General features: G+C 36.8%; 114 protein-coding genes, 1 tRNA gene and 1 pseudogene (2 of these 116 only partly in view). 30 read left to right on the top strand and 86 right to left on the bottom strand.

Annotated features, from left to right (window positions below; translation table 11 throughout):
* The 5 genes from sufC to H1R81_RS01740 all read right to left on the bottom strand — a co-directional run.
* Positions 1-213, bottom strand: partial view of a Fe-S cluster assembly ATPase SufC gene (sufC, locus tag H1R81_RS01760; RefSeq protein WP_181838953.1) — the beginning only. The gene continues 552 nt to the left of window position 1, outside the view; the window shows 213 of its 765 coding nt (coding positions 1-213); the start codon lies at positions 211-213; the stop codon falls past the left edge of the window.
* A 291-nt stretch (positions 214-504) separates the two neighbouring features.
* Positions 505-1,551, bottom strand: a complete 1,047-nt coding sequence (locus H1R81_RS01755; RefSeq protein WP_181838952.1) for an adenylate/guanylate cyclase domain-containing response regulator — start codon at positions 1,549-1,551, stop codon at positions 505-507.
* Complete coding sequence (locus H1R81_RS01750; protein WP_181838951.1) at positions 1,548-1,922, bottom strand: response regulator; 375 nt, start codon at positions 1,920-1,922, stop codon at positions 1,548-1,550. The genes H1R81_RS01755 and H1R81_RS01750 overlap by 4 nt, the downstream gene beginning before the upstream one ends.
* Positions 1,923-1,951: 29 nt before the next feature.
* A complete protein-coding gene (locus H1R81_RS01745) occupies positions 1,952-4,105 on the bottom strand; it encodes an ATP-binding protein (protein WP_220275152.1) in 2,154 nt (717 codons plus the stop codon).
* 119 nt (positions 4,106-4,224) lie between these two features.
* Positions 4,225-5,595, bottom strand: coding sequence for an ATP-binding protein (locus H1R81_RS01740; protein WP_181838950.1), 1,371 nt, complete (start codon positions 5,593-5,595; stop codon positions 4,225-4,227).
* A gap of 270 nt (positions 5,596-5,865) precedes the next feature.
* Between H1R81_RS01740 and H1R81_RS01735 the strand changes: the two genes are divergently transcribed.
* On the top strand, positions 5,866-6,453 hold the full coding sequence (locus tag H1R81_RS01735) for an HD domain-containing protein (RefSeq protein WP_310588043.1): 588 nt from the start codon (positions 5,866-5,868) through the stop codon (positions 6,451-6,453).
* Between the two features lie 43 nt (positions 6,454-6,496).
* Here the strand turns inward: H1R81_RS01735 and H1R81_RS01730 are convergent, their stop codons facing one another.
* Entirely contained in the window at positions 6,497-9,682 is a 3,186-nt protein-coding gene (locus H1R81_RS01730; RefSeq protein ID WP_181838949.1) for a cyclic nucleotide-binding domain-containing protein, read from the bottom strand.
* A gap of 480 nt (positions 9,683-10,162) precedes the next feature.
* Here H1R81_RS01730 and H1R81_RS01725 point away from each other — a divergent pair, with 480 nt between their 5' ends.
* Together H1R81_RS01725 and H1R81_RS01720 are read left to right on the top strand one after the other, a co-directional pair.
* The gene (locus tag H1R81_RS01725) at positions 10,163-11,599 is read left to right on the top strand and encodes an arginine deiminase family protein (RefSeq protein WP_181838948.1); all 1,437 of its coding nucleotides are present in this window, start codon (positions 10,163-10,165) and stop codon (positions 11,597-11,599) included.
* Between the two features lie 981 nt (positions 11,600-12,580).
* Positions 12,581-13,525 carry a glycoside hydrolase family 43 protein gene (locus H1R81_RS01720; RefSeq protein WP_181838947.1) on the top strand — a complete coding sequence of 315 codons (945 nt, stop codon included), beginning with the start codon at positions 12,581-12,583 and terminating at the stop codon, positions 13,523-13,525.
* A gap of 76 nt (positions 13,526-13,601) precedes the next feature.
* Here the strand turns inward: H1R81_RS01720 and H1R81_RS01715 are convergent, their stop codons facing one another.
* The 8 genes from H1R81_RS01715 to H1R81_RS01680 form a co-directional block, all read right to left on the bottom strand.
* On the bottom strand, positions 13,602-14,642 hold the full coding sequence (locus H1R81_RS01715; RefSeq protein ID WP_181838946.1) for a cobalamin-independent methionine synthase II family protein: 1,041 nt from the start codon (positions 14,640-14,642) through the stop codon (positions 13,602-13,604).
* A gap of 43 nt (positions 14,643-14,685) precedes the next feature.
* Positions 14,686-15,132 carry a DinB family protein gene (locus H1R81_RS01710; RefSeq protein WP_181838945.1) on the bottom strand — a complete coding sequence of 149 codons (447 nt, stop codon included), beginning with the start codon at positions 15,130-15,132 and terminating at the stop codon, positions 14,686-14,688.
* Between the two features lie 11 nt (positions 15,133-15,143).
* Positions 15,144-15,509 carry a GNAT family N-acetyltransferase gene (locus H1R81_RS01705; RefSeq protein ID WP_181838944.1) on the bottom strand — a complete coding sequence of 122 codons (366 nt, stop codon included), beginning with the start codon at positions 15,507-15,509 and terminating at the stop codon, positions 15,144-15,146.
* A gap of 62 nt (positions 15,510-15,571) precedes the next feature.
* Positions 15,572-16,321: a DUF1080 domain-containing protein gene (locus H1R81_RS01700; protein WP_181838943.1), complete on the bottom strand. Its 750-nt coding sequence runs from the start codon at positions 16,319-16,321 to the stop codon at positions 15,572-15,574.
* A gap of 29 nt (positions 16,322-16,350) precedes the next feature.
* Positions 16,351-17,160, bottom strand: coding sequence for a sugar isomerase domain-containing protein (locus H1R81_RS01695; RefSeq protein WP_181838942.1), 810 nt, complete (start codon positions 17,158-17,160; stop codon positions 16,351-16,353).
* Positions 17,161-17,181: 21 nt separating this feature from the next.
* Entirely contained in the window at positions 17,182-18,066 is an 885-nt protein-coding gene (locus tag H1R81_RS01690; protein ID WP_181838941.1) for an ROK family protein, read from the bottom strand.
* Positions 18,067-18,157: 91 nt separating this feature from the next.
* Positions 18,158-18,937, bottom strand: a complete 780-nt coding sequence (locus H1R81_RS01685; RefSeq protein WP_181838940.1) for an SDR family NAD(P)-dependent oxidoreductase — start codon at positions 18,935-18,937, stop codon at positions 18,158-18,160.
* Between the two features lie 239 nt (positions 18,938-19,176).
* Positions 19,177-20,013 carry a M48 family metallopeptidase gene (locus H1R81_RS01680; protein ID WP_181838939.1) on the bottom strand — a complete coding sequence of 279 codons (837 nt, stop codon included), beginning with the start codon at positions 20,011-20,013 and terminating at the stop codon, positions 19,177-19,179.
* Positions 20,014-20,242: 229 nt separating this feature from the next.
* On the opposite strand from H1R81_RS01680, the gene H1R81_RS01675 reads away from it, so the two are divergent.
* The 11 genes from H1R81_RS01675 to ctlX all read left to right on the top strand — a co-directional run bounded on the left by H1R81_RS01675 (position 20,243) and on the right by ctlX (position 31,252).
* On the top strand, positions 20,243-20,869 hold the full coding sequence (locus H1R81_RS01675) for a fumarylacetoacetate hydrolase family protein (RefSeq protein WP_181838938.1): 627 nt from the start codon (positions 20,243-20,245) through the stop codon (positions 20,867-20,869).
* A gap of 290 nt (positions 20,870-21,159) precedes the next feature.
* Positions 21,160-23,199 (top strand): M23 family metallopeptidase, encoded by a 2,040-nt coding sequence (locus H1R81_RS01670; protein ID WP_181838937.1) that lies wholly within the window; start codon positions 21,160-21,162, stop codon positions 23,197-23,199.
* Positions 23,138-23,587 carry a thioredoxin-dependent thiol peroxidase gene (gene bcp, locus H1R81_RS01665; RefSeq protein WP_181838936.1) on the top strand — a complete coding sequence of 150 codons (450 nt, stop codon included), beginning with the start codon at positions 23,138-23,140 and terminating at the stop codon, positions 23,585-23,587. Before H1R81_RS01670 ends, bcp begins: the two co-directional genes overlap by 62 nt.
* Positions 23,588-23,599: 12 nt before the next feature.
* Positions 23,600-24,421 (top strand): DUF1295 domain-containing protein, encoded by an 822-nt coding sequence (locus H1R81_RS01660; RefSeq protein WP_181838935.1) that lies wholly within the window; start codon positions 23,600-23,602, stop codon positions 24,419-24,421.
* 473 nt (positions 24,422-24,894) lie between these two features.
* Positions 24,895-25,767: a transketolase gene (locus H1R81_RS01655; protein ID WP_181838934.1), complete on the top strand. Its 873-nt coding sequence runs from the start codon at positions 24,895-24,897 to the stop codon at positions 25,765-25,767.
* Between the two features lie 47 nt (positions 25,768-25,814).
* A complete protein-coding gene (locus H1R81_RS01650; protein ID WP_181838933.1) occupies positions 25,815-26,771 on the top strand; it encodes a transketolase family protein in 957 nt (318 codons plus the stop codon).
* 125 nt (positions 26,772-26,896) lie between these two features.
* Positions 26,897-27,463, top strand: coding sequence for a sigma-70 family RNA polymerase sigma factor (locus tag H1R81_RS01645; RefSeq protein ID WP_220275151.1), 567 nt, complete (start codon positions 26,897-26,899; stop codon positions 27,461-27,463).
* 103 nt (positions 27,464-27,566) lie between these two features.
* Complete coding sequence (locus H1R81_RS01640) at positions 27,567-28,301, top strand: hypothetical protein (protein ID WP_181838932.1); 735 nt, start codon at positions 27,567-27,569, stop codon at positions 28,299-28,301.
* A 39-nt stretch (positions 28,302-28,340) separates the two neighbouring features.
* Positions 28,341-28,769 (top strand): hypothetical protein, encoded by a 429-nt coding sequence (locus tag H1R81_RS01635; protein ID WP_181838931.1) that lies wholly within the window; start codon positions 28,341-28,343, stop codon positions 28,767-28,769.
* 128 nt (positions 28,770-28,897) lie between these two features.
* On the top strand, positions 28,898-30,139 hold the full coding sequence (locus H1R81_RS01630; RefSeq protein ID WP_181838930.1) for a pyridoxal phosphate-dependent aminotransferase: 1,242 nt from the start codon (positions 28,898-28,900) through the stop codon (positions 30,137-30,139).
* A 180-nt stretch (positions 30,140-30,319) separates the two neighbouring features.
* Positions 30,320-31,252 carry a citrulline utilization hydrolase CtlX gene (gene ctlX / locus H1R81_RS01625; RefSeq protein WP_181838929.1) on the top strand — a complete coding sequence of 311 codons (933 nt, stop codon included), beginning with the start codon at positions 30,320-30,322 and terminating at the stop codon, positions 31,250-31,252.
* 125 nt (positions 31,253-31,377) lie between these two features.
* Here ctlX and deoC read toward each other — a convergent pair whose 3' ends face one another.
* The 10 genes from deoC to cobA all read right to left on the bottom strand — a co-directional run bounded on the left by deoC (position 31,378) and on the right by cobA (position 46,183).
* Positions 31,378-32,040: a deoxyribose-phosphate aldolase gene (deoC, locus tag H1R81_RS01620; protein WP_181838928.1), complete on the bottom strand. Its 663-nt coding sequence runs from the start codon at positions 32,038-32,040 to the stop codon at positions 31,378-31,380.
* Positions 32,041-32,117: 77 nt separating this feature from the next.
* Positions 32,118-33,020, bottom strand: coding sequence for a histone deacetylase (locus H1R81_RS01615; protein WP_181838927.1), 903 nt, complete (start codon positions 33,018-33,020; stop codon positions 32,118-32,120).
* Between the two features lie 89 nt (positions 33,021-33,109).
* Positions 33,110-33,346 (bottom strand): DUF4834 domain-containing protein, encoded by a 237-nt coding sequence (locus H1R81_RS01610; RefSeq protein ID WP_181838926.1) that lies wholly within the window; start codon positions 33,344-33,346, stop codon positions 33,110-33,112.
* 114 nt (positions 33,347-33,460) lie between these two features.
* Positions 33,461-34,738 carry a TlpA disulfide reductase family protein gene (locus H1R81_RS01605; RefSeq protein WP_181838925.1) on the bottom strand — a complete coding sequence of 426 codons (1,278 nt, stop codon included), beginning with the start codon at positions 34,736-34,738 and terminating at the stop codon, positions 33,461-33,463.
* A gap of 428 nt (positions 34,739-35,166) precedes the next feature.
* The gene (locus H1R81_RS01600) at positions 35,167-36,633 is read right to left on the bottom strand and encodes a rubredoxin (RefSeq protein WP_181838924.1); all 1,467 of its coding nucleotides are present in this window, start codon (positions 36,631-36,633) and stop codon (positions 35,167-35,169) included.
* Positions 36,634-36,654: 21 nt separating this feature from the next.
* Positions 36,655-38,055: a PQQ-dependent sugar dehydrogenase gene (locus H1R81_RS01595; RefSeq protein ID WP_181838923.1), complete on the bottom strand. Its 1,401-nt coding sequence runs from the start codon at positions 38,053-38,055 to the stop codon at positions 36,655-36,657.
* An 89-nt stretch (positions 38,056-38,144) separates the two neighbouring features.
* Positions 38,145-41,660, bottom strand: coding sequence for a nitrate reductase (locus H1R81_RS01590; RefSeq protein WP_181838922.1), 3,516 nt, complete (start codon positions 41,658-41,660; stop codon positions 38,145-38,147).
* Positions 41,661-41,762: 102 nt separating this feature from the next.
* Positions 41,763-43,064: a NarK family nitrate/nitrite MFS transporter gene (locus tag H1R81_RS01585; protein ID WP_181838921.1), complete on the bottom strand. Its 1,302-nt coding sequence runs from the start codon at positions 43,062-43,064 to the stop codon at positions 41,763-41,765.
* Between the two features lie 48 nt (positions 43,065-43,112).
* Positions 43,113-44,648 carry an alginate export family protein gene (locus H1R81_RS01580; RefSeq protein WP_181838920.1) on the bottom strand — a complete coding sequence of 512 codons (1,536 nt, stop codon included), beginning with the start codon at positions 44,646-44,648 and terminating at the stop codon, positions 43,113-43,115.
* Between the two features lie 782 nt (positions 44,649-45,430).
* Positions 45,431-46,183 (bottom strand): uroporphyrinogen-III C-methyltransferase, encoded by a 753-nt coding sequence (gene cobA / locus H1R81_RS01575; protein WP_181838919.1) that lies wholly within the window; start codon positions 46,181-46,183, stop codon positions 45,431-45,433.
* Between the two features lie 305 nt (positions 46,184-46,488).
* Here cobA and H1R81_RS01570 point away from each other — a divergent pair, with 305 nt between their 5' ends.
* Positions 46,489-47,916, top strand: a complete 1,428-nt coding sequence (locus tag H1R81_RS01570; RefSeq protein ID WP_181838918.1) for an ATP-binding protein — start codon at positions 46,489-46,491, stop codon at positions 47,914-47,916.
* Position 47,917: 1 nt separating this feature from the next.
* Positions 47,918-48,574 (top strand): response regulator transcription factor, encoded by a 657-nt coding sequence (locus H1R81_RS01565; protein WP_181838917.1) that lies wholly within the window; start codon positions 47,918-47,920, stop codon positions 48,572-48,574.
* A gap of 19 nt (positions 48,575-48,593) precedes the next feature.
* Here the strand turns inward: H1R81_RS01565 and H1R81_RS01560 are convergent, their stop codons facing one another.
* Entirely contained in the window at positions 48,594-48,977 is a 384-nt protein-coding gene (locus H1R81_RS01560) for a hypothetical protein (protein ID WP_181838916.1), read from the bottom strand.
* A gap of 345 nt (positions 48,978-49,322) precedes the next feature.
* On the opposite strand from H1R81_RS01560, the gene nirB reads away from it, so the two are divergent.
* The 6 genes from nirB (at position 49,323) to H1R81_RS01530 (ending at position 57,210) form a co-directional block, all read left to right on the top strand.
* Positions 49,323-51,863, top strand: coding sequence for a nitrite reductase large subunit NirB (gene nirB / locus H1R81_RS01555; protein WP_181838915.1), 2,541 nt, complete (start codon positions 49,323-49,325; stop codon positions 51,861-51,863).
* A 30-nt stretch (positions 51,864-51,893) separates the two neighbouring features.
* Entirely contained in the window at positions 51,894-52,244 is a 351-nt protein-coding gene (gene nirD, locus H1R81_RS01550) for a nitrite reductase small subunit NirD (protein WP_181838914.1), read from the top strand.
* Positions 52,245-52,421: 177 nt separating this feature from the next.
* Positions 52,422-52,495: transfer RNA gene (locus tag H1R81_RS01545), tRNA-Asn, on the top strand.
* Between the two features lie 195 nt (positions 52,496-52,690).
* The gene (locus H1R81_RS01540) at positions 52,691-53,914 is read left to right on the top strand and encodes a phage integrase SAM-like domain-containing protein (RefSeq protein WP_181838913.1); all 1,224 of its coding nucleotides are present in this window, start codon (positions 52,691-52,693) and stop codon (positions 53,912-53,914) included.
* A gap of 360 nt (positions 53,915-54,274) precedes the next feature.
* Complete coding sequence (locus H1R81_RS01535; RefSeq protein WP_181838912.1) at positions 54,275-55,900, top strand: hypothetical protein; 1,626 nt, start codon at positions 54,275-54,277, stop codon at positions 55,898-55,900.
* A 200-nt stretch (positions 55,901-56,100) separates the two neighbouring features.
* Positions 56,101-57,210, top strand: coding sequence for a hypothetical protein (locus H1R81_RS01530; RefSeq protein ID WP_181838911.1), 1,110 nt, complete (start codon positions 56,101-56,103; stop codon positions 57,208-57,210).
* A gap of 245 nt (positions 57,211-57,455) precedes the next feature.
* Here the strand turns inward: H1R81_RS01530 and H1R81_RS01525 are convergent, their stop codons facing one another.
* The 5 genes from H1R81_RS01525 to H1R81_RS01505 all read right to left on the bottom strand — a co-directional run bounded on the left by H1R81_RS01525 (position 57,456) and on the right by H1R81_RS01505 (position 66,212).
* Positions 57,456-58,517, bottom strand: a complete 1,062-nt coding sequence (locus H1R81_RS01525; RefSeq protein WP_181838910.1) for a toll/interleukin-1 receptor domain-containing protein — start codon at positions 58,515-58,517, stop codon at positions 57,456-57,458.
* A gap of 231 nt (positions 58,518-58,748) precedes the next feature.
* Positions 58,749-59,057, bottom strand: coding sequence for a hypothetical protein (locus tag H1R81_RS01520; RefSeq protein ID WP_181838909.1), 309 nt, complete (start codon positions 59,055-59,057; stop codon positions 58,749-58,751).
* Complete coding sequence (locus H1R81_RS01515) at positions 59,054-60,280, bottom strand: hypothetical protein (protein ID WP_181838908.1); 1,227 nt, start codon at positions 60,278-60,280, stop codon at positions 59,054-59,056. The genes H1R81_RS01520 and H1R81_RS01515 overlap by 4 nt, the downstream gene beginning before the upstream one ends.
* Before the next feature lie 21 nt (positions 60,281-60,301).
* Positions 60,302-64,555, bottom strand: a complete 4,254-nt coding sequence (locus tag H1R81_RS01510; protein ID WP_181838907.1) for a strawberry notch-like NTP hydrolase domain-containing protein — start codon at positions 64,553-64,555, stop codon at positions 60,302-60,304.
* Positions 64,524-66,212 (bottom strand): hypothetical protein, encoded by a 1,689-nt coding sequence (locus H1R81_RS01505; RefSeq protein ID WP_181838906.1) that lies wholly within the window; start codon positions 66,210-66,212, stop codon positions 64,524-64,526. Before H1R81_RS01505 ends, H1R81_RS01510 begins: the two co-directional genes overlap by 32 nt.
* A gap of 174 nt (positions 66,213-66,386) precedes the next feature.
* Here H1R81_RS01505 and H1R81_RS01500 point away from each other — a divergent pair, with 174 nt between their 5' ends.
* The 3 genes from H1R81_RS01500 (at position 66,387) to H1R81_RS01490 (ending at position 72,321) form a co-directional block, all read left to right on the top strand.
* Complete coding sequence (locus H1R81_RS01500) at positions 66,387-68,600, top strand: hypothetical protein (protein WP_181838905.1); 2,214 nt, start codon at positions 66,387-66,389, stop codon at positions 68,598-68,600.
* A gap of 443 nt (positions 68,601-69,043) precedes the next feature.
* On the top strand, positions 69,044-72,025 hold the full coding sequence (locus tag H1R81_RS01495; RefSeq protein WP_181838904.1) for a DNA polymerase III subunit alpha: 2,982 nt from the start codon (positions 69,044-69,046) through the stop codon (positions 72,023-72,025).
* A 14-nt stretch (positions 72,026-72,039) separates the two neighbouring features.
* Positions 72,040-72,321: a hypothetical protein gene (locus tag H1R81_RS01490; protein WP_181838903.1), complete on the top strand. Its 282-nt coding sequence runs from the start codon at positions 72,040-72,042 to the stop codon at positions 72,319-72,321.
* 288 nt (positions 72,322-72,609) lie between these two features.
* On the opposite strand, the gene H1R81_RS01485 is transcribed toward H1R81_RS01490, so the two are convergent.
* Together H1R81_RS01485 and H1R81_RS01480 are read right to left on the bottom strand one after the other, a co-directional pair.
* A complete protein-coding gene (locus H1R81_RS01485; protein WP_181838902.1) occupies positions 72,610-73,023 on the bottom strand; it encodes a hypothetical protein in 414 nt (137 codons plus the stop codon).
* Positions 73,024-73,148: 125 nt separating this feature from the next.
* Positions 73,149-73,331: a hypothetical protein gene (locus H1R81_RS01480; protein ID WP_181838901.1), complete on the bottom strand. Its 183-nt coding sequence runs from the start codon at positions 73,329-73,331 to the stop codon at positions 73,149-73,151.
* Positions 73,332-73,931: 600 nt separating this feature from the next.
* On the opposite strand from H1R81_RS01480, the gene H1R81_RS01475 reads away from it, so the two are divergent.
* Both H1R81_RS01475 and H1R81_RS01470 read left to right on the top strand, forming a co-directional pair.
* Positions 73,932-75,050, top strand: a complete 1,119-nt coding sequence (locus H1R81_RS01475) for a hypothetical protein (protein ID WP_220275150.1) — start codon at positions 73,932-73,934, stop codon at positions 75,048-75,050.
* 341 nt (positions 75,051-75,391) lie between these two features.
* Positions 75,392-76,318 (top strand): hypothetical protein, encoded by a 927-nt coding sequence (locus H1R81_RS01470; RefSeq protein ID WP_181838899.1) that lies wholly within the window; start codon positions 75,392-75,394, stop codon positions 76,316-76,318.
* Between the two features lie 135 nt (positions 76,319-76,453).
* Here the strand turns inward: H1R81_RS01470 and H1R81_RS01465 are convergent, their stop codons facing one another.
* From H1R81_RS01465 to H1R81_RS01310, 31 genes are all read right to left on the bottom strand, one after another.
* Positions 76,454-76,795, bottom strand: coding sequence for a hypothetical protein (locus H1R81_RS01465; RefSeq protein WP_181838898.1), 342 nt, complete (start codon positions 76,793-76,795; stop codon positions 76,454-76,456).
* Positions 76,796-76,801: 6 nt separating this feature from the next.
* Positions 76,802-77,335: a hypothetical protein gene (locus H1R81_RS01460; RefSeq protein ID WP_181838897.1), complete on the bottom strand. Its 534-nt coding sequence runs from the start codon at positions 77,333-77,335 to the stop codon at positions 76,802-76,804.
* Positions 77,332-78,141: a hypothetical protein gene (locus tag H1R81_RS01455; RefSeq protein ID WP_181838896.1), complete on the bottom strand. Its 810-nt coding sequence runs from the start codon at positions 78,139-78,141 to the stop codon at positions 77,332-77,334. Before H1R81_RS01455 ends, H1R81_RS01460 begins: the two co-directional genes overlap by 4 nt.
* Positions 78,138-78,632 carry a hypothetical protein gene (locus tag H1R81_RS01450; protein WP_181838895.1) on the bottom strand — a complete coding sequence of 165 codons (495 nt, stop codon included), beginning with the start codon at positions 78,630-78,632 and terminating at the stop codon, positions 78,138-78,140. Before H1R81_RS01450 ends, H1R81_RS01455 begins: the two co-directional genes overlap by 4 nt.
* A gap of 116 nt (positions 78,633-78,748) precedes the next feature.
* Positions 78,749-79,369 carry a hypothetical protein gene (locus H1R81_RS01445; RefSeq protein ID WP_181838894.1) on the bottom strand — a complete coding sequence of 207 codons (621 nt, stop codon included), beginning with the start codon at positions 79,367-79,369 and terminating at the stop codon, positions 78,749-78,751.
* Position 79,370: 1 nt separating this feature from the next.
* A complete protein-coding gene (locus H1R81_RS01440; RefSeq protein ID WP_181838893.1) occupies positions 79,371-79,673 on the bottom strand; it encodes a hypothetical protein in 303 nt (100 codons plus the stop codon).
* On the bottom strand, positions 79,651-79,908 hold the full coding sequence (locus H1R81_RS01435) for a hypothetical protein (protein WP_181838892.1): 258 nt from the start codon (positions 79,906-79,908) through the stop codon (positions 79,651-79,653). The genes H1R81_RS01440 and H1R81_RS01435 overlap by 23 nt, the downstream gene beginning before the upstream one ends.
* A gap of 23 nt (positions 79,909-79,931) precedes the next feature.
* On the bottom strand, positions 79,932-80,555 hold the full coding sequence (locus tag H1R81_RS01430) for a hypothetical protein (protein ID WP_181838891.1): 624 nt from the start codon (positions 80,553-80,555) through the stop codon (positions 79,932-79,934).
* The gene (locus tag H1R81_RS01425) at positions 80,555-80,869 is read right to left on the bottom strand and encodes a hypothetical protein (RefSeq protein ID WP_181838890.1); all 315 of its coding nucleotides are present in this window, start codon (positions 80,867-80,869) and stop codon (positions 80,555-80,557) included. The genes H1R81_RS01430 and H1R81_RS01425 overlap by 1 nt, the downstream gene beginning before the upstream one ends.
* Before the next feature lie 14 nt (positions 80,870-80,883).
* Positions 80,884-81,117 (bottom strand): hypothetical protein, encoded by a 234-nt coding sequence (locus H1R81_RS01420; RefSeq protein ID WP_181838889.1) that lies wholly within the window; start codon positions 81,115-81,117, stop codon positions 80,884-80,886.
* An 82-nt stretch (positions 81,118-81,199) separates the two neighbouring features.
* Positions 81,200-84,325, bottom strand: a complete 3,126-nt coding sequence (locus H1R81_RS01415) for an SGNH/GDSL hydrolase family protein (RefSeq protein WP_181838888.1) — start codon at positions 84,323-84,325, stop codon at positions 81,200-81,202.
* A 1-nt stretch (position 84,326) separates the two neighbouring features.
* Positions 84,327-84,767: a hypothetical protein gene (locus tag H1R81_RS01410; protein ID WP_181838887.1), complete on the bottom strand. Its 441-nt coding sequence runs from the start codon at positions 84,765-84,767 to the stop codon at positions 84,327-84,329.
* Between the two features lie 20 nt (positions 84,768-84,787).
* Positions 84,788-86,899 (bottom strand): hypothetical protein, encoded by a 2,112-nt coding sequence (locus tag H1R81_RS01405; RefSeq protein ID WP_181838886.1) that lies wholly within the window; start codon positions 86,897-86,899, stop codon positions 84,788-84,790.
* Positions 86,896-87,942 carry a hypothetical protein gene (locus H1R81_RS01400; RefSeq protein WP_181838885.1) on the bottom strand — a complete coding sequence of 349 codons (1,047 nt, stop codon included), beginning with the start codon at positions 87,940-87,942 and terminating at the stop codon, positions 86,896-86,898. The genes H1R81_RS01405 and H1R81_RS01400 overlap by 4 nt, the downstream gene beginning before the upstream one ends.
* Entirely contained in the window at positions 87,939-88,406 is a 468-nt protein-coding gene (locus H1R81_RS01395) for a hypothetical protein (RefSeq protein ID WP_181838884.1), read from the bottom strand. Before H1R81_RS01395 ends, H1R81_RS01400 begins: the two co-directional genes overlap by 4 nt.
* A 3-nt stretch (positions 88,407-88,409) precedes the next feature.
* Complete coding sequence (locus H1R81_RS01390; RefSeq protein ID WP_181838883.1) at positions 88,410-89,315, bottom strand: hypothetical protein; 906 nt, start codon at positions 89,313-89,315, stop codon at positions 88,410-88,412.
* Positions 89,316-89,340: 25 nt separating this feature from the next.
* A complete protein-coding gene (locus H1R81_RS01385; protein ID WP_181838882.1) occupies positions 89,341-89,589 on the bottom strand; it encodes a hypothetical protein in 249 nt (82 codons plus the stop codon).
* A 76-nt stretch (positions 89,590-89,665) separates the two neighbouring features.
* On the bottom strand, positions 89,666-90,079 hold the full coding sequence (locus H1R81_RS01380) for a hypothetical protein (RefSeq protein ID WP_181838881.1): 414 nt from the start codon (positions 90,077-90,079) through the stop codon (positions 89,666-89,668).
* A gap of 4 nt (positions 90,080-90,083) precedes the next feature.
* Entirely contained in the window at positions 90,084-90,641 is a 558-nt protein-coding gene (locus tag H1R81_RS01375) for a structural protein (RefSeq protein ID WP_181838880.1), read from the bottom strand.
* A complete protein-coding gene (locus H1R81_RS01370) occupies positions 90,616-90,783 on the bottom strand; it encodes a hypothetical protein (RefSeq protein ID WP_181838879.1) in 168 nt (55 codons plus the stop codon). The genes H1R81_RS01375 and H1R81_RS01370 overlap by 26 nt, the downstream gene beginning before the upstream one ends.
* Positions 90,780-90,989, bottom strand: coding sequence for a hypothetical protein (locus tag H1R81_RS01365; RefSeq protein WP_181838878.1), 210 nt, complete (start codon positions 90,987-90,989; stop codon positions 90,780-90,782). The genes H1R81_RS01370 and H1R81_RS01365 overlap by 4 nt, the downstream gene beginning before the upstream one ends.
* Positions 90,990-91,499 carry a hypothetical protein gene (locus H1R81_RS01360; protein WP_181838877.1) on the bottom strand — a complete coding sequence of 170 codons (510 nt, stop codon included), beginning with the start codon at positions 91,497-91,499 and terminating at the stop codon, positions 90,990-90,992. It abuts the gene before it with no gap.
* Positions 91,480-92,247, bottom strand: coding sequence for an SH3 domain-containing protein (locus tag H1R81_RS01355; RefSeq protein ID WP_181838876.1), 768 nt, complete (start codon positions 92,245-92,247; stop codon positions 91,480-91,482). The genes H1R81_RS01360 and H1R81_RS01355 overlap by 20 nt, the downstream gene beginning before the upstream one ends.
* A 77-nt stretch (positions 92,248-92,324) precedes the next feature.
* The gene (locus H1R81_RS01350) at positions 92,325-92,975 is read right to left on the bottom strand and encodes a hypothetical protein (protein ID WP_181838875.1); all 651 of its coding nucleotides are present in this window, start codon (positions 92,973-92,975) and stop codon (positions 92,325-92,327) included.
* Positions 92,976-93,094: 119 nt separating this feature from the next.
* The gene (locus H1R81_RS01345; RefSeq protein WP_181838874.1) at positions 93,095-93,301 is read right to left on the bottom strand and encodes a hypothetical protein; all 207 of its coding nucleotides are present in this window, start codon (positions 93,299-93,301) and stop codon (positions 93,095-93,097) included.
* 43 nt (positions 93,302-93,344) lie between these two features.
* Positions 93,345-93,926, bottom strand: a complete 582-nt coding sequence (locus H1R81_RS01340) for a M23 family metallopeptidase (protein WP_181838873.1) — start codon at positions 93,924-93,926, stop codon at positions 93,345-93,347.
* A 466-nt stretch (positions 93,927-94,392) separates the two neighbouring features.
* Positions 94,393-95,109 (bottom strand): hypothetical protein, encoded by a 717-nt coding sequence (locus tag H1R81_RS01330; RefSeq protein WP_181838871.1) that lies wholly within the window; start codon positions 95,107-95,109, stop codon positions 94,393-94,395.
* Positions 95,106-95,942 (bottom strand): hypothetical protein, encoded by an 837-nt coding sequence (locus H1R81_RS01325; RefSeq protein WP_181838870.1) that lies wholly within the window; start codon positions 95,940-95,942, stop codon positions 95,106-95,108. Before H1R81_RS01325 ends, H1R81_RS01330 begins: the two co-directional genes overlap by 4 nt.
* Positions 95,917-96,852, bottom strand: a complete 936-nt coding sequence (locus H1R81_RS01320; protein WP_181838869.1) for a hypothetical protein — start codon at positions 96,850-96,852, stop codon at positions 95,917-95,919. Before H1R81_RS01320 ends, H1R81_RS01325 begins: the two co-directional genes overlap by 26 nt.
* A complete protein-coding gene (locus H1R81_RS01315; protein WP_181838868.1) occupies positions 96,849-97,325 on the bottom strand; it encodes a hypothetical protein in 477 nt (158 codons plus the stop codon). The genes H1R81_RS01320 and H1R81_RS01315 overlap by 4 nt, the downstream gene beginning before the upstream one ends.
* Complete coding sequence (locus H1R81_RS01310) at positions 97,303-97,947, bottom strand: hypothetical protein (RefSeq protein WP_181838867.1); 645 nt, start codon at positions 97,945-97,947, stop codon at positions 97,303-97,305. Before H1R81_RS01310 ends, H1R81_RS01315 begins: the two co-directional genes overlap by 23 nt.
* A gap of 195 nt (positions 97,948-98,142) precedes the next feature.
* Here H1R81_RS01310 and H1R81_RS01305 point away from each other — a divergent pair, with 195 nt between their 5' ends.
* Positions 98,143-98,349: a hypothetical protein gene (locus H1R81_RS01305; RefSeq protein WP_181838866.1), complete on the top strand. Its 207-nt coding sequence runs from the start codon at positions 98,143-98,145 to the stop codon at positions 98,347-98,349.
* Between the two features lie 359 nt (positions 98,350-98,708).
* On the opposite strand, the gene H1R81_RS01300 is transcribed toward H1R81_RS01305, so the two are convergent.
* Complete coding sequence (locus H1R81_RS01300; RefSeq protein ID WP_181838865.1) at positions 98,709-99,350, bottom strand: hypothetical protein; 642 nt, start codon at positions 99,348-99,350, stop codon at positions 98,709-98,711.
* Positions 99,351-99,549: 199 nt separating this feature from the next.
* Here H1R81_RS01300 and H1R81_RS01295 point away from each other — a divergent pair, with 199 nt between their 5' ends.
* Positions 99,550-102,468 carry an ATP-binding protein gene (locus H1R81_RS01295; RefSeq protein ID WP_181838864.1) on the top strand — a complete coding sequence of 973 codons (2,919 nt, stop codon included), beginning with the start codon at positions 99,550-99,552 and terminating at the stop codon, positions 102,466-102,468.
* 52 nt (positions 102,469-102,520) lie between these two features.
* Here the strand turns inward: H1R81_RS01295 and H1R81_RS01290 are convergent, their stop codons facing one another.
* The 20 genes and pseudogenes from H1R81_RS01290 to H1R81_RS01195 all read right to left on the bottom strand — a co-directional run bounded on the left by H1R81_RS01290 (position 102,521) and on the right by H1R81_RS01195 (position 113,614).
* Positions 102,521-103,474: a phosphoadenosine phosphosulfate reductase family protein gene (locus H1R81_RS01290; RefSeq protein WP_181838863.1), complete on the bottom strand. Its 954-nt coding sequence runs from the start codon at positions 103,472-103,474 to the stop codon at positions 102,521-102,523.
* A complete protein-coding gene (locus H1R81_RS01285; protein WP_181838862.1) occupies positions 103,468-103,965 on the bottom strand; it encodes a hypothetical protein in 498 nt (165 codons plus the stop codon). Before H1R81_RS01285 ends, H1R81_RS01290 begins: the two co-directional genes overlap by 7 nt.
* 98 nt (positions 103,966-104,063) lie before the next feature.
* On the bottom strand, positions 104,064-104,759 hold the full coding sequence (locus H1R81_RS01280) for a hypothetical protein (RefSeq protein ID WP_181838861.1): 696 nt from the start codon (positions 104,757-104,759) through the stop codon (positions 104,064-104,066).
* A gap of 126 nt (positions 104,760-104,885) precedes the next feature.
* Positions 104,886-105,449, bottom strand: a complete 564-nt coding sequence (locus tag H1R81_RS01275) for a hypothetical protein (protein WP_181838860.1) — start codon at positions 105,447-105,449, stop codon at positions 104,886-104,888.
* A gap of 91 nt (positions 105,450-105,540) precedes the next feature.
* Positions 105,541-105,756, bottom strand: coding sequence for a hypothetical protein (locus H1R81_RS01270; protein ID WP_181838859.1), 216 nt, complete (start codon positions 105,754-105,756; stop codon positions 105,541-105,543).
* Between the two features lie 95 nt (positions 105,757-105,851).
* The gene (locus H1R81_RS01265; RefSeq protein WP_181838858.1) at positions 105,852-106,571 is read right to left on the bottom strand and encodes a hypothetical protein; all 720 of its coding nucleotides are present in this window, start codon (positions 106,569-106,571) and stop codon (positions 105,852-105,854) included.
* Positions 106,571-106,843, bottom strand: a pseudogene (locus H1R81_RS27750) (DUF4326 domain-containing protein); the annotation flags it as partial. The pseudogene H1R81_RS27750 and the gene H1R81_RS01265, both read right to left, overlap by 1 nt.
* 10 nt (positions 106,844-106,853) lie before the next feature.
* Positions 106,854-107,471, bottom strand: a complete 618-nt coding sequence (locus H1R81_RS01255; protein ID WP_181838856.1) for a hypothetical protein — start codon at positions 107,469-107,471, stop codon at positions 106,854-106,856.
* A 269-nt stretch (positions 107,472-107,740) separates the two neighbouring features.
* Positions 107,741-108,319, bottom strand: coding sequence for a 3'-5' exonuclease (locus H1R81_RS01250; protein WP_181838855.1), 579 nt, complete (start codon positions 108,317-108,319; stop codon positions 107,741-107,743).
* Positions 108,316-108,672 (bottom strand): hypothetical protein, encoded by a 357-nt coding sequence (locus H1R81_RS01245; protein ID WP_181838854.1) that lies wholly within the window; start codon positions 108,670-108,672, stop codon positions 108,316-108,318. The genes H1R81_RS01250 and H1R81_RS01245 overlap by 4 nt, the downstream gene beginning before the upstream one ends.
* 69 nt (positions 108,673-108,741) lie before the next feature.
* Positions 108,742-109,017 carry a hypothetical protein gene (locus H1R81_RS01240; RefSeq protein ID WP_220275149.1) on the bottom strand — a complete coding sequence of 92 codons (276 nt, stop codon included), beginning with the start codon at positions 109,015-109,017 and terminating at the stop codon, positions 108,742-108,744.
* Complete coding sequence (locus tag H1R81_RS01235) at positions 109,004-109,462, bottom strand: hypothetical protein (protein ID WP_181838852.1); 459 nt, start codon at positions 109,460-109,462, stop codon at positions 109,004-109,006. The genes H1R81_RS01240 and H1R81_RS01235 overlap by 14 nt, the downstream gene beginning before the upstream one ends.
* Before the next feature lie 247 nt (positions 109,463-109,709).
* Positions 109,710-110,468: a hypothetical protein gene (locus H1R81_RS01230; RefSeq protein ID WP_181838851.1), complete on the bottom strand. Its 759-nt coding sequence runs from the start codon at positions 110,466-110,468 to the stop codon at positions 109,710-109,712.
* A gap of 225 nt (positions 110,469-110,693) precedes the next feature.
* Complete coding sequence (locus tag H1R81_RS01225) at positions 110,694-110,897, bottom strand: hypothetical protein (RefSeq protein WP_181838850.1); 204 nt, start codon at positions 110,895-110,897, stop codon at positions 110,694-110,696.
* 145 nt (positions 110,898-111,042) lie between these two features.
* A complete protein-coding gene (locus tag H1R81_RS01220; protein WP_181838849.1) occupies positions 111,043-111,252 on the bottom strand; it encodes a hypothetical protein in 210 nt (69 codons plus the stop codon).
* A 244-nt stretch (positions 111,253-111,496) separates the two neighbouring features.
* The gene (locus H1R81_RS01215) at positions 111,497-111,658 is read right to left on the bottom strand and encodes a hypothetical protein (RefSeq protein ID WP_181838848.1); all 162 of its coding nucleotides are present in this window, start codon (positions 111,656-111,658) and stop codon (positions 111,497-111,499) included.
* A 136-nt stretch (positions 111,659-111,794) separates the two neighbouring features.
* Entirely contained in the window at positions 111,795-112,028 is a 234-nt protein-coding gene (locus H1R81_RS01210; RefSeq protein WP_181838847.1) for a hypothetical protein, read from the bottom strand.
* A gap of 10 nt (positions 112,029-112,038) precedes the next feature.
* Complete coding sequence (locus H1R81_RS01205; RefSeq protein ID WP_181838846.1) at positions 112,039-112,224, bottom strand: hypothetical protein; 186 nt, start codon at positions 112,222-112,224, stop codon at positions 112,039-112,041.
* Positions 112,225-112,753: 529 nt separating this feature from the next.
* The gene (locus H1R81_RS01200) at positions 112,754-113,086 is read right to left on the bottom strand and encodes a hypothetical protein (protein ID WP_181838845.1); all 333 of its coding nucleotides are present in this window, start codon (positions 113,084-113,086) and stop codon (positions 112,754-112,756) included.
* A 108-nt stretch (positions 113,087-113,194) separates the two neighbouring features.
* On the bottom strand, positions 113,195-113,614 hold the full coding sequence (locus tag H1R81_RS01195) for a hypothetical protein (protein WP_181838844.1): 420 nt from the start codon (positions 113,612-113,614) through the stop codon (positions 113,195-113,197).
* A gap of 169 nt (positions 113,615-113,783) precedes the next feature.
* Between H1R81_RS01195 and H1R81_RS01190 the strand changes: the two genes are divergently transcribed.
* The gene (locus tag H1R81_RS01190; protein ID WP_181838843.1) at positions 113,784-114,185 is read left to right on the top strand and encodes a helix-turn-helix domain-containing protein; all 402 of its coding nucleotides are present in this window, start codon (positions 113,784-113,786) and stop codon (positions 114,183-114,185) included.
* Positions 114,186-114,406: 221 nt separating this feature from the next.
* Here H1R81_RS01190 and H1R81_RS27280 read toward each other — a convergent pair whose 3' ends face one another.
* Together H1R81_RS27280 and H1R81_RS01180 are read right to left on the bottom strand one after the other, a co-directional pair.
* Positions 114,407-114,508 (bottom strand): hypothetical protein, encoded by a 102-nt coding sequence (locus H1R81_RS27280; protein WP_409013541.1) that lies wholly within the window; start codon positions 114,506-114,508, stop codon positions 114,407-114,409.
* A 15-nt stretch (positions 114,509-114,523) separates the two neighbouring features.
* Positions 114,524-115,343 carry the 3' portion of a hypothetical protein gene (locus tag H1R81_RS01180; protein WP_181838842.1) on the bottom strand. 713 nt of this gene lie beyond the right edge of the window, so the window shows 820 of its 1,533 coding nt (coding positions 714-1,533); its start codon lies beyond the right edge, outside the window — the gene reads right to left on this strand; the stop codon is at positions 114,524-114,526.

The raw sequence follows: 115,343 nt of genomic DNA, 5'->3' as shown, positions 1-115,343 counted from the left end.
CGACATATCTAATAAATCTTTACCGTTGAACTCAACAGTACCATTGGTTATTTCATAGTCTTCTCTACCTGCTAAAACCGAAGCAAGCGTACTTTTTCCCGATCCATTTGGCCCCATTATTGCATGAACCTCACCGGGTTTTACTTCAAAATTTATTCCTCGTAATATTTCCTTCTCCTCAATTCTCGCGTGTAAATTACTGATAGTGAGCATTTTTAAGCTTTATTTTAAATGATTCTTGACTAAGATTGTCTGAATACTCTGATAGATACTAAAAATTAGGCTGCAAAGATACAACCAAAATAGCCAAGATGCTATTCTTATTCAATTATAATAACCCTAAATACGGTCTGCTCGTTCCTTTCGGCTATAAAATTTAATATATACGTATTCAAAAAGGCCTTTTTTTTGTACCAAGCAAAAAATTATCCTGAATTACCTCCCAAAACCTATTTCCTAACCAACTTGTGGTAATATCAATAGAACATCATTTCGGCCAGCGCGTTACGCTACCACCTCATACAGTTTTACTGTCTGAGCTTTATTTTTGAGAGTTGCCTCCCCTACTTCTTTGCAATTAAAAGACTCTTTTACTTTTTCGTAAGTAGCCTCGCTAATAATAATCTGACTTGGTTTTGCGGCAGATTGTAAGCGTTGGGCTGTGTTTACAGCATCACCGATTACAGTATAATCCAGACGTTTCAAGGAGGCTGAACCAATATTACCCGAAATCATTTCTCCTGTATTAATACCAATAGATACTTTAGGTAAATAGGTGGAATGATTTGGCAATACTTCCTCAATCTTATCAATAGCCAAGCGTACTGCTAATGACGCTTCAATAGCACGGTCAATATGGTAATCACCTTTGAAAACAGCCATTACGGCATCTCCCATAAATTTATCTACATGCCCCCCCTGATCAATAATGCCTTTTACCATAACATCAAAGTATTTATTAATCAGATGCACAACGGTATCAGGTGACTCTTTTTCGGATATTGAAGTAAAACCACAAATATCAATAAAAACAACCGTAGCCTCTATCGTCTCGTTAGCCGTCAGCGATTTTTCAAACTCATGGCTGTTCATAAATTTCAGCACAGTTTCATCAACATACATCTTCAGGATATTGTTTTCCTTAATAGCCTGTAAGGTCTGCCGCAGTTGTATGACGTGCTTTATGGTTTTCTCTACTGTTACTTCTAAATCTTCAAAATTGATGGGTTTAGTTAAAAAGTCAAAAGCACCACGGTTCATAGCCACCCTGATATTATCCATATCGCCGTAGGCTGAAACAATCACAGCTTTTAATAAAGGATGGTTATCAGACAGTTTACTTAACAGGGTCAGCCCATCCATTTCCGGCATATTAATATCACTCAATATCATATCAATATCCGGTATGTCCTGTAAGATTTTCAAGGCTTCTGCACCATTCTGTGCAAAGCTGAATTCATAGGTTTTTTCTCGAATCTGTCGGCGGAATTTCTGTTTGATGAGTGTTTCCAAATCAGCCTCATCGTCCACAACCATTATCTTTGCGTTCATATCGAACTTATAAGTTTTTGTTTGAGTTCTCCAAAATCTAAAGGCTTAGTCAGGAAATCGTTTGCTCCCAGTTTCAATGCCTGCGAATGGCTCTCTTCATCTCCATAGGCAGTAATCATCATAATTATAGGCGGAGCAGTAGGAGAAGTAGTACGAATCTGTTTCAGTAGTTCCAATCCGCTCATGCCAGGCATATTAATGTCAGACAAAATCAGAACTGCTTCTGAATCCTGGCCTTCCAGATAGGTCAATGCTTCTTCACCTGAGCCGCTAAAGGCAAAATCAAATTCGCCTGCTCTGATTTCTCTCCTAAACCTTTGTTGAAATAAAGTTCTTACATCTTCTTCGTCATCAACTACTAATATTTTCATAAAAACCGGGTTAAGCAATTAAATATATCTCAAAGATAAGGCAATTTGATGATAAACGTCGTTCCCTCTCTCTCTTTTGTTTCAACCTCTAAAGTGCCTCCGTGCCCTTTAGTAATAATATCATAAGCCAGCGAAAGCCCTAATCCCGTACCTTGCCCTGTAGGTTTGGTAGTAAAGAAAGGTTGAAAAATCTTGGCTTTAATGTGCTCAGGTATTCCTGTGCCATTGTCTGAAACCCTAATCTCAATTTCATTATCTGACTTTCTGGTACTTACAACCACCAGCCCTTTGCCTTGCATATCCTTAACTGCATAAAAAGCATTATTGATAAGGTTGAGCAATACCCTGCCGAAATCCTGAGTAATCAATGGAACCTTCAGAACACTGGCATCTAAGTTAGCCTTAAAGTCGGCATTGAAACTCTTATCTTTTGCTCTGATTCCATGATACGCCAGGCGCAGGTATTCTTCGGCTAAAGCATTCACATCTGTAGGTTCCTTTTTACCAGTGCTTGCTCTTGAGTGTTCGAGCATACCCTTTACAATGCTACTCGCCCGCTTGCCATGGTGATTGATTTTTTCGAGATTCTGAGCAATATCTCCCAACAATTCTTCTTCCAGACTTTCATCTCGTTTGGCTTTGTCCTTGCTTCGTTCTTCTTCCAGTTCCTCAATCAGCTCTTTGCTTAATTCTGAGAAATTATTCACAAAATTCAGTGGATTCTGTATCTCATGGGCAATACCCGCTGTCAGTTCGCCTAAAGAAGCCAGTTTCTCGCTCTGAATCAGCTGTGTTTGTGTAGCTTTCAGCTCTTCTAATGATCTGGCTAACTCTCCTGTGCGTTCAGCAACCTGTTTTTCTAATATTTCGTTCTGCGCAGCCAGTATCTGTTGTTTTTCCTGCTCATGAGCCAGGTTTTCAGCCGAAAGTTTTTCTACTTCTATTAATTTCTTAGTCAAAGCCTGATGTGTCCTTGTATATTCTCTGACCAAAGAAAGGGATAGCCCGATAGGAATACTAAAAAACATGATGATAATGAGAACAATACCAAAGTTTAAAATAATACTACCAGTACCATTGCCAGTCGAGCCTTCAATAAATAAAACAATAATAGCAAGTATAGCACAACACGCCACTACCAGTAATGAGTAAATTGGCACTTTGGCATTAGAGTCCTTCCTTCTGTCAGCAAGAATACTAACTCTTATAAAATCAATAAATAACAAAAGAAAAGGTAACCACGAATCAATAGACCACGGTAGATTCAAGTTAAATATATAACTAAACATACTACCTGTTACCAAAAATGCTTGTATATAAAATATAACACCGAATTTCTGATTGAGATATTGATATAAAGAGACATTAATCAGAAATACCCCTGAATAAGTAGTGATCACAGACAATAATCCATACAATTCTTTTGATGAAATTTCCTGCTGATAACTTTCCAGACTTCTCAGAAAAAACGCCAGTGTAAGCGCAAGCATGGTCAGGCCAAGACTCAGGCTTACTTTTCTGGTTTTGTTTGAAGCATAAAAAGAAAAATGGAGAATAGCAAAGAGCAGGAAGATACCTGTAAAAAAGTAATAGAAACCCGCTGTTCTATTTGTCTGATCCTCTAAAAATTCTCCAATGTCTTTTGCATTATGGATTCTTAGATGAAATGTTTCGGAATTGGTGCCTGGATAATAAAAATTTTCTTTTGTAAAAGAATACCTGACAGCGAGGATGTGCTTGTTGGTATCAGAAAGAACAATAGGAAGTGCTGTTGTATTAACATCTGTTTGTTCTCTTTCAGGATTTTTGCTAACTACCCCTAATTTGTGTATGAGATTACCATCAAGATAAATTTCTGAGGCCCCCATTTGTTTAACACTAATAGATAAAGGTTGATTAACTAAATTCTGTGTTACCTGAATTGGTCTTCTGAACCAGGCTATTTCAGCCTCTCTCAGTTCCGGAAATTCTTCTATAGATTCTGCTACCTGAAGTTTTTCCCAAAGGCTATCATTAAAATCATGTTTAGCCCAAAGTGGATTATCTCCCGCATGCCATTTCCAATGATTACTCAGGGTATAACCATAAGTGGGAATTGAATCAAGTGGGGTAAATTTTCTTTGCTTCTGTCCTTGTACTTCTATGCTGAAAATAAGTATCACTAACAGGTAAAAATGCTTCATTTATTATCAATTTTTTAAGAATCAGGAAAATTAATAATCAGGTAATTAAGTATTGAATTGTTATTCATAAATGAATGATTTGATAGCTTGATCAATCATTGGCAAAATCACTCAAAACACTAACCAACTGGTATAGTAATCACAAATTCAGTACCCTCTCCTTCTTTCGAATTTACTTCTAATGTACCCCCATGCCCTTTAGTAATAATATCAAAGGCTAAAGATAAGCCCAGTCCTGTACCTTGACCAGTAGGCTTGGTCGTAAAAAATGGCTGAAAAATCTTATTTCTGACACTTTCAGGGATACCCGTTCCATTATCAGTAACTTTAATTACAATTTCTTTATCCTTTTCAACCAGTTCAGTTCTTACCTCTACTAAAGGCTTATAGCCATCAATACCCATTCTGGCCTTTTGTTGTACGGCATAAAAGCCATTGTTGAAAAGGTTTAATAATACGCGGCCGAAATCCTGTGGGATAATCCTTACTTTAGGTACTTTAGGGTCTAAATGTGTTTTAAAGTCGGCATTAAATGTTTTATCTTTGGCTCTTAATCCATGATACGACAAGCGCAGGTATTCGTCTGCCAGATCATTCATATCTGTCTCTTCTTTCTGGCCTGTGCTGGTGCGAGAGTGTTGCAGCATTCCTTTTACGATACTTGCGGCCCGTTTGCCATGATGGTTTATTTTTTCCTGATTCTGCACCAGATCACTTACCAGATCCACAATCAGATCCTTATCCTGCGCTTCTCTATCCAGTTCTTCTTGAAGCTCTTTAGCCAGTTCCACACTCAATTCAGAAAAATTATTCACAAAATTAAGTGGGTTTTGTATTTCATGGGCAATACCTGCTGTCAGTTCTCCTAAAGAGGCCATTTTTTCAGCCTGTACTAACTGGTTTTGCGTAGCTTTTAGTTCTGCTATTGTTTCTTCTAACTCATTTTTCTGTCTTGTAAGCTCCGCTGTTCGTTCTGCCACCTGATACTCAAGTTCCTGCTTCTTTGCTTCATTTCTTATACGTTCCTCCTCGGCTTTTTGTCTTTGTTGCTGTTCTACCTTATTTTGTTTATTAGCATAAAAACCAAAGCCAATCATCCAGAAGAAGGAGAAACCATAAGCTGTACCAAATATCTCGTCGTAATCTTTATAAAATGAGGGAAATACATACTCAAAGAAAGTATTGATGAAAATCATGATTACAACCGGTAGAACAGCCGTAAATAAGGTACGGGTATTCCGGTTATATCTGGCTTTATAGATAAAGTAAGCCCCAACAAGCACGAAAACCTCGTAGTACCACTCATTGATAAATTTAAGCCCGGGCAGACTTGCTAACAGAAATAGAGGAATAACGGCTAACCATGCCCTTTTTAATATTTTATCTTGTTCCGGAAATCGGGTAGGTGTATCGAAGTAAAGTCTTAAAAACCGTATTACAAAAAACGTAAATAGGCCTTTTTCTACCATATCGCTGTAATCGACTTTCATAGTTCGCTTGGAATATTCGGGTAAATGTTAAATTTGGCTATGTAATAATAAGCGTTTTTTTGAATTGTTCAGCTATCCAGCCAATCTTAACCAAAAATAACAAAGAATGCTGCAAAATACAATTTTAAGGTGTCAGTTGATAACTCCTCATTGTGTATCTGATAAAAAAGCGTCTCTTTAGAATTATTTGAATAAAATTTGTAATAATATTTGCATTCTGAAACCGTAGATAGATAAGCGTGGTTTTCCTGTAAGCTAAAACTGATACTCATGATGGACATTCAAAAAGCAGAAGATTATGTTTTTGACAAATTAGAAGATAGTTTATCTGATACATTGTTTTATCATGGCATTCACCATACCATCGATGTAAGCAAGGCCGTATTGCAAATTGCTATAGCAGAAGGGATAAATGATAGAGAAACGTTGCTCTTACTCCAGACAGCAGCACTCTACCATGATTTAGGATTTATCAGCACTTACCGGGGGCATGAAGAAGAAAGTTGTAGATTAGCAAGAGTTTCTTTACCCGGCTTCGGTTACAATACCGGGCAGATAGAGCAGATATGCAGAATGATAATGGCCACCCGAATCCCTCAGAATCCTACCAATCATTTAGAAAGAATTATAGCAGATGCTGATCTTGATTATTTAGGTCGCGAAGATTTCTGGCCAATTTCTCATTCGCTCTATGAAGAATTACATGAGCGGGAAATGATACCAGATATCGATAGCTGGAATAAATTACAGATTGATTTCTTAGAAAAACATCAATACTGGACAGCAACCGCCAGAGAATGGCGTAATCCATTAAAGCTTAAGCGTATTAAGGAACTCAGAAAAAAAATCAGTGAATAACCATTTAACTGAAAGCACTTTCACCAATTCGACCAACTGCATTCTAATGCACTGATAACCGCTTCAGCTTTTCATTCTGGGCACGTATCCGTTGACACAAAATTCTGAGTACGCTCCGTAGCAACTCATCACGTTCTTCCATCAGATCATAGAAATCATCCTGGTCTATTCTGAACAATAATACATCACTTTTTGCCAGAGCCGTAGCCGAACGGGGTTCTGAATCAAGCAAGGCCAATTCACCAAAAATATCTCCTTTACTCATCGTGGCAAAAATCACATCATGATCCACAATCCCTATTTCACCCGAATAAATGACATACATACAATTACCGATAGCTCCTTTCTGAAAAATCTCTTCTCCTTCATGATAGGTTACTTCATTCATAATCGGTACGATAGAAGTTAATACGTTTTCAGGAGTTTCAGCAAATAATGGTGTATTTTTCAATACAATTACTCGCTCCAGTTCAGATATTTCGTTTTCATCATGTCCGTGTTGCATAGTTAAAATATCTTTATATTTTTCTTTAAAAATGGGCCGTGCCTGTATAATCTCTCTCGTAGCCTCATGAAATAGTTTTTTCTGAGAGCCGATATATTTTTCAAAAAGCTGATTTTTGTTAGCCTTAAATTCCCAGTTACGAAGTGCGGCTACGATAGTCCAGTCCCCAAAAGCCAGATTGCCTTTCTCTAATACATACTGCACAATGGGTTTTACCGTAATAACTTTATCAAAGTAAGCTTCAAAAACAGTTATTTTCTTTTCTACCTCCGATTCATCCAATATAGCATGTAAGCATTTGTAAATAGTTCTCGGAATAATATTATCTAAAATCTCTAAAGCATTTGCCCGCTTTTCTTTCGATGAATGCTCCACTCCCAACATAGCGTCCTGAACCATATCTTTGTCATAAAGCAGCATCAAAAGATAGAAGATACGATTGGATGATTGACCCAATTCATATTGAAGCAAAGCATCGTCTAAAACCCCGAAACCATGTAGCAACTGATACGCATGGGCAAATTCATCTTCCAGAAGCTTTTCAAACATCGACTCATAGTTTTCGGCATTAGCACGCCTGCTCAATACCTTTAAAGCCATTTGTCTTACCAGAAGCGACTCATTCTGTACCAATCTGGCCAGTAGTCTTTCGCTCGCAAGGCTCTGGTATTTTTCGCTGAATAAAACTACTTTCTGAAGCAAGCCAGTATCACCCCCTCTCGATAAAGACTCCACCTCTTCAAACCCTCTTCCTCCCGACTTTATCAGGCTATTGATAGCTTTTTTTCCCCACATCCGGTCTTCTAATAATTGTACCAGACTTTTTATAAGAATTGATGAATCAATCGCTCCGGCTACTTCTATAGCTTTTTCCTTAATTTCGTCCGTTTCTTTTTCCAGACATATTCTCACAAACGTTTCGTACTCTTTCAGCCGTAAAAGCTCTATAATCTCTAAAGCTGCAATGATATGTGTAGATAACTTACTCTCGCATAGTTCGTCTAATTTAGCTTTAGCCTCTGCTCTTTGTAATTTCCAGCTACCCAGAATTGCTCCCTCAACCGTATAAATATTCTTAGCATTCAGATACACCAAACGTTGTTCTGACGAAGTAGCCGATACGCATGCTATCTCTGCCGAAATTCGTCGAACAAATGAACTGGTTTCATTCTCATTAAATATCTGCAAAAACTGTTCGTCAAGATGCAGATTCATATTTTTTACAATATTCAGAATATGTAACCTTACTTTATCTGATCTGTTTCTTAATAAAACAGCAACCTGATTCTGAATAACTTTAGGTTCAGTCTTAACTATCCAGTCAATAGCACTTATTACTTCTTCGGGTTTATCGCTTTTGAGGTTCTTTAATATTATGTCTAAAGCATCGCCCTGAACTACCAATTCATTACTTTTTAAAAAGCGTTTACCTAAAGCATTTTTTAATTCTATTATATAGCGTTTATAGGCTTTATTCAAGAAAAACAAAGCCAATAATGATAAAATAACCGTAAAAGCAAAAGCAATCCAGATTTCTGACGAATGCACAAAATAAGCTAACAATAATAATATACCAGCCAGACCCATGCCTAAAGGCTCGTAAAACCCCTTGGCCAAAGTATGGCCTTTGAGCCTTTGCTGTGAAGATAATGGCTGAAACATTACTAAAAATACAGGATCAAAAGCAGTTCTTCTGAGAACCTCAAAGCAGAGGTACGCCGCACTGAAATCGAACAATAAAGAACTTTCATCATGATTATAAGAAGACATACCCACCAATAATACCGACATAAGCAATGTACCTATCGGCAATAATAATAGTGCATTTTTCAACCCGAATTTATCAATTACTTTGCTTGAGAAAACAAGCTTTACAATAGTTGAGATTGCATATGTGATAGCCAACAAATACCCTACGAACTGAATGACATCGTGCTGGCTATGAAATTTGTATTTGACATTCACAAAGAAATTATACTCAACCCATGTTGCAGAAGCCGCTATAGCAACCAGTCCGACACACATTTCGAACACTAACTGACTACCCCCAAAAAGGGTTTCTACCATTTTTGATTCAGAATGCCGACGTATTTTATTCTGATGGTGGCTCGGGATTTCGGTTAGTTCAAAGGTACGTTTCTGGGTAATAAAAGCTAACAGGAAAGTCACAAATGCTACTAATACCAAAATAGCCAGTACCGAAGTAGAGTGAATCAAAGCAGCTAAAATAGCACCTATAGCTTTGGCAGGAACATCACCAGAACCTATAACGCTAAATAATCTCTTGCTTTGTCTCACATCAAAAACCAAAGCCGAAACACCCCAGAATTCAAGATTTACCAGAAGATAAATTACCCTGAAGCCAACCATAATTCCTATAGCCACAAGGGTAGAATGATTAAAAAACAGGATTGTACCGATAATAATAGAGAGTACCAATACTGCCAGTAAAACTCTTATACTAAGTTTCTTTAAGACCAGGTGATGTTCATAATATTCATAAATTTTTCCAACACCCATCATGGCAAAGGTAGATGCAATGTAGGCAATAGGCAATGATATTTCGGGGTGATGTTCGAGTAATATTAAGTTTGCTGATACATATACTAAAACGGTTCCTATACTAATAAAGAAATTGTGTAGGAAAAACAATATAAGCAGTCTTGATTCTTTCGGGCGTTCTTCTGTCTGGGTTATCCCACTCATACTTTTAGATTCAACCATTTGTAGTTTTAGAATGGACAACGCAATTTAGGAATGTTTTTTTAAAGATTTGTTAAGTTTAAGCATTTGCCCCTAAGAAAGAAGCCTGAAAAATACAGCTATTTTGAAATCAACCGGATAACTTGTATTATTGCAGAATAAAATGGCATTTTTCAACGAAAATATCGCTCTCCCAAAAAACGTACATGATCAAGCTGAAAATGCTTGCGCAGATACTTTAAATATTCGCCATTGCTGCCAACCTCAACCTATTATGGTAGCGTTTTTTCAGTTACTCTTCTTCATGGCACAATTCGGATTTTACTAATGAGATTACCTGAAATTTACTTATCTTGAACTATAGCTGATGTAATGATTGTTGATTTAAACCATCATTAAAACCATACTTTAGTTAGTAAAGTCAGCATAATCATTTAATCGGGTAAATCAAAGTTCATAACCTATTACTCACCCACTCAATCACTCATTAGTTAATCTCTCATGCAAAATATATTTGTTTCCTCAGAGGTAGGCACACTTCGTCGTCTCATTATTCATAGCCCAGACAGTGGTCTCGGCAAAGTAGTACCCTCAAAAGCGCAGGATTGGTTATTTGAAGATATTGTACATCTGCAAACCATGCGCCGCGATGAGTACGATTATTATATAAAGATTTTGTTATACTTTCTGGATAGTGAAAAAGTGAAAGGCAAATTAAAGGAAATTGATGCCGACACAAGCCGTGATTTTTATAAACCTGAAAAAGAGAAGTATTTCAAGTCAGATAAAGTAATCGAGTTTGAAACTTTGCTGGCTGATATCTTATACATTTCAGAAGTACGAACACAATTAACAGCAGCAGTATGCGCCATAGAAGAGTGTTCGTTTCAGTTTCAGACAGAACTGTCCGGCTTATCAGTTATTGACTTGGCAAAGGTATTGATTACTGGTACAATGCCAAGCAATAAAATGCTTTTCCCTCCGATTCCGAACCTGATTTTCACCCGTGATATTGGTATTGTAGTAAACGACCATTTACTTTTAAACAAACCTGCCAAATATGCCCGTACACGTGAGTCTTTACTGGCAAAGTATATCTTTTTCAATCACCCTGTTTTTACAGAATTAAGAGGCCGGATTATTGAAGTTACTGAAGATGAAAACCATTTTCTATTAGCTGAAGATGAACAGGAAGGCCGACTGAATACCCTCGAAGGTGGCGATGTAATGATGGTAGCGCCTAATCATTTATTAATAGGTGTTAGCGAACGTACTTCTGTAGAAGCAGCCCGACAAGCCATTGATTTACTTTTTGCAAAAAAAGTAGTTAGCAAGGTAACTATCATAAAGATTCCCCAGAAGCGGGATTATATGCATATTGACACAATATTTACACAAATCAAGTGTAATGTATGGGTATTATTAGGCTCATTAGGAAGGGTACAGGAAGAAGCAGAAAAACAGCAGACCTGGGAACAACTGGGGCAAAAACCCGGCTATGAAACCCTTATTATTAAACAGTTTATTAATAAACCTGAAGGTGTAAAAATCAAGGATTTTGCTAACCTGGAGGATCTCCTTAGCTCAATTACAAAAGATGACCTCAATTGTTATGATGAAATCAGGTTTATTTATTCGGGCAACAATCAGTTTCCTTATGGCGCCCGGGAGCAATGGACTGATTCTTGTAATTTATTGGCTCTGAAATCTGGTGTAGCCATCGGTTATGACCGCAACGATCATACTGCGCAGGCATTCAGAAATGCAGGCTTTAAAACCATTAGTGCTATTGAATTGCTGGAAAAATTTGAAAGCAATGAATTATCACCAGAAACCCTGAAAGATACTATTATTATGCTACCTTCGGCCGAATTGTCAAGAGCAAGAGGTGGTTCACATTGCATGAGCTTGCCGATTTTGAGGGATAATGCGATTTAAAGTGTGTTTAAATTATAATATTCCGACCAGAAGTCTGGATTTTTAGCAAGGCAGGCTATCCTCCCGCCTGCTCATTTTACAATTGTAGCCAGCAGTTGCACGATTCACCGTTGATATTAAAAAATGTAGCACAGCATTGCTGAATTGGTTGGCATATTCTCGCATTCTCCAGCACCAGGGTGTGTTTGTAGCAAGAGTATGCCAATTGCCCTATCAAAATCTGATAAAGCACATACTAAACCAATGCAAAAGCATTGATAGTATTTATAAACAAAGAATATAATAAACTATTAAACTAAAAAATGAATCACCTGCCGAAAAGTGATTTCGACCCTGACATAAAAAGTTTTTTTGAAGTTTTCCTGACCCAAAAGTAGATTTATTTGAAGCTATTGCATTCTAAGACAACAAAATTTCTCAACTCTACCATCCAATAGTTCAATTATACCAAAAACCTCCTGAAACACTTTGAAAACACAACCCAAAATCGGAGATTTATCAGCTTAAAATCTATGTAATAATAATCATAGTCACAAAGAACGAGAATAAGAAAGCCTGGCTTGATAGCAGAAATATAGACGAACAAGCCTATAGGTAATTCTTATCGGACAAGCCCAGTCAAAGAAGTATCCGTTTTTTGAGGAATCTATAAGAACCGGATAAGACCTGTCTGCTGTATAAGGAAAGCTGAAACCTGTCTATGGCAATTGCTAATATTTAATAACAGGTTGTATCGGAGTTCGTAAGAGTACCAGGCAGGAAAAGGTGACCAAAAAGGTTACCAATATGGTGGGAACCTTTTTGAACAACAACAACAAAAGTTTCCAGATCATCAAAGTAACCGGGAGGGAACCCTAATCACAAAGTCTCAGATATTCTCGTTCAAAAACCGTCAGTCCTAACTGGCTCGGAACAAACAGGAGGTCAACCACACATTAATATAATTGCTATATGTCTATACTTTTTAATAACCTGACACAGATGATAAAGACTCGAATCTTATTCCTTATCCTGCTTTGCTCAACCCAGATTTTTGCACAGAAAAAGTCTTATTACCTCTTCACTTCTTTCAGAGATAACGGACAAGATGGCCTGCATCTGGCCTTAAGTGAAGACGGACATATCTGGACACCTCTTAAAAAAGACCAGTCATTTTTAAAACCCCAGATTAATCACCCGGATAATCTGATGCGTGATCCTGCCATTAAACAAGGCCCTGACGGTACTTTCCACATGGTTTGGACAGTATCATGGAATGGTGACAATGGAAAAATAATAGGTTATTCGAATTCAAAAGATCTCATTAACTGGACAACCCAAAAGGCGATTCCGGTAATGGAGAAAGAGAATGACGTGAGAAATGTTTGGGCACCGGAATTATTTTATGATAAAAAACAAAAAGACTGGATTATTTATTGGTCATCTACTGTCACAGGTAAATTTGAAGCAGATTCTACTAACCTGAGTGAGAGTAAATACAACCATCGTTTTTATTATGTACGTACAAAAGATTTTCAGAGCTTTAGCGAAACTAATCTCTTTTATGACCCGGGTTTCAATTGCATAGATGCTACCTTATTGGAAGATAAAGGCAAATTTTATTTATTTATGAAAGATGAGCGTCTGAAGCCTTTAAAAAAGAATTTAAGAATAGCCGTGGGAGAGACACCAATTGGCCCATTCAAAGATTTAACGGCTCCTTTTACTATCAGTTGGGTGGAGGGTCCATCAACCATTAAAATCGGGGATTACTATTATGTTTATTTCGACCACTACACCAGGCCTCATTATTATGGTGCTTACCGCTCAAAAGATTTAAACGACTGGCAGGAAGTTTCAGCTCAAATGCGTTTCCCGAAAGGAATGAGGCATGGAAGTGTGATAGAGATTTCTAAGAAAGCCGCTCAGAAGTTATTGACAGAGTAAATGGGTAAGGAATTAGCTAACGGTGAATCTGCAGATAAATTAATTCATTATTCACCATTAGCTAATTCACATTTAGTTACCTAATTCCAAGCTTTTCACGAATAGCTTTCGCACCATCGCACATGGCTTTTAGTTTCTGGCGTGATGCCCAACGGGCTGTCTGACTTAAGCCGCAATCAGGTGCTATTGCCAATTTTTCAGCAGGAACATATTTCAGGCATAGTTCGATTCGTTCCATCACATCTTTTACGGTTTCACAATAATAGTTCTTTACATCAATGATACCGACAGCGACATCCATTTTCTGAGCAAACTCGGCTAATAGCTCTACTTCGTCAAACTCACGATTCGCCATTTCTATATGGATTTCATCAACAGCCATATCCAGAAAATCAGGTAACATCGGGTGTAGTTTACGATAGCCAACCGGACGACCTTTGAAGTTCCCAAAACATAAATGGGTAGAAACACGCGCCTTGCCCACTATACCTCCAATGGTCCGATTGAAAATATCAACAAATCGTTTGGTATCTTCCTTATAGGCGTAGCAAGACATCGAAGGCTCATCAACAGTAATTTCTGTACAACCTGCTGCTACAAGGTCTTCTAACTCTTTTTTTACAAATGGTAAAAGCCCTTCAGTTACTTCAAAGCGGTCTTTATAGATTTTACCATCAGGTAGCATACGTCCGGAAAGTGTGTAAGGTCCGGGCACAGAAGCTTTTAAGGTATGTCCTTGTGGTGCTAATCTTGCCAGACGTTGGTACTCCTTTACTGCCCCTAAGCCCTTTGGTGCGGTTAATGGTTCTATAATTGAATGCTTGCCCCGTTGGTCATGTGCAGGTGGACCAAACTTACGGGTTTCTGAATGGTTAGGCTCAAGCCCTTTTATGAAACCATAAAAAGATAGATTAAAGTCGAGGCGGGTTTGTTCACCATCTGTAATTACATCTAATCCGGCTGTTGTCTGATCATGAATGGCCGCAATCACCGCATCTTCGATCATTTCTTCTATATCTGCCGCCCCGAATTTATCAAGGTTCATAGAAGAAAACTCAAGCCATCCCGGAAAAGGATAACTCCCCACAACGGTTGTTCTGATAGGTATAGGTTGCATAAGTTTATTGGGTGAATGTGTGATTAGTCAGTTAAATCAAAGTTTATGACATAATAAGCCTTCGATGATAATTAATTTGTCCTAAATGGTAATTGAAATGTCCATATAGATGAATCAGAAAATACTCATTAGTATCTTGTCCGTTGTTATATTCTTCTGTATGATTACTTGCCAAGTCTTCATCCGTCAGATTTTCTAATACTCCTTTAAGCATTTCCCTTGCCTCTTCAATTTTTTGAATCAAAGCGGTTCTGGATACATTCTTATCAGAAAATTCCAATGGGCGATTGCGCACATAACCAGTATTACCCAATTGCGCTCCGAAGTAATGATTAAGGTTACCCATCAGATGCAGGCATAAATTTCCTGCTGAATTACTGATTTCCCCTCTTGTCTCCCAAAGCAATTCTTCATCTTTGTAGGATTCAATCTCTGCTTTAAGTTTCTGTAAATCTCTGTCGAATAGTTTGATTAAATGTATTGTATGCATATCCTCCTTATTTAATAGTTAATATCCCTGAGTATCAGATTCATCCTTACATAATCCTTTCCACTTTTCTGAAATACTTCAGAACTCACCTCCATACCGAATCTTTCATAAAACCCTATAGCTGTTACACGTGCATCACACATTAATTTTTGTACACCTAAGCGTTTGGCCTCTGAAATCAGGAAAGCCAATAGTTGTGTACCATAACCTTTACCCTGATAGGCACTATCAGTAGCAAATTTTCTAAACTGAGCCTGCCCCCCTTTAACAAACATGGATATTACTACTATCAATTTTTCGTTTTCAAACAAACCAAAGTGCAATCCTTCGTCGTCATTGGGCAAAATCACAAAGTCAAGGGGTTTGTCAGGCCACATGACCTTGTGACGGATTGCCCACGTTTCATCCGCTTGTATTTGTTTAAGGTCAATCAAAATGCTTATAATTCTCTTATCCAGATATTTCGGAACGATACTTCTGATCCATGCTCCTGCAAAGCAATTGGTCCCCTACCCGAATAGTATTCGTAAGATGGGATACCGATGTATTGTATAGTACCCTGTATCTCAAAATGATTTAATACTAAAATCCCGTTCATCAGAACAGTTACGTAGGCCGGCGTTTCAACAGAGCCATTGTATCTGAATTTAGGCGCCGTGAAAAATATATCGTAAGTATTCCATTCACCTGGTTTCAACATTGAGTTAGCTAAGGGTATCACTTGTTTATAAACACTCCCAGCCTGCCCGTTGGCATAGATAGGCACTTCGTTGTTATACGAGTCAAAAATCTGAATCTCATATTTTCCATGCAAAAATACACCACTATTACCCCCATTTGGGTAACCTGCTTTCTTTGAATCCAAAGGCATATTAAATTCAACGTGTAACTGAAAACTGCCGAATTCTTGTTTAGTTCTTAGTTCACCTGTGCCATTTTTCGCAATCATGGCCCCGTCTTTCAATAGCCATTTAGCCGGAGATTTGTCTTGAGTTTGCTGCCAGGCATCCAGGCTACTTCCATCAAAGAGAATGACTGCATCAGAAGGAGCACCCCCAGGGTTTCTGGCAGGTACTACTAATCTGGGCTTTGGCTCCCAAACCTCAGTAGTTTCGGGTACTTTAAAATTTTGGGCAAATCCGCTAAGGCAAATGGCTGCCAAAATAATCTGACAAATAATCTTTTTCATAGGTTAAAATCGCTTGGGTGAAAAATCAACTAATGGGTTTCATTATCTGATACATAACTGGGCACACCTACTTTTGCATACATTTTAGCTATTCTGTGGGCGTGTTCATCATAAGCAGCTTCAAATAATTGAGTAGCTCGTTGAGCACCTACTAAAGCACCTGCGGTGAGTACTTTCGGAGGATGGCCTGCCTGAGTCAGATAATCGGCGACTTGTGCTTTGATACTATTAATAATCATAGCTCCGCCAACTGTTGAGCCTGGTGAAACAGGAGTATCAAGATTGGGTACATAAACCATCGAATCTCCAACTGGTGCACCAGTATCTAATACCAGATCAGCAAAATCATTCAGTTTCCTACGGTCAGGACGTTTCGTGATACTTGCTTCCAGATGCTCCTTTGTTACCAGAGCTACTACCTTAATCCCCCTGTGCTGAAAGATCTCAGCCATTTCAACAGGCACTACATTTGTACCTGATGAGGATATAATCAAGGCAGTATCAAGAGTCGTTAAATCGAAGTTTCTTAAAATACGGTCGGCCAATCCACTTACATTCTCTAAAAACATGGCCTGACGTTGTCCGTTAGCACCAACCACTAAATTGTGAAAGGTCAAAGAAAGTTCAACAATTGGATTAAACCCCGGAAATGAACCATAGCGAGGCCACATTTCTTCTACCATAATACGGCTATGCCCCGACCCAAACACATGAACCATTCTCCCCGATAAAATCGAATCAGAAAACCATCGGGCAGCCATTTGTATTTCGCTTTCTTGCTGCTTCACTGTTTCTACAATCGCTGCACACTTATTCAGATAATCCTGTATTACACTCATATTAATCAAAATATTTCATTTTTATTTAGTTAGTACATAACTGGCAGCACCAATTGCTCCTGCCATATCACCAAAATAAGCCTGTACAATTTCTGTTTTTTTATCACCTGGTCGCCATTCATATAATTCCATAAAGGACGAAAGAGGCTCAAAAAGTGAATTTTCGGCTAAAGTGATACCTCCGGCAAGTACTACCATTTCGGGTGATAAGAGGTTAGCAATAGAACTGATAGCAATAGCTAATTTTCTAACCGAAGAAAGCCATAAATAAGTGGCAAAGTAGTCTCCTTTACGGAAAGCCTCCACCAATTCCCAGGTAGAAGAATATTTTCCATGACTTCTTTTTTCTATAGAGTAATTACCAATAGCATATTCAAGGCTCCCCACCATTCCGACAATACTCTGGGTTTCTTCGTAGGTATTGAGCGAAATATGTCCTAAATGTCCTGCCATTTGAGACAACCCCTGGTAAAGGTGTCCGTTAATTAATATACCACCACCAACGCCTGTGCCTAAGGTTAACAATACTACATTGCGCCTGTCTTTAGCTACTCCAAATTTTGCTTCTGCCATCAATGCTGCATGGGCATCATTCAGCACATATGTGGCATCACCCAAATATTCTCCCCACATAAAATTCTCTAATCCTTTCAGGCGATTAGGCAAATAAGCAATACATTGATTTTGCTCATTGGGTAGTCCAGGAGCCGATAGTCCAATACCTGAAACAGGTTGTTGCAGATAGTTTTTCAGATATTCAACCATCTCTTTCACATTCTCCCGCCAGGACCCATCATCAGTATCTTTGGTTGGAATATAGTGTTGCTTTAATACCTCCCCTTTTTGATTGATAATTAAGCCTTTAATGTTTGTACCTCCTAAGTCTATTCCTATAACGTAAGACATTTTTATTGTCGATTTTCGATTGCAGATTGTCGAATAGGTTATCGTAATCCGAATGCAGATTGCCGAACGTTAAATGTAATTTGACAATTCACTAATATTGCCCTTCACTAACACTCCATCCCCCATCTACAAACAGTGCCTGTCCTGTGGTAAATTTTGACCCATCAGACATAAAATAAACCGCCGCCTCGTCTAAATCACTCGCGTATCCATTTCTCCCACCATCTAAGGGTTGTTTAGTTTTTACAAAATCCATAATTACCTCATCCTTAGAGGCTCTTTGCGACATAGGTGTTTCAACCAAAGCAGGAGCTAAAACATTTATCCTGATATTATCACGGGCATAGTAGGCTGCAATAGACTTTGAAAAACCAATAATAGCGGATTTAGTAGCGGCATACGCATGAGTTGAAAAATATTTAGGTGAAGGTGAAACACCCAGCACTGAACCCATATTCAGAATAGTACCTCCTTTGCCCGATTCTAAAAATTTACGGATAGCTGCCTGATTTGACAGCATCAGACTTGTCAAGTTTAATTCAAAGGTTTTATTCCAGCCCTCTAAAGATATTTCATGCAAAGGACCATCACCAAATTTCCGGCCACTTCCTCCAGCTACGTGATATAGTCCGTCGAAACCACCAAAATCACTAATAGCTAACTCTATAGCTTGATTGGCAGTATAAGGATTAGCTGCATCGCCACTCATGGCATGGGCATTTTCACCCAATTCTATCTCTGCAGCCACACAACTTTCAGGATTACGCCCAACAACAACTACCTTTGCGCCATTTTTCACAAAAGCTTTAGCAGCCGATAAACCTAAACCGGTTGTACCTCCGATAATAACTATTTTCTTATTTTTGAGCATACCTTTATCTTCTCAATTTACCAAATAGTTGCCCTAACTTGTCTATACAAGCAAAAGTAAGCAAAGAAAAAATTTTTACAAATTTTTTACACGATTAAATGCACTCTTAACAGAAATTGCATTTAATGTTAATTTATAAATCTCAATACTTAAAATGCCTCCAAAAGTAAAAGAGGCCTTGGTTATTAAACCAGAGCCTCTCTTAAGTTAAGATTGATCGTTACGATACCGCTAATACATTATCTTTTACTTGCATATGCAGTATAATATTTCTGTGCCTGAGGCAATTGTTTTTGCAAATCTCTGATTCTGGTTTCATCAGCAGGGTGAGTAGAAAGGATTTTGGGCGGTTTTGAGGAATTTTTACCTGCTTCGGCCATTCTTTGCCAGAAGGCAACCGCATTCTGAGGGTCATAACCTGCCATCGCCATAAATATCAAACCCAATTCATCTGCTTCTGATTCTTGCTTACGGCTATTAGGCAGTACGTACCCCAAAGTGGTACCAACACCTAATACCTGTCCTACCAATTCCATTGTTTGTTGATTGCCACTATATACTCCTGCGCCTATTGCCCCCAATTGCGTGATTCCCTGTGCTGCCATTGCCTGACTCATACGTTCACGGCCATGACTTGCTATAGCATGTGCCACCTCATGACCCATTACTACTGCCACGCCTGCCTCATCTTTACAAATTGGTAAAATTCCGGTATAAAAGCAAACTTTACCTCCTGGCATACACCAGGCATTTACTTCTTTGCTTTGTACTAATTTAAATTCCCATTGGTACCCATTTATTATTTCTCCAAGATTATTCTGAACCAGATAATTTTCCACGGCTGTCTTAATTCTATTACCAACTCTTGCAATCATTTGTGCATCACTAGCATTGGCAGAAATTACTTTTGATGTATCCATAAAGCCTTTATACTCGGCAAAACTCATTTGAATCATTTGTTCGTTTGAAACCAGTCCTACAAATTGTTTTCGTCCTGTGAGTGGAACTTTCTGACATGACCAGATAGTAATAAACAATATACAAGCAGCTACTGAAGATTTTAATAAGGTTTTCATTGTATGTTAAATTAAGTTCTCGTTTTTATTAGACATAAATAGTTAAGAATATAACCGAATCACAAATATTTATTTTCAGATAAAGTCTAAAAAATCAGACCATTATCTGCGACCGAACTATAGAAAATACCTATTTTTGTAAAATTTCCCGACTTTTGAGTACATCAAAAGTACATAAAAATCAAATAACTCAAACCTAAATCTAAACTTTAGATACATTCTATATCATATGAAAATTATCGCAATTGGACGGAATTACGTGGAACATATTAAGGAATTAAACAATGAACGCCCTGACGAACCTGTAATATTTACAAAACCTGATACAGCGATTTTAAAAGATGGCGAGCCGTTTTACTATCCTGATTTTTCACAGGATATTCATCATGAAGTAGAGATATTACTTAAAATCAACAAAATGGGTAAAAATATTGAGGAAAAATTTGCTCATAAATATTATGATGAAATTGGTATTGGTATTGATTTTACGGCAAGAGACTTACAGTCGAAGCTGAAAGCAAAAGGCTTACCCTGGGATTTAGCCAAGGGGTTCAATGGTTCTGCTCCTATTTCGGACTTTGTACCAAAATCAGAATTTACTGATTTGGCAAACCTGAACTTTCATTTAGATGTTACTGACGCTAACGGTCAGACACAAACTCGTCAGCAGGGAAATACTTCTTTGATGCTTTTTTCGTTCGATTATATTATCTCATTTGTATCTAAATTTTTTACATTAAAGACTGGAGATATTATATTTACAGGTACACCTTCAGGTGTTGCACCTGTAAACATAGGAGATAAATTGATAGCATTTATAGAAGGCAATAAAATGCTTGAATTTGAAGTAAAGTAAGATTATTTGATAATAATAACGATTGCTCCTAAAAGATACAGAATTGGAAAGAATCGACTAAAATGAATTAACTGGTTTCCAATAATATTTTAAGATTACATTTTTTGTAGCACTATAGGAATTTTAAAATTCTTAAGATTAATTCTTCATTTCTTGTTCTTTTTAGTGCAACAATGTCTTTTTCTTTTAAAAGAACAATCAAAGTTTTATTAAGTTAATGATTCCATAAGGCTTTTGTTAGTCATATCCACCCAAATTTTTATAAATACGTGAAGAATAATAATAGGTCCATGATTATCACAAGAGTTTTAAGTGCCATCTTATTGATTGTGTACTTAATCTCCGACACGTCTGTAAATCTTTCTTATGCTCAGAAAGAGCCGGGACAAGCGGCAAAGGAGCAATATCCCAAGGGATATTTCATGTTCCCGATACAGCCCGGCAGACAAGCTTCTTTATCAGGAGGGTTCGGAGATTTAAGAACTAATCACTTTCATGCAGGTCTTGATATTCGTACTGGTGCTGTAGAAGGCTATAATGTATATGCTGCAGCTGATGGATACGTCTCTCGAATAAGAGTCATGCGTGGTGGCTATGGCAACGTACTTTATATCACTCACCCTAACGGTTACACTACAGTTTATGGTCACTTAAAAAACTATAATCCTGCAATTGAAGAGTACCTACGAAGACGAGAATATAGCCAGAAAGTATGGGAAATAGAACTTATACCAGGTCCAAACGAATTGAAAGTAAAAAAGGGAGAAATTGTGGCTATTTCAGGTAACACTGGCGCTTCAGGTGGACCGCACCTGCATTTCGAAATTCGCGATGCCTTAGAAAATGCCATTAATCCTATGAAATTCGGGTTTCCTGAAATTCAGGATTCTCAAGCACCGATCATTGAAAGAGTAATTCTAAAAACACTAAATGCTTATTCCCGTGTTAATGGTGAATTTGGCAGGGTATCAATAGCACCCAAACGCACGGGTTCGGGTGAGTACGTTTTACCAAACATTGTAAAAGCGCAAGGCATTATTGGTTTAGAACTAAATACCTATGACCGAAGCCAGACCTCCCCATTTCGAATGGGCATTACACAATTAGAAGTAGAAGTAGATGGTAAAAGTACCTATAAGCTAAATCTTGAAAAAATGCCTTTTGATGTTTCCAAGGATATAAATGTGCATATTGACTACGATATTTCGCAAACCAATGGTGTTCGAATTCAGAAATGTTATGTGGCTGATGGCAACCGTATTTCTATTTATGAAACTGACAAAAATAAAGGTAAAATATTTGTCAGCGATAATCAACTACATAGTGTTTATGTAAAGGTAAAAGACACCTATGGTAATACATCTGTGCTCACATTCTCTATTCAGGGAGAAGCCCCAAAATTACAAGAAAGTGAAACGGGAATACCTTTAGCTGAAGAAAGTAATTATACAGGAAATATTTCAACATCAATCACTGAAAATACCTTAGCTGTCAGAGCCAAGAATACCAAAGCTCCATTTGCTATTTTACAAAATAAGGGCGTTCCAACTAAAGTACCTTTATCTTATGTTGGTAATAAAGAAGCGGTATATCTGTATGATTTAAACAGGGGTATAGCAGACTTTGCTCAGGTAGATAATAGTTCGTCATTAATTGGTATCAAAAAAGAAATTCTGCCACAACTCGGGCAAGTCTATACAGAGCCCCATCTACGGATAGATTTTAATAATGCACTTTATGATACGCTTTATTTAACAACCTCAGCGAGTGGTACACGTTTAACTATTAATACTGAGAAAATACCTTTAAAAGATCTGATGACAGTTCTTTGGACACCATCGGGTATTTCAATGTCTCCGAAAACCGGAGTATATGATATAAACAATGGCCGTTCTTTTCTGGGAGGTGTTTGGGTTGGTAGTGCAATTCAGTTTAAAACCCGCCGATTAGGCAATTTTCAGCTAATTACAGATAATGAAGCTCCTTCTATTCGTCCGGCTCGACTCGACTCTAACTATCTGAGTTTTGTTATATCAGATAATTTATCTGGTATCAAGAGTTTCAATTGTTTTGTAAACAGTGAATGGGTTTTGATGGATTATGAGTATAAGAATGGTAGAATCTGGTCTATTAAACTCAATGAAGATCAGACTTATAGTGGTGATTTAAAACTGGAGGTAGTAGATAATGTAGGAAATTTAGGAACTTATCAGGTAAATTTAGAGGAGTATATTAAACAACAACAATTACAAAAATCGAAAAAGAAGCATGCACCTGTTCGTAGGAAACCCGGTTCCGGAAGTAAAAGCAAAAAATCAAGACGGCGTTGAAATTAACCTGAAAGATTATAAAGGGAAAAAAGTTGTTTTATTTTTTTATCCGCAAGACGGTTCACCCACTTGTACGGCAACTGCCTGTAATTTAAGAGATAATTATGAAGCACTTCTGGCGAAAGGCTACAAAGTATTTGGTATTAGTCCTGATAATGAAGCAAAACATCAGAAGTTTATTCACAAATATAACTTACCATTTGATTTATTAAGCGACCCCGATCATATAGTAATGGAGAAATTTGGTATCTGGGCTGAAAAAAAACTATGGGGCAATATTCATATGGGTGTGCTTCGCACAACCATTATTATTGATGAGAACGGAATTATTGAAGAAATTATCACCAAGGTTAATTCAAAAAACCATGCTCACCAAATATTGAAATAAATTTTCTCCAAAATGACGCGCATCGTTCTATTGCTTGCAGTTATTATCACAGCAGTCTTCCTGTTATTTCAACCTTACCCATTTGTACAAGGCCTGATAGTCATTATGTTTTGTTTTACTGTGCTCTGGCTAATCAGTATACTTCTAAAAGATTCAAGCATCATAGATATTTTCTGGGGAACAGGTTTTGTACTTACTGTATGGTTTTATCGTTATTCAGGAGGCTTAGATGATGCGCGTTCATTAATCTTTTGTAGTATTGTCACTCTATGGGGTCTACGCCTGAGTATTCACTTAGCCTTCAGAAATATTGGTAAAGGCGAGGACTACCGTTATAAGGAATGGAGAAAAGAAAGCGGCAAAAAATGGTGGTGGGTATCATTCTTCAAGGTTTTCTTATTGCAGGGTATTTTATTATGGCTTATCTCATCACTTTACGTCCCTGCCCTATCTTCTGAATTTAATGATTTACAACCACTTGATTATATAGGTATAGGCATCTGGTTGATGGGCTTTATATTTGAAGCCGCTGGCGACTGGCAACTCACACAATTCAAGAAAAAATCTTCTAACAAAGGTAAAGTTTTACAAACCGGGTTATGGTCTCGCACGCGTCATCCTAATTACTTTGGCGATGCAGCGCAATGGTGGGGATATTTCCTTTTTGCCTGCACCAACCAGCAATATCTATTTGCTTTCAGTCCGCTATTAATGACATTTCTCCTCATGCAGGTTTCAGGAGTAACATTATTAGAGAAAAAACTAACTGAAACCAAACCTCAATACGATGAGTATGTCAATCGTGTTCCTGCTTTTTTTCCAAAGATATTTTAATATCACAATACCCCATTATAATCATAGAATTAATTTCGATTGCTTAGATAAATCTAATCTATGCGATTACCTGTAGAATTCATATCAGATTGACAATAATTGTTTTGGTAACTGAGAAAGGTTGTGTCCATATTCAACACAACCTTTCTCAATTTCAGAGGACACAAGCCGCAAACATTACTATTGAGAATATCCTTTCAAGTAGATTTATATAAGTGTTAACCTGAACATAAGAATTCATTTGCTGGCACGTATATAAGATTAATAAATAACAGGTGAGCCAAACTATTTAAAAAAAAACAAACACAAACGACTATTTATAGCTCAAAAAGCCAAGTTTAAAACGATTCTATATTTAAAAACCAAGATGTATTATGTACTTTTGCAAAAATTAATACAACAACCACATTTTTATCACTTTCTGAACTACCTTTGTATTAATTGTTTTTTTGACACTTAATAAATCTTTTTAAATGCAAACCCAAGAACTACGAGAAATTGCGGTACAAGTACGCCGGGATATTGTTAGAATGGTGCATGCCTGCCAATCCGGACACCCGGGAGGCTCATTAGGTTGTACCGATTTATTTGTTGCGCTTTATTTTCAGCAAATGAAAATTAACAACCGAAAAGGTAAAGACACCTATCTCTCTTTTAATATGGACGGAAAAGGTGAAGATTTGTTCTTCCTTTCAAACGGACATATTTCGCCTGTATTTTATTCAACCTTAGCTCGTAGAGGATATTTTGATGTAAAAGAATTAGCTACATTCCGTAAGATTGATTCAAGATTACAAGGACACCCAACTACACACGAGCACCTTCCGGGTATTCGTGTAGCGTCTGGTTCATTAGGTCAAGGGCTTTCGGTAGCTATAGGAGCAGCCTTAGCTAAACGCCTGAATGGAGATAAAAATCTGGTATATTGTTTAATGGGTGATGGTGAGCAACAGGAAGGACAAGTATGGGAAGCAGCACAGGCAGCACCTCACCACAAAACAGATAATCTGATTGCAATTATAGACTTGAACGGTCAGCAGATTGACGGCCCTACCGAAAAGGTAATGAATAACCGCGATTTGAAAGCCAAATACAAAGCTTTCGGCTGGAATGTAATGGAAATCAAAGACGGTAATGATATGGACCAGGTAATTGCTGGATTGCGTAAAGCCAAACGTCTGACAGGTAAAGGCCAACCGATTATGATACTCATGAAAACCGAAATGGGTGCAGGAGTAGATTATATGATGGGTAGCCACAAATGGCATGGTGTTGCACCTAACGATGAACAATTACAAACGGCATTGAATCAATTGGTTACTACCGGTACTATCGGGGATTATTGATTAATGCAACAAAGCAAATTATTTAACATTCAGAATTATCAGCGTTTATGACAAAATACACATTCACCGAGAAAAAAGATACACGTTCAGGCTTTGGCGCGGGTATGACCGAATTGGGCAGAACTAACCCTAATGTAGTCACTCTTTGCGCCGACCTTGTGGGTTCTTTGAAAATAGATACATTCATTAAAGAAAATCCTGAAAGATTTATCCAATGTGGTATTGCAGAAGCCAATATGATTGGTGTTGCTGCAGGACTTACCATTGGAAGTAAAATCCCATTTGCTACAACATTCGCCAATTTCGGTTCAGGTAGAGTTTACGACCAGATCCGTCAGTCGGTAGCATATTCAGATAAAAATGTAAAAATAGCCGTATCCCATGCAGGGCTTACTTTAGGAGAAGACGGTGCTACGCACCAGATTCTTGAAGATTTGGCTATGATGCGTGCTATGCCAAATATGACGGTTATCAACCCATGTGATTTCAACCAAACCAAAGCAGCTACGATTGCAGCTGCTAACTGGAAAGGCCCGATTTATTTGCGTTTCGGTCGTCCGGTGGTTCCTGTTTTCACAGCACCAGACCAGAAGTTTGAAATCGGTAAAGCATGGATGGTAAGCGAAGGTAAAGATGTAACTATTGTTGCTACCGGCCATCTTGTATGGGAAGCAATTCAGGCCGCTGAAATATTAGAAGCACAGGGTATCAGCGCCGAGATTGTTAATATTCATACTATTAAACCTTTAGACGAAAAAGCTATCTTAAAGAGCGTTCGTAAAACCAGATGTATGGTTTCTTGTGAAGAACATCAGGCAAATGGTGGTTTAGGTGATGCAATAGCACAAACTTTGGCAAAGAATTTCTTAGCACCACAAGAGTATGTAGCTGTAAACAATTCATTCGGTGAATCAGGCACTCCTGCACAATTGATGGAAAAATATGGCCTTTCAGCAAAAAATATTGTTGAAAAGGCATTAAAAGCAATTCAAAGAAAACAATAAAATAGATTGGTTGTTGTATAAGAATTTAACCCTACTCCGGTGAGCGACCACTGACTGTCTTCAAGCAAGGGACAGGAGATTTAAGAGTAGGGTAATTACTTACATTCAACCAATTTTTCTGTAAAATGCAGATTTCAGATCAGGAATTAATTAATTTAATAGTAGACCCGGATAAACGTCGGAATGGTTTTGAGTTGCTGATAAAGAAATATCAGCAAAAAATCTATTGGCATATCCGTAAAATGGTAATTGACCACGACGATGCTGACGATGTGGTGCAGGAAACATTTATTAAAGTATGGCAGGGTCTACAGAATTTCAGAGGAGATGCCCAGTTATATACCTGGATATATAGAATTGCCACCAACGAGTCATTAAATTTCCTGCAAAAAAAACGTCGCCAGAATCATGTACCATTGGAAACTGAATCTGAGGATAGCATGGACTTGCTAAATACCTTAGAGAGTTCCATTTCGCAGGATTACATTTCAGGAGATGAGATCCAACTAAAACTCCAGAAAGCGCTATTGCAACTGCCAGATAAACAACGTTTAGTATTCAATATGAAATATTATGAAGATATGAAATATGAAGACATTGCCGAGATAACAGGTACGTCTGTAGGAGCTTTGAAAGCCTCGTATCATTTAGCTGTGAAAAAAATTGAAGAATTTTTAAATAAAGAATCTTAGTTCTTTAAACCTTTTAATAATTCAATTGTCAAAAAAACAATTAAAAAAATAGTTAAAAGGCTTAAAAAGAGCAGCATAACGCTACCAGGCTCTATTCAATAGTATGAAAGAGATAATCAAAATAGAAGAACTTCCTAAAATGAACATATTCAAAGTACCTGAAGGATACTTCGATACTTTGTTTGTGTCTGTCCAGGAAAGAATAGCATTCTCTGACGAGCCTGTACTGAGTTTTGGCAAAAATCAAAACTTTGCTGTTCCCGACAATTACTTCAATACACTTTCATCAAGAATCCTGAACCGGATTGCTGACCTTGAAAAACAGGAAGTCAGATTGAATAGCTTGCCTAAAGTAAATGTTTTTAAAGTACCTGAGGGTTATTTTGAAAATACAGAAGAGAGTATCAGAGCAACGGTTAGAATTGAGAGCATTGAACGTAAGAATATTTTTGAAATACCAAACAATTATTTTGCCGAATTGACTGCCAGTATTCTTGCCAAAACCCAGGAAAAAACGAAGGTTATTAATGTGAATTGGTGGCAGAGAGGAAGGACTATGTGGGCCGCTGCAGCGAGTATCATACTGCTGATCGGATTAGGCTTTGCCGTTCCTCAATTCAGTAAAGCAGATTCAGAAGTAGCTTTGGAAGAATTGAGCAAAGATGAAATCAACAGCTATCTGGCAACTGTAGATTTAGGTTATTTAGAATACGAAGCAATAACTACAAATACTGCTCCTTTGCCAAAAGAAGTGGAAACTAAAATTATTGATGATCTGGATATTAATAAAAGAGATATTTTGGAGCATCTTGAAAGTCAGGATTTAGAAGATATATAGTGTACTGAGACCATTACACACATGATAAAACCAACAGTTATGAAACAATTAATAATTATCATTTTAGCCATACCGATGCTTTCGTTCTCACAGAACCGACAAGGTTTCAAGGACGAACGATTCGAGAAAATACAAACTGCAAAAATTGGCCTGATTACTGAAAAGTTAAATCTTACAACAGAGCAGGCACCACAGTTCTGGTCAGTATATAATGAGTATCAAAGCAAAAAATTTGATCTCAGAAGAAGTATTAAAAGAAGCATGGATGAAGCTAATTCGCTCACTGCCACCGACGATAAAATCATTTCATCTCATCGCCAGACTCTGGCTATCAAAAAGAAAGAGATTGAGTTGGATGAAGAATATATGGCAAAACTTCTGAAAACAATTACTCCAAAGCAGTACGCCGAATTGAAACGTACAGAGCAGAGTTTTAATAAAAAATTGTTAGAGAAGCTACGAGAATAGTTTAAAAATCAATCAAAAACACAACAATCGTTATAAAAAGGTCGGGAACAAATTATTTCTCGACCTTTTTTGTCGGTATTAAGCATAAATTTTAATTAATTTTACACACAATTTTATTTTATAAGCGTATGCACCAATCAATTAATAAAAGCAATCGCCTGAATAACCTGAGTTATGCCATTCGTGGACCCGTCTTCGATAAAGCTCAACAACTGGAGGCAATGGGGCAAAAAATTATCAATCTCAATATTGGTAATCCGGCACCGTTTGGTTTTGATGTTCCTGACGAAATTATATATGATATGATTATGAATATCCGTAATGCGCAAGGGTATTCACATCATTTAGGTATTTTTCCTGCCCGCAAGGCTATCATGCATTATACTCAACAATTGGGTATTCATGGCGTAACTATTGACGATATATTTATAGGTAATGGGGTAAGTGAGCTAATAGTAATGACCATGCAGGCTTTATTGAATGAAGGCGATGAGATTCTTGTTCCATCCCCTGATTATCCTCTCTGGACAACCTCTGTGGCCTTATCAGGTGGTAAACCCGTACACTATATCTGCGATGAGGAGTCTGACTGGAATCCTGATTTAGATGATATTCGTCGTAAAATCAATCGCAAAACCAAGGGAATTGTAGTTATTAACCCCAACAACCCAACAGGTGCAGTTTATAGTAAAGAAGTATTGGAAGGTATTGTTAAATTAGCGGCAGAACATAATCTTATTATTTTCTCTGATGAAATTTACGATAAAATTCTATATGATGGCAACAAACATATTCCGATCGCTACTTTAAGCGATGATGTGTTTATCATGACTTATGGTGGTTTGTCTAAAAACTATCGTGCAGCGGGTTTTCGTGGAGGATGGGTAATTCTAAGTGGTGCGGTGCACAAGGCTAAATCTTTTGTAGAGGGGTTCAATCTTCTGGCCAGTATGCGATTATGCGCCAATGTGCCCACGCAGTATGCTATTCAGACGGCACTTGGAGGATATCAGAGTATCAACGATCTGGTTGCGCCAGAAGGCAGGCTATGTAAACAACGTGACCTTATTCATTATAAAATGACAGATATACCTGGCGTAACCTGTGTGAAACCCAAAGGAGCCCTGTACTTATTTCCGAAAATAGATTTAAAGAAATTTTCGTTCAAAGATGATGAGCAATTTGTTTTTGACTTACTGTCAGAACAAAAAGTTTTAGTTGTTTCAGGAACAGGCTTTAATTATGTTAAAAACGACCATTTCCGAATTGTGTTTCTGCCTTCAATGGAAGAACTTGAAACAGCCTCAAACCGAATCCGCTTCTTCTTAGAGGGTCATCGGGTGAGAGTAGATGAAATGGAAAAGGCGTAGAAATGTACTAAGTGATTTAGCAAACGAGCGATACTATAAAAGTCTAAGAAAATCTCAATTTTATTTAACCATCGTTTGGTAAACATCTTTCAGCTTAACTGTTTAAATTACTATTAATCACTGAATCACCATAGTGTTGGCCGCTCATTCACTAAATCACTAAATTTTAAAACTTACTTTATGCAAGCTCAGACTACTTCAAATATCTTGATGATTCGGCCTGTAAACTTTGCATTTAATCTGCAAACTGCCGAAAGCAATGCCTTTCAGAATACTGGTTCTCAAGCATTAACTATTGAAATAACTCAAGAAAATGCTTTAAAAGAATTCGATTTAATGGTAAGCCAATTGCGCACTATTGGTGTGAATGTAATAGTATATGATGATACGCAAAAACCTTATACGCCAGATAGCATTTTCCCGAATAACTGGGTTTCGTTTCACCATAGTGGTAAGGTTTGTCTATACCCTATGCAAGCGGGAAACCGTCGTCTGGAACGCAGATCTGATATTATTGAAGATCTGAGAAAGAATTTTCATGTTGAGACTATCATTGATCTGACTGCTTTTGAAGATGAAAACAAGTTCCTGGAGGGAACGGGAAGCCTTGTACTTGACCGCATGCACCGCATTGCCTATGCTTGCCTTTCGCCCCGTACTAATGAAGAAGTGTTGGAAGCCTGGGAAAAACAAATGAATGGTTACAAGATTGTGAAGTTCAGTGCGGTAGATGCAAATGATAAGGAGGTTTATCATACCAATGTAATGATGTGTATAGGCGATATTTTTGCCGTAGTTTGCCTTCAATCAATTAAAGACCTTGACGAAAGACTGATGGTAAAAGAAAGTCTGGAAAGTACTGGTAAAACCATTATTGAAATAAGTCTGGAGCAGATGAATGCCTTTGCAGGGAATATGCTTATGGTGAATAATGAGAAAGAACACCGTATTTTGGTGATGTCGACCAGTGCTTATGAATCCCTAACTCAAGATCAAAAAAATCAATTAAGCGAGTATGCAGATTTATTACATTTCGATTTAGATATTATTGAAGCTTGTGGAGGTGGTTCTGCCAGATGTATGATGGCAGAGGTGCATTTACCCGTGAAGTAAGTATTTTTCCGGAATTATTTGGGTCTTTTACCATTCTCAGGCACCGAATAGTTTGACTTCTTCTGGCCAGAAACTATTGCAAGGTGTCAGCTTAGAGGAGACAGAATCGTTTCCTTTTTTAATATCTATCTATTTGCATCTCCTTTCAAAATAGCAACACCTGATGAAGTACCCAAACGCTCTGCACCTGCTTCTATAAAAGCTATCGCTTGTTCATAAGTCTGAATGCCACCCGATGCTTTTATTTTTATCGAGGTCGGTAAGTTATTCCGAATTTGCTTTACCTGCTCTATATCTGCTCCTTTGGGCGCAAAACCAGTAGATGTCTTTACAAAATCTGCTCCTGCTTCTTCACAAATCTCACAGGCAATGCTCAGATCAAAATTGTCTAAATAGGCGGTTTCAATAATTACTTTTAGCAAGACTTCTTTACTATGTGCCAGCTCAGATAGTTTTTGAATTTCCTGCTTTACGGTCAGATAAGCCATTGATTTAAAAGCATTGATGTTCATTACCATATCTAACTCATGTGCTCCATCAGCTATTGCGTTTTGTGCCTCTGCCAATTTTGTACTGGTGGTCTGGTAGCCTAAAGGAAACCCTACTACTGAACACACTTTTGCCTGACTGTAAACTAAGATATCTTTTACAAAACTTACATAATTCGGGGGTACACTAGCCGCATAAAAACCGTGCTGATATATCTCCTCACATAGTTTACGAAAATCCATTTCAGTAGCTGTAGGTTTCAATAAAGTATGGTCTATATATTGCGCAAGGTTTTGCATATCTCAATTATGATTTAGCGGACTATAAATCTTTGGTACTTTGTACGAATCAACTTACTATCCTATTTTAAATATTTTTAGAAGAACATTCTATCGGCCAGACGAAAGGTATTACAATGGGCTTCTACAATATCGGCTATTCTTGGAGAATACCCTCCGCCCATTGAAACCACTACCGGAATTTTATTTTTAATGGCTTGCTGAAAAACAAAAGTATCACGTTGCTTACAGCCTTCCATTGAAACCTTTAACTTACCCAGTTTATCAGAAGCCAGAATATCTACGCCTGAAATATAGAAAATAAATTGCGGTTTTACTTCTTCAATCAATCCTGGAAGTGTTTTATACAGTAGGTTCAGATATTGTTCATCTTCACAATAGGTAGGAAGCTCTATATCCAAATCTGATTTTTCTTTTTTTAATGGATAATTCTCTTTGCCGTGCATTGAAAAAGTAAATACTCCTGGTTCGTTTTCAAAAATAAGAGCCGTACCATTACCCTGATGTACGTCTAAATCAATTACAAGAATCTGGTTGACCATTTCACAACCAAGCAGATAATGAGCAGCTACGGCCACATCATTCAACAAACAGAATCCTTCTCCCCTATCTGCATAAGCATGATGCGTACCACCTGCAATGTTCATCGAAATACCTGATTGAAAAGCGTATTTGCAACAATCAATCGTGCCTTGTGTAATCACTAATTCACGATTTACCAGGGTTTCAGAAATAGGAAAACCAATCCGGCGCTCCATTCTGGCATCAATACGTAGATTCAGTAAATCTTCAAAATATTGTTTATCATGAACTCCCAAAACCCATCTTGGGTCGACTGGAGCAGGGGCGAAGAAGTTTTCAGTTGAACAAGTACCCTCATATAGCAACTGTTCGTGAATCAGCTCATATTTTATCATCGGGAACCGATGCCCTTCGGGTAGTGGATGAGTATAGATTGAGTCGTAAGCTATTTTCAGCATAGATGCTATGGCTTAAAAGAAAACAGCTATCTGACCTGTTTTATTCAATTGTAGATTTCAGAAACTTAAAGACTGTCAGAAGAAAGAGTTTATTTCACTTCTTCAAAATCAACATATTGCCCACCTTCGTATCCTCCTTTTTTGCCTGAAGGTGGCGTTTGTTTTACTTTAACATCTCCCTCTTTTCCACGCTTTTTTTCCATTATATCGTTATAGCGTTTTTGTTCTTTGGCAATTTGCTTACCTACTAACAAATTAAACAGGAAGTTTCTGAATACCGGAACAAAGATTATCAGCAGAAAAAATATAAGAATGTATTTAAACATAACCTTTCATTCCCAAACGGGAAATTTTAAAATAAGACTGAATAGTTGTACAAATGTAGTTTGTTTTACAAATGTAATACAATCAAAACTGAAAATTAATTCCCTGGTTTACGCTTAAGAAACCCCAATCAGTTTTAATAAAATATCTAATGTGGTAGGATGACTCGGGCGAACGGCATCAGGCTGAACAATTGTTCCGTTTTTATCTATTATCATATAACGAGGAATGCCATTGATTTGGTATTTCCTGACTACTTCTGAGGCCCAGCCACCCTCTGAATAGCCGTGCTCTCCATTGTCTAACTGCAAGCGTTCAACGGCATTTTTCCAACTATCAGGATCTTCGTCAATAGATATATACAAGAACACAATATTTTTCTTTTGCTTATCTGTCAGTGAAGCATGCAATTTTTTCGAGAATGGAAACTCCTGACGGCAAGGGCCACACCAACTTGCCCAGAAATCGACATAAATAACTTTACCTTTATATTTAGCAAAATTAAATTGTTTGCCGTTCAGGTCAGTCAATACCGGATAATCGCTGGTATTCAGCAGTTCTTTCTGGCTTTGGGTTTTCTCCTCTTTCTTTTTGGCAACTTCTTCTTTCCTGTTTAAAGTTTCCTGACAATGACTAATTAATAATTTACGATAGCCGTCTGACGACACCTGACTAATCCAGTATTTGGCCGCTGACGATGTGATACGTCCACAATTATCGAATAGTAATTTTGATACAGTGTAGTCTAAAACTTTTCCTTTCAGGTATTTTAAAGCATAGTTATTTTTATCTGAAATGGCCTTCACCTGATCAGAATACTTGACAAATTTCTGTTCCTGTGAGTTGAAATAAGTGATAAAGAAAGGAAGAAAATTGCGGTAACTTTCCGAAATCAGCAGGCTTTCGTCCTGTATGTTTTGCGGATCAAGCGCTTCAACCATAACTGCTGGCAATGATACAACACGTGTAAGTTTTGTATCCAGATTGCTTCGTGTGATAGAATAAGCTAATAAAAGATGCCAGTAATTCCACCGTATATTATTTTCAACTAAATGCTGAAAATCAGCTGATAGTTTGTCTTTAGCAGGATAATTTTTCAGAAATTCTAATTGTTTTTTTCGTTCGTCGTACAACCCTATTTCCCAATCATCCACGTTTGCCATTAATAATTGTTTATAACGGACTTCTTTTTCAAACGATTCGGGAAACTCCTTTTTAAATTCAACCATAAATACCTGGCTTTCAGTCTCTTGCAGTAATTTATTCAACTGATTAATCAATTCGGTTTCACCTGACTGTAGAAAAATATCAACACTATCACCTTTTGAAAACCCAATAGTTTGTGCTGAAGATAGAATAGGTATTAATAACAATAAAAGTATCTTCTTTAACATAACTCCTGCATATTATAAATTATCATTCTTTTTCACTCAAAATACAATAACAAATTAACGAAAATCTATGCCAAAGATTGATAAAAAAAGAAAAAATGTATGAAAGATAGTCTTCTTGTAAAAAAGGTTCCCACCATATTGGTAACCTTTTTTCGCTTTCTTTTTATTGTTTGAACTCTGAAAGATTCTGAAACTATCTGCTGGTAAGTATAGTCAACTGCTCTTTTTAACAGGTTTCCGCCTACCCGTATATCAGTTCGTTCTTTCATGGCTCTGACAGATTCCCGAAAACGAGGATACATCTTTATCCATTCATAAATTTCAGGCTTTTGCTTGCATTTTCAAAGTGTTTCAGGCGTTTTTTGATGGAATCAAACTTTTAAGGGAAGGAATTCAGTAATTAAATTACTATTGTCTGGTGTACTTTTCTATGTCAGATTAATCTCCATCTCCAATTTTTTAAACTCATTCTTTCCAGTCTCACAAGTAGGGCAGGTATAATTATCAGACAGGTTTTCAAAAGATACCCCAATAGGTATGCTATTCAGCAAATCACCAAAGTCTTCATCATAAATTGTAAAACAACAAGGGCATTGATGAACTATTTTTGTATTGATACTTTCAGAATCAGCAGCTTTATGGTCGTCTTTCAGCCCGGCCGCTTTTATCTGATTTTCTGCTATCAGATTGTTATATTTCAATACACACCTTCTCAATTGTTCGTCCAAATTAAAACGCCATATTCCTTGTGAGAAGTACTTCTTGGTACGGCCGTTCGGATTAAAATCTTCTGTATATGATATGTCGTAGACTGAATGTAACGGAATGAGGTTAAAGAGTCTGAAGCGTCTTTTCATTAACATAATAGAAGCATACACTTCAGTTCTGGGGCGGGTTTTGATACCGAAACATAAACCAAAAGTGCGTAAATCAATGGCATCGAATCTCCTAACGAGGGCAGCTTTCAGTTGCAAAGCGGTATCTGAATCGTCTTCAATCTGCCAGTTCAGCTCATTAGCCGCATGGCGAACGTTAATATTGAACTCTGATAGTACATTGCTCCATTTCCATCTGTCAGCTTCCTGTATTCCTTTAATTATCAGCGATTTGAAAGGTGTAAGGCAAATTTCACCTATTTTGGTTTCCTGACACAACTTGCAGATTTTCATCAGAAACTCTACTGAAAACGTTTCGTTCCGACGATAAATACCTAACCATGTTTTTTTTCCATACCGGTTGAATCCCTCGTAATAAGGTAAGGTAAAACGAGCGGGAACAAGTTCAGTTTCGATAGGGGCTGCAATAGCAACAGGCAGGTTTTCAAGCAAGGTTTCTACTTCTTTATTTTCAGTATGCTTCTCAATCAGTATATGGTCCTCCAGATACTGTGAAACTTTAGCAATCTCATTTGAAAAAACAAGTCTTTTGAAACTGACTAACTGATTGCTTTTAGGTATTCTGACGTATAGATACCAGAAATTAGGGGTTGGTGAGGCTATAAAGTTGAGATGTCCTGAAAAGAACGGACTAAAACTCTGGTCGGCATCAGAAATATTAATTTTTAATTGAGGTCTATATTCAAATGTGTCTAAAATGTCTTTATAAATACCCTCAGTCAGCCAGTTTCCCTTCTGGAAAACCTCTTCGGCCACATAGGAGCTCACAATATTAGGATATTGATTATTATCTACCTCAAAATCAACCGATAAAACCTCCATAGCTTTTCCGAACGGTTTCCCGAAGCTATGCGGCACATATAGCAACATCTGGTGTCGCAGGCCAAAGCGTACACTTTCTACCTGCGCCTGAGCAGCCACTGACAGTATATCTTTCATTTCGGCCGGAGACACTATACCACCTTTGAAATTTACTCGTATCAGATAATAATCACGCATAGAATCTTATTTTTAGGTGTTTTACTTCTTACTATTTGATTTTTTTGCGGGGAATGTTATTTTCCAGATATTCCCAAAAAGGTCGGTCACATAAATATCGTTCTTTACTTTTTCGGCATCGCTTAATCGTTGAAAACCCTTTACTAACCGAATTACACTGACTTGATAGTTTTGTCGGGTCTCTTCATATTGCAGTATTAACTGGCATAAATCACCTGCCGAATCTTCTTCAGGCAAGTATCCATTCCCTTCATCCGGAGAATAGGCCAGAGTAAAGCCTGATCCTGTATAAGGCATTTGCATGGTACTATCTACATCGAATACCAAGCCTACCGGAGAGCGATGCCCTGTAAAAGTGTTTATTTCTTTTGACTGATACATTTTACCTGAGTCCGGATTTCTTATCCAATTGGCATCCGGACCAATATTCTTTATAGGTTCGGTAAAAGTTATATTCTCTGGTCGTTTCGGATAATCAGGGTCATTGAAAAAGATATCTCTTTTAAAGGACTTAGCAGGAATCAGTTTATCTTTCCGGGCATCATAAGGTTTGTATTGCATCGGGTTTTCGTTTCCTCCCATACGCCACGGAAAGCCATAATGATGATTCTGTCTTAGCCAGTTTAACTCATCAGGATCATCTCTATCACCTGAGTTTTCGACACCAAACAGTCTTTTCTCTGAATTTAAAGCCATATCAAATTCGTTTCTGATACCACTGGCAAAAATATAGCCGCTCGCTTCCAGTTTAGCTTCATCATTTGGCAAGTAAATGGTATTAGCATTAACAGGTATTCTGAATATTCTCGCTGTTAGGGGTACATCTCTGAAACCTTTAAACTCACCTGAATTTTTTACTTCTCCATGATCGGTTCGTGAACCACTCGCGATATATAATGAATCTTTATTGACTGACAAACAAATTCCTGAAAATCCATGATCGAAAAGTGTACCAGATGATGGATATGTTTCGGTGCTCAGAAGAGTTGACCATTTATGACTACCGTCAGGTAATAACTCACACTTTTCAACTAATCCGTAGCCGTTTGAATTTTCTGTGTTGTTATGATTCCCAACCAGAAAAAGCGTATTCTGATGAAAAAGCATTCCCTGCAAAAAATTAATATGGTGTTCCTCAGGGGCCAATAAAGGGATTTCATCTTGCGGTATCGTGTCAATTACTGGAATTTTATAGACCCATCCATCCATATTGCAGGTATAGAATATATTACTGACTGAATCATAAACAATTCTGATCGGCAGATGATTGAGTTTTTTAAAATGTGTCACTTTTATATCATTCTTTAATGCAACGGGTTTAGTTTCTCCATTAATCCAGTCTTTGATATGGATATTTTTTCTGAACTTAATTAAAATGCCAATTAAAACTAATATGACTAAGCTTATGAAAACCTTTTTCATGTTCTTAAAAGTGAATAGTAACGTATAACAAAAGTATCTAATTAAGTAGATATTTAATTATCATTCTACACAGCTTTAAGCTTTTTTAATTATACGGTCATAGCCATGTTTTTCTCTAATATATTTTCTAAAATAAGTTTTACCTCCGGTCGGCAAGAGCCACAGCCCATGCCTGCACCGGTCTTCTGGCATAGTTGTGGCATATCTTTACAACCACCTGCAATGGCATTTTCAAGATTGCCTTTGCCAACATTATTGCAAGAGCAAATCAGTTTGCCTATGACAGGCTCGGCGGGTTTACCTGACCGTAACAACGCCAGCCGTTTTTCTGATAGTTCAATGCCATTGATAATCAAATCTTTGAACTCTAAAAACTCTGACTTATCGCCAATCAGAATAGCTCCCACCAACCGATCGTTATGAACAATACATTTTTTGTAATAATGTTTGGCTTTATCAATAAAGATAATCTCTTCATAATCTGAGCTTCCAGCAGGTATTTCTATAATACCCAATGAGCAAAGATTAAGCCCATGCATTTTGAGAATATTCATTGACAGGCTACCATTATAGTAAGTCGACTGGTCTCCTGCCAGGAATTTTGCTACTATAGCTGCTTGTTGCTCGGCAGCTGCGGTAATGCCCCACATTTGTTTCTGCCATTCGGCAATCTCACCACAAGCAAAAATGTCCGGGTCAGAGGTTTGCAGATAATCGTTCACTACTACGCCCCTGTTGCAGGTCAAGCCCGCCTCTTTTACCAGTTCAATATTAGGAATAGTGCCTGCTGCCACAATTAAGGCATCACAATTGAGTTTTACACCCGATTTGAGCCTGATACCTGTTATTTTTTCGCTTCCATACACCTGCTCTACCTCATCGTTATAATAGACATCAATGCCCCGGGCGATAATTTCTTCATGGAGAATATCGCTACCGATCGGGTCTAACTGCCTATCCATAAACCGTCCGATTCTTTGTATGACTGTTACATTTACCTGAATCTCTCTTAATGCAGCGGCCATTTCTAAACCTAATAATCCCCCACCCACAATTACTGCCTGATTATTGGTTTGCACATAAGGCATCAGGGCATCGGCATCGAGCCGGCTTCGCATATTAAATACCCCGCCTATCCTGGGAAAATTCTTAGGCATAAAGGCTCTGCTACCCATACCCAAAAATAGCTTATGATAGTGATGCTCGTTTCCGTTACTATCAACTACTACTTTGTTTCTGCGGTCGATATGCTCAATCCCGATGCCTTTGTGAACTTTGATATTGTTTTCTTCAAACTGGTCTTCTCTTAATTTTATCAATTGCTCCCAGGTTTGCGCTCCACTTATGTAGTCTGGTAGCATTACACGGTTATAAAACGGAAAAATTTCTTTGGAGAATACCTCGATTTCATCCGTCTGATTCAGGCTACGATAGGTTGAAATAAAGCCTAATCCGGCAGAGCCTGCACCTATTACAATAATTTTTTCTTTTGGCTTCTGATATTTAACTACCTCTACTGCCGAGTATTTAAAGTCAGGTTCTTTCGATTTCGGGTCAACCAGATTATTAGTCAGGTTATTGGCTCTCCCGAAATCATTTCCTAAGATTCTACCCCAGTGCATAGGTAAAAAACAATTGCCTTCTTTTACTTCATCGGTTAATCTGGCCTTTACTTTCACGCTTCCTCTCTTACCTAATATCTCTACCACTGCCTCATTCTTAATGCTACGGCGACGGGCGTCATTCGGGTGAATCTCTAAAAATGGTACTGGAATATGTTGTTTCAGTTTATTGACACGACCTGTTTTGGTCATGGTATGCCATTGGTCTCTGATTCTGCCAGTAAGCAAAATCAATGGAAAATCTTCATTTGTTTGCTCCGATTCGTTTTCATCAGGTACTGCATGAATTTTAGCTCTTTGGTTAGCCGTATAAAACTTATGGTCTTCAAACAGGCGCGCTGTCCCTTTTGGTTTCTCCCCTTTAGCCGGATAAGGCCATTGAACCGTATTTTGTTTCAGCAAGTCATAGTTTATGCCTGTTACATTAATATTTGTCCCTTGGGTAGTACGGGTATATTCTTCGTAAATCCTGCCGGAGTTTTTATAGTTAAATTTATCTCCCCAACCCATTTTCTCTGCAAACCGACAAATAATTTCAGCATCAGGTATTGCCTCCCCGGGTGCCTCTGTTATTTTATGAAGATACGATACTCTACGTTCGGCATTAGTCATTGTTCCTTCTTTCTCTGTCCAGGCAGCAGCAGGTAAGACCACATCAGCAAAACGGATGGTATCTGCCCGGTTTGAAATATCCTGCACTACAACAAATCTTGCGTTTTTCAGTGCAGTTTCAGCCATTTTTGCATCAGGCAAACTTACCATTGGGTTAGTACAGGCAATCCAGATAGCTTTGAGTTTTCCAGTTTCCAGTCCTTTAAACATCTCGGTGGCGGTTAATCCCATTTTATCTGAGATGGTAGTACCGCCCCATAATGTTTCCATTTCTGTTCGATGTGCCGGATTCAGAATATCGCGGTGCGATGCCAACATATTGGCTAAGCCTCCTACCTCCCTTCCACCCATCGCATTTGGTTGGCCTGTCAATGAGAAAGGGCCATTGCCGGGCTTGCCGATTTTTCCGGTTATCAGGCTCAGATTTATTAAAGACAGGTTTTTGTTTACGCCAATGACTGATTGGTTTAAGCCCATCGTCCACATAGACAGAAAACCTTTGGCTTTGGCAATCCAAAGAGCAGCTTTTTGTATATCGTTTTCCGAAACACCGCATATCGAAGCCGATTCTTCTAATGTACGCTCAAAAACTTTTATCTTAAACTCACCAAAACCCTCTGTATGATTTACAATAAAGTCCTCATCTACCCAATTATTCTCTATCAATACTCTGGCAATGGCATGATTCAATGTTACATCTGTACCGGGGTTAACCTGTAAATGTAAGTCTGAAGCAGTAGCTGTTTGCGTGCGGCGTGGGTCGACGGCAATAATCTTTAAATCAGGGTTAGCTGCTTTATGTGCTTCTATTCTGCGCCATAATATCGGATGGCACCATGCAGGGTTGGCTCCCTCAATAAGGATACAATCTGATGCTTCAATATCATCATAACAAACCGGAACGGCATCTTCGCCTAAAGAGAGCTTATAAGCTACCACAGCTGATGACATACACAGCCGCGAATTGGTATCTATGTTATTAGACCCGATAAAGCCTTTCATCAGTTTATTCCATAAATAATATTCCTCTGTCAGGCATTGCCCGGAAACATAAAACCCTACAGAATCTGGCCCGTATTTGTTTATGAAGGTCTTGAAAATAGCTGCTGTACGTTCCAGAGCCTCGTTCCAACTAACCTGTTGCATGGGCATACTTCTGTTCATACGCATCTGCGGATGCAGCAGGCGGTCTGACTTATCGTTAACCGTATAGTGCAGATTCATGCCTTTTGAGCAAAGCATACCCTTATTGACAGGGTGGTCTTTATCACCCTCAACGTGAATCCTGCCATTGCCGGTATCTGTTACCACAATCCCGCAACCTACTCCACAATAACAGCATGTGGTTTTATATTTTTTTGAGGTGTTCATTTTTTGAGAGTGATTTGCTTTTAAATTGTTTTGTAATAACTCCTCGCCCTCTAAATCTCCCTCTGCTGAAGGCGAAGAGGGAGATTTAGGGGGTGAGGTATTTCACACCAAATCCTCCACCAACACAGCCTTCTCTACTTTCTCTTTCTTACTAAATTTCGTAACGGCAATCAGTAATGCTGCGCCTACAGCTGCAATGCCAATGTAACGGAAAGCATCAGCGTAAGTCAGGTTTTCTGATTTGAATAAGAAGCCCATGAGCATACCGCCGATGTTTCCACCTGCTCCTACAATGCCTGCTACCATACCTACATTTTTTGCATTGATGAAAGGTGTAAGGGCATATGTAGCACCATTAGCCATTTTCAGGAATAGGGCAAATAATACCATTGAGGCAATAGCAATCGGTAAAGTAGCTGAGCTGGCAAAGCATACAAGGCCGATACCTTCAATGGCAATTAAGCATGCCAACAAGCGACCTTTCCCGGTCAAGCCATTCTTTTTACCAATTTTATCAGCCCAGATACCCCCTAATGCACGGGCGAAAATATTCATGAATCCAAAAGTACCAGCAAGCAATCCGGCCATCTTCTGGTCAACTCCGAAATTATCTACAAAGTGTAGGGCAGCTACGTTGTCGAAAGTTATCTCCATACCAAAACAGATAGCATACGAAATAGCCAATGCCCATACGCGCCAGTCTTTCACTACCTCCCAGGTATCTGGTTTTTCTTTTTGTGCTACTTCACGACGGATGTCTTCATAGTTTCCGGCAGGTGTATCTTGTGTAAATTTGTAATATAAAAATGCACAAACTAATAATAAAGTGCCCGGAACAATCATCGCCAAACGCCACGCTTCTCCTTTGGTATAACCTAAACCTACAATGCCTGCAAAAATCAAAGGCATCAACATATTAGTGATACCGCCACCCAAATTCCCCCAACCTCCGGCAACTGCATTGGCAGTCCCTTTAATACCTGGCGCAAACATCACTGAGGTGTGATATTGAGTAATTACAAACGATGCACCAATAACACCAATAGCCAAACGGAACAATAAAAAGGTTTCATAGCTATGTGATAAGCCCACCAGATATACCGGAACAGAACAAAGGATTAACAGGGCCGTGTAGGTTTTGCGAGGGCCCCAGGTATCACAAAGGCGACCAATGATTAATCGGGCGATGATGGTGGCAGATACGGCGGCAATTAATGTATTACCAACCTGTGCTTTACTTAATCCTAAATCTTCTCTGATGGTTGGCATCAAAGGTGCGAGGCCAAACCAGCCAAAAAAGCACATAAAGAACGTAAGCCAGGTAATATGAAACGTACGCATCTGTACGCTTGAAAAATCAAAAACAGATAGTTTTTCTAATGGTTTGTTTATGGTCGATTTCATGATATTTCGTTCGTTTAGAAAATAAGAGATTGATAAAGGAACACTTACCTATTTTTTGGCAGAAGCAAAAAATTCGGGACGGATATTGAGCATCAGATAACCCCATTGCGCCGTTTTACGGGTTTTATCCATCGAACTTTGTTTCGCATACTCAAGACTGTTGCTGCCTTGCATGAGGGCGTAACCTGCCTCAATTGTTGTAAATTTATTGAGGGTGTAGTTGAGCACTAAATCATATTCCATACCCAACATCGGGTTGATTTTAGCACCTGCCGGAGCATCGGTTGTTTTGTTGGGTGTTGCTGCGGCCAGGGCAAAATAATGAATGTCTAATGTACTGGTCAGTCGTTTGTTTACGTGCTTAAACTTGAAGAAAGCATCCTGCAAACCGCCTGCGGGCGAGCCCGTTCCTACATAAAAATAATCCATAAATCCCCAATGCTTGTGCGGAGTACCATACAATGGGTCAAATCGGTGTGTTTCTCCTGCTTTCAGCCTGAAACCATCATTGCCCGAAAGTACTTCATAACCCGGCCCGAAGCTGAGTGCTCCGCGTTGAATCATGAAATTACCCCCATAATGATAAGCTCCCTTAATAGCTAATCCATCGCGGTCTTTGCCTGATTGCAGATACCCGAATATCTGCCATTGAACTTTATGGAGTTTGGTCAGGCTGTTTGTTCCTGTAAGCATCGCGCCATAAGTCAGGCGTGAATTTACGCCTGCTACATCGTACCTGCGGCCATAGACATAGCCATTGGCAGTACTACCGATACTATCTATACGAAATTTTGAAAAATCATCTTTGAAGAACAGAACTGATAATCTGGTTTGCCGGAATTTACGTGCCAGATAAGCCATCTGAAAAGATTTGAACTGCTGATTCTGCCCGTTAGTACTCACTGCATTAAGTAATACTGGAGTACCATTTTTGCCCGTAGTTGGTAAAAACCCTGCGGGAATAGCGAGGCTTACATTTTTGGTAGACAAGGCCGATGATGGAGCATTGCCTCCTACATAATAAGTGCCGTTTGTTCCGAAAGCATCAGAATTCTGGTTGAATCCACTTCCTAAATCCAATATCCAGCCCTTGTGTTGGGCTTTAAGTAAGGCGGCATCAAACCGACGACCCTGCTGAAGCCAATCCAGATTTCCTAAAAGACGGACATCATCATAGATTAATTCCTGACGACCGATTTTCAGGGAAAGGTTCTGTATGGCTCTGAATTTAAAACTGGTGTCGGCAGCATTGGCTAATACAAGCTCTGCCCAGGCTTCATGTACGGATAGTCTTGCCCCATCGCTATTTGAGATAGATGAGGCATCCTGCCCCCACACCCGGATGTCCTGCACAGATACACCCAGATTTACTCTTTCCCATTTGTAGCCGAAAGTCAGGCGGGTTCGTTGCGAGGTAAAAGCGGCAGGTTTAGCACCTGATAGAGCCAGATTACCTAATCCGTCTCTGATTTCGGTACGAGTTCTTAGCTGACCTGTGAGTGAAAATTGCGAAAATGAAAGCCCGCCAAAGAAAACAATGAAGAAAAGTGCAAGAGCAAATTTGCGTAATAAATTTTTTTTCATTTGCTTTGATGTTGAATTGTGAATAAATACCTACGTTTTGCGATTCGTTGCCGATTCTGATACCCCCATATCAGGTCGGCTTTTTTTGTTGGCCGAAAATCGAAGCCCCCACTCCGATAATTGACGATGTTTGTGCTTTTGTTGCTTTTTTTTCTACGTTTGCCTATTCATTTGAATTGTTAATTGTTTGAAATGATTGTGAAAGATAATACTTTGGCAGCCCCCACTGCCCAAATATTATTTAAGTAAAAATACTTATTAATTGTATAATTTTCTTTACTTAGTCAAATGTAAAAAATAATATTTTATACTCAAAATCATTTTACACATATTTTTGACAACTTTACTATTTTTAACTAATATTCTTTTAAATCTGAAACTTGTTTTTAGAAAAATACAATTTTTATTTCTCTAAAAGCTTATATTTTAAACTAAAAAATCATATTTTTCAATTTTTTCAATTTCTACATCACATAAATATTTATAAGAAAAGTACAATTTGTACTGACGAAATAAGTGAGTATCAGGCTGAGGATTCTCGCCACGAATACAGAGAAGAAAAAGAAATCAGGCCGGTATTTTTGAGTTGGTGCTTAAAATAACTATGTATTTTTCCTGACAAATGCAGTCGAGCTGTTCTATTAAACCAATCACGTATAATGTAGATAATTGTTTGCAGGCAACACTATACGATATATATTTATTCTATATTTAAATAATCGTTCAACCACAAAATTTAAAAAGAAGCAGTTTGATTTACGAAACAAACCAGCCAAAAACATTTAAAAAGACAAACTCTCAGCATAGGCTTCAATATATTGCGGATGCAGACTTACCACTTCTCCTACAATAATTATAGCCGGATTGCTGATACCTGACTCATTAACTTTAGTCTGAATATCATTTACCTGTCCGAATACAGATTGTTGTTTTTGGGTTGTACCATGCTGAATAATCGCAACTGACGTATCTTTTTTGCCATTTTCACTAAAAATGGCTATAATTTCATCTAATTTACTCATGCCCATAAGTATAACTACTGTGGCTGAAGATTGAGCTGCTAACTTTAAATCATCGGGTAATAAGCCATCGCTCGTATGCCCTGTTACTACCCAGAAGCTACGAGCAATATCACGGTGTGTAATCGGAATCTGGTTTGCGCCTGCCACTCCTACACTACTTGATATACCTGGAATCACCTCAGTTTCAATACCAAAGACACGGGCATATTCAAGTTCTTCATACCCTCTGCCAAACACAAAGGGGTCTCCTCCTTTTAAACGCACCACATGCCCGAATTTAAGGGCATACTCTACGATCATCTGATTGATTTCAAACTGGGCATAAGAATGTTGCCCTTTACGCTTACCTACATTTACAACAATAGCATTTTCAGATACATATTCCAGTAAGGAATGGTTGGCTAAAGCATCATATAAAACTACATCTGCTTTTTGTAAGGCTTTAATGCCTTTGAGTGTAATGAGTTCGGCATCGCCTGGACCCGCCCCCACGAGTGTCAGTTTCGCTTGCATTTTAGTTATTTATATTCAGTCGCAAAATCCGAATCCTTCTTCAAGGTAGATTATTTAATTATTAATAATGAATAAAAGTAGAAGATAATTCTATCAATACAAATAAATTCAGAATATTATTTGCACAAACTCAAATAATTCAAAATTAAAATAAGAAAAATACAAATAAGTAAAAATACTTAATTTTGCGAATGGTATTTTTTTGATAAATAATAAAAAACTATCAAGAATCTATAAACTAAGATTGGAAAAGGTTTTTTTTTAGATTAAATTTCTATGAAATCTAAGCGATAGTACCTATAAAAATGCCTACCCTTGAACAGCAAGTTACCCAGCGTCTGACCAGATTATATATTCTTGCCCTGACAGCAGTAGCCGTTCTTTCGATAAGTGGGCAAGTGCTGATACAGGAATCTTTAGAAGATAGCCTTAATGATGCACACGTAGTAAATATAGCTGGTAGGCAACGAATGTTAAGCCAACGTTTATCGAAAGTAGCTATTTTGCTCACTAATACTGACAGGTTTTCGGAAGAAGCACGATTTTACCAGAAAGATTTTGGAGAAACACTGGCACTCTGGAGCAAATGCCATGAGGGACTCCTAAACGGCAAGTTAGAAGTTGAACGGGAGGTTGCCGTAAAAAATTCGTCGAAAATCAAGCTGATGCTAAACGAACTGAATCCGATCTTTCTAAGAATTAAAAGTAACCTGAATTTAATTCTGACTAATAAAGCTACTGATAAAAAACAGGTACTTAATGTGATATTAGCCAATGAACGGCTTTTTCTGAACCAGATGGATCGTATTGTATTTCAATATGATTTGGAATCACATGAACGGGTAAACAGGGTCCGGAGTATCGAATTGTTTTTGTTTTTGCTCACTATTGCTATTCTGTTGCTGGAAGGCTTATTAATATTTAAACCTCTGGCAATCTATATTAAAGAGGTAATCAGCAGACTGATAAATTCGGAAGAAGCCTTGCAGGAAAGGAATCAGGAATTGAGTATTTCTAACCAGAAACTAATAGAAATCCAGAAAGATTTGGTAAAGATTACAGAAGAGAAATATGAATTGGTAAGAAAGGAAGATAATGTGCGGTCGAGTGCTTTGATGGAAGGGCAGGAAGAAGAACGCCGGAGATTATCAAGAGAGTTACATGATGGGATAGGCCAAATGCTGACAGGCCTGAAACTCCATAGTGAAAAACTGAAAAGTCTTCCTTTTGCCGATGACAAGCAAAGAAAGACTTTTGAAACCCATAGCAAGCTAATTGAAGAGACCATAGAAGCAACCCGGATGGTATCATTTAACCTGATGCCCCCGATATTAACGGATTTCGGGCTTGGAGCAGCTATCAGGTTATTGACAGAATATACCACTCAAACGAGCGACATACAGGTATCATTTGAAAGCAATTATGGACAAACAAGGCTGAATAGTAATTTAGAAGTAAATCTTTACAGAATCGCGCAAGAGGCTCTTAATAATATCATAAAACACTCAAAAGCCACCGAAGCGACAGTGGTTTTAAAGAAGAATAAATCAGAGATTGAGTTAACTATCAGTGATAATGGGGTTGGTTTTGAGGGAAAAGGCATGAAAAAAGAAACAAGTATCAACAACGGACTACCTAATATGCAAACCCGCGTACGCCTATTGGGTGGACATATACATATACAAGCGAAATCAACAAAAGGAACCCGGATAACCGTGAAAATCCCGAATTAAAATGGCAAACAAAATTAAACTGATGATTGTTGACGACCACGCTGTGGTACGCAAAGGAATTATTAACCTATTAGAAGATGAGGAAAATATTGAAATTGTTGGCGAAGCCCCTGACGGGATTGAAGCACTTGAAGGCATCAAAGAGCTAAAACCCACTATTATATTGCTCGATTTATCAATGCCTAAAATGACCGGGTTTGAGGTTGCCAAGATTATCTCTCAGAAATACTCTGCTGTAAGATCTATTATTTTCTCCATGCACAATAATCAGGAATATATGGTACAGGCCGTTGAGAACGGAGCAATGGGCTATTTGCTGAAAGATACCAGTAAAGAAGAAATTCTGAAAGCATTAGATACAGTGTCTAATGGCAATAAATATTTCCCTCCTACAGTTTCGGCCATGATTATTGACGGCTTACTTAATCAGAAGAAAAATAGCAGTTCGGCAACAAAAAAAGAAGCATCCGCCATTGTAAATGCCTTATCTAAACAAGAGAAAGTAATTCTTAATTATATTGTTGAGGGGCTGAATAGCCAGGAAATCTCAGAAAAACTCAAGTTAAGCGTACGTACCGTTTCTAATCATCGGGCTAATATCTTACGCAAAACACAGGTGAAGAATACAGCGGAGTTGGTCAGGTTGGCTGTGGAGTAGCATTGACTACAAGAATACTCTAATAAACATAATTTTCGAAAAGTGAATCTTGTTGTTTTGGGCTTATTTTTTTCTCATATTTTTTTATAAGATTGCCACTACTGTATATTTTAAATGCCGTTGGTATTTTTGTACCTCTAAAAGATACATTAGAAGTTTTCTTCAATTCAAGCGAATCTCCGTTCCATTTGTGTTCATAGATGGTAAAACAACCGCAGCCACAGGAAGCAATTCTTGAACGGATTAGCTTTTCGTCAGGAAATCTTCTGGGGTCTCCCAATGCGTTAAATGAATTTATAGCTGTAAAGCTCTTTTTATTGTTTTTTTGCAGAAGCAAATGATAATGAATTGCAGAGCAACCATTAGAGGCGCTTGTAAGCAGGACAACAACAGTTGTTTTCATTGATTAATCTCAAGTTGAAATAATAGTATGTATTTTAGTATCTAAAGAAATTAATATGTTTATCAATAACCAATGATTTAAATTAATTTTAAATTCAACTATAAAGCTCCTATTTTCAGCACATTTATTCCTATTTATTCTGTATTAAATACAATTATCAAAACATAAACGGAAAAATTACGAATTTTGCCAAATAAAAATTTGCATATTAAAATTACATAAGTATATTTGAGTAGAAATAAGTATTTATACTTATTTTCTATTAATCAATTATCACCGTTTTTAGACTGACTTGGGGGAAATTTCGGACTAAAAATGGGCAAACGTAGGTAAACATAATTCAAAATGACAAACGGAACTAAACGCCGTGTCGTTGTGGTGGGCAACGGTATGGTGGGCTATAAGTTTTGCGAAAAACTCATAGCCAAAGCGCCTGATTTCTTTTATATCACCGTATTTGGTGAAGAGCCGCGACCTGCTTACGACCGTGTACATCTGAGTGAATATTTTGCAGGCAAAACTGCCGAAGACCTCACACTCGCTCCTTTAGACTGGTATTTCGACAACAACATTCAGATTCACCTCTCCGACCCTATCACTCATATTGATAGAGAAAACAAAACCGTCTTATCACATCATGGACTCTCAGTACCTTACGATTACCTGATATTGGCAACAGGGTCTGCTCCTTTCGTGCCGTCGATTCCAGGTATTGAGAAAGAAGGTGTTTTTGTTTATCGTACCATCGAAGATCTGGAAATGATGCAAAGTCATGCTAAAAAAGCCAGAAAGGGTGCGGTAATTGGAGGGGGCTTGTTAGGTTTGGAAGCAGGAAAGGCTTTGATAGATTTAGGTCTGGAAGAAATTCATGTGATTGAATTTGCTCCAAAACTCATGCCTCGGCAGATTGACCAGGCTGGGTCAGAGATGCTCAAAACCAAATTGGAGGCATTAGGACTAAAAATCCATCTATCAAAGAATACACAAGAAATTATTGGGAATGACACCATCAGGGGCATGACCTTTGCCGATGGTTCAAAACTGGAGGTTGATATGCTTGTGATTTCGGCAGGTATCAAGCCCAGAGACGAAGTAGCGAAACTGGCAGGTCTGGAGGTAGGTAGCCGTGGTGGAATTGTGGTAAATAATTATCTGCAAACCTCAGATACCAATATCTTTGCTATTGGTGAATGCGCTTTGCACAACCATATGATATATGGACTGGTTGCTCCGGGTTATGATATGGCTGATGTAGTGGCAACTAATCTCAGTAAAGTTGCTGGTTCGGATGGTAAATCGTTTGTTGCTTTTGATATGTCAACCAAACTAAAACTCATCGGGGTTGATGTAGCCAGTTTTGGCAATCCATTCATTCAGGAGCCTGATTGCCAGACTATTGTTTACGAAAACAAATCGAAAGGTGTTTATAAAAGAATTAATATCTCTATTGATGGGAAAAGTCTGCTTGGTGGTATTCTGATTGGCGATGCAGAGCAATACAATATGCTATTGCAGACTACCATCAATAATATTGTCATACCAAAAGACCCTGAAGACCTGATTCTTGGTAGCAGAGGCGGAGAAAGCGATAGTAGCGCGGGTGTAATGGCCTTACCAGATGAAGCATTGATTTGCTCCTGTGAAGCCGTTTCTAAAGGCCGTATCTGCCATGAAATTGTTGAAAATAAGGTCACTACCGCCGATGGTATTAAAAAATGTACCAAAGCAGGTACAGGTTGCGGAGGTTGTATGCCACTGGTAAAAGATCTGGTACAAGGCAAGATGAAGGAGCAGGGTATTTATATCAGAAATATTCTATGTGAGCATTTTGACTATACCCGCCAGGAATTATTCAACCTGGTAAAGATCAATAACCTCAGGACCTACGATGAGGTATTGGATAAATTTGGTAAAGATGATGGCTGTGAGGTTTGTAAACCTGCCATTGCCTCTATCTTAGCCAGTTTATGGAATGAAATGATTCTACAAAAAGACAATGCTACTGCCCAGGATTCAAACGACAGATTTTTAGCAAATATTCAGCGAGGGGGTACTTACTCGGTCGTACCTCGTATTCCTGGTGGAGAAATAACACCTGAAAAACTGATTGTGATTGGACAGGTAGCTCAAAAATATGGACTATATACCAAGATAACGGGTGGTCAGCGTATTGATTTGTTTGGTGCGCATGTTGGGGATCTGCCAAAAATATGGGAAGAACTGATTGATGCTGGCTTTGAAAGTGGGCACGCCTATGGAAAATCTTTAAGAACGGTAAAAAGTTGTGTAGGAACCACCTGGTGCCGCTTTGGGGTACAGGACTCGGTGAGCTTTGCGATAGAGGTGGAAAACAGATATAAAGGGCTCCGCTCGCCGCATAAATTAAAATCTGCGGTTTCTGGTTGTATTCGTGAATGTGCCGAAGGTCAAAGTAAAGATTTTGGCATAATCGCTACCGAAAAAGGCTGGAATTTGTATGTATGTGGCAATGGTGGCTCCAAACCACAACACGCTTTGTTATTGGCTACTGATTTAAGCAGTGAAATGTGTCTGAAATTGATTGACCGTTTTCTGATGTTTTATATCAAAACGGCTGAGCCATTGACACGTACGGCCACATGGCTTAATAAAATGGACGGTGGAATTGCCTATCTGAAATCGGTAATTATTGACGATAGTTTAGGGATTTGTGATGATTTAGAAAAAGAAATGCAGACGTTGGTAAATAACTACCAATGCGAGTGGAAAGAGGCTGTTGAAACGCCTGAAATCCGTAAGCGATTTGTGCATTTTGTGAATGCGCCGGAGGTAAAAGATCCGAATGTAAAATATGAACCGCTCAGAGAACAGGTAATGGCCACTGACTGGAACAAAATAAAGGCATAATCTTTATCAACATCAAATAACTAAACAATCATGGTACTTACAGATACAGCAATAAAAATCAGTTGGAAACAAGTTTGTCGTATAGAAGATATACCCGAAAACGGAGGAGCCTGTGTATTATTAGAAGGTGAACAAATAGCTATCTATAATTTTGCCAGACGAAACGAGTGGTTTGCGACACAGAATCTTTGTCCGCATAAGCAACAGATGGTTTTGTCAAGGGGCATGATAGGCACACAAGGAGGTGAGCCAAAGGTAGCCTGTCCGTTTCATAAAAAGACTTTTTCGTTAGAAACAGGAAAGTGTATGGGTGACGAAGATTACCAAATCATGACTTATCCGGTAAAAGTAGAGGGGAATTTAGTTTTTGTAGGCTTATAAGTAAAAAAATATTACCGTTTTCTTAAAGGTTAAAGTATTGACAATAAGACTTTTCAGTTAAAGATCGTGGTATAGTAATATTAAAACTTAAAATATTTTTTAAATTTTATTTGACACATATCACGGAAAAGGCTAATTTTGCACCACGATTTCAGACAAAGGAGTCGCGGCAAAAATTCCCGAATAGCTCAGTCGGTTAGAGCATCTGACTGTTAATCAGAGGGTCGCTGGTTCGAGCCCAGCTTCGGGAGCAATATCATTAAGATTAAGTCAATTTCTGACGTGAAAGCAAGGCAAAAACCTTGCTTTTTTTTATTTTATGCCATTTTTTCTCAAAAATGACCGCATAATAAAAATCCATACTGCATCCCATAATTTATTTTCAGCAACCCATAAAACTCTCTATTTTTCTGTTTCACCAAAACAGTTAAATAATATGAAAAAAAATGAGTGTCCCAGTCATTAACTTCCGTTTACGTACTGAAAACTACAAAATTCCTACGCTTCAAGGTTATATCACCATTTATGGTGAAGATGCGCCGAAATTTTCTACTCAGGTAAAAGTCCTACCAGGTCTTCACTGGAATCAGGATAAACAAAGATTTACCAACAAATCCGATTTAGCGGCAGCTAACAATGCTATCCTGGATGAGATAAGGGTTAAACTGGCTAATACATTTGTATATATGAGCCGCTTGGAATTAATCATTAATTGCCGAACCCTTAAAGCAGAGTTTTTGAAAGTCTGGCGTCCGGACAGGAAACGATTGACTTTACTGGAGCTTTATGAGGATTTCTATCAAGTGCAACTGGAAAGAAGAAGTACTGGAGAAATTGAGCAAAAGACCTTAGATAAATATCAATACTGCAAAGACCACTTAAAAAATTTTATTAAAACAAACTACAAGGCTGGAGATATGGACATATATATGGTGGACGCAGTATTTGGTTACCAGTTCTTTGACTATTTATCCAAAGGCAAACCTGATAGCATTTGCAGTCAAGGAACGGCTAAAAGATATTTATCTTATATTAATAGCAGTCTTCAACTTGGGATAATTAATAGAAAGATCAAAGAAAATCATTTAAAAGGTGTAAAGCCAAAAGTCAAAGGTCAAAGGTCAAAGAAAGTAATAATTAAAGAATCACAGCAATTAGAAATTTTTAGATTACAAAACTTATCAATGACTGAGCAACACGTAGCTGACATAACAACATTTCTTTTTTATACAGCTTTTGACCATTGTGATTACTTAGATTTTTCGCAGACAGAACACATTAAGGTAGTAGATAATCAGAGGGTAATCCAGAAAATCAGATATAAAGAAAGAAAAAAAGATGACCCTATGGTCGTTACTATCTTAATTAATGATATTCTGGATAATATATTAAAACGTTATCCGGTTTTCCCAATCTATCCTGACCAAACAGTTCGGAGAGTTTATAAAAATCTATGTAGCAGAATCGGAATAATTAATTTCAAAGATTATACCCTGAAAAAAATCAGAAAATCCGGTAGTTCTTTTTATCGTAACAATGGTGTAGACCCAAAAACTGTTTCAGAGTCTATTTTAGGTCACACAACAATGCGCATGTCGGAAATACACTATTTAGTTACTGAACCGGAAACATTGGTCAAAGAATCTATTCACTTGTTGGCCAGAGAGTAAACGTTTACCCTGTGTCGTTTATTAGTAAACCACACCACTTGTATTAATAAATTTGCTGTTGTGATACGAAAACTGTTGACTAAACTTCAGAATTATAGAAATCTCAATCCACACTTCAATATTCCTAGATTCTACATTATAGAAACAATTCAATTTTAGCTTTAATAATTCATTAAAGCTTAATTCTAATTTCTATTTGACAATATTTCTTAATTCCAATGTATAATTCTCTGATTTTGCAGAAATATTCTATTTAATATCCGTTTTCGGCTTATTCTACTTTTCTCTAACAATTCATATATCAAAGTTAATGGATATTTTCTATATTAGAACATTCATTAATAAAACAACATCTGTGATATGAAAAAAACTGCTATTTACCTTTCGATCCTAATTTTGCTAATTACAAAATTGTGCTTTGCTCAATCAACATCTATTACTCCAGGTGGAGCAGAATTATTAAATAACACTAATAGTGAAGTATTAACAATACCTAAATTAACCAATCAATCAATTTTAGCAATTCAGACACCCAAAGCAGGTTCACTTGTTTACGATATTGATAGCAAATGTATTCGAGTTTATAATGGGGCAATGTGGATTTGTTTAACAGATATGGGTTCTATTCCATTCCAGTTACCTCAAAAACTATCTACAAAAATTATTGGTTCTAGCCAAACAGGCCCACAAACAGCTGGAGTTATTGTAATTAACGCTGTTTCTGTCGATAATATAGGCAATTTCTATCTAGCCGGCCGAATATCAGGTTGTTATAGCAGCCCTATTTCAGTATGCTCTAACTACTCATCAAATCTTTATCCATTAGCCACAGGTATTATATTAAAAATCACTTCATCTGGAGTATTCAAATGGGCAACTACAGTTACAGGATTGCCAATTACAGGGCCTTATCCTGATAATGGCTTTAATTCAGAGGTTTCCGATTTAATTATTAAAAATGATAAATTATATTTAGTTGGCAATTATTCAAAAAGCATTTCATGGCAGAATAACACAATAATTTCAAATGGGGATAGAGATATTTTTATTGCTAAAATGGACACTTCAAAATCCCTTAGTTGGATTAAAAATATTGGTGGAAATTTAGACGAATATTCATGTAATATTTCAATGGACGAGAATAGTAATATTATAATTGCTGGTGCGTTTAAAAGCAATCCTTTAATAATAAATACAGGGAATAGTCCGATAAGTATACTCAACAGTGGCGGATATGATATATTTATTACAAAATTTGATACAAATGGAAATCTATTAAGTGGGACAAAGATAGGAGGTACAAATGATGACTTACCTAAGAGTTTAATTTATGAATCTTCAAATTTTTACCTGACGGGTACGTTTATTGGTAATTTTGCAGGAGGTGCATATACTTTTACATCAACAGGGGGAAAAGATATTTTTATAATAAAATTTAACTCAACTTTATCAATTTCAGGAGGTAATAGGATTTTTGGCACTTCCAATAATGATGAAATAATACCTTATGAAATTAAATATTTTAACGGTAGGCTTTATATATGTGGCAATTATAAAGGCTCAATAAATTTTGGCGACAAACTAATAAATTCGACAGATTTTAACTCATTTTTGGGTAGCTTTTATTTTTCAGATTCCCCTCTATTTATTAATTATTTACAGACAGTATCTTTTAGTAGTAGTTTTTCGTCAATTACTGCTAACAATACAGACATATTTGCGAGTGGCAATTATAAAAATACTGCAATGACTATGGGCATTCCATTACAAAGCCAGGGCAGTACTGACATAATCCTTTTTAAGATAGGCAAAGAAGATAATTTCAATAGTAATAACTATTTATTTTCAGGATACACTACTTACGGAACAGGTGCAGTAGAAACTGCGTTTAAAACAATTTCATATAATGGGAAAGTGTATATTTTTGGTTCAGGACAATTTACTTTGAATAGTAGGCAGGAATTTCTTTATATGTGGACTTACTAAAAACAAAAGTGTGAAGACTTCTTAAATTCTTCATCCTATAAATCAAAATTATCATGAACTTAATCGAATAATTGAATTAAGTGCATACACATTCTTATATCTTCACGATATAGGTAGAGTTACTCAAAACACACTGTTTTTGTTTTTCCTAAGCTATATTGAATGCAAATTATATTTGTGTACATTAAAAATGAAATTTTATGAGTCAAGAAATTGCAAATAATTCTGTAAATACGAAAAATGATGGCATGGCTAAAAAGAGAAGTAGTAAGTTGATAATACAGAAAAGCCAAGTGGCAGAAAAGGCTGCAAATATATTACCTATTTGGGAAATTATTGAAAAAGTACTTGTTTCGATTTCAATAATTATACCATTTATATTCTTATTTGTGGGGGGTGCTCTTCAAATATCTGAATTATGGAAGATGAACTATTTGTATATTCGTTTTTTTTCGGTTACCCAATTACTTTCAGATAGCATTATTTTTGCAATACTTTTTATTAAAGAAATATTTTTACCAATATTTATAGCTGCTGGATCATTTTACTATTTTAGTAACAAAATAAAGAACTCGAACTATTTCAAAAATAAAATAAGAAAATTTATAATAAAACTGCACAAGAAAGTACTAAAAAATCCCCAGATAATTTTTAAAGTTTATTTTATCAATAAACCCTTTATTCTAAGTATTAAAGACCTCAATATCAAAAGAATTTCTTCGAAAGAATCTTTTTATATAGTAAAATTGTCACTAATTATGATTCTACTCATATTTGAATCAATTATTCTTTATTTCTTTGATTTTAATTATGAGGCATTATTTTCATTTTTATTTATTTATACCTTATCACTACTAATATTTCTCGAATTCCCTAATAAGACAATGTTCTTTAAGAGCCTTCTAAAGGAATTTCAATCAAGTAATTATCAAGATAAAATATTTTCTGTATTACTGCCTCTCCTATTTATTGGATTGTTTCTTTCTCTTATATTTATTTTACTAACTGCATTCTATTTAGAAACTCAGGAAATCAAAAAAAATTTTCTTCCAGATGGATCTTTAGCAAATAAAGAAAAGATATATAAAATTTTTGAAAATAAATACCAAGATATTAATATACTTTATTTCAACGATCAGTACATTTTTGTTGCAATTGAAAACGATACGCTAATCAAATATTGTAATAGTTCTAAACAAGATACTATCTCATATTTTAGAATGAAAGTTCCAAAATATAGTAAAATCGAAGTTCTCAAATTCGATAAGTTTTTCGAGGAAGAAAATAGCAAAGATAAATACTCCCATTAACTATATGTAACTCTTAAATCCCCTTGTTACAATAACAAATTGTCTTTAAATAAGCAACTATAAATACCTAAGTTAATTTACATTTTATACACCTTCACTTCACTGATAACATATCTGGAGTTATGGTATTAGTGACGTTTATTTTTTGCCTTTATAATCTGAAATATATAGAAAAATTAATTGTCAAAACACATCTCATCAATAGTATAAGAGTTTAAAGCCTAATATTTATTAGAAAAATTCAATTATAGTCTTTTTAATTTTCTAATAGCATCAAACTGTTCTTTTTCAACAGCTACTCTCATATGGAAATCATCCGGCCATTCCTCTGATGCTTTTTTTCTTATGATGAAAAAATCATTTTCAGAAATATCTTTAGGCTTACCTTGTTTTAATATACTTACAGCTTTTTGCTGTTCTTGTATACATGAAACTTGCATATGAAAGTCATTTGGCCACTCTAATTTACAATGTTCTTTAATAATATTATCGGCATCATCGTATTCTGAAACATCAAAGGAGTTACTATCATCTTCTGCCTCTATTTTAACTTGTGTTCCATTACAAACATTAGATAGTTTTTTCACCAAATGCTGATACGATGAGGGCTTCTCAGAAGATATATTTAAATAATCTGAAACGTCAGTTATCAATTGAAAAACTTGAGCTTCTTCTAATGCATTTAAGGCATTTATTCCTTTTAAGGGTCCTGTCAGCAATTCAGCTCCCTTAATGTTTATTATTAATGGTATTAGTGGTTTATTAGCACCCCATCTAGCTCCTAATTCAAATAAAACATAATAGGAATTGATACTTGCTGGTGAAATAACACCAATTAATACCTCTGATTCATGAATCTCGGTTTTTAACTGGGTATCAGTTGATATTCCAGCTGGAAGTCTATATCCGTCTAAACTTGTGCACCTTATATCAATTGTTTTTAGATTTAGTGAAATTCTTAGAAGTTCAACTAGTTCTTTTACAACTTCTAAATCATTATGACTGTGGCTAATAAATATTTTCATTTGAGTTTCATTATTTTGATTATCAGTTAATTCATGATATTCATAATTACCTTGACTATTCAAGCTTATATGCCCAAAATTATAAGGTGCTGTCCCTAAATAATTATGCCTATTCAATAAACCTTGAGAATCTAAAAAATCTACAGCATCGTTAGTATCAAGAATGCCTAACTTTGTAAATTCAAAAATATCGTTTCCATCAAACATTAAATTTTGGTTTGGGTTATTTTCGAATAAGGCTTTCAAAATTATAACAGCATTTTTCTTTATTGGATTTGCCATTGTAAAATATAAAACTTGAAAAATATTTGATGAATCTATCTTTAAAATTGATTTTGTATATATTAAACAAATATAACTACTATCCCATAAAATAATACCTTTTAAAACATTTATTTATTATTAGGCATTATTTGAAATATAGGTTTTACTTTAAACAAAAAAAGGGGAATACACCCCCTTATTAATTGTGAAATTTTACCGTGAAAAGAACCAAAAAATCACGTCCAATTACTAACATTTTGCCTCTTCTGACATTAATTGAATATCTACTTTTAATTTCCCTGATTGAATCTCAAACCTATCTTTTATCAAGTTTCCCATACCTGCTATATAATTACTACTTTTAGGAATAATGATAAATTCACATTCAGTTTCCCCTTTTTGATTTACCAAAGTGGCTTTATATTTTTTATCAGTATGGGGTTTAGCCATTTTCTTGACCAAAAATTTAGCAGTCTGCTTACCTAAGTCTTTTAAGACTTCTTTATCAAGGGTTCTAAACACCTGTCCAAAACCCCTTAGTTTTTCAAAAATACTCATTTCTTATTTTCAGATTTAGTAGTCTTTTTTACAGTTATACCTCTCATTCCAACCGCATTCCTTGTTTTGTTGCTAACTTTTATACTGCCCTTTCTATGGACAATCCCCAGTCTCTTGGCAATAATTAAAAAGTCAACATTATCACCTCTTAACAAATTAGAATAGAATCTATCTTGTACTTTTAGCTTCGCATACTCATCAGATAAACCACTCATACCATTGATGACACGATTATCTTTCAGATACTTCCGAAGTTCAGTAGCAATTTTATCCTTGAACTGAGCATTTTCTTTTACCCGTTCTCGGTTGGCATTAACAAGCAGCTTCAAATCTTCGATTTTTTTCTTTAATACCAAATCCCTTTTGCTTTCCTTGGCCAGCGCTGCCATTTTTGGCTTTGCTGCAGCTTTTTTTGTTCCGGAAGCTGACGCTTTTTCTGACGTTGCTCGAGTTATTTTGGTAGCATTTTTCTTAGCAGCTGGTATAGCTCTATTTGGCGTTGTTTCCGGGGTCTTTTTACGCAATTGCTTCTCGTAAGCCTCCTTATTAGCTTTAAAAATATATTGAGCATTTACCAATATCCCTAACTTCTTTCCTCCATCTTCTGCTACTTTGACTTCATAGCTATTGAATTCAGGGAAATAAGCAGTAATATGACATGAATAGTCTTTTGAAGAATTACCGGTCCTAACCTTGACATAATCACCCACTTTATATTTCTGCCCTGTTTTTTTCTCGGTGGACTTAGTAACTATTGTACTGAATGAAGCTTCATCGTCATTCCCGATTCCTGTTGGAGACTTATAAGTATAACTATACGTTTTCCTTGAATCGACCCAATCAAACGATGAGATTGTTACTTTTTTATTGTCTCTATGCATTAAGGTCTTCCCTACTTTGAATGCAGGTTTTACTGCTGTTTTTGACGTTACCAGATCTTTACGTTTCTGAAATATTTTTTTACTGGCACTTAGTCTGGCTGATTTCTTGGAACGTAATTGATTTGCCTGCTTAATGACAGTTTTGGCAGTACCTTTTCTATCTTTCTTAATAGCACCAGGCATGGATTGTATCAAATCATATAAATCCTCAAAATTCTGCGCTTCCAGGTTGACATGCTGGGTAAATCCCTTCGTATTCTCATAAATTCCCTGAAACTCCACAGAAATCTCCTTTGGAATTTTACTAAAATTAATGCTATTGTATTGTGCGATGTAGTTCATTGTAGTATGGTGGTATTTAGATTATTTTTTGAACTGAAACTTTAATTTGATTATCCTGATGCGTCGGGCCCTGGCTTCTGCTTCTACCTTAGCCAATTCATTTTCATCGGCCTGATTCTGTTTTTTATGTTCAACCGGCTTTATCTCATCACCCAGATTTTCTTTGATAGCAAACTCATGCTGAATCAATTCAAATTGTTTTTGAGATAATTCAGCATTTACTTTTAGTTTCTTTGCTAATATTTCACACAACGCCGGCAAATTTTCTGTTGCACAATCTCCCATCATTTGATTAGACACTTTTCTGAAATCATGCTTCACAATATATTCTAATACATGGGGGTCAAGATAAATATGCCCTCCAGATTGACGAGAAGCTGGTACAATGAAACGGTAGTTCATGGCACTACTGTTGAACATGATTACCAGGTTATGAGAACACTCCAATTTATCTCTTGTAGTAAGACGTTCGATAACGCCTACACATTTGCTCAGAGGAACAATGATTTTCTGTTCTCCTTCCTGAGAATAGCCCGTACCTTTCGGTTTATATGCTTCAGACAACAACGCTCCTTTTCGTACTTTGCCATCAGAAGTCGTGAATTGCACCAGTTTTGCTTTAGGAAAGGCGTCTTGTCCATAAAACTGTAACAGATTACCGGTAGCAATGTATCGGATATTTCTATCCTTACTACTTTCAGTAATGGCTGTTTTCCATTCGGTAAGTGTCTGTTCCAATGATGGAGAAAAATAAGGACTTGCGCCTCTGATAGCATAAGCAGTCTTTTGGTTCTTGGCTCCTAAATCAATAGTGATTTGTTTTTTAGAACTTGCCAAGACTATTATGATTGACAAATTAGAGGGAGCAAACTGATTCTTTTTGTTTGAACCAATTTTAAAGCCTATGACCACTCCCAATGTCTTTAAAGCTGTAATATTTTCAGCATCATTCGGCAGAAATATCTTACGACCAGGTGTAAAATATTGAAAGGAGTCCTTCAGGTATTCAAATTCGCTATCATATTTACTTTTGAGTAAGACAAACTTTTGCTCTTTGGCCTCATTTAATTCTGCTTCCCGAGTAACTTTATAAGCTTGTTTGTCAGCACTTGAATTAAGCTTTAAGTAGCCTTTCTCATTTACTATTTCCTTAATCAATTTGGAATACTTCTTTTCTTCCTCTTTAATCAATTCCTCCAGGCGTTTAGCGATTACGTCACTGGCTTTCTCTGTCAATTCTAGGCTATATTTTTGAGGAGTAATGCCATTTAATGTAGCTGCTACTTTCTTTTCTACTTCAGCCGCAGAAAATGGTTTTTTCAATACATTCACTTCCATTTTTTCCAGATAGGTATGATCGGAAAAAGGAGATTTTCCACCGGTAGCATTAACGACCAATATAGATTTATCCACTAATGTTGCTTGCAAGTCCATCGTTTCTACTTCCAAATCATACTCATCCTGCTCAATTAATTGCTCTATATAGTTATGATACCTTCGAATGATTTCATCATAGAATTCCTCCTGGTCTTTGGTAGGCAATACAGCCACACGACCAGAAACCCGATGGGCAGCATCTTCCGGAACTGCTCTTTCCTTACCACTATCCTTGTCTGATTTTAACAAGCCAAGCGGATCACCAATTTCCCGATTAAAGTCAGGGTTTTCTTTCAGGTAATCAAGTACGACTACGTCGCCATACTTATTCAGGAAATCATCACTTTTTAGAATTGCTTCGCTGTTTTTTTGATTGGAAGTAGTATTGGCATCAAGTGACTTGAGTTTCTTCTGAAGCATCATCATCAATCGCTTTTCAGCCGGCACTGCACAGGTCACATAATCATAGATAGGCTTAATCAATTGTCCGGTTCGGTTAATTCTACCTCTTTTTTGTACTTCTGTATTAATGTCCAGTTCAGCCTGAAGTACGATCATCACCCGTTGTTTTACCTGACTGGCAGGTACTTTTTTAGTGGCAATTGCATGAGCCGAAGCACCGGTACTACCTGACTGGTTAATCATCAGCACGTCGACCTCATTGTCATTGAACCTTCTGAAAGCGTCATTGGTATTTTCCCTTTTGCGAGTTACAATGGTTCCGATAAAAGATTTAAGCTCAGCTTTACCTAAACCTTCTGTTCTTTTCCCCATTATTGCTTTAAGCGTTTTGGGTCTCCAATGAAAGTCTAATTCAATTGAACCATGTCGGGTTGTGGTGGTAGTGAGTTCTTTCACACTCATATAGCCCAGTTCTCCGGCGCTTACATTATCGTTCAGAATAGCAAACCCAAACATTTGGTCTTTGCCATCCCATTCAGTAATATACCAGTCGGAACCACCATAGAAATAATGCAGATAAACCATTGCTTCTGCACCTAAGCTTTCCTGTTTTCCGAGTTTGGGAAGCATTTTTACTTGCTTTTCTAAGTCCGAAAGAATACCGCTGAATTCCTCAGATTGTACCACAATTTTTTGTTGAACAACCGGCATAACAGGTTTTACTGAAGCCGGAACTTTAACCGTATTTCCCTTACCACCCGAATTGACCTTACTTAGTTTAGCTAGTTCCTCTTTTGAAATACTCCTTTCCTCTAGCCTCAATTCATATTTACGTCCTGTTACCTCAGCTACACTAAATCCTGCTTCCTGAATCTTCTGCTTAATTAAATCAATCGGACTAATCACAATACCGGTGCTGGCTCGGTTGATTTTTTGTAGAATGTACTTATAGCGCAATTGTGCTTCATGAGAAAAGTCAGACAGATCAAACATCTTATGCTCGGCATTACCCTTAGCATCATAGACTGTATAGCGAAGAACGCCGTCCAAACCTTTAATTAGCACAGTGGCAAAATCGGCACTTACTCTGTCCCCATCACCTACCGGTAGCCCGTTTTCATTCTCCAGACTTTCCAGGAAACTGCCCATCGTATTGGAAAAAGCGATAACCGTTTTTTTGCCTTGCTTTAAGCACATGATGGCTCTTTCAGCGACTGCCTCAGCTTTTACAGCAAATAACATCTGGTTAATAGCCTGAAACACTTTAGAAAAGTAGGGAGAGTTATCTACCCCTGCTTTCGATGTGCCCATACGCTCTTTTACCTCTCCTTGCTCTGCCGCAATAATCTTATTGAGGTGTTTGATTTCCGGTTGAATATATTCTTCCTGAAAACCAATGATGTCCCGCATGATTTCCGTGATTGCATCTGCGGTAGCCTTTTGTTTGGCAGCATGTTCCTCAGTCGTGAGATAGTTTACTTCGATTCCTTCATAGCTTCTTTCTCTACGAATCATTTGCCCTTGTCCTACTAACTGTGAAGCAAGTACTTCCTGTAAAGCAACGCCTCCTTTCCTGATTGCCTCTGCTAAACCTTCGTTGTCCAAGTTGGTTTCGCTCATAGCCGTTTTCATGGCATAAATCGGCATATTGTCCGGACGCTTAGCAAAAGTCGCTGACAGAAAAATAACACCTTTTGTTCTGGCTACAATCTCCTGCAGGTTCTTACCGGTATTACTTTCACCGGCAGCATTATGCGCTTCATCCATCACCAATACGTTATCTTTGGCTAATGCTCTGACGAAATTTACTTTGGGATTAACGCCTATCATCTCTCCTTTACTATCTGTTGACCCCACGCTGATTTGTGAATAAGTCAACATTACAAAATCGTAATTGCGAGGCAAAGCAGCTGATTTAATAATCTTATCCTGCTCTGCTTTTTCCGGAGCTTCATAGATTACCTGACCATCTTCATTTTTTATTTGGGTCTTACTTTCTCGGCTATTGACAATGAAGGGTCGCAAATGACCGCTGCCAATGGCTTTTAAATCTCTATATAAGTCTGAAAATAGATTGGGTTTTTCGGTAATGAAAATGGGTTTGTTTCCCTGCTCTGCTCCGTAACGTATCATCGCTGCTGCAATACGTCCTTTACCGATGCCGGTCTGGTCGCCTATGATAATTCCCTGACCTTTCACCTCAATATTATATACTGCCAATGCTACTGCATCTATCTGCTCGGCTGACAAAGCATCCAACAAAGCTTTTTCAGTTGAATAAGCTAATTTTTTCTGTACATAGGTATCGACATTACCAACGGCTGCCTTTAATCTTTTCAGAGATTGATGGATTTCATAGGACATACTATCAGGTGTATCTACCTGTAAGGATTTTCCCTTACTGGATGGTCGATACATATCCCCTAATCCTTTGCTATTGGTACGGGTAGTAGCTTTTACTCTTTTAGTGGTGTGTTTTTGGCGGATTTGTTTCATAGGAATACTTTAATTTTAAAATTCTGATTCTATGGGCACGTGCTTCTGATTCAGCCAGGCTTTCCTTATGTGACAAATCAAAAGCACGGACATTCAACATGATTCTTTCATACAATTCGTCAAATGAGCCGACTACCTCTGCCTGAGCAAAATTCCTGAGTGGTGCTACACCTTCCGGCTTTTCTTTTCGCCCATTGATGAGGATTAAGCGGATATTGAAAGAGGTTCCCATGCGAGAGTATAAATCCCCATCAATGAGGATAATATCGTCAACCTGATAATGACTGTAGAGATAATTAATGAATAGGCGATTTTTTCCCTTTTGAATTCTTCCCAGTTCATCCCAGGAGGTGTGGCCACCGATAATAATAGCAGCTTTCCCATCGCTTTTCATCAACTCTAAGGCACGAATCGCCATCAAATGGTCTAAATCTTTGATTTCATAGCCATCAAATGTTACCCAGTCTTTTTTATCTAAAGCAGCAAAAGGTGGATTGGTAATAACGGCATCAAACCTGGTAGTAACGCCTTTTCTGAAGTTGGTCGATGAAGAATCTAATCGGGTTACCTGAGCATAGCCTTGTTTCTCCAGATTATTCGCACGTAAGTCGTCAATTTCGTTCACATAGAATTGTTTTGGTTTACCCGCTACTGTAAGCAGTCCATTGCCGGCACTCGGTTCCAGGTACTTTTCATCTGGATGGTTTAGATGAATACCACAGTAAACGCCCATTAGGTAAGCTATGGGTGATGGGGTACTGTATTGCTGCAAAAGTACTGAGGTTGAGGTACGAAGCGATAGGTTTACCTGAGACTGGTATAACTCCACCAATTTCTCATAAATGCCCCGAACTGACTTGTTGGGATGATGAGCAATGGAGCGGACAACCTTAACAATCGCTAGTTCTGTCAGTTCCTTGACTTCTCTGGGGTCTTCAATGTTGTATTGATATTGGGCAATTTTCTCAATAGCCGTCTTATTGAGTTTGACTTTGGCTGCTATTTTTTCCTGCATTTTGGCCACAAAAAAATCCCTTACACCCTGATGGCCATGCGTAGCGTACATTTGTTGAGCGGTTCGCATTTTGAGTGCTTCTTTGCCTAGTTTCTTCTCATATGCTAGCTTGGAGGCATTGATGCTTTTACCAATTGACTTAAACGCTTTGTAACCACTTAAGCCTTTGGTAGTTTCTACTACGAAATCCAGTTTCCTGTTGTAGCTTTCCTGGTAATTAAAGAGAGAGCTAACAGGATCAATAACTATACCTTGCACTAAGACGTAAATGTGTTGCCAACCATTGCCATAATCGACAATTCTCAAGGTAGAAGAATAGCCTAATTCTAGTAAAGTGGAAGCGATAATAATGGCGTAATCTTCACAATCTATTCCATTTTTGCGGTCAGACCAGGATTGGTAGGGAGAGCGGATTAACTCCTTTCCTTTAGGGTCAACATGATAGGCAAATTCTTTCCGGCAATAGGAATAAAGGTTTCTACAAGTTTCTTTGAGGGATTTACCTTTGACAGAAGGTATAATAAATGCAGCTTCTCCCGACCATTTCGGAATAAGTTGTGTTGCTATCGTTTTCGCCGTTTGAGGCGTATTTCTGATAGGGATTAATATAAATGAGCCTTTCGGCTTTGTTGTGTTCTTCATTTTGAGTGTTCGCTAAAACACCCAAAAATTTCGTCGTGATAAAGTTAGTAAATGGGTTACTAATGTAAAAATAAAAGAGAAAAATATTTAGGTTTATGCCGGATAATAAATTAATTTGAGTATGAGATTAATACTTTGTTACTTGTAAAATCTACCCCAAACTTATTCATTAAAATGCAAAAACCTTCTGCTGAAAAAAAATATATCAATGTTGCTGCAAATACATTATTAAATGCGATTAAAGGTCCTGGTGTACATCGTCAAGACTATTTAAATAAAGGATATTTATATAATGAAAACATGGAAACCCCACCTTTTTGGACTTTTAAAGGTCTAAATGCAGATGCGATAAGTATTGTAGGGCCTCATAATTTTGATTGTCAAAAATTAAAATTTATTGACTGCAAAATAGACCAAATTAGTTTTTCTAATATAAACGAAGACGGTTTGAACATTTTTGAAGTAAAGAGTTCAATAATTGGAGATATTATATTTAACAATTCTACTATTGGAGACATTACAATAAATGATTATTCAAAGATTGGGAATATACACATCAGTAACCATTCGAATGCAGGGAATATAACAATAAATGAAAACACTTCTACTAAAGATATTATAATTGAAAATGCGTCAATACTCAATCTTAACGTATCAAAAAAATCAACCATCCAAAATTTAACAATCTCCGGCAAAGCCAAAGGTAACGTGGTATGTATCAACAACTCATGGGCTGAGGATTTTATCATATACGAGTCAGAGTTTAAAAATTTTACTATTGAAAATAACTCAATAGTAAGAAATTTTCAAATAATAAATAACCCAACCATGACACATGTAAAACAAAGTAAATCTATGGTACGGGAATTTATTATTTTTAATTCAACCATAAAAAGTTTCAGCTTTGAGAGGAAATCTATAACTGGCAATATTGATATTCGTAGTTCAATAATTGACAACATAATAATAAAAGCTAGATCAATAATAGACGATTTTATTATCAGCCATTCAAAAATAAAGGAAATCAATATATTTTATCACCCTAAAACTAATAATTTTCATATAAGCGAAAACTCCTCAATAGGAAAAATAACAATAGAGGATTATAGCCAATGCGGATACTTTAATTTTAATGATTCAGCAGTTCAGGAGTTTATTGTAAAAAATGAATGCATTATTAGTGATATTTCAATAATCAAATCTAATCATGATAAAAAGCAAGGATGTGGAGAATTCATAGTTGATAATTCAACTATAAATGATATAAACTTTTTTGAAATGGAGTGTGATGAGGTTAAAATAAATAAATGTATTGTTGGTGAAATCAAAATAGAGAAATCTACCATTAAAAGACAACTTTATATTTCATCTAGTTCAAAGATTTATAAACTCTGGTTACAAGGTAAGGATAATAGAAGGGTTGTTTTACAAAAAAGTTACTTTCAAAATTTAGAGTGGAAGCAGGATACTTTTTGCATGATGAATATAGAAGAATGTGAGATTGAGTCCTTATTATTTGAAAGATGTGCTATTCCAAAGGATTCAGTTTTTCAAATAAGTAATACAGAAATTAACAGAATTATATTTTCTCTATTTACAAACACTTCGTGGCTCAATTTTATTCATTTGAAACCATTAAAAAGCTATCAAAGGTTTATAGATGAAACAGATGAGTTAATAGATACCAATGAAAGGCATAATTTTGAAAGCTCTGATCGAAGTACAAAATTCTTATTGGTTAATTCAGATTTAGGTAAAACATCATTTATAAATTGTAAATTGGACCAATTCTCAAATTTTGTTTTCGATGGCAGCAAAATGCTAGAAGTGTTTGTTGGTGGCACACATTTGCCAGTAAATATTAATATACATCTAAGTGGTAATGAGAGCGATTATAACGAGAGAAAAAGACTTGCTTATTCTCAATTTAAAAAAATATATGATAATAGAGGTGACAATATTAGAGCAAGTGAATTTTTAGCCTTAGAACTTGAAACATATAGAACACAATTAATAAATGGACGTAAAAACTGGAGCGAACGCTTTAATCTTTGGTTGAATAAGATTTCAAGCAATTACGGTAATGACTGGATGAGAGCTGTGCTTGTGACGATTGTAGTCACTTTATGCTGTTTTTGGATTTATTGCAGATCCCTGGGTTATAATATAGGCGATAATTATGAAAAAGCATTTGAACTATTCTCTTATTCACCTGAATTTTTAAATCCTCTCAGAAAAGCTGATTTCCTTAAAGACTCTAAAATAAAACCAACCCTCAGTGGTTGGAAAGGATTTGCTCGCTTTTGGGATTATTTAAGTAGAATTTTCATTGCCTATTTTGTTTATCAGACTATTCAGGCTTTTAGACGGTTTGGAAAAACGAAGTAAGAAATTTCGAATATTTGATAAAAATCGGCTAGAAAAAGTAGTAAACAATTTGTGTAATTTCGTTTTATCTAAGAATTATATACATTATAAATACCCTACTATTAACTCTCCACAAAACGTGTAGAAAGCTAATTTCTTGCAAAAATTTAATATTTACGTATAGCAGTGCGTATTATTTTTATTCTATACATTTGGATTAAGTCCTTTCTTCCTGCCTTACTTTTTTTAATCTTTTGCTGAGCTGTTGAATTAAAATACTATCGATTCTTTAGAAGAACCCCATTTTGTTAATTTTACTTATAAATCCTATGGTTCCGTTTAATCAAAGCCGGAAGAAATGTCTTATTGCCCATTTCTTTCGCATCAAATCCCCCACGCCAAATACTGGTCTATATTTGAGCTAAAATTTATTGCATAAAAATCAACTAAACTTAAAATTCCACATGTACCTTAATTCACACAGTTACTATAGCCTCGGCTATGGCACATTAAGCATTTCCGATTTGGTCACTAAGACCAGAGAATCAGGCTTCAAAAGTCTGGCTCTTACAGATATTAATAATGTTTCAGGCATTTTCGATTTTGTAAAAGAATGTAAGCAGGAAAATATAAAACCGATGGTTGGCGTAGATATAAGAAACACCGATGAAATGCTATATTTTGCATTAGCAAAGAATCAAGACGGATTGTTTGAAATCAATCAGTTTCTTAGTGTGCATCTACTTACCAAGAAACCATTCCCGCACCGAATGAAGTTCAAATATTGCTTTACCATTTACTCCTATACCTTTCTTGAAAACAATTATATATTGGATGAGAATGAATATATAGGTGTAAGGCACTGGGAGTTAATCAAACTATACAAATACCAGAAAAATAATGGATTTGAAAAACTATTAGCTTATCATTCTATTACCTTTTCAGATAAAATTACCTTTAATCTACATCGGTTACTCAGGGCGATTGGCAAAAATTTATTACTAAGTAAATTACCTAAAAGTGCTGAAGCGCATAGCGAAGAATTATTTTACGAAAGAGATAAACTTCTTAATAAGTTTCAACACTGTCAATCTGCACTGAAGAATACTGCTTTTGTCATAAATAACTGTAATTACGATTTTGATTATAAAATCAATAAAAATAAGAGACTCTACACCAATAAAAAAGAAGATGATATACAGCTAGTCAGGAAGTTAGCCCTCGACGGCGCCAACAAACGATATTTACCTATATCGGATGGTATTCGTGAGCGGATAGAAAAAGAATTAAAAGTGATTGATGACATGAATTTTTCATCTTACTTCCTGATTACCTGGGATATTATCAAGTATGCAAACAATCAAGGCTATTTCCACGTAGGTAGAGGTTCTGGGGCTAACTCGATTGTCGCCTACTGCATGGGAATTACTGACGTTGATCCCGTGGAATTAGACCTTTTCTTTGAAAGATTTATTAACGAACACAGGACCTCACCACCGGATTTTGACATTGATTTCAGTTGGGATGAGAGAAACGAAATAATTGAGTACGTATTTAATAGATATGGAAAGGAATATGTTTGTCTTCTCGCCACTTATAACACCTATCAAAAGAACTCTGCAGTAAGAGAACTAGGCAAAGTTTTTGGCCTACCAAAATCAGAAATAGACGAACTATTAAAATACCCAGAAAAAGTTTTTTCTAATGAATATGTAAGATACATCAAGCAATACGCTCCACTCATGCAGGATATGCCACACAATCTATCTATTCATGCCGGAGGAATACTTATTTCTGATAAGCCTTTATTTCATTATACAGCTCTACAACCAGTACCGAAAGGCTTTCCGATTTGTCAATGGGACATGTATGTTGCGGAGGAGATAGGATTCGCCAAGTTCGATATATTATCCCAACGTGGATTAGGTCACATCAAAACAGCTGTAGATTATATTAGGGAAAATCAACAAATCAATGTAGACATTAGAAGAATTAACGATTTCAAGAAAGACCCCAAAATTAATGCACAGCTAAGTACCGGGGAAACAATGGGATGTTTCTATGTGGAATCACCGGCCATGCAACAACTCATTTGGAAGTTAGGATGTGATAACTATTTAACTTTGGTAGCAGCGAGTTCTATCATTCGTCCAGGTGTTTCCAGTAGCGGCATGATGAAAGCTTACATTGAAAGACACCATAACCCTAACCTGATTAAACACTTACATCCCAAAATGGGTGAAGTATTATCCGAAACGTATGGAGTAATGATCTATCAGGAAGATGTACTGAAAGTAGCCCATGAATTTGCGGGCCTCGAATTATCAGAGGCAGATATATTGCGCAGAGCCATGTCCGGTAAGCATCGTTCACGGGCAGAATTCGAGAGAGTTACCCAAAAGTGGTTTGCTAATTGCAAAGCAATAGGCTATTCGGATGAAGTGGCTAAGGAAGTCTGGAGACAGGTAGAATCTTTTGCCTCTTACAGCTTTTCCAAAGCACATTCAGCCTCTTATGCTGTTGAAAGCTACCAAAGCCTTTATCTGAAAACCTATTATCCATTGGAATTCATTACCGCTGTTATCAATAATTTTGGCGGCTTTTATCGGTCTGAATTTTATATCTATGAAGCAAAAAGAAGTGGTGGAGTCATTGAATTACCTGATATTAATGAAAGTGAGATTTTTGTAAAATTAAAAGGTAAAACGCTATGGTTAGGGTGGGTGTTCCTGAAAGGTTTAGAAGTCAAGACTATTGAAAAATTATTGAATGAAAGAAATAATGGTGGTAGTTTTACTTCCCTATCGAACTTTGTGCATCGTGTAGATATAAGCGTAGAACAATTAACTATTCTAATTCGGATAGGTGCATTCAGGAGTTTTGGATATTCAAAAAAACAGCTATTATGGGATGCTTTGTTTCTAGCTAATAGACCAGTCAAACCCTCAAGCAAAAAACATTCATTGTTTGACTACCCTGAGGTAGATTTTAAACTACCAGAACTGATAGATTACAGATTGGAGGAAATATACGACCAGATTGAGTTTATGGAATTTTCGATTGAACCTCCGTTTTCCTATTGCACTGATACGATAGATAGTAAAATTTCAGCACTGGATTTACCAAAATATAAAGGAAAACTTATAGAATTATTTGGCTATCTTGTTACCTACAAACCCTTACGAGATAAGAATGGGAACCGGATGTGTTTCGGGTATTTTTATGACCCTACAGGTCATTTTTTTGACACAGTTCATTTTTCAAAAAGCTATGATAAATACCCTTTCAGAGGAAATGGGGTTTACCAGCTTAGAGGAGTTGTAATAGAAGAATTCGGTTTCTTTTCACTAAATGTAAATGAAATGGAAAAACTTGCTATTCAACCTGACCCCCGAATGGAAAATAAACCTACTGTTTATGAAGAATCTTTTTTAATTTCAGATTAATATCTATTACACTTATGGCACTACATGATAATATACAATATCATCCAACAAATCAGCATGCGAATACAATTGTAGGTAATTATATTGACCGCATTGAAGAAGATATTCTTTACATTGTAAAAGGCGCTGATTTTAAAGAAATATCTATTACTGGAAATGTAGTTGTAGAGAATAATGCTATTTTTGTTAAGCACCTAACAAGAATAAGCCCAGTCGAAGTTGATGAAGAAATTGCGGACTATTTAATCAAAAGTCAATATATATCTGCGTTGTTAAAGGGGATAAATTTAGAGTAAAGTAAGATTTGATTTACACATATGATTCTACTAACTTTGAAAAGTAGGCAAACCCTATATAAAATTATTTTTAACTATAGATAATAAGGTCAAAAGGCTATCGCATGATAGCCCTTTTTGTTTAGATCATGTATGTCAAATATGGCGTTATGATCAACACCATTCTAACACCTATTTATTCTATAATTACCTTCAAAGTCTTTAGATTATCTTTGAATTTAATATGCACCAAATAAACTCCAGAAGAATTACTACCAAGATTAATTGTTACAGGCGAGCCATCTGAAATTACATGCTTAGAGTAAATTTTCTTACTAGGTACATTGGACCTTTAATATTGAAGGTATTATAAAGAGAAGATGATTTTTGAAAATTGGTAAGATTTTGGCTAAATTCAGTCACAACAATATCAATTAAAAATGTAGAATTACCAACTATACTTATAAAAGTAACATCATTAGGCAATGGAATTTTATTTAATCCTAAAATTCTTTCTCCAATTATACCATTACAATTAACATCAATATTTTGATAATTAGTTAGCAAATTAGGTGACATAGTAGAAGCATTTTCAAGGCCCCCAAAAAGATAAACTCCATTAGTACCAGTATAATATTGAGTTCTTAAATCCCTTACAGCTTCAGAGTAAAATAGTCCTAATAAATTCAAATCACCTCCTCCGTGCGATGTTCCAGCTGTCACGACATTAGCAACACAATGTCTTCCATATTTGTTTATCCAATTTGCGCTATTTAATAATTACTCTCTGATGGCTAACCCTCCCATACTATTGCCAACCAAAATAACATTGTTAGCTTACGTAGCTTCTAAGATTTTCTTATCGCTAATCCTAATGCAAAACCCTGTTTTACAATGGCCGACTGATTTCCATTACTACAATTACCTACATCAAAATTTATCACAAAAACATCGTTATTACCATCTATAGGATTGCTAAATTCCTGAACATCACCATAAATTCCACCGTTCCCAGCATTCCGGTTTAACATACTTTTAGAATTATCATTATCTGCATTTAAACAAAAACCAAGACAGTTTACACTCCCAGACGCACCGCTAAAATATCTGTTATTATCAATTTTAACATTCAGACCAAATTCTGTAAAAATCTTAAATTATTAATCCAAGCTCCATCATTTATATTCAAACCATAAAAACACAATTGGGAAGGAAATTTTTCTTTGCGCAAAAACTGAGACTGGTATAAAAAAAAGGGATTTTCTTCATAATTATTATAATCGTTCTCAAATAAATAGCATGATTTAGTCCGAAAAATAATTTTTATTATTGCAAAAGATAATCTTACTATATTTAAAAAATGTATTGTAACTACCATAAAAAACATTATAACTATCAATTTTCATTTAAGAAGTCTTTTCCAATCATTTATTTCAGTTGCTTTAATTATTGTACTAACCCTGTTTGTAGTATTAATTATTTATTTAATATCCCGGCTCCGTAACTCTATCAAGAAACAAACAATTAAAAATAAAAATGAGATTTTTATAATAGTTTCAACTCCTATTCTAATTTTCATTTTCAATTTTATTCCAAGTAGAATCATAGATAAATCTTTTTATGAATTTGGAATGTTTATACCAGGATTGGAAATTTCAGAAATAATTAATTCATTAATTTGGCTTACTACGATTAGTTATTTTGTTTATTTAACTATTAGACTTTATGACAAATTTACTCCTAATTTAAGCCCTCAAAATAGAATTGAAGCTGGTATTTTAGCAAATAGCATCCTTAAGGACATATTGAAAAATTCAAAATTCAATACAATTTTCAATACCTCTCTACCTAAAGGTGAAAAAGATGAACAATTAGGTATTGATTATATTCCTTTTATGATAGGGAAATTAGAAGATAATAAAGTAGAATTCAAAAGAAAGGCTAATCAGTTTTTTTATACCTCATTTAGCGTAGGTTTTCATTTTATTTGTTCTATTTTTCTATTTGCTTACTTGTTAATAAAAAATCATGAATACAGTTTTGCTGCATCACTCGAAAAAATCAGGAATGAGAATCAAGAAATAATAGTCTTGCTATCAAATGACAATCAATTAGACAAGGAAATACAAATTAAGAAAAATTTAGAAGAAATTAGAACAACAATGGAGGTTTTTGATTCTACTTCAACTGATGTACGTGCTATAAACAATGCGATAACAAATTTCTATAAAGACAAAAATTTAATTACCTTAAAAGAAGTAATTCAAGAATATTCCACCAATCAAATATTTAGTGATAGGATCAATAATGAAATAACTAAATTAAATACGCTGCTAAATGAAGAAATTACTTTTAAACAACAACTATACAAGTCTGCATTGAATATAAATAATTTAATAAAAATTGCAGAAATAGAGACGCAAAAGCCTCAGTATCAAACAAATGAAATAATAAAAAGGGTGTCAATCGGATTAATAATTGGAACTTTCCTATTTTCTATTTTACGTTTTTTAATCAAACAATATAACTCAAATATTGAGCATCAAATAAGATGTGAGAATGAAGATTTGGTTATTAGAAAGCTCTATATTGCTTTAAAAATAAGTAGTCCAGATAACGAACAAAGAAAGATTATTATAGAGAAGTTTGCTGAGAAAACAAATCGTGAGGCAAAAGATGGTGATTCCCTTAATTCAGAAGAGGTTGGTATATTAAAAGAAACCATAGCGGCTATTTTAAAAAAGTTATAATAAAAAAAATTAAAGAATAGAGTTCATATCGAATAAGGTTTTAGTAGTTAGATTTTAAATTTACTCTACCCGATGATTTTCAGGAGGCGTTGATTATAATCTAATTGTATATTCATCCACCGAGTAAACTTGCTTAAAAGTTGATTGAATAAGGCTTTGTTTTTAAATTCATAGGCTATAAACTCTTATTCGATATAAATTCTAATAAATAAGATAAAGTTAAAGAATTGATTTTTCGAATATTTATAGATAAAATTAGGAACAAAACAATAAACTAATTTTCTAATCCATAATTATATTAAATCATTAAAAATATACATTCATCTAAATAAATCATTAAAATGAATAAATTTAAATGTAAGTTAATCTTTTCTATTCCTATAATTTTCATTTTTTTAAACAGTTGCTATAATAATTATCCAGAAATTGAAGATGTTGCTGTTGGAGATAGTTTATCGATAGATGGAGAATGGGAATGTGATTCATCAACTGCCGACTTTCCTCGAATTCCGTTTACTGTAATAATTTCTAAAGGGAGATTATGGACTACCCATGATAATTTGGCAATTAAAGCTGGTAGTATATTCGTAAAAAATATTCGGCAAGATAAAACAAATAAAAATTTATTCTATGGTACCCGAATATCTTTAGGGTGGTTTCAAATTAGACATGAGAAAAGCACTACATTTCATTTAAAAGATAATACGCTAATTGAAGACGCAGTATTTGTACCTAGTCTTAATAATTCAGAAATATATCTTACAAAATATAGGCGAGTGGATACTGAAGAAACACCTGTTGATAAGAAAAATTGTGACTCAATACTTGTAGATATTATTTCAGAGAATAGAAAAGTATCTGATGTACAGCATCAATTTGTTGCTCCAGGTTCAAAACTCAAAATTGAACGACAAAGAACCATTTCTCATGTTGTAAATTTAGAGAAATCAATCACAGATACTAAATCAAATGGAAATAGTTCTGAAATAGGTTTTGGTATCCCACTTGGGGGTACTTTAAAAAAATCTATTGAAACAAAAATTACATCACAGGTTGAAGAATTAATTGGTCATGAATTAAGTACAACAGAAACTTATAATGTAAGTCTTGAACTTGATGGTAACAAAGGTTCAAAATGGTCAATTATTTGGTATGATAAAATTAGAAGTGGAGTCGTAACCTATTTTGATGAAAATTGTAATAAAACAAAGGTCCCATTTAGTATAGTTATTTCAAGTGAAATAGAGGCAAAACATTACGAAAAATAAATATCTGGATAATCATTGAGACTGTAAATTAAACAATAATATTTTTTTAAAATAACATGCATTAAAGAGCAAATTAATGTAGTAGTAAAATAAGAATGATCTTCATTATAAATTTTAACAAAACCCCAAGAAACATCAAGGGGTTTTAGTGGGTGACGACGAAATTTTTGGGTTATTTACTTTACCAAATAAAAAATACATAATTGTACCTAACAGTCCCAGAGATGCAATCACTACTACCCCCTGCAACACTTTCTGGTTGGTTTCTTGCTGTGCCTCCTCTTGTTTAAGTTCAAGCGCCTTTTGAGCCAGGACAATCTTTTGCTTGTCGTTCTCCTGTTTGGCAATCTCCACCTGCTCCTGAAGTTGCTCCAGACTGACTTTTTGTAGTTTCAAATTATCCTTTGAAACAATAATATCAGCGATAGGCTTAGCCAGTGAACCAATGGTCGCTAATATAGTGGTCAAAACAGCCATAGAGATTTAGGATTTTAAAGGTTTAGAAACACTCGGTTTATTTCTGAATCTTCGAATGAGGCCAATGATTATAGCAATAATCGTCACGACAATCACAGAACCAATAATTACATTGTTGGTATCGATGGTGGTTTCGCCACTACCGCTGCCGGTTAATTTTTTCTTATCGGCATCATCACCTCCAGTTAATGTATCCAGATACTTCTGCAAATCCTCATCTTCCTTTTTTTGCTCGGTTTTGGCTACATCTTCTTTGCTGTTGGTGGTAATCTGATTGCCTAAAACCCAGCCGGTTACTGTTTTCTTTTGCTTAGGCAGCAAAGGAAAAACCCTTACCCAAACAGTCGTAGTTACCTGGTAAAAGCTACCATTCTGCTCACCATTGTAAGAGCCTATCAGGTCAAATTTATTAAACTGCGAGTCGCCACCAGTTAAGAAATTACCCATCTTAGCCGAATTAATATCTGCACTTTCATAGACATATACACCATCCTGCACAGCATATACAGGGTCGCCTTGTTGTTTAGGTAAAGTATTCATTTTCTCAATTTTTTAATAAGGTAATTTATCAGTACTGAAGTTGCGATAATGCCAAAAACCACCCAGAATATTTGTCTGATGAGACGCTCTAATTCGGTGGCGGTTAGTTCTTTCTTCTCCGAAATTTTCTTGTAAAGCACTACATTTAAGGTTTTGAATCCCTGCCACCATTGCCCACCACGCTTAAAAGAGAAGTAACCGCCCTCAGCAATTTCTTTGGGCCCAGCAATGACTCCCATGTAGTCATACTTTCTGCCGGCTAAAGCAACAGCATCCGTATAATATTCCGGATACACAAAATTCGTCACCTGAACACCATTGATAGAATACGCATTCGCCTGAACAGGGTCAGCAATTTCCATTAGCATATCTTCACTGGCATTGCCGTCTTTGTCTACATCGACATTGGCCGCTTGTTTGTCCAGGTAAGGATTCACCAGCTTTTCAATAATTTCATGGCTGGTCACAATTGTCCAGTTATCAGCTCTATAAGCCACTATGCCATATGGCAGACCGGAATTGGCACCTACTGCATATCCCTTTTGACCAGTACCGATGACCTTAGAGGCAGAATTATCAATAAAGTGATACCCATTCAAACCGGCCAAATCAATATTATCTACTATCCAGGTAAACCAGGTTCCTGCAGGCGCGTCAGATTCGACGTTGTAAGATCTGATTATAGCATCAACTCCATACACAGGAGCCAAATCCCTGCTCACCTGAATTTGAAAAGCCTCAACTGCTCTACGCATATCTGCCTGGCTTATTCTACCAGTCTTATTAATGACACCAATATTTATCATTTGCGAATGGGTTTAAGCTTTGGCTGGGATTTTTTCTTTTTAATGAAATAAGTAGCCAGATTTATCAGGAGCGTACCTATGCTCAGGATACCCACCACCCATAGTATTTTTCTGGAATTGCTGTCAACCCACTCAGTGGCTAGTGCAACAATCGATGTTTGTGATTGATTGGCCGAACGGTCAGGATAGTTATACTTTGGATTGGCCAGATAGTCCATTGCATCTTCCCAGTCGAAATATAGAGGTATGCGACTAAAATCAGGACTTCCATCACCCATCGTCGAATCAGGTGTGACAAACTCCACGTATTGAATTCCACTCCCGTCAAACTTCACGATGCTGCCAGTAAAGTAACCAATGGTATCACTCTTGATAGCATTATCCACTACTTTTAATGAATTATCTTCCTGCAACTCATAGATTTTAATGACTGCTTTGGCTACCAGTATATCACCTTTTTCAAGTGTTCGTCTGTATTTTATCCCTAACATGAGGCTTATAATTTATGATGCATTCACTTCCTTTCTGGCGTTGCTTCCGGGAAAACTTTTTCCATGGCCGGCAACATCTTTTCCGGCGTTAGGATATCAGGATCCTCACGCCATTGCTAGCGTGTCGGTCCCGACACGTTGACTTGCTGAAGCTTTTTCTTTTGGGAATTCTTTGTCACCAGGTAAACAATTGTGCCGACAATTACAATGAATAGCCCGCCAAACAGATATAAACCATATTTTGCGACAAAAGACGGCTTATCTTCCTCAGAATTCGGTTTATCTGAGTCTGATGGAGTGGTCGGTTCATTTGTATCCGTTGGCGTAGAGGCTGTTTTCTTTTTGGTAAACAAGCCAATCGCACTCAACACAGTGTTAAAAATATTGGTAATGGTTCCCAGGATATCTGTACTTTTCTTTGGGGTGGTTGTTACTCCAGTATAGTCATAATTGGGGTTAGGCAGAAAACTAACCGGCATCCCTTCCAGAAAATAATACTTATCACCTTCAAAATCCGGTGATAAATCGTCATTGACTGAATTGAACAGGACAATTTCAGTATATGGATAGCCCTCTACCACCTTTTTCCCACCGGTATAAAAGCCAATTTTATCCCCTGAAATAGAGTCATTGTATTCTGTGGCTTTCGAGCCAGAAATCTCATAGATAGTTACACTGCCATTGCTGCGGACAATGTCACCTTTTTCACTACCAACTGTTGTTTTAACGCCTTTCATATTAATTGGAGACTTTTTGTTTGATTTCTAAACCTATCAGTACTGCTTCCAGGAGCGCTGCGCCCATCCACTTGTTTCTTTGTTTCTTGAATTTAGTTGCTTCTCCTTGCCAATGGATTGCCAGAATTTTCCAGTGATTTGTAGAATCTTTTGACGTCTTTAAGGAATCCTGTGTTTTCTTAAAGTCAGCCATTACGATTTTCCCCTGGGCAACCGCTGAATCGTACTTTGCTTTTCTTGTATTGACCTTGATGATTTCGGCTAAGGTTACCTGCACATAATCATTCTGGGCTGTCTGGGCCATTGTCTTTATGAAACCGCTCAATAGCATCATTCCTAGACTCAGTGCGAATGGTTTTAAGAGTTTTTTCATGTTTTTGCAGAATTTCTTGTTGTGTTTGGATGTCAAGTTTGTGCGCTTTTTCACAGATTTCTTTACCGGAATTTTGTCCTTTGAGATAAGCAGCTATACCAACAAAGGCCGTATAAAGAATAGCTAATAAGAGTTTTTTCCATAAAGGCATTTCTTTCTTTTCCATGTGTGGGAGTGTTTACAGTTGACTTATGACCACTGGCTGATTTTTCGATAAAATAACTTTCTGTCACTAAAACCATTCAGACCGCCATTGACTTTACGACTGATTGCTTCAATGGGATAGCATTCATAATTGCTCCATTTCCCATCTATTTTTCTTTTGATGGTTACCAATTCTACATCTGATTTACATAGATTGGATAGGTCTTTTTCTAACCAGAAGATACAAGCGCTCGCTACTGCCCACTGGGGTTGACAGAGCAATTCAGGATGTTTCAGAATGGTATCATTGACAAATACCTTTCTATCTTCACCAAAGACATCATTTTCATAGATTTTCTTGCCGGCAATGGCATGATTGGTTCTACCGGTAGTCATGAATATCCCATGTCCTTTGAATTTGATACCGTCACCCTTGTAAACATTACCTAAGTCTGTTCTGCCTTCATAATCAGCTCCTGAAGCATATTCTTTCAATACCTGAAACGAATCCGTCTCTTTAGCAGCTTGTGCCAGAAAATGACTAATCTCCAGTTTAGTGTCAATGCCAAACGTAGGTAAATATAGGTTCAGAAATGGCACTAAACTGATGACCAGGCTTCTGTTACACCTGGGAAAGGTCTGAATTATTTTTTCAGCAGAGAGTTGCATCAGGCAATCTTGGATTTTTGTGTTCTTGTACCAATCAAATCAAAAAACAAGGCATTACCTCCAAAGCCTAAAGCAATGGCTCCAAATTTGGTCACTACATAAATATCTTTAATATCTTCTTTCAGAAAGACCAATATTAAAGTACAGATGATGGACAGCAGTAAATTCGGATAGTGATGCCTTAACGAGAACCGTTTGCCCTCATCTTTGGCATTTTTCCAAAGTTTTAAATAGTGTAAAAGCACGCCTATCAATCCTAAAATTGAATAGGATATATTCTCGTAGCTAAAAATATGGTCTATAATGGTTTGCATTGCGAATGATTTATCTATGATTTTTTAACTAATTTATCTAGCCATCTTTTGAGATAAGTCTTGAATAACCAGGCACCAAAACCAGAACTAACTGCCCCAATCATTCCAACTACTATTGCTTTAATAATATCTGAGAACGTCATATGTGTAGTTTCAAAAAGTTGTTTAAGGATTTGAGCAATAGTAAAAAATACCCCTCCCCAAAAGGAGAAAGCGTCATTATGGGTATGGGTGTTGGCGTTATTCATTTGTATGCTATTTTATTTTCAAAAAGGTCAGATTTTACCTTGAAAAATATTTAACTATAATTCAATTAGACTCCGGTAAGTATTATCGCAGGAATTGAATAATACCTGTCAGCAGGTCACCCATTTGTAGGAAGCCATCAGGCCCTGGATGAACGCCGTCTGTTGGTATAATCTCTCTGGCAGTTCCGGAATAGTTATTAAAGTTTTTCTCCGTCGTGTTTGGAAAACCATAAATTCTATCCATTGTTGAAAAGTAGTCCAACAGGTAAACATTACTTACTTCTTGTCCAGAATAATCCGTAATCAGGTTTTTTGCCAGGCTGTACAATGCTGCTTGTGAGCGTTCCCCAGATAAAGAGGAGCCCGCAGAAGTTTTGCCATGTGGTGGGGGTATACAAAGTATAATTTTGACAGAAGAATTATCGGCCTTAAAACCTGCTATCATTACATCAAGTCTTGCTTTATATGCTGGGTAATTGGTTGCAAATGTGATTAGGTCAACTCCTGCGAAATCATTTGTGCCGAACATAATCGAAACTATATCCGGTTGAGCAATACTCCAAACGGTTCGATATTTTGCCACGTTGAAAGTAAAGGTTAAAGAACCTGACGAAATATCTACCCAACTTGTACCATTGTACACTTTGTAAGTAGCGGCTGTATTGTCGTAAATCACGTCGTTTGTAGCAGGACTCACGGGATAGCCAGTTGTGCTATTAAATAAAGTCTTGTAATCGGGAAACCTATCAGCATCGTACGAAGGTGTAGTTTGATTAGCATCTATCCAAAAAGACGTATTGCCTTTGTATCTATAGGGATCTTGTGGTTGCATGAATGGCGACCATAAACCCGTATTTTGAGTAGTAAAACTTCCTGCACTCCAACCCCCACGACCTTCGCATAAAATGTTATTTGTGCTTGCGCTCGCACGTCTTGTGCCTACAAAAGTCAAACCCGTTCCTGAATTTGTAATTAACCGGTCTACATGCGTTGAACGCCATGTAATGGAATCACCCAAAAATAATATTTTCTTAGCGGTGGTAGCCGTAGCATCGGTAGCCACTACTGTAAAACTTTTAACTATATCATTTGCAAAATTGTCATTACCTAATATCGCTGAACCGCTGACGCTACCTGTTGATACAGGACTATATTTCAACCCAACACCAGTAGTTTTAGCGTTAGCTGATGAAATCGATACCTCAAACTTTTCAAGCAATTTAGGACTATTAACGATATTTTCGTTAAAGACTACTAACTGTTTGCCAGATGGAATGTAGTATTTCGGCGTAATGATAAAATCTTTGTTTACTGTAGCTTCACTATTAGCAAAAATTGGGATTGTGCCAGAATTATCTTTCAACGTGTATCTGAAAGATTCAAATCCTGTAGCAGTGCTACCTTCTTCTAATTGATAGGTATTGATTTCTGCGTTTGTTATTGAAAGCCTGATATAAACCGCTGTAGATGGTGTTTGAAACGAAGCTGGATTTGTACCAGTCAAATTCAGTCCAGAAATATAAACTTTACTTGCATCATAAAAAGCAATCTGACGACCTATGTTAATTGTATAGTATGTTGATGGTTTGATAGCAATAAATCCCGATGCTGTATAAGTAGCATTAACAGTTGGTACGCCTGAATTATAAACGATATAATAACCTGACACATTATCCGATGCATCTTTGTTAAACTTATTTTTTCCTACAGCGAAAAAATTTGTTTTCGTCATAGTCACTGCATTATCCTGAATTTTAGTCGTACTGATAAGACCATCTTGTATTTTAGTCGCCTGAATGGAACTCAAAAAAGAAAGGGCATAGGGTTCAAATGTCGTTCCGGTGCTACCTTCCTCTAATTGAAAAGCATTCCAAGAACTCGTATTAACCACTAATCGAACGTATTTTGCTGTAGATGGTGTCTGAAATTCAGTATTGGTTCGACCTTGTGACAATCCTGAAATAAAAGACTTATTAGCATCATAAAAAATAACAATATGCTTGAATGATGGGTAGTAATACGTGGAAGATTTAATACGGATATAACCGGTTGTATTATAAGTGCCACTAGCAATTAAATTACCATTTGAGTTGTCTAAATAATACCCGCTGATATTGTCACTAGCCAAAATATTAAACTTGTTTTTCCCAACCGAAATGAAATTTGTTTTTTGTGCTGTTATTACAGAATCCTTTAAGTTTGACGTATTGACAATGTTATCTTTTAACTGGTTTGCATTTATACTGCCAGCCAAATTCAAAGAAAATGCTTCATAGGTAGTAGCTGTACTTCCCTCCTCCAATTGAAAGGTATTGATTTCCCCATTCGTTACAGACAATCTGATGTAAGCAGCCGTAGACGGTGTCTGAAATGTCGTTGGTGTTGATGCTGACAAGTTTAGACCTGAAATATAGGTTCGATTTGCATCGTAATACGCTAATTGTCGGCTACTTGAGGTTGTGTAATAAGTTGATGGACTAATACTAATAAACCCGGACGAAGTGTAAGAAGCATTAACAGTTGGAACGCCCGAATTATAAGCGATGTAATAACCCGACACGTTATCTGAAGCGTCCTTGTTAAACTTGTTTTTACCAGTAAGTATAAAACTCGTTTTATCTGTCGTAACAGTGTGGTCGGCTAAAATCACTTCATACGGGATTCTTTGCCATGCTGTGCCATTGCTCACAACCCTATCGCCTAGATTGAGTTTAACCGAACTACCCGTAATACTTTGCGTACCTGCTACCACGACCGTATAAAAATCACCCGAAGTACTTGGTGTTGTGGTTAATGTAGGGCTGTTAATACTCGCATCGTAATTGCCTTTATTTACCAAGCCTGATACTATGCCCGTTGTATTGCTTACAGCTAAAGCGGCATTAGCTTTTGCTGTAGAAACATCATTGACAAAATTATCCTCAAGGTAATTTTTGGAGAGTTTGGTATTCAATGTTACACTACCATTTACTGTCAAAGCACCTGAAATGATACCGCCTGTTTTGTCAAGTTTATCCACCACTCCTGTGGCAGAAATTATATCAGTAACCTTAATTGCTTTAAAGGTTGCCTGATTTTTTTCGCCAACCACTTCATAAGGGATCAAGGAAATCGTCTTTGTTTTTAACTCATTAGGTGTATAGGTTGCTCGTTGAGCGAAGCAAATATTACAAGTGAATAATACTAATGCGAAAATCAGATTTTTCATATTAATTATTAAGTTTTAATACAAGTGTATGTAATTCTGGATTGATTACAATTAGTTCGGTTGTAATTTCTACCCGATAATTACCACCTCCTAAGTCAGTAATCTGGTATTCATAAGGATTACCTATTAGGACAACTGCTTTATTTACCATTGGCTGTCCATTCAAAATCAAGTCAAAGCTGGCAAGATTTGCCCCATCTGGAAAGCCTGTCACCTCAAAAGTCGTCTGTCCCTCCTCTTCAATTTCAAGTTGTTGTATTTTAATCGTTGGAGGTGTAACTGTACCAACTATGGCAACTCCACCTGTCGTGACTGGAGGTGTGGCAGGAACTGATTTGGCTGGTTGTTTAAATGTATCAAATAACCATTTAACAGCTATTGCAATCAAAATCAAACCTCCGGTAAAAAGTATGACTTTCTGACTTTTTGCGAGTTTTTTCATGGTGAAAAAATTAAATGTTCCTACTCTAATTTTACTCTTTTGATTGCCGTAAACTGACCATTCAGCACAATATCAACCGTTTGGCCGGTCGTCGGAATTTTTACCTTGATGGTTTGGTTGGTCTGCATATCGTTGTATCTGTTCACGGCAAGTACCAGCCACTCATTGAGCGTAGGATGTTTTTTTAAGCGAACTATTGGAATATGCAGATAATCCGCTGAGGCAGGTTTTAAATCTTCACCGGTATAATAGCTACTCCCTGAGTTCGTTGAAAAATCAGCTCGTTGGATGGGCTGCGAACCTGTCAGAATATCATTGTTGAATGAAAGCTCATAGAGTGCAAGTGCTGAATAATCATAGCCGATAGTGGTTGAAACCTCCATCATACCATTGTTCGTCGAGAAATTAAAGGGCAAATTCTGAGAAGTAGCCGGGTCTTTTCCAGCTCCTCCATGGTAATCAAAACCCTCCAAGCTCGGATAAGGATCGTGCCAATACCAAACCCCATCCCCGAGGAAATTCCCCCAAGCGGTGGTATTGTACATCTGGCTGAAAGGAACAGCTACTTTGTAATCGACGAAATAAACCTGGTTATTGGACTTCTTATGATAGCGTCTGATGCTAGTAAAATCACTTCCTGGCACGGTTTCGACGTAACTCCAGAATAAGGGCAATACTTTTTTTGAAGGCTTATGGAGTTTTGATAGCTCCATCTCCTGAATAGTCGCATAAAACCAGCTATGAGTGATAAAATGCGAATAATCACCGGCATTCACCACATCCATGTATTCACTCAGGTACCCAGTAGTTCCGTCATAATTTCCGGTACTGACATTGATATAATTGACAGTTTTTGCTTCAAATTCCTTCGCTACCTGTGCATGCGTCTGATTATACTTATTATTCTCGGCTTGCATTTCAGATTCTGTAATCTGCTGTAGCGTAGATGACTTGAAACCACGAGTACCCACATACGACATTAACATCACGTTGGGATTAGCCTGTTTAAAAGCACGGAAGAGGCTTGCCATCTTATCAGCTGCAACCTGGTTATCCAATATTGCATAATTCCATGCCTCAAAGTCCAGGAAATAAGCCTGATACCCTGAAGCGGCTGAAATCACCGCTGAATTAAACCAGCCATAAAGCGTTTGAATAGGTGTCGAAGCTATCCAGTTACAAGCCGCCGGGCCATTCTGAGACGGACATCCATTATCATAAGCCCATTCGTCATAGCTTGCGCCGATGCGATTGGCAACCGGAATACTTGCGTTATACTTCCAGTCCAGGATATTGAAACCCCGAGTCAGATAATTCTGATTCTGGAAATTGAAAGAACCATCTAATTGCCCAAAACCTAGTATATTTAACTTGCCAGTGAGTGAACTAAATGTAGGAAAAACATAGGGCAATTGAGGCAAGCGATTAGTAGAATTTCGCTTGTAAAATGTGGGCACTTTTGAAGTATTATCGCCGGCAAAATGCACAATACTTTGCTTAGTTTCTTCAATCTGATTAGACCCGTTAAACATCGACGCCATGATACTGACATCTTTGCCCTTCATGTTTGAAAAGTCTATCGCCTCCAATTCCGTTTTTGTCAACCAGGCTAAAGAATTTTCCACTTTGTACTTAACCGTGCCTGAGCCTGACCCAAATCCTCTAGTATCCAGTGCAACACTTACTTTGTTATTGACTGTAGGTGTAATTGATACGTTGGACCAGTACTCACCAGATGGCTGATAATACCAATAGCTACCACCATTATCAACCTGATACCCCGAATCACCTGTGAGACCTGTGGCAAACTGATTGACAATGTTAAGCGTACCAGTACTGGTAGTACAGGTTTGCATCGCTGTAATTTTACCATAAATGCTAGTCTGAAAGGCAGAATTCGTAGAGGGATAATAATAATAACCAGCAGGTAGTCTTCTGAAATTGCGATTACTATTATTCAGAAACGCATACTGATTGACAGCAACCGAAGGAATATAAATCGTTTTGGCCAGGTTTGTTACGCCTGAACCTGACTGGTTCCTATCACAGGCATCATTCAGACTTGTGTACTTGGTCTGGCCAAACACAAGCGTAGAAATAAGGAGTAAAAAGGTTAAAAAAGTGTGTTTCATGAGTTGTAAGAATCAGTAATATTCTGTGAATTAAGACCGGATTTAGTAACATCGCTTGAGAAGGTCATTACCCCATTGACATCAATTGAGAGCATCTCAAAATTGGTATCATAGAAATAATTACCTGCAGGGAAAGTCGTCAAGCCCAAAGCAGAGGTGTATGCTTTTACACCATTGTTCATTGCAGAGGCATAGATACTGGCATTACGGTTAGTAAACCCGCTACCCTCTAAGTTTTTATCAAGGGCATCATTCAAACTCGCATAAGGGGTATTGGAACCACCATACGCATCCTTGATAATGAAACTCGGTAAGGCCGTAGCTGTACCGTTATAAATAGTTATTACACTGCTAGCATCTACCGTGATTGCTTTGCCGGTGGTGGGATAAAAATAGAAACCTGGTGCAGCTTTAAGCATACCCAATGAATTGGTATAGAGAACCTGACCATTCGCAATGGAACTCGCATAAAAGGTTGCATTTCTATGGGTCAAACCTGAACCTGCCTGATTACGGTCAAGTGCATCCTGAGCAGAGGCATAAGGCGTATTAGAACCTCCATAAGCATCTTTAAAAGTAAAGACCGGTAAAGAGGTTGGTGTGCCGTTGACGATCGTAAGTACGCCCGTTACATCCACAATAATTGCTTTGCCAGTGGTTGGATAATAATAGTAACCTGGTGCAGCTTTTACCGTTCCTGTGGCATTCAAAAACAATCCCTGACCATTGGCAATACTTGAAGCGTAAAAGGTGGCGTCTCGGTTAGTAAAACCTGACCCTGCCTGATTGCGGTTCAATGCGTCTTGTGCAGACGCATACGCAATATTGGTATTGCTATAGGCATCCTTAAAAGTAAAGTTTGGTAAGTTCAAAGGCGCACTTCCACCACCGCCACCCCCTGAGCCGCCGGTCGTTGGAATCGGAGCTGGCGTAGTAGTGTTGTTTGTCTTGGTATTTCTACCGAGTAGGTAGCGAATTCCGAAAACCGCTCCTATTACACCAACGATGACAAAAAAGATATTCATTAAAGTGAGTTTTTTCATAAGTAAACCTGTTGTAAATCTGTGGCTACTATCATTTCATACAATTGCTGCGGAGAAACCGAACTAGGTATTTTTTCCGGAAGAGGATAACTCAATTGGTTTTTCAGAATATCATAGCAGATTTCGGAACAGAAGTACCGGTTATTTCTTTTCAGATTGAATCCGGCTATCATATCTGTAATCAAAGCCATTGTATCATACTCGCTGCCCTTTTTCTGGTTGAAATATTCCAGCAATTGTGCATCAACGCCATTTCCTAAATCATAGGCAATAAACTGTTTCAGATTCGTGTCCTTTACCTCCCTGAATTCAACCCCTGAATTCTGCCAGGCAGATAACCGGAGGCTATTGTTAGCCAGGATAAATTCGCAATGAATGATTTCATTCTGGTTCCCTAGCGTTAGAAGCAATCGTCGGAGTGGTTTCTTTTCAGCGATGGCGTGTTGAAAGGCGATATAAGCCATGAATTATTCTTTGATTCCTGTATCATTGACAATCAAATCCAACATTCCATCGATACCCAGTTGATTCAACACATAGTTCGAACCGGTATTAAAATAGGGTAACCCTTTAGATTTTTCTACCAGGGTAGTAGCATCCACCTTTTGCAGGTTATTAGTACTGAAAAAGGTTTTCGCTGAAGTAACGCCACGATTGTAAGCAAAAAGCACCTGTGGGAGCCTGTCTGCGCCAAACTGATACAGTAGATTCTGTAGCTGAATGCCAATCAGGGTAATATTCAATTCAGGCTTTTTCAAGTCTGCTTTGCTAATCAGTTTGGCTCCTAAATCGCTACTGGCCAGAATACCTGTGGCATTACTGGCATGGGTTCGAATCAATTCAATTTGCTTGGCAGTGAGACGGCCTTTTTTCATCGCCGTCCGGATAGTATCCGTTGGGGTAACCAATGTGATGGCACCCAACCCTACCCCATTGCCCTCATCTAAAGTGGCAATCCCATCCGGATTCTCATGCAAAATGATGGCATAGTGTAAGAACTTAGGCACTCCGGTTTCTTTCGCTGAAAGGCTAATCTGAGAATCATATTTAGTGACCAGGTTGCGCAATTGATTCAACCGGATACTTTTTTCATTCACAGGAGCCGTAATAGGTGCTTGTTTGTTAATCATCGGAAAACCTGAACCAGTAGTAGTGAGTCCACTGTCGATCAATCCGCTGCTTAGTGTTAAGTGGGTGGATTTAGTGAGCGCAAGCAGACTGGCACTCAATTGTTGTGCCTCTACGCCTGCGGTCGGAGAAGTCTGATAATTATCCAGATTAACCGTTTTACGCCTCTGATACCAATAAGCCAACCCACCGATGGCGAGCAGACCACTGAAAATATACAAGGCGTTTTTAAGGTTCTTTTTCATCCGATTATTCAGTTACAAGGTCTGATTATTTATTTACCACTTCCAGCGCAACATCACCGGTCATCCCTTCTCTGCGGTACTTAGCCAGTTCTCGCTGTGCTACCTCAGTATAGTGTTTAGGATAAGTTTGATTGAACGCTATATCCAGTTTAGAGGCAGCCGTCACATTGTCTGCACTATGGCAGCAAAAGGTCACCTTTTCCTCACTGTCTATCAGATTGAAGTAGCCTTGTCTGCCACCCTCGAAGATGAAAACTGATTGAATTTTTTTCATGAGATTGATAAATTGATGAATTTCGAAATAGGAGTTATAGCTTTAGCTATCATCCTGCTTTTGCTTCTGCTTTTTGCTATTTTGCTTTTGCTCTGGTTGTAGCTTTGCTTTTTGCTTTTGCTTTTTTAACAGGTTTGCTTTTTGCTCGGCTGCTTGCTTTTCTGGTAGATTTAGTAGAAGATTTGGTAGTTTTCTTAGCTTTAGCAGGTGATTTAACCTTGATTTTGGTTTTGCTTTTTGCTTTCGCTTTGCTTTTTGCTTTGCTCGGTGCTTTTCTGCTTTTGCTTTTAGGTGCTTTTGCTTCCAGTTCGCTTACTGTTTTTTTGAAGTTCTTCTGAAAAACATCCGGATATTTACCCTCAGGCTCATATACCTTGATAGTTTTTTCTACACGTTTATTTTTCAACTCCTCTTTTGTTCTTTTATGAGCGATAGACATCGCTTCCTGATGGAGCTTTACTGCAGGCGATTGTTTAACCGTTGTTTTCATTCTCTTACATGATTTTATATGCTTCTTGGAAATCCGTTTCTGTTATTTCATAGCCCTTGCCGTTTTCATACCGGCTGATGCTGATGGCTAATTTCAGCAAGGTCTCCCGGGTACTGGTTACGACCTGATTCCGAGGAATCCCTGTATCGCTGGCGACCCGTTGGATGTACAACTCGGTGTTGTTTTCATTACTGGGTGCATAGTGCCTGAGCATGGCTTCTATTGTGCCGTATCGAAATATGTATCCTTTGAGCAGGACTAATAAGGCCCTGATGCCATAGCGCCATTCGATGAATTGTTCAAAAGCGCCGTCGGTGTTCTGGCTTATCGGTATTTTACCTTTCCAGTTGTTTAAAGGGCTATACCGAAGATTTCCAGGATTATTATTCCTGATTCCTCTTGGTAGGTGTGCCTGACCTAAGTAGGACTTTTGGCGGGCATCCTTTCTGGGTGGAATCTGGGTACTGAGAATCAGAAAAAAAATGAACAGACCAATCGACCAGGTAATGACCCGCTGGTATTTTTGTAATGGGCGCTCAAACTTTATCGGTGATGGTTTCATTCTCCTTTCCGGTCTGTTTGGCTTGCTTATGTGCCTGATAGGCTAACCAGGCATTATAGCTAATCCAGGCAATTGATAGAATACTGGCTATCAGACTGGCTCTCGTAGCGAGTTTCGCAAGCGTAAGTTTTTGATGTTTCATCTGCTAATGGTACTCTTAATCAGGAAATACACTCCCAAAAACATGAGGAGAAATAAAGCTCCGATACCCAACACGATATACCAGATAGACTTGGCATCGAGTGAAATGCTTACTTCAGGCAACTTTACTTTGCCCTCCGAAAGAGCGGAAACCATTTCATACAATCGGTCGATAACTGCGTTTCCTGAGGCTGGTAATTTTTCCATTTATTTGGCTCCTAGTAAGGTCAATCGATTAATTAATTTTGTTCTGACACCACCCTGCCATTCCGGAATGTAATTCCATTCACCTTCAATGGCCTGTGTCATCGACTCCTGGTCTTTCTTGAAATACAGGGTAGTATACACACGGTATACATATATCAGGTGTCTGTCATCGAGTTTATACAAGTCTCTGAAAACACCTTCCTTACTACCAGCCGCGACTAACCAGCCACTTGTCACCTCTTTCACCTGTTTAGCCAATAATTCAGCCTGTAGTTTAAAAGTGGCTTCATCCGCAATCGGGGTTTTATCCATTTCAGGCAACTCCGGTAAAGGAATTTCATTCAGGCCTGATTTCTTAATGGCCTTATAAGCTAAATAGCCCAATACACCTAATATAAGGATGCCTATCACCACCCATTTCACCACTTTTGAAATCCGGAAGGAATCAATGGCTTTGGAGACCGAAGTCCCTAAGCTATCTAAAGTCGAACTATTTGTTTTTGCTTCCATTGATTTTGCTGATAAACCAGATTGTAATAGTTGAAATGACTAAAAAGGCAGAACCCCAGATGAGGACTTTCCTTAAAGGCTTGTTCTCAATCTCCAGTACATCTTCCCGTAAGATGCTTGACTTTTCCAGGTCAGTTGGAACAACGGTATTGGTATTATCGAGCGGCTTCGGAATCGGCGTTACTGCAGGCTTGTGGGTACTGACTATGTCGCTACGAACAAAGCCGGTTTTCCCACTTACGGTTATAATTTTATACCATTTAGCAGTGCTGATGGTATCCGTACTGGTGATTAGCAAACCATCGGTATAGCCTACCAATTGGTTCTTGGCATAGGATTCTACTTTAGTAGCATTCACACTGGGAGTGGAACGGATATTGATGGTACTGGTGGCATATAATTCTGATTGATTGCCTTTTAGATTTGAGCCTTCAAATGCCAGTTTTTCAATACCAATTAATACCTGCCTTACAGTCGGATTACCTACCAGATAGGGATGTTTGAAATAAGAATACAGGGTAATAGAAGCAAAAATCCTCTGTCCGATATATCCCACTTTCTGAATAATGCCAATCGAAGAACCCTCCAGATAGGTCATCACTTTCCGTCCTGAATCTGCCCCGGTTTGTTTATTGACTGACTCATACACAGTTGCAATACCTTTAGCCGCAATAGCCACTTTTCCGATAAGTACATCGGTTTGAGGCTGTTGTTGCTTGGAAATGTATTCAAGAATTGACTGTGCCATGATTGGAGATTTTATTAAAAAAGGCGTAGCAAGTGAATGACTACGCCTTTTTATGTGACCTATGAGTTAAGTGACTCTTATCTTTTTCTTTTGAGCAGATTTTTAGACTTCTTTTTGAACCATTTGAATGGGTCAATGGCTACAAATCCGACTACCACTACTACAACACCTACGCCCCACAAAATCGGTCTTTTATATTTAGCAAAGAAACCTTCATCTGAAGCAGTTGCGGCTGCTGGTGTGGTAACAGGTTTGGCAGAGAAATCACCAATTGACGGGGTGAAATAGTTCAGATATTTATGCGTATCTGACGGGTCTGTGGTTGTACCTTCAACTACGTTAGTACTGAAAACGGTTGGTTGAGGGAAGCTGGTTACTGTGGTATCCCAGAAAACGCCACCACTATCCAATTTAATTTGCGGCATATCCAACGCTGCGGCTGTTTCTCCTACATTTGTCAACGCAAAGAAGGTTTTGATGGCAGCCAGATTGGCCATGAACTTGTCTTTGGCTACCGTTTCAGTAATCCCACGAGGGTCTAAACTGTCTTTTGCCAATAGGTCAACCCGATTCACGTTTGGACGGATGCGGGCATAAATTTTTAATCCTGATACACTATCCGTCTGAGGAGTAATGATGTATCCTGCTTCTATTCCACTTGAATCATTGACTGCAGCTTTATAGTTTGCAATCAAAATCTGGGCTGATACTAAGACTTTCTTTGCCATTATTGAAAATGTTTTGTTTGTGCGATTTTTCGACCAAACTTATCTTCAATTTTTACCACCTTACCCGCTTCATGCAGTCTCTTGCAGCCTGATGTAGCCTTGTGCAGGCTCTTGCAGGCTTATACAGCCTTTAGGGGAATATATTTAGTAATTTTACCCACTTTTTCTACCAGATATTCTACTACTTCTCTTTTTTGCAAACCTAGAAAACTCTCAAATCCTAAGTTTTCTAGTGCCTTATAATCGTCTACTGACAACAAATCCTTAAAGGTTCTCTGGTCGATTCCTTCAAAACAGGAATCACGAATGTCCTTTATGGTACACATCCGAAAGCATTTATTTGCATAGTCAAATATTTCATATTGTTTTTTATTCACCTTGATGGGCTACGTAATTGGCATAAAATTCAGGACTTACCTGAAAGGAGAATTCAGAAATCGAGCCCACTACTGAGCTGCCAAAATAATAAGAAGTCGGGTTGAGAAACGTGAGCGTTTTCGGGTCAAAATGCTCGATGTGGATATGGTTTTTCATAGTGTCTGAGTAGGCTTTGGTTATATCCTGAGCATACCCGATTAAATCACCTTTTTTAATTCTGGTATTTGCTTTGACAGCAGGTTTGATATACAAAACATCTATTTTCAAACCATTGTCAGCCATGATTCGCACACCTTGGTAACCATCTTTATCTTTGAGCGCCTTTGGAATGAGAATAATAGTTCCGGAAAAAGGAGCATATACTCTCTGACCTGTTTTTACTTCTAAATCCAAGCCATAATGTTTGTTGTAAGGAGGCAATCTGGAAGTACCGAAATTACCATCGCCTTCGCCATCCACACGGATTTTTAAGGGAGAAACAATATCGTTAGTACCGGCCAGACTCATACCTACACCTCCTAATACAATGCCCACAGCTCCAGCTATAAGAAGATTTTTATCACGCTTTTTCATCTTTCATAAACCTGTTTTATACTAGCATCAAAAATATTTTCCTCTGATAAAATCCATGATTCTCCGAATGATGGTTCTGCTTTTAAGCCTTACTTCTGCTTCCCACTCCGCTTTTTGTTTTCGAATGTATTGTCTTTTCCTCCTCCTGACTCTACGTTTTTCTTGGTGGGCTAACCATTTTTGCCACGAATTCCTAGCTTTTCCCATGCAGATTCTATTTAAAAGTTTTCATTTACCTGGTGGCAACGCCACATAAAACGTTATGGTCCTGAATGTAATATCTGGATTGCAGCTATTTCTGGCGTTACTTCCCATGGTAATAGTTTTGACGAAACTTTTGGATATTTAAAAGCAATGCTTATTTACAATAAGATTAATTATCCGGAAGTAACGCTCAATATGGGGTTATCTACCGGTAAGATTATGCTTGCGACATTAATGTCGCAAGCATAATCTTGACACACCTTTAATCCACTGATGCAGAGGAAATTAACTCATCGAATTTGTCTCTGAAATCTATTGTTTCTATTTCAGTAGTTGGTCTGAAAACCGGATTCAAATCACCAATTTTGATAAGTATGCCCTGAGATTCGATGGTAACCTTACAGGCAATTTCGGCATTGGAATATTGATTTTCCTTAGCAAAAGAGAAACCTCGCTGTTCAATTATCCAGTCAATAAAGCTATCAATGGTTTGCTCTGGTTTTTTATCAGTTGATATAGTTCCTGGTAAGCCGACGTTTTTCTTGAAATTTTTATGTGCCTGTTCAGGGTCGTCATCTAATTTGCTTAAATCCTTCTTTTCCCCTATATCATCGAATTTATGACCATTGATAGGCTTTTGTTTTTCTAGCATCCGTTTCAGACTGGCAATTTCCTCGTCTTTGGCTATTAGTAGAGACTCATCTACAAATTTTTTCGATTTGTTCAGGTTAAAAGTCATACCTGGACGCTTCTTAAAAAACCAGAAGGTGATGCCGGCGATTATGGTAAAAAGCAAGCCTAAAAGTATGTACTTCCAACTTTTGTTCTCAGTTGGCTCCATTGGCTCCTGATAGGGATAGCCAGGATAACTTCGAGGGATAGGCTGCACAGGCTGCTGATACATAGATATAGGTTGGCCTTGCATGGGCTGTTGTGGCTGCCCGTAATAGGGGGGTCTTGGAATAAATTGTTGGTTCATTTCATTCTGTTTTTAAAGTATTGAGAGAGAGGATATGAAACGATTTCCTCTGTTTTTCCATCTAATTTGACAGGTCTGGTTACTAATCCATCATCCATATGTATGATTCGCCACTCGAATCTTTTGCCAAAGGGTAGATGTTCATTTGTGGCATTAATTTCCTCAATTGACCATTTGATGTAACTAATCGAGGTTGGAAAATCTTTTGGTATTTCCACGTCTTTAGGCAAATTTTTCAGAACCAGGTTCTGTAATCTTTGCCGTAAAAAAGGCTGTGCCTGAGTGAATGTATGAAACTGATAGAAAGCCTCATTTCTGTTATTCATCACTGTAGATGGGAAGTTCATCACATTAGAAGTAGCTTTACTTCCGAAAACATCCATCATATCATCCAGGACTAATACACTATCAGTAATCCGTTTCGCTTTTAAAAAGAACTTGTCAAAATCAAAAGATTCCAAATCACTGTTAGGCTGAATTCGAACGACAATATTGTCAGGCATTCTATTCCATTCAATTTCCATAAACTTATCCTGATTGATGATGATGGGTGTAATACCCCAAAAATCATTGTAAGTCAGGTCATTGTAATTATGGTCCAAAATCAACACCCTTTTGCCTTTCCGGAAATAAGACAGGGACAATAACTTTACTGTATAGCTTTTTCCTGTCTTCATTTCTCCATATACCCCCCAATTAGCTCCTAATCTTTCTCCCATCTGGGATAATTTGATAGTGTTTATAGAAGGTTGTTGTGTGGATTTAATAGGATAAGAATTTACATACTTAGCTGGTATGGCAATATTTTCAGACTGTACTATTCGTTTGGCCATTGTTCAAAATTGCTTTTCCAATATCTGATTGTATCGATTCAAAAAACATTTCGATACTTTTATTCGGGCTGAATACTTCGTAGGTAAAAAAACCGATTTCTCTTAAACCTATCTCCCAGATAGATGGTATTTTCAACTGCCCTAATTCGTTTTTCTTCATCAGGTTATCCAGAATGGCATCATAGACAAATTCCTTGAAAATAGGGTCATCCTGCCCTTTATCATCTTTGATGGTCTTGATTTCCTCCAGTTTCTGAAGATTATATTTGGCTTTTTTATAGGCTTTTTCCAGGTCAGCATCGAGGGATTGCTCATATTGCTGAATTACCTGTATATCCTCATCAATTCTCCAGGAGAAATACTTAATAGCCACAAACCGGATGGTATCTTTGGCTACCTTCATCACTTTAAAAAAGAACCAGGTTTCATAGGTGGCCATCTTCTCTACTCTACTCGCCTCTAACTTGGGAACAGGTGTATCCATCGTTAGTTGCACTTGTGGCATTGGGTAGGAATATGGGTTAGGTTGATAACCCATCTGTGGATATACCGGATAGGGATTCATCTGCGGAGGGTATCCATAAGGGTACTGTTCCTGTGTAAACGGGTAAGGTTGAGGCTGTGAGTATTCCTGAAAAGGGATTTGTTGTTGAACAGGTGGCGGTGGCTGCTGGGGCATTGACTGAACTGATGAAACAGAATTAGGTGAACTCCCTAATACTTGATTCATGTAATCCTGTTTGGCTCCTTCCGGAATCTGAATCGGATTAGGAATAGGGTTACTGAAACTTTGCCCTATCAAATCAGCTGCTTTTTCTGCACCTTTATCAATCACCTGTCCTACCAGATTCTCTGCGCTTTGTTCCAGTTTACCAGAAATTCTATTTTTAAGGTTATCAAAAATCTTCATGATTTATCTTTCTTTTTAAAAAATCCACCAAACCATTGTGCAGCACTCAATAAAAGGTTACTTAATTTGAGTTTATGTTTCAACTTAAAATCCTCCCATTTCCCTGCTAAATAACCTAATCTTGCTTCCTGATTCTGAATATCCTGTAAGGTCTTCAAAACATAGGGTTTAACTATCGGCTCCAGGTTGAGCGTATGTTTCTGAGGGTCATATACGCCATATGCCGTGAGTAGACCGGTTAATGCCGCTAAAGCTGCCTCATTTTTTTGACTGATATTTTCATATCTGGCCATTAGCAAATGATAGTTTCTGGTAACCTCTAGCACTTGCTTCTCCAGGTACTCTTTTCGCTGATGGTAATTCACTAATTCCTGGATTGTTGTTTCTTCCTTTTCAATTACTTTAGCGATTCTCCCTTCAGGCGAAACCTCAGCGACAATAAGAAATGTTTTATTCAAGTTCCCTTGCGCCATATTTTTCTTTGATTAGGTCAAAAGCATTTTCGTATTGATTAGCCATTTCCAGAATATCCTCAATTTTTTCATCCGTTAAGCTTATCGCTAGTAGTTCCTCCAGACTAAGTACGACTACTTGTGCTGCACCTGCGGCCTCCCCTAACATAGCTTCGTGTTGTTGTAATAAGACATTATACTCATTACTCAACAGTTCATATTCTTCAATGCCAATAAGGGTTCTTTGATTGGGATTTTCTTGATACAGTGCTAGAAGTTTTTGTTCCAGGAAACCTATCTCATTTAGGTTTCCTTCGGTTTCCATTACTGGGAAACCTGAGATTTCCGTTAGGTTTCCGACGGTGGAAACCTGTGGAAACTTGAGGTTTCCTGTGGTTTCCGCAATATTGAGGGTGGTGTAAACCAGGTTTCCTTCAAAAAAGTCACTGAGCAGGTTTCTTACGAAATCTTGAATGGAAACCGTTCCCAGGAAACCTAAATTGCCTTGTATATGCTCAAATAAACTACCCTGAATTTTGGTATTCAGGTGTTTATTGAATGGTTCATGGGCATATACACTTCTATCCATATACGGGAACGCCTTTTCTGACTGCGGTGTAGAATTTACGTCGGTGTGCAACATGATAAAAGGCGTTTTTACTTTACGGAAGATTCTTTTGAAATTTTAAAGAAAGGCTGTATATTTGGTTGTCAAACAAAAATACCAGCCTTCTTTCTAAGCCGTCCCTCGGGCTTCGTTAGTAAAAGTATATTGTGTTTTAACCTAGCACAATAGCTTACATTTTATATACACCTACATTACACCTAATTTACGGATATGTATCATAAGACAGATATTGCCATGCTGTATGGCATCATCGACATTCGGACTTTTAACAAGAGGGTAGCACAATCAGGATTGGCAATCGCATTGCCGAAAATCAATCAGAAAAGGGCAGTATTCTTCCCTACTGATATGGTAATCATTCAGCAGCATTTAGGGAATTGCAAGAACTGGGAGACGTATAGTCGAAAGGCAAGCTAGGATTTGCCATTCAATTGTAATGTAAGAAAAGTACCGAGGGAGTCTTGTCGTTTTCCTGTTTGATTTATTTGAGACATGACACATCTACTATTCCAATGTAAACATTTTTATCTACTTTCAGGCTTTTTTAAAAGCCTAATACCTTTGGATGTAATTCACTCTTCTATAGATGTAGTATTATTTGAACTTATTATTCTAAGGATATTTTTTAATCAGTAGAGTATATAAATGCATTTCGCGTTTATTAGTATTTACTGCAATTAAATTCAGTGATTTTATGATTTTTTTGATACTAACAAACTATTTATTATTTAAGAGATAGTAAATAATAAAAAGGTCCAAAAAAGAAACCCATTAAATTAATCATTCCTTTTAAATTGTGAGTTTAGTGAAAGAAAATCAAATTTCCTACCTTCAAATGGCCGAAGGCTAAATCCAATTGAATCACTTTTAGAAAAGGAATACATAAATCCATAGTTTTGTGTAATTTCATTTTCATCCATCATTTCATATCCAACATGAAAAAAATAGTCTTCATTACAGGTTGGAACCCAATAACCTTTTTTAGAATAGTCTCCAGCAAATCCAACATAATATCTTAAAGAAGTATTCGGCAACACAAGTATTGGACTTGCTTTTTCTTTAAAACTGTAATTATCTACCTCAAACCAGGCAAAATTGCTAAAACCCGGAATTTTTAAATTTATATTTTTAATTATGTTTGGTTTACCCCCTAGATTCATTATACTAACTGGAATATAAACTTCTAATCTGTATTTAAAAGCTGAAGAATCTGAAAAATTGTCGACATTAAGTGGTTTTATTTTCATAATAAATTCATTTCCTAATCTTAAGTCGATGTTACTTTCACTCGGTAATGCTTCTCTCCATGTAAAGATTGAAAAAATTAGTGCAAATACAGCTATAATCAAAGTTATTATTTGAATATATAAATTATAATGGTCTTTATATTTTTTGAAAGTATCTACAGGCCGTGGCATAAAATTGTTGATTTTAATTAAGATAGAAATATTCATTTCAAAAATACAAAAATGTATAGTAAACAAAAGTTTTTAACTTATTTTAAGGGATAAAAAATAATACTAAATTTACCTTCAAATATTCTAAATGTAAATATTTAAATTTTTTAAGTAAATAAGTCCAAATTTTGATTAAACTAAGTTTATTCTTAAATAAGTTATGGTACAATATCTTGAGCAATTATTATTAGAAAAAACAAAAGGAACACCAAGTGACATTTTGTACGCAAAATGGAGTTATGATAAAAAAGTAATACCAACCGCCTTAAATGCTGTGTCTGCGTTGTTTCCTCATTTTAGCTTACATGACTCATCACATTCAGAAACTATATTAAATAATATAGTAAGAGTTTTAGGGAAAGAGAAAATAGCTAAACTTTCTGCAATAGATATTTGGTTAATGCTTGAAGCTGCTTACATACATGATATAGGTATGGTAGTTCCAAGTGAAGATTTGATTGAGGCTCTTAAATCAGTAGAATTTATTACATTTTTCAAAAGTTTAATTGAGAATAAAAAAGATAATTTACATGAGTTTGCAAATAAATTTGAAATCGTTGATAAAAAAATTTGCTATACCAATAAAGAATTTAGTTTAGAAGTTAATGATGGAATGAGATTTATTCTTGCGGAATTTTTTAGATGGAGACATGGAGAGCGCAGTGAAAATATAGTTAATAATCCGTATGAAAAAATTTCGTTAGATTCTCCGACCGGAGTAATTCCAATACGAATAAAAAAAGTATTAGGGAAAATTTGTTCGTGCCATACGAAGGATTTTACTGATGTGATGAATCTTCCTTTTTGTGAAGTTGGAATAGATGTTGAGGATGCACATCCTAGATTTATTGCGTGTATGTTAAGGATTGGTGATTTATTAGATTTGGATAATAACCGCTTCTCTGAGGTAATGCTTAGAACATTAACCAAAGCCCCTACAGATTCTTTAAATCATAAAGATAAACACCTATCAATTGAATATTTTAGAGTAGACCAAGAAAAAATTGAAATTACTGCTAGCTGCAATAATTATGATGTAGCCAATATCACCCAACATTGGTTCAATTACTTAAATACAGAAATAACTGAACAAACCATTAACTGGAATAAAATTATTCCAACTAAAGAATTTGGATTATTACCAACACTTGGAAATTTAATAGTTAATTTAAAGGATTATGATTTTATCGATGGTAAAAACAAACCTAAATTTAAAGTTGACTCAGATAAAGCTTTAGAATTACTACAAGGTTCAGGTATATATGATAGTGCTTTTCAGTGTATTCGAGAAATTCTTCAAAATGCTGTCGATGCAACATTGATAAAAATTTGGTTAGATCACAATAATGGAGACAATTTCAAATCACCCAATTGTAGTGAATTTTTGAAATTTTCAGAAATGTATACTATTGAAATTGAGATGGTTGATGAAGGCATAGAAAATGAATGGCAAAAATGGGAGATAAAAATAAAAGATAAAGGTATAGGTATTTCAAAAGATGATTTAATATTTCTAATGAATACAGGAAGTTCCGGTAGAAACCAAATAAAAACAGAAGTAATTACTAATATGCCTGTTTGGATGAAACCATCAGGCTATTTTGGCATCGGTTTCCAAAGCATTTTTATGATAACGGATGTTGTTAATATTGATTCCAAAAGTTATTTTACTGAGGAGTTACAAAAAATTCAATTAAATAGCCCACATTCAAAAAAAGATGGTGCAATTTTAATTCAAAAACAAAAAACTACTCATTCAGATAAGCCTGGCTCTAAAATTCAATTCACCATTTGCAATAAGGCCATTCCTGAAAAATGGAGAATAGATAATAAGCAACAACGATATGCACGTAGGATTATTAATAATTATGACCCATTTGCAAACAAATCTTTGGATATAGAATACGGAAAAATATATGATGAAATTCTAGCATTCGCTCGAAAAAGCTATATACCCATATCTCTGAAGATTAATAATGAATACAAATCTACATATACACAAAATAAAAAGTTTAATTTTTTCGATTCTGAATCTTCTTTAGAATTAAATATTTTCCCTCTTAATAATGGAGTTATTAATGATACCTTTACTATGTTTTATAAAAATCAAGAGGTAGAAACTAAATGGGGATTAAAGTTCTTAAATTTTGAAATAAATATTCATAAAGATAATGCCTCAAAAGTTTTAACATTAAATCGAAATCATATTAGAGATGAATATATTAGCGAATTATCTAAAGATTTCATGAATGCCTCATTTAGGGTTTTAACCAATTTAGAAAACTTTAATTCGATTTTTATTAATGATGATGATAAAGTGTTGGGAAGCATGTTTATTAACTATTATAGTTACGTTTATAAATTCTTCCTTAGTAAGAATTTGATAGAAGGAATAAAATTAGAAAATTTTCAACAATGGCAATCCTATGAGTTTGAAGTGGAAAATAATGGGACTAGTGAGAAAAAAACTATGATTACCCTATTAAATGATTGTGATATAATAACCGTATATTTTGATGCGGATGAGGATTATAAAATAAAGTTAGATGGAAAAGAATTGAGTATTATTTCATCACCTTCATCTTCAGTTCACAATTTTTTATTATTTATTACAAAAGACTACTTTAAATCATTTAAAATAATTCCAATTGGGAAAGGAAAAAGAAGTGATACTTTAATTTTATCAAAAAATTTAATAGATGATTGTCCAATTGAAGAAGAATTTGTAAAGAAATTATTGAGAAAGCATAAAGATACTTACAGTGTTTATGCAAGACAGATAATCCCTTGTTTAAATAAATATAAACATCTGAGATTAAAAGATAATTTTTTAATTCCATATGTTTCAAATGAAGAAGTTTACAATGGGATTTATATTCCATATCCTAAAATGCTTTCTCCATACATTAGAGAAGAAAATCTTTCTTCTAGTGTGGCTTTGAAATTGGTTATCAATAATGAATTAATCGATTGGGTATATAATAATAAATACTACACTGAAACTACAAAAGAGCAAATTGAGAAGGCCTATGAAGAATTCTGTAATGATTTCCATGTTGAGGTGCTAAATTCTGACTAAATTAACATTGATAGTCAAAAAATCTTTCAAGAAAAAAAGATATTTAATATTTTTATGTAGGCCCGCAGCTTTTCCCGAAAGCTCCCGCAGGCATAACCCAATTTTCTATAAATATTTTACCACTGTAAGTTTTACTGGTTGCCACCTGAATTAACTCCTGAGTAATGCTTTTATAGGGACTACCATTAGCAATTAATTCACTCAGGCTAATATTTCTTTTCATAGTGACTTTAAATCTTCGCTCATACAATTGCAACTTCTTTGACTTATCAGGAGAGATTTTGTTTGCGCTGGCAAACTGATCTGCGTTCCCAAAAATGCAGAACTTACAAGAGCACCGGCTAAAGCCTAGGTAGTAACATGGATGGACAACAACCTTATGTCTTTTAATGGTAATCCATACTTTTGATTCTTTCCATTCCAGAATAGGTCTCCATCTATCTACAATGCGTTTATTCTTCAAGTTAGCCCTATCCGGCTCAAAAGCTTTATACCTGGCACGTGCTGCACTTTCCTGTCCACGTTCACCTGAAATGACCAGGGTTTTGACTCCTGTGAATCTCTTTTGGTTTCTGATGGCCAGGGAGAATACATCTATCTTAAGATATGCAGAACACCATCTAACTGATAAATCCGCACTCACTTGTGGGAATTTAAGTCTGGTACTTTTCTTGCCTCGTTTCCCTCCTACCTGATATTTACCAGTTGGTGTTTCAAACACTGTTGGGGCTGTTAGGCTATTTTTCCGAAGCATTTCTCTGGCAAAACCTCCAACCTTCCATGAAAAATAAATTGGTATCTGAAAAGCTTTAGCGAATTGTCGGCAATAATCCTCGGTTATCTCCCAATCCATTAAGGTCTCGCCTTTCCCATCGACTATATGATGCCAGAGTTCTATCTTGCTTTTATCAACACCAACATCTAATAGATGAAGTACGCATGCGATAGAATCCTTTCCTCCAGAAAAGGCAACTATAAATTTATCGTAATTCTGAATGTTTACCATGAAATGGTATTTATAAATATGGATTTAGTGCTTAGGTTAAGTTGTTGTTGCTTAATTTGATTAAATACAATACCTATGCAATACAACTCTTGTCCTCTTAGAATAGTAAATTTCTCGTATTTAATATTATTAGAGAGTTCAATTTGAAAGGTTGCATTGACTTTTCCATTTTCGTCTAACTTATAATATGTTTCAAAAGGATAATATTTGAAATTGTTTAAATGATGACGGAGGGTTGACAATTCCTCATCAACCAATAATTTTCCATCCAATGAAACATATGTTTCGTCATAATCCCAGTCAGGCCCAGCATAAGAATCAAAAGATTCTTCTAATTCGCCTTCTAAATTTATCATTTGCTCACCATCATCAATACTGATATAGCAAATCACAATTCCTAACTCTTTTGCCTGATTATTCATTGAAACGTCTGTGAGCCATTGTTGTAATTGTAGCCCGTCTATTTGCTGGGCAAATTGTATTAAGTTCATTACAATAAATTTTAAAGTGAAAGAAAAATTGCTATCGGGTGTAGTTATACGTAGCGTTGCTCAAGCGCAAAAAATTCCAGTTGAGTCTCAGTAGGACTTTACTCAAATCCTGCATCTCGCCAGGAATCATATTCGTCATCATCATCTTCTTCACTATCTGAATAGTCCTTATCGTCATCATCTTCGTCATCGAAATCTTCATCGTACTCATCTTCTCCATAACTAGCCCTTATTTCGTCCTGACAATGTTCACAATAAGCACCCACATTTGAAAAGTCATATTCCATTGTGCCGGCTGAGAAGTGTCCACAGCCAAAGCAGTATCCTTGTTTTTGACAACAATCATAGCAAAGTTCTCCATCTTGAAGTTCTCCATCAAGATAGACCTCAGTTATACTATCCTCTTTCTGACAGCCACTACAAACACCCTGGTTTTCAGGAACAGAGAAATCAAAATCAAATTCTGGATTGTCATCCCAATTAGGCATAATATCCGGTCTATCAATAATATCAACATCATCCGGTATTTGAATTTCAAATATGCCTTGAAAGTTCTTCTTTATAGCCATTGGTGCAAACTCAAAATCTCTGCTGAAGTAACGCCAGTTACGCAGGAGCAAAGCCTTTCTATTTTTATGCCATTCAATACAGGCATTTTCTTCATCACCTCGCAACATGGCTCTGCCATGCCAGACTTCTACGATACATAAAGCTTTACCGGCATTCTTACCAACTGACTTGGATTTACCACAACAAATGACTACATCGCCTCTGTGCTGGAACAAACGACCCATGCGAGTTTCAATAGATTTTTTTCCTTCTTTTATCCACTGAGCATAAGGAGCATCTTTGTAGTCATTTAAGACTAATGCTTTAAATTTTCTCATACTTCTGTTATTAAAATATTTAATTGAGTAAGATTACCGGTAGATTATTTCGAATGCAGTTGCACCTTTATTATGCAACCAACCAATTTCATCAAAGAAAGTAATTTGTTTTTTTCCGTTGGGGGTAAATAAAAAAGTTTTTGAAACTCTATATCCATCTTCCCATAATTCGTTATGTTTATATTTAATATGACGTTGAATATCTTCAATTGAGTAAGATTCGTTAATAGATTTTTCAAATTTATATTCCTGTTCTAAGTCTCTATAAATATCTCTACTAATATCCAGTAAATCTATTAATCCTTCCAGCTTTTGAATGAATTGTAATTGTTCAATAAGACCATTGGTATAAAAATCATAATCCTGAGCAGAATCGTATTTATTAACTTCCAGATAAAAATCCTGTCTTTTAGACCTAGCCAAACTTTTAATTTCTCCCAGGTCATCTTGCTTTGTTCCCCTTAGTTGCTTTATCCTGTACTTACATTCCCAATCGTCTTTTGCGTCACCATAAACCTCTCGGAATGCTCTAACCAGCTTCCAATATCCTTTATGCTTTTGTATTTTTTCGACACGTTTTTTAGTTCTTCTACGCATGGTTAAGAAAGTTAATTATAGTTAAAAAATTATTTTAATTTCGCTATCGGGTAACGCTATACGTAGCGTTGCTTGAGACAATAATTTTCACTTATTGCTTAGACTCTTTAAAGTTTCTATGCTTCCTGATAAAATCAGTAGTAGTGGTCGGTGGGTCTAGATGCTCCTCTGTAAAGAGTTCAGGAAAACTATCTCGGAGTTTACTCTTATCGCTGCCATTACTTATATGATAAGACATAAAAAGGAAGTTTTCAAACTTCGAGCATTTGAAGTCATCCACCTCTAACCATTTATCGTACTTTGTCATGATGAAAGAATTAATGAAATTTGAATGTTTTTGAAAGGCCTGTATAGCTTTATTTGACTTTGCTCGATGCAGAGCTGGGAACGCTTTATAGGGCGTTAGTTTCCATGGACAGATTTCAAGGCTTTAAACATCATATCACGTTCTAATCGAGAGAGTTTTTTAAAGTTTGTTTTCCACCGGTTAACCTTACGTTTAATTAATTGCCGCTGTCGATGGGTTTTACCATAAAAGGTATATTCGTGCAATTCTTTTATCTCATGAAAATTCATATACAGGTTTTCTTTTGCCACTTTTCCGCTCCTGGTTCTTGATTCATATTCCTCCATTGCCCAACCTTTTAGTTTATTAGCATACAATTCATTCGGATAGGTCGATATAATAATGTCTACATAATCAGGGTCAAATTGGAGACATAAATCCAGCATTTGCACATGCTCCTCATCAGACATCTCAAATGGATACCTTGTTCTGGACTTACGAGTGCTATGCAAATAAGGTGGGTCAAGGTAGATAACAATTTTGTAACTCCAGATTTTTGAATACGTCAGATAGAGCTTTAGCAAATTCAGCACACTTACATTTTCAACCTGAAAACCTTCCATTACCTCAGTCAATCTAGCTGCTACTTCCGGATTAATATCATTGATAATATTTTTGAGCGAAGCCTTCTTTTTCTTTCTGGCAATGGTGACATTGCCGGCACAGCCTTCAATGTATATTTCATGTGGTCTGATATGGTTAATGATGAACTGATAAACTCCATCACCACCTTTACCACCGAAATATTCAGGAAATGGTTTTTCCAATTCTTTCATCACATCTCTTGATTTGCAATTTTCAATAAGTAATCTGCGTGGCAGGCTTTATCTAAGCTACACCAACAGGCAAGATTTTTACCTTTCAATTTCATTCGGATTAGTCTCTGGAGATGCGGACTAGCATCAACTAATTGTTTGAAACTCTCCACTACATCTTCAATGTTTTCGCAGTTCCTTTTTAACCAAGGTGAATAGGTTCCTATTTTGTAAGGATTGCTGAAATATTTGACTGGCCTTCCAACATAAATGGTGTCAAGTGGCATTTTCCACCCTCTCTTTCTACTTCTTTAAACTCTCGTTGGCATCAGTAGATAATTCTATAAATTCCTCTTGATAAACTGCTAAGCCAGCTTTTTTCAAAGTTTTTTGGTCTAAGTAAATATTGGGCATATCGTAACCATTTTCTATTAAAATCTGATAAATGAAGTATGCATAATCATTATGCAACAATTCGCTTTTATTAGGTCTAGAACCATAAATATTAATTCCTCCCCAATTGTTAATAGCAATTTTATAAATATTCTTTTCCGGTGAGTTGTTAAGTAATACAGAATCAATATGGACATCAATATAAGTAATGAAATAACCTATGACAATTGTTTCACTTGTTGTGATTTTAACTTCAGTTACACTAAATTCTTTATGATAATTCTTTTTAAAAAGTGAACCTATTTCCTTTGCTACTTCTAGCGTAAGTTTTTCAATAGGCTTAAGAATCAATTTAATATCGTTAATCAGGAACAGTTTTAATTCTCCTGACTCACCAGGTAGAAAAACATTGACATCACTATCTAAGAAACTTAAATCCTTAATTACACCTTGCCCATCGGGAGTTATACAATGACTTTCGCCATACATGGCAATGATTTTGGTTTTGATTTCGTCCGTTAATTCCATTTATAGATTAATTTTAGATTTTGATACTTTGATAATTCAGGAGTTAATGCCCTATAATTGATTAGTTTGTCTATCTTTTCCTTTGGTGATTTTGGCTCTTCAAATTCTTCTTTCATCACAACCTTGAGCGTACAAAATCCACAGGAAATACACTGGACATATTCTCCAAATGGCACGAAATAGCAGAGCGCATTACACATAGTTTTAAAATTTAGAAAAAATGATCAGGTAACTTTATTGATGGCGTTGTGATATCTGAGAAGTCTGACTTAAACATTATCAAATAGGTGATAACACCTGATAAGCGCATTGACATCATTTTGCGCATCATGTGAGCCCCAATACCGTCTTCCATAAAAAAACTTATGTAATTCCTGTAATGAAGGGAATTTGTAGTTCAGGTCATTCAGTGGAATTTTACATATATCTCTCCCATGCTTTTTGGTACAGAATAATTTGTACCAATGAGAAGCCATGACATCCATCTCAAAACAGATAAAGAATTCCTGGCCAATGACCCCTCCATCGAATTCAGCACTATGTGCCACTATTCTATCTGCTTCCTTTAAAGCCTTTGAAAGCGGCATCAGGCATTCGCTTAATTCCTTTCCACGTTTAGTAGCTTTTTTTGTAGTGATTCCATGAATTTTAACCGCTAGCTTAGGTATTTCGAAAGTAGGGATCACATAGGTATTTTCGAGTGTCAGGAGTATCCGATCGTTGTCAGTCCATTTATATAATTTATAAGCGAGTTGAACCATCCTGGGAAAATTACCTGGGGCGAGATAACCCTGAGTGATATCTACAGGCAAGCCGGTTGTTTCTGTATCAATAAATAATACTTTCATGCGAGTGCTAAAATCAATGGTGAAATATTGTGACTAACTAAAGCCTGATGGATTTTCATTTGCAGAACCAGCTCTGCTGAGGTTAAATCTTTCTTCTGTAATAGTTCATAAATGGTCATGGCGATGTCTACTTCTATGGCAAAATCATATTCTTTATTTTTGTTCCGGCATTTCCAGGTATGCTCCTGAGTCAAGGTCATCGTCCGGAAGAATCTGTGAATCGTGAAGCTCTCTTTATACAAATTCATTTCTACTCTTTTATCCAGAATATGCTCTACCTTATGATAGATACCCTCTACAAAATGTCGGAGAGTAAAGTAGAGATAGGGATATAAAGGAATTTTCACTTTCATTCTGGTACCGTAACTTTGTTGATGGCGTTGCTTCAGGTTTTTTAGCTGCAGGCAATTACTTTTCTGGTGTTAACCTAAAATTCCTTTTTCTTGGTTATCAATGTAATAATTCAAGGCTGTGATTACCTCTTTGTATTCTGCTTCCTGGTACAATCTTCCACGCCTGAATACGAAATTGTCACAGGGTATTGATTCATAAGTGGTTGGCATATGAATGTAAATCCAGGTCTTATAGTAGGCCGAACACATAGTTGCTTCGTATTTTCTACCTTTATCGTTAAGTATCTCCACCATACGAGCAAAGGTTGGGAAATACTTTTCGGGGAATGTTTCAAGGTTGGGCATATTCGGTATCGAATCGGGTTTTATTAGACCTACTGTATTCAACCAGGATATTTAATAATTTCGACCAGAACTGTCTCTCCTTGTGTGACATGTCCTGCGTATAGATATAAGGCTCCTCTTTAATAAATCCATCTTTGAATGAAATCTCAAAAATCACCTGGTTACTAATGCCTTGAATAGTTCTGCCTCTGTTGAGATTTTTATAGAGAATTACCTTATTGAGTGGGTTATCTTTACTAACATACTCTGCCGTTACCCTTTGAGAAAGCAGATTCATTATTCTATTCACCTCAGTATTGTTACCGGTATATCTCGGATCATTGGCATAACGCATTCCATAAGTCATACTGGTTTGTCCGTTTCTCCATCCATACTTATAGCCGACAAATAGCAGATAGATAGAGTTAACTGGGTCATACACGTTAAAATTTCTGTCTTGAGACATGGTTAGGAATTTAATTTTAAAAATCTGAGCAAAGAGTCACCAAACCAGGGGCGCCGGCCCCCAGACCCTTAGTTTATTTTAAATGAACTTTCTCCTTTTCCTTTCCTCTCCCCTTTTCATCATTCCCGAATTTCACAATTCTGTCACTTTGGCAGGGTCGGGCTTCGGAGTACAGCTTTAAACAACCTTTTAAAAGTTCAATTTATAAGTTCAGTGAACCAATTGAACATTAGCTGAAAATTTTGGACTATGTTCCCTTATAAAAACTATCAATCAAGGCTTTTGAAAGACTGGCCACGTCTATCATTTGACCAGTTCGGTCTTCCGAGTGTGGATTATTTCCTGAAAATGTGGATAAGGTGGCTTGTATTTTTTCCATGAAGGCCGTGTTTTGAGGTACTTTTTTCTTTTTTAAAGGCTCTTCTTTGGCACTAAGGACGGCTGTATGCTTAGGGTTGGTGAATTGAATAAAGTCAGGCTGAAACGTGAGTACAACGCAGTTAACGCTCATGTAATCAGGAAGGCACAATTGTCCTCTGTACTTGTTCTCAAACAGACTTTTATAGGCGTGTGAGATTTTATTGAAATGGTTGCGTAAGGTATTCTTACTGATTCGGGCAAAGCTCAGGCATTCCTCGCCATTGTAGAACGTCCGGAAGTATGACCAGGTAAACCTTATCTGGTTATTCAGATACACTTTCCCACGTTTAAATTCGTGCATAAAGAAAGCTATGAGTTTCTCCATCGAAGTCTCTACTGTGCCACCAATGTGCGGGAATACACCTTGCTTGGCTTCCCAGGCTTCGTATTCTAACCGGCTAAGGTCTTGTCTTAATTGCTTGAGGTCATGCCCCTGGTCGATAAGCGCCTGGAGTTGTCTGGAACGCTGTACGTTATTCTCTATACGAAAGGCTTTGCATAAAGCAAAGGTCTTGTGAAAGTCTATGACGGGCATAGATTTTCGTAGGGTGGCATAGCCCCCTATGGGAAAACTGGGTTTATCCATTTTTTTGTTGTATGTTAAGATTTTGCGGTTAAAAAAGAACTTTATCGAGCCTCCTGGCTCCTGTGCCAACCCCGCCCACCTGGTTTTAATAGCAAGCTTTTTTAAGAATTGGCAAAAAACACCCCTACTCTCATTTTCACAAAAAGTGAGATGAGAGGAATCTGATTATTCCTAACCATCTGTATCAAAACCTAAAAAAGTTCAGACACAAAATAGAATAGGGGTCTAATGTTTTTCGTTCCGGTGCTTTTTCATATGGCCGTTCAGGGCTTTGGCGTTTTTCAATGTTTCGCCACAACCAGGAAAGGTACATATAATCGCACTGGAGGGACTTTCAATCAGAAGTGGCTTAGGCACACTTTCGCTCACCTTTACCTCCGGCTTCGTCACCACTCCCCCTGTGGACTTTGTAGACGAGGCTTGGAACATGGCATCAAAGGGTAGAACATTACTAGTAGCGGCAACCCTCATTATCCGCTCCAGGTAATTCCTCTGACCAGTTTGGGTGCGCTGTTTTTTGCCCTCTTCTACCCAATCCTGAATCTGCTGTATCGCATCCTGATACTCCATTACATTAAGAGTTATCCAGGTAATATTCTACTAACTGCTCAAATGAGGATAATTGCCCAATAGAGAGCTTCTCCAAATTGATTTTATGAGGCTCAAGTTTAAGGTTGTAAGCCTCATTCATTTTTTGACATATCTCCTGCTGGTTAGCTGGTGAAAGCGAACCGAATTTCTTTAGGCTAGGAGATACTTTGTTTTTTTCAGCGACTAAACTCATATATATTGGAATTAGCATGAATACTCAACTTCAGTAGATTTTTTGCCACACTCGAAATAGCAAAGTGTATGATGCCCAGAGAATTGCAAATTCTAAAGGGCCGGTATGTTTCATACCAAAAAGAATCGCTAATTCTTTAGTTACACCTATGGCAGAATATAGCCCAAAGTAAAAAAATACAAAGGCCATTACTATCTTTTCACCAATCGACGCTGACTTATCAAATCTCATATTCGCTCTTTATTTACAATCCAATTTCCTTTTCAGGATCATATTCCTCATGATGTTTTATTGAGCCACTCGCAGTTTTTTTACTTCTCAAGGAGGTAACAACCACAATGCCCAGAGCAATGCCTAAAAGGGCTTTCAGACCTCTCCTATTTTTCTTTGGCTTTTCTTCCTCCATGTGGTTATTATCATTTAAGTGTTTAGCGTATTCTCTCGAAAGATTCGTCGAGTGTGGGTAGGCAACTCGAAACCCTACAACTTTGCTGTGACTAAAAAAGTATCTTATAATTTGGGATTCAACCTATATTATACAACTACCAGCGTATCTTTTTCTGCTCCAGTAATTTCTTTTGCATATAGTCGGTCAAAGGAACAATGATAACACGACGTTTATCTGTTTTATAAGGAACATGCTCAGAAAACCAGTAACCTTCTAAAGCATCAGTAGCACTTTGAAGGCTGCCATAAATTTTAGCCGGAAGGTTTGAAAATTCTTTACCCGACCAGTTAGTTTCGTTTTTGACGTTTGACTTAATAATAAAGCTCATTGTATGATGGTTAAGAAATTACTAATTCACAGGAATCACCTATATAAAAAAACCATTCGTCCTCGGCTTTATCAGTAAAATAGACAAGGCTCTTGCTCTCATCTAATTCACCGATATAAACCCCATTCAACTCCAATTCTGAACCGTGGCTACGGGCATCATCCAGTTTTAAGACACTAAATTTTGTTACACTCATTTATTTGAATAATTAATCAATAGTCCGTTTTGCAATAAAATTGCCAGTTGTGGATAGGCATCTGGAACCCGTTAGTTAGCTTTTACTAATACAAAATTTATTCACACTCTAAATTCCTTTTAATTAGGCGACAGTGTCGCCAGTTGTGGGTAGGCAACTGGAACCCTACATTTAAAAAACCCTTTTCATAAATAAAACAACCTAAGCTTTTAAGAAAACTATCCCCAAGTGGAAAGGCAACTTGGAACCTATTATCTCTTACTATCGATATAGTCTATTCAATTTCTTGTCAATAAAAGTCCTATGTTTTCTTGTAGGACTTGTTCGAATGTGCGTTCTGTGATTTGCTTGAAACCGCTTCTATCTCCACTTACTTTAATAAAATTTGCTATCACCTGATTCGAGTTTACTTGCTCTCTCCAGTAACCGGTAGATTTTTCAGCAATGGAGAATCGTATAAATTAATATCCACCGTTTTGCCTTTCAATCAATCCCAGGTATAGCTTTAATCTGGCACTATGAAAAAACATCAGACTTTTTCTATGGTTAAGGCCAACAAACTTCCATCTACTACTGTATGAACCGTAGTACCTTTGGTTGCTTGGGTTTTTAAACTAAAATCAAAGTTTAATCCCCAAACCATATGAGCTGCATGCAGGAAAAAAGGATACACGTTTGCGATTGGACATCTGGCATACGTCTCTTGAAAGATTCTTCTGAAATTTCTATCAGAATCCTCTCCCTGCTCTATGGCTTTTTCTTCAGCAATTTCAATAAATCGTTTTTTCTCACTTTCCGGTGATTCAAAAAACTTCTTTCCCAATTCGTTTAATTGGGGGTCGGTTTGTTTTGTTAATCCCATCGGTATTCAAAAGTTAAATGTTAATGATGAACAACATAGAATGTAGCACATCTATAAAAAAATGGCTCAAATAATAGCCTTACTCGTTTGTAAATATCAATCCTACACTCAATATTCTGCAACAAAAGTAGATGCAGGAAAAAATTGCTCTCTTTTTAAAAAGAGTCGACTTAATGCTTCATCCTGATATTTCGCAGCCTGGGTATATCCGTAGGCACCTAAAATACTATTCCAGTCTTCCTCTACTCTAGCAATATCTACCTTGCCATAGAATCTGGCTTCACAAATCAAATTTTCTTTCTCTGATTTTATTTTGCACTCAAAAGAATTAACCCCTTTTCCATGCCTCAATAAGGCAGCATTGATGATTGGAAGAAATATTAGATTACGTATTTCTATATCACTATGAAATTGTTTAACCGGAAGTCTCAATGTGATAAAAAGTCTTTTCATTGTAGCAGAATTATAGCCAATTGAAACTTCTTCCACTACATTGTTGGATTCACCGGTATTTATTATCAATTCCATAGATTTGATTTGTTAAAGCATTGTTAATAGTTAAAAAATTGACGCCAATATGCTTTATGTATCATTTTTTTTACGTTATTTCGTCATGTTTTAAGATATAATGCACAAATGTAAACAAAATATTGACATAGTCAAATTTTATTAACAAAATTATAAAAAATATTTAACTATGGATTACACAGCACTTAAGGAGCGGATAGAGAAGAAAATTCGCCAAAAGGGGGTTTTAAAGATGAAAATGTTTGAAGATTTAGATTTATCCAGACAAACTTATCATAATATGTTTGACAGAAAGTCTATAAATCTTAACACTCTGGAGAAAATTAGCGAGTATTTAGACACATCAATTCCTGAACTTTTAGGAGGGTCTGAAAAAGAGAATGTTGAATGGAAAGAGAAGTATTTTAAAGCTGTGGAATTATTGGCTTTAAATGGCATCAAACTAGACTTGGGAAAAATTAAGGGTGGGTTGTATTTACGACCATCAGGACACAATTTTTTTTATCCAATTGTCCCAGATGGCAACCCATCCTTAGAAATGCAAGCGCATTTCACGTCAGTAACACATTGATTATCAGTCTTCTATGATTACTTGTTGGTTCCCAGCTTCGGGAGCACTGATAATCAAGCACTTAGCAGCAATGTTAGGTGCTTTTTTATTTTAGTTGCATAACCTCGGATCAAGCGAAAAAGTGGATTATGTCTAAAAGTTGAGGATTAAGCATAAATTTTAGGGAGTTTAAAGAGGAAAAAGTAATATTTCTTACAACTCTAAACTGATTTCTTAGTGCCTTAACTTTTGCACGGTTCGCCGCAGCGATTAAAGGATTCTGCTGATGCATTGGTACTTCTTCTGTCGAAAAAGTTCAGGATTTTCTCATAATAGTTCTGAATAGTTCGGGTATCGTTTTAAATGAGGCAAAGCTTATCAAAAAGACATTCTAATTTATTTATTTGAATTCCCTTATCTTTTGCTTCCATCAACTTATTATCTGTTCGATCGACCTGAAAACTTTTATCCTGAACACTATCGGCAATAACAAAAAATTTTATGTTTCTCTCTTTTAGTCTGAAAGGTAAATCTTCAAGATTTTTAGAAAAGTATGGTTCATTAAAATCTTCAGGATCATAAGGTAAAACCACATACATTTCTACTATTCTACTTGATGCTTTTTCAAGATTAAATTGTCTGGCATCAATATCCTTTTGCTCAAAATCAAAGGTTTTTGCTTCAAGTGCTATTACTGTTCCGTGATTGGTAACTAAAAGAACATCGTACTGGGCAATTTCTTCATGATTCTCTCTAATGACTTTGACATTGGAATAAGCTTCGATGATTTTATGATTACCTGATTTTAAAAATTGATAGACTCTTTTTTCAAGAATACCTTCAAAATAACTACCTGCTCCGCTAAATCCTAAATTACGTAGAAGGGTATTGTCAAGACAAATACTTTTGGTATTCAATTTACTGGCCAATTCAGCATTTGTGATATCAATACAAGGCTTTTCACTTTTATGATTAATAGTTTTGGCAAATAGTGAATCTGAAAATTTGTCTTTTGTTTTGATGAAGAGCGCGCGTAGATAATCAACAAAAAGATTTATTTTGTTAGCTTCAAAAAAATGCTGGTGTTTAACATCAATGTATGCACGTGTATTATCATAGGCAGAAATAATTTCTTTTTTACTAATGCTAACGCTTCCGAAGTATTTTTTTAAACTATCA

It is taken from the genome of Emticicia sp. BO119 (genome assembly GCF_013912375.1).
Taxonomy (GTDB): Bacteria; Bacteroidota; Bacteroidia; order Cytophagales; family Spirosomataceae; genus Emticicia.
Note: the sequence above shows the minus strand (reverse complement) of the source record. Positions and strands in the feature narration are given on the sequence as shown.

Coding starts and splice junctions, on each gene's coding strand:
- ctlX (WP_181838929.1), top strand. CDS start 30,320: ATGCAAGCTCAGACTACTTCAAATATCTTGATGATTCGGCCTGTAAAC.
- H1R81_RS01365 (WP_181838878.1), bottom strand. CDS start 90,989: ATGGAAAAATTACCAGCCTCAGGAAACGCAGTTATCGACCGATTGTAT.
- H1R81_RS01530 (WP_181838911.1), top strand. CDS start 56,101: ATGAGTCAAGAAATTGCAAATAATTCTGTAAATACGAAAAATGATGGC.
- H1R81_RS01465 (WP_181838898.1), bottom strand. CDS start 76,795: ATGGCTGTTTTGACCACTATATTAGCGACCATTGGTTCACTGGCTAAG.
- H1R81_RS01355 (WP_181838876.1), bottom strand. CDS start 92,247: ATGGCACAGTCAATTCTTGAATACATTTCCAAGCAACAACAGCCTCAA.
- H1R81_RS01290 (WP_181838863.1), bottom strand. CDS start 103,474: ATGGTAAACATTCAGAATTACGATAAATTTATAGTTGCCTTTTCTGGA.
- H1R81_RS01210 (WP_181838847.1), bottom strand. CDS start 112,028: ATGAGCTTTATTATTAAGTCAAACGTCAAAAACGAAACTAACTGGTCG.
- H1R81_RS01505 (WP_181838906.1), bottom strand. CDS start 66,212: ATGAAGAACACAACAAAGCCGAAAGGCTCATTTATATTAATCCCTATC.
- H1R81_RS01565 (WP_181838917.1), top strand. CDS start 47,918: ATGGCAAACAAAATTAAACTGATGATTGTTGACGACCACGCTGTGGTA.
- H1R81_RS01435 (WP_181838892.1), bottom strand. CDS start 79,908: ATGGAAAAGAAAGAAATGCCTTTATGGAAAAAACTCTTATTAGCTATT.
- H1R81_RS01540 (WP_181838913.1), top strand. CDS start 52,691: ATGAGTGTCCCAGTCATTAACTTCCGTTTACGTACTGAAAACTACAAA.
- H1R81_RS01380 (WP_181838881.1), bottom strand. CDS start 90,079: ATGAAAACAACGGTTAAACAATCGCCTGCAGTAAAGCTCCATCAGGAA.
- cobA (WP_181838919.1), bottom strand. CDS start 46,183: ATGCAAGCGAAACTGACACTCGTGGGGGCGGGTCCAGGCGATGCCGAA.
- H1R81_RS01690 (WP_181838941.1), bottom strand. CDS start 18,066: ATGTCTTACGTTATAGGAATAGACTTAGGAGGTACAAACATTAAAGGC.
- H1R81_RS01630 (WP_181838930.1), top strand. CDS start 28,898: ATGCACCAATCAATTAATAAAAGCAATCGCCTGAATAACCTGAGTTAT.
- H1R81_RS01500 (WP_181838905.1), top strand. CDS start 66,387: ATGCAAAAACCTTCTGCTGAAAAAAAATATATCAATGTTGCTGCAAAT.
- nirB (WP_181838915.1), top strand. CDS start 49,323: ATGACAAACGGAACTAAACGCCGTGTCGTTGTGGTGGGCAACGGTATG.
- H1R81_RS01640 (WP_181838932.1), top strand. CDS start 27,567: ATGAAAGAGATAATCAAAATAGAAGAACTTCCTAAAATGAACATATTC.
- H1R81_RS01655 (WP_181838934.1), top strand. CDS start 24,895: ATGCAAACCCAAGAACTACGAGAAATTGCGGTACAAGTACGCCGGGAT.
- H1R81_RS01705 (WP_181838944.1), bottom strand. CDS start 15,509: ATGTGGCCTGACAAACCCCTTGACTTTGTGATTTTGCCCAATGACGAC.
- H1R81_RS01745 (WP_220275152.1), bottom strand. CDS start 4,105: ATGAAGCATTTTTACCTGTTAGTGATACTTATTTTCAGCATAGAAGTA.
- H1R81_RS01755 (WP_181838952.1), bottom strand. CDS start 1,551: ATGAACGCAAAGATAATGGTTGTGGACGATGAGGCTGATTTGGAAACA.
- H1R81_RS01360 (WP_181838877.1), bottom strand. CDS start 91,499: ATGGAAGCAAAAACAAATAGTTCGACTTTAGATAGCTTAGGGACTTCG.
- H1R81_RS01400 (WP_181838885.1), bottom strand. CDS start 87,942: ATGAAAAAACTCACTTTAATGAATATCTTTTTTGTCATCGTTGGTGTA.
- H1R81_RS01440 (WP_181838893.1), bottom strand. CDS start 79,673: ATGGCCCAGACAGCCCAGAATGATTATGTGCAGGTAACCTTAGCCGAA.
- H1R81_RS01280 (WP_181838861.1), bottom strand. CDS start 104,759: ATGGGTCGTTTGTTCCAGCACAGAGGCGATGTAGTCATTTGTTGTGGT.
- H1R81_RS01415 (WP_181838888.1), bottom strand. CDS start 84,325: ATGAAAAATCTGATTTTCGCATTAGTATTATTCACTTGTAATATTTGC.
- H1R81_RS01310 (WP_181838867.1), bottom strand. CDS start 97,947: ATGTTGCACACCGACGTAAATTCTACACCGCAGTCAGAAAAGGCGTTC.
- H1R81_RS01410 (WP_181838887.1), bottom strand. CDS start 84,767: ATGAAAAAACTCGCAAAAAGTCAGAAAGTCATACTTTTTACCGGAGGT.
- H1R81_RS01585 (WP_181838921.1), bottom strand. CDS start 43,064: ATGAAATCGACCATAAACAAACCATTAGAAAAACTATCTGTTTTTGAT.
- H1R81_RS01445 (WP_181838894.1), bottom strand. CDS start 79,369: ATGAAAGGCGTTAAAACAACAGTTGGTAGTGAAAAAGGTGACATTGTC.
- H1R81_RS01370 (WP_181838879.1), bottom strand. CDS start 90,783: ATGAAACATCAAAAACTTACGCTTGCGAAACTCGCTACGAGAGCCAGT.
- H1R81_RS01430 (WP_181838891.1), bottom strand. CDS start 80,555: ATGCAACTCTCTGCTGAAAAAATAATTCAGACCTTTCCCAGGTGTAAC.
- H1R81_RS01190 (WP_181838843.1), top strand. CDS start 113,784: ATGGATTACACAGCACTTAAGGAGCGGATAGAGAAGAAAATTCGCCAA.
- H1R81_RS01200 (WP_181838845.1), bottom strand. CDS start 113,086: ATGGGATTAACAAAACAAACCGACCCCCAATTAAACGAATTGGGAAAG.
- H1R81_RS01725 (WP_181838948.1), top strand. CDS start 10,163: ATGCAAAATATATTTGTTTCCTCAGAGGTAGGCACACTTCGTCGTCTC.
- H1R81_RS01350 (WP_181838875.1), bottom strand. CDS start 92,975: ATGGCAAAGAAAGTCTTAGTATCAGCCCAGATTTTGATTGCAAACTAT.
- nirD (WP_181838914.1), top strand. CDS start 51,894: ATGGTACTTACAGATACAGCAATAAAAATCAGTTGGAAACAAGTTTGT.
- H1R81_RS01405 (WP_181838886.1), bottom strand. CDS start 86,899: ATGAAACACACTTTTTTAACCTTTTTACTCCTTATTTCTACGCTTGTG.
- H1R81_RS01720 (WP_181838947.1), top strand. CDS start 12,581: ATGATAAAGACTCGAATCTTATTCCTTATCCTGCTTTGCTCAACCCAG.
- H1R81_RS01675 (WP_181838938.1), top strand. CDS start 20,243: ATGAAAATTATCGCAATTGGACGGAATTACGTGGAACATATTAAGGAA.
- H1R81_RS01235 (WP_181838852.1), bottom strand. CDS start 109,462: ATGTCTCAAGACAGAAATTTTAACGTGTATGACCCAGTTAACTCTATC.
- H1R81_RS01375 (WP_181838880.1), bottom strand. CDS start 90,641: ATGAAACCATCACCGATAAAGTTTGAGCGCCCATTACAAAAATACCAG.
- H1R81_RS01475 (WP_220275150.1), top strand. CDS start 73,932: ATGTTTATACCAGGATTGGAAATTTCAGAAATAATTAATTCATTAATT.
- H1R81_RS01515 (WP_181838908.1), bottom strand. CDS start 60,280: ATGAACTACATCGCACAATACAATAGCATTAATTTTAGTAAAATTCCA.
- H1R81_RS01735 (WP_310588043.1), top strand. CDS start 5,866: ATGATGGACATTCAAAAAGCAGAAGATTATGTTTTTGACAAATTAGAA.
- H1R81_RS01560 (WP_181838916.1), bottom strand. CDS start 48,977: ATGAAAACAACTGTTGTTGTCCTGCTTACAAGCGCCTCTAATGGTTGC.
- H1R81_RS01450 (WP_181838895.1), bottom strand. CDS start 78,632: ATGTTAGGGATAAAATACAGACGAACACTTGAAAAAGGTGATATACTG.
- H1R81_RS01730 (WP_181838949.1), bottom strand. CDS start 9,682: ATGGTTGAATCTAAAAGTATGAGTGGGATAACCCAGACAGAAGAACGC.
- H1R81_RS01240 (WP_220275149.1), bottom strand. CDS start 109,017: ATGCCCAACCTTGAAACATTCCCCGAAAAGTATTTCCCAACCTTTGCT.
- H1R81_RS01250 (WP_181838855.1), bottom strand. CDS start 108,319: ATGAAAGTATTATTTATTGATACAGAAACAACCGGCTTGCCTGTAGAT.
- H1R81_RS01615 (WP_181838927.1), bottom strand. CDS start 33,020: ATGCTGAAAATAGCTTACGACTCAATCTATACTCATCCACTACCCGAA.
- H1R81_RS01510 (WP_181838907.1), bottom strand. CDS start 64,555: ATGAAACAAATCCGCCAAAAACACACCACTAAAAGAGTAAAAGCTACT.
- H1R81_RS01490 (WP_181838903.1), top strand. CDS start 72,040: ATGGCACTACATGATAATATACAATATCATCCAACAAATCAGCATGCG.
- H1R81_RS01305 (WP_181838866.1), top strand. CDS start 98,143: ATGTATCATAAGACAGATATTGCCATGCTGTATGGCATCATCGACATT.
- H1R81_RS01390 (WP_181838883.1), bottom strand. CDS start 89,315: ATGAAAAAGAACCTTAAAAACGCCTTGTATATTTTCAGTGGTCTGCTC.
- H1R81_RS01715 (WP_181838946.1), bottom strand. CDS start 14,642: ATGCAACCTATACCTATCAGAACAACCGTTGTGGGGAGTTATCCTTTT.
- H1R81_RS01245 (WP_181838854.1), bottom strand. CDS start 108,672: ATGAAAGTGAAAATTCCTTTATATCCCTATCTCTACTTTACTCTCCGA.
- H1R81_RS01525 (WP_181838910.1), bottom strand. CDS start 58,517: ATGGCAAATCCAATAAAGAAAAATGCTGTTATAATTTTGAAAGCCTTA.
- H1R81_RS01650 (WP_181838933.1), top strand. CDS start 25,815: ATGACAAAATACACATTCACCGAGAAAAAAGATACACGTTCAGGCTTT.
- H1R81_RS01285 (WP_181838862.1), bottom strand. CDS start 103,965: ATGAACTTAATACAATTTGCCCAGCAAATAGACGGGCTACAATTACAA.
- H1R81_RS01265 (WP_181838858.1), bottom strand. CDS start 106,571: ATGAAAGAATTGGAAAAACCATTTCCTGAATATTTCGGTGGTAAAGGT.
- H1R81_RS01605 (WP_181838925.1), bottom strand. CDS start 34,738: ATGTTAAAGAAGATACTTTTATTGTTATTAATACCTATTCTATCTTCA.
- H1R81_RS01395 (WP_181838884.1), bottom strand. CDS start 88,406: ATGGCTTATATCGCCTTTCAACACGCCATCGCTGAAAAGAAACCACTC.
- H1R81_RS01535 (WP_181838912.1), top strand. CDS start 54,275: ATGAAAAAAACTGCTATTTACCTTTCGATCCTAATTTTGCTAATTACA.
- H1R81_RS01230 (WP_181838851.1), bottom strand. CDS start 110,468: ATGGATAAACCCAGTTTTCCCATAGGGGGCTATGCCACCCTACGAAAA.
- H1R81_RS01595 (WP_181838923.1), bottom strand. CDS start 38,055: ATGAAAAAGGTTTTCATAAGCTTAGTCATATTAGTTTTAATTGGCATT.
- H1R81_RS01455 (WP_181838896.1), bottom strand. CDS start 78,141: ATGATAAATATTGGTGTCATTAATAAGACTGGTAGAATAAGCCAGGCA.
- H1R81_RS01215 (WP_181838848.1), bottom strand. CDS start 111,658: ATGGAGGAAGAAAAGCCAAAGAAAAATAGGAGAGGTCTGAAAGCCCTT.
- H1R81_RS01520 (WP_181838909.1), bottom strand. CDS start 59,057: ATGAGTATTTTTGAAAAACTAAGGGGTTTTGGACAGGTGTTTAGAACC.
- H1R81_RS01660 (WP_181838935.1), top strand. CDS start 23,600: ATGACGCGCATCGTTCTATTGCTTGCAGTTATTATCACAGCAGTCTTC.
- H1R81_RS01570 (WP_181838918.1), top strand. CDS start 46,489: ATGCCTACCCTTGAACAGCAAGTTACCCAGCGTCTGACCAGATTATAT.
- H1R81_RS01300 (WP_181838865.1), bottom strand. CDS start 99,350: ATGCCACGGCCTGTAGATACTTTCAAAAAATATAAAGACCATTATAAT.
- H1R81_RS01225 (WP_181838850.1), bottom strand. CDS start 110,897: ATGTTCCAAGCCTCGTCTACAAAGTCCACAGGGGGAGTGGTGACGAAG.
- H1R81_RS01275 (WP_181838860.1), bottom strand. CDS start 105,449: ATGCGTAGAAGAACTAAAAAACGTGTCGAAAAAATACAAAAGCATAAA.
- H1R81_RS01420 (WP_181838889.1), bottom strand. CDS start 81,117: ATGAATAACGCCAACACCCATACCCATAATGACGCTTTCTCCTTTTGG.
- H1R81_RS01750 (WP_181838951.1), bottom strand. CDS start 1,922: ATGAAAATATTAGTAGTTGATGACGAAGAAGATGTAAGAACTTTATTT.
- H1R81_RS01295 (WP_181838864.1), top strand. CDS start 99,550: ATGGTACAATATCTTGAGCAATTATTATTAGAAAAAACAAAAGGAACA.
- H1R81_RS01740 (WP_181838950.1), bottom strand. CDS start 5,595: ATGAAAGTCGATTACAGCGATATGGTAGAAAAAGGCCTATTTACGTTT.
- H1R81_RS01270 (WP_181838859.1), bottom strand. CDS start 105,756: ATGACAAAGTACGATAAATGGTTAGAGGTGGATGACTTCAAATGCTCG.
- H1R81_RS01645 (WP_220275151.1), top strand. CDS start 26,897: ATGCAGATTTCAGATCAGGAATTAATTAATTTAATAGTAGACCCGGAT.
- H1R81_RS01205 (WP_181838846.1), bottom strand. CDS start 112,224: ATGAGTGTAACAAAATTTAGTGTCTTAAAACTGGATGATGCCCGTAGC.
- H1R81_RS01345 (WP_181838874.1), bottom strand. CDS start 93,301: ATGTGTACCATAAAGGACATTCGTGATTCCTGTTTTGAAGGAATCGAC.
- H1R81_RS01330 (WP_181838871.1), bottom strand. CDS start 95,109: ATGAACCAACAATTTATTCCAAGACCCCCCTATTACGGGCAGCCACAA.
- H1R81_RS01385 (WP_181838882.1), bottom strand. CDS start 89,589: ATGAAAAAAATTCAATCAGTTTTCATCTTCGAGGGTGGCAGACAAGGC.
- H1R81_RS01480 (WP_181838901.1), bottom strand. CDS start 73,331: ATGTTAAACCGGAATGCTGGGAACGGTGGAATTTATGGTGATGTTCAG.
- H1R81_RS01325 (WP_181838870.1), bottom strand. CDS start 95,942: ATGGCCAAACGAATAGTACAGTCTGAAAATATTGCCATACCAGCTAAG.
- H1R81_RS01340 (WP_181838873.1), bottom strand. CDS start 93,926: ATGAAAAAGCGTGATAAAAATCTTCTTATAGCTGGAGCTGTGGGCATT.
- H1R81_RS01315 (WP_181838868.1), bottom strand. CDS start 97,325: ATGGCGCAAGGGAACTTGAATAAAACATTTCTTATTGTCGCTGAGGTT.
- H1R81_RS01425 (WP_181838890.1), bottom strand. CDS start 80,869: ATGCAAACCATTATAGACCATATTTTTAGCTACGAGAATATATCCTAT.
- H1R81_RS01495 (WP_181838904.1), top strand. CDS start 69,044: ATGTACCTTAATTCACACAGTTACTATAGCCTCGGCTATGGCACATTA.
- H1R81_RS01635 (WP_181838931.1), top strand. CDS start 28,341: ATGAAACAATTAATAATTATCATTTTAGCCATACCGATGCTTTCGTTC.
- H1R81_RS01580 (WP_181838920.1), bottom strand. CDS start 44,648: ATGAAAAAAAATTTATTACGCAAATTTGCTCTTGCACTTTTCTTCATT.
- H1R81_RS01695 (WP_181838942.1), bottom strand. CDS start 17,160: ATGAGTGTAATACAGGATTATCTGAATAAGTGTGCAGCGATTGTAGAA.
- H1R81_RS01470 (WP_181838899.1), top strand. CDS start 75,392: ATGAATAAATTTAAATGTAAGTTAATCTTTTCTATTCCTATAATTTTC.
- H1R81_RS01195 (WP_181838844.1), bottom strand. CDS start 113,614: ATGGAATTGATAATAAATACCGGTGAATCCAACAATGTAGTGGAAGAA.
- H1R81_RS01320 (WP_181838869.1), bottom strand. CDS start 96,852: ATGAAGATTTTTGATAACCTTAAAAATAGAATTTCTGGTAAACTGGAA.
- H1R81_RS01685 (WP_181838940.1), bottom strand. CDS start 18,937: ATGCTCAAAAATAAGAAAATAGTTATTATCGGAGGTACAACCGGTTTA.
- H1R81_RS01670 (WP_181838937.1), top strand. CDS start 21,160: ATGATTATCACAAGAGTTTTAAGTGCCATCTTATTGATTGTGTACTTA.
- H1R81_RS01610 (WP_181838926.1), bottom strand. CDS start 33,346: ATGTTTAAATACATTCTTATATTTTTTCTGCTGATAATCTTTGTTCCG.
- H1R81_RS01460 (WP_181838897.1), bottom strand. CDS start 77,335: ATGAATACTTTACCTAAACAACAAGGCGACCCTGTATATGCTGTGCAG.
- bcp (WP_181838936.1), top strand. CDS start 23,138: ATGCACCTGTTCGTAGGAAACCCGGTTCCGGAAGTAAAAGCAAAAAAT.
- H1R81_RS01680 (WP_181838939.1), bottom strand. CDS start 20,013: ATGAAAACCTTATTAAAATCTTCAGTAGCTGCTTGTATATTGTTTATT.
- H1R81_RS01220 (WP_181838849.1), bottom strand. CDS start 111,252: ATGAGTTTAGTCGCTGAAAAAAACAAAGTATCTCCTAGCCTAAAGAAA.
- H1R81_RS01255 (WP_181838856.1), bottom strand. CDS start 107,471: ATGGAATTAACGGACGAAATCAAAACCAAAATCATTGCCATGTATGGC.
- H1R81_RS01590 (WP_181838922.1), bottom strand. CDS start 41,660: ATGAACACCTCAAAAAAATATAAAACCACATGCTGTTATTGTGGAGTA.
- H1R81_RS01710 (WP_181838945.1), bottom strand. CDS start 15,132: ATGCATACAATACATTTAATCAAACTATTCGACAGAGATTTACAGAAA.
- H1R81_RS01700 (WP_181838943.1), bottom strand. CDS start 16,321: ATGAAAAAGATTATTTGTCAGATTATTTTGGCAGCCATTTGCCTTAGC.
- deoC (WP_181838928.1), bottom strand. CDS start 32,040: ATGCAAAACCTTGCGCAATATATAGACCATACTTTATTGAAACCTACA.
- H1R81_RS01600 (WP_181838924.1), bottom strand. CDS start 36,633: ATGCGTGATTATTATCTGATACGAGTAAATTTCAAAGGTGGTATAGTG.